Annotated in this window: 93 protein-coding genes, 3 tRNA genes and 1 pseudogene (1 of these 97 cut by a window edge); 47 read left to right on the top strand and 50 right to left on the bottom strand. The window is 56.6% G+C overall.

The features are described 5' to 3' along the window. Nucleotides 1-193 precede the first annotated feature (193 nt). From ACZ500_RS22505 to ACZ500_RS22440, 14 genes are all read right to left on the bottom strand, one after another. Nucleotides 194-403 carry a hypothetical protein gene (locus ACZ500_RS22505; protein WP_464229658.1) on the bottom strand — a complete coding sequence of 70 codons (210 nt, stop codon included), beginning with the start codon at nucleotides 401-403 and terminating at the stop codon, nucleotides 194-196. Nucleotides 404-515: 112 nt separating this feature from the next. Beyond that, complete coding sequence (locus ACZ500_RS22500) at nucleotides 516-1,217, bottom strand: glycosyltransferase family 2 protein (RefSeq protein WP_464229657.1); 702 nt, start codon at nucleotides 1,215-1,217, stop codon at nucleotides 516-518. A gap of 184 nt (nucleotides 1,218-1,401) precedes the next feature. Further along, nucleotides 1,402-1,848 carry a hypothetical protein gene (locus ACZ500_RS22495; RefSeq protein WP_464229656.1) on the bottom strand — a complete coding sequence of 149 codons (447 nt, stop codon included), beginning with the start codon at nucleotides 1,846-1,848 and terminating at the stop codon, nucleotides 1,402-1,404. Nucleotides 1,849-2,055: 207 nt separating this feature from the next. Further along, nucleotides 2,056-3,024, bottom strand: a complete 969-nt coding sequence (locus ACZ500_RS22490; RefSeq protein ID WP_464229655.1) for a GDP-mannose 4,6-dehydratase — start codon at nucleotides 3,022-3,024, stop codon at nucleotides 2,056-2,058. Then, nucleotides 3,021-6,296, bottom strand: coding sequence for a glycosyltransferase (locus ACZ500_RS22485; protein ID WP_464229654.1), 3,276 nt, complete (start codon nucleotides 6,294-6,296; stop codon nucleotides 3,021-3,023). Before ACZ500_RS22485 ends, ACZ500_RS22490 begins: the two co-directional genes overlap by 4 nt. 75 nt (nucleotides 6,297-6,371) lie before the next feature. Further along, nucleotides 6,372-8,936 (bottom strand): glycosyltransferase family 4 protein, encoded by a 2,565-nt coding sequence (locus ACZ500_RS22480; RefSeq protein WP_464229653.1) that lies wholly within the window; start codon nucleotides 8,934-8,936, stop codon nucleotides 6,372-6,374. A 180-nt stretch (nucleotides 8,937-9,116) separates the two neighbouring features. Further along, nucleotides 9,117-10,328 carry a glycosyltransferase family 2 protein gene (locus ACZ500_RS22475; protein WP_464229652.1) on the bottom strand — a complete coding sequence of 404 codons (1,212 nt, stop codon included), beginning with the start codon at nucleotides 10,326-10,328 and terminating at the stop codon, nucleotides 9,117-9,119. After that, nucleotides 10,315-11,250 carry a sulfotransferase family protein gene (locus ACZ500_RS22470; protein WP_464229651.1) on the bottom strand — a complete coding sequence of 312 codons (936 nt, stop codon included), beginning with the start codon at nucleotides 11,248-11,250 and terminating at the stop codon, nucleotides 10,315-10,317. Before ACZ500_RS22470 ends, ACZ500_RS22475 begins: the two co-directional genes overlap by 14 nt. 129 nt (nucleotides 11,251-11,379) lie before the next feature. Beyond that, nucleotides 11,380-12,726 (bottom strand): ABC transporter ATP-binding protein, encoded by a 1,347-nt coding sequence (locus ACZ500_RS22465; RefSeq protein WP_464229650.1) that lies wholly within the window; start codon nucleotides 12,724-12,726, stop codon nucleotides 11,380-11,382. A gap of 28 nt (nucleotides 12,727-12,754) precedes the next feature. Then, nucleotides 12,755-13,558 carry an ABC transporter permease gene (locus ACZ500_RS22460; protein ID WP_464229649.1) on the bottom strand — a complete coding sequence of 268 codons (804 nt, stop codon included), beginning with the start codon at nucleotides 13,556-13,558 and terminating at the stop codon, nucleotides 12,755-12,757. A 266-nt stretch (nucleotides 13,559-13,824) separates the two neighbouring features. After that, nucleotides 13,825-16,272, bottom strand: a complete 2,448-nt coding sequence (locus ACZ500_RS22455) for a glycosyltransferase (RefSeq protein WP_464229648.1) — start codon at nucleotides 16,270-16,272, stop codon at nucleotides 13,825-13,827. 127 nt (nucleotides 16,273-16,399) lie between these two features. Continuing rightward, a complete protein-coding gene (locus tag ACZ500_RS22450) occupies nucleotides 16,400-19,084 on the bottom strand; it encodes a glycosyltransferase (RefSeq protein ID WP_464229647.1) in 2,685 nt (894 codons plus the stop codon). Next, nucleotides 19,084-22,503, bottom strand: a complete 3,420-nt coding sequence (locus tag ACZ500_RS22445; protein ID WP_464229646.1) for a glycosyltransferase — start codon at nucleotides 22,501-22,503, stop codon at nucleotides 19,084-19,086. The genes ACZ500_RS22450 and ACZ500_RS22445 overlap by 1 nt, the downstream gene beginning before the upstream one ends. Nucleotides 22,504-22,827: 324 nt before the next feature. Beyond that, nucleotides 22,828-24,825: a hypothetical protein gene (locus ACZ500_RS22440; RefSeq protein WP_464229645.1), complete on the bottom strand. Its 1,998-nt coding sequence runs from the start codon at nucleotides 24,823-24,825 to the stop codon at nucleotides 22,828-22,830. Between the two features lie 187 nt (nucleotides 24,826-25,012). Between ACZ500_RS22440 and ACZ500_RS22435 the strand changes: the two genes are divergently transcribed. From ACZ500_RS22435 to ACZ500_RS22420, 4 genes are read left to right on the top strand one after another with little or no spacing between them, the layout of a single operon-like run. Beyond that, nucleotides 25,013-26,044, top strand: coding sequence for a dTDP-glucose 4,6-dehydratase (locus tag ACZ500_RS22435; protein ID WP_464229644.1), 1,032 nt, complete (start codon nucleotides 25,013-25,015; stop codon nucleotides 26,042-26,044). A gap of 40 nt (nucleotides 26,045-26,084) precedes the next feature. After that, on the top strand, nucleotides 26,085-27,482 hold the full coding sequence (locus tag ACZ500_RS22430; protein WP_464229643.1) for a B12-binding domain-containing radical SAM protein: 1,398 nt from the start codon (nucleotides 26,085-26,087) through the stop codon (nucleotides 27,480-27,482). Further along, nucleotides 27,479-29,230: a hypothetical protein gene (locus ACZ500_RS22425; RefSeq protein WP_464229642.1), complete on the top strand. Its 1,752-nt coding sequence runs from the start codon at nucleotides 27,479-27,481 to the stop codon at nucleotides 29,228-29,230. The genes ACZ500_RS22430 and ACZ500_RS22425 overlap by 4 nt, the downstream gene beginning before the upstream one ends. After that, a complete protein-coding gene (locus ACZ500_RS22420) occupies nucleotides 29,227-30,357 on the top strand; it encodes a DegT/DnrJ/EryC1/StrS family aminotransferase (RefSeq protein WP_464229641.1) in 1,131 nt (376 codons plus the stop codon). The genes ACZ500_RS22425 and ACZ500_RS22420 overlap by 4 nt, the downstream gene beginning before the upstream one ends. Nucleotides 30,358-30,572: 215 nt before the next feature. Here ACZ500_RS22420 and ACZ500_RS22415 read toward each other — a convergent pair whose 3' ends face one another. Beyond that, nucleotides 30,573-31,508: a glycosyltransferase gene (locus ACZ500_RS22415; protein WP_464229640.1), complete on the bottom strand. Its 936-nt coding sequence runs from the start codon at nucleotides 31,506-31,508 to the stop codon at nucleotides 30,573-30,575. 77 nt (nucleotides 31,509-31,585) lie between these two features. Beyond that, on the bottom strand, nucleotides 31,586-31,708 hold the full coding sequence (locus tag ACZ500_RS22410; RefSeq protein WP_464229639.1) for a hypothetical protein: 123 nt from the start codon (nucleotides 31,706-31,708) through the stop codon (nucleotides 31,586-31,588). A gap of 498 nt (nucleotides 31,709-32,206) precedes the next feature. Here ACZ500_RS22410 and ACZ500_RS22405 point away from each other — a divergent pair, with 498 nt between their 5' ends. From ACZ500_RS22405 to ACZ500_RS22380, 6 genes are all read left to right on the top strand, one after another. Beyond that, on the top strand, nucleotides 32,207-33,070 hold the full coding sequence (locus ACZ500_RS22405) for a class I SAM-dependent methyltransferase (protein WP_464229638.1): 864 nt from the start codon (nucleotides 32,207-32,209) through the stop codon (nucleotides 33,068-33,070). Between the two features lie 146 nt (nucleotides 33,071-33,216). Further along, nucleotides 33,217-34,986 (top strand): asparagine synthetase B family protein, encoded by a 1,770-nt coding sequence (locus ACZ500_RS22400; protein ID WP_464229637.1) that lies wholly within the window; start codon nucleotides 33,217-33,219, stop codon nucleotides 34,984-34,986. Beyond that, nucleotides 34,977-35,705, top strand: coding sequence for a WbqC family protein (locus ACZ500_RS22395; protein ID WP_464229636.1), 729 nt, complete (start codon nucleotides 34,977-34,979; stop codon nucleotides 35,703-35,705). Before ACZ500_RS22400 ends, ACZ500_RS22395 begins: the two co-directional genes overlap by 10 nt. A 390-nt stretch (nucleotides 35,706-36,095) precedes the next feature. Next, on the top strand, nucleotides 36,096-37,958 hold the full coding sequence (locus tag ACZ500_RS22390; RefSeq protein WP_464229635.1) for a hypothetical protein: 1,863 nt from the start codon (nucleotides 36,096-36,098) through the stop codon (nucleotides 37,956-37,958). Between the two features lie 183 nt (nucleotides 37,959-38,141). Continuing rightward, nucleotides 38,142-38,753: a hypothetical protein gene (locus ACZ500_RS22385; protein ID WP_464229634.1), complete on the top strand. Its 612-nt coding sequence runs from the start codon at nucleotides 38,142-38,144 to the stop codon at nucleotides 38,751-38,753. 153 nt (nucleotides 38,754-38,906) lie between these two features. Continuing rightward, on the top strand, nucleotides 38,907-39,980 hold the full coding sequence (locus ACZ500_RS22380; protein WP_464229633.1) for a radical SAM protein: 1,074 nt from the start codon (nucleotides 38,907-38,909) through the stop codon (nucleotides 39,978-39,980). A gap of 21 nt (nucleotides 39,981-40,001) precedes the next feature. On the opposite strand, the gene gspD is transcribed toward ACZ500_RS22380, so the two are convergent. After that, the gene (gspD, locus tag ACZ500_RS22375) at nucleotides 40,002-42,344 is read right to left on the bottom strand and encodes a type II secretion system secretin GspD (protein WP_464229632.1); all 2,343 of its coding nucleotides are present in this window, start codon (nucleotides 42,342-42,344) and stop codon (nucleotides 40,002-40,004) included. Next, on the bottom strand, nucleotides 42,344-43,252 hold the full coding sequence (locus ACZ500_RS22370; RefSeq protein WP_464229631.1) for a hypothetical protein: 909 nt from the start codon (nucleotides 43,250-43,252) through the stop codon (nucleotides 42,344-42,346). The genes gspD and ACZ500_RS22370 overlap by 1 nt, the downstream gene beginning before the upstream one ends. A gap of 55 nt (nucleotides 43,253-43,307) precedes the next feature. Between ACZ500_RS22370 and ACZ500_RS22365 the strand changes: the two genes are divergently transcribed. Next, the gene (locus ACZ500_RS22365) at nucleotides 43,308-43,496 is read left to right on the top strand and encodes a hypothetical protein (RefSeq protein ID WP_464229630.1); all 189 of its coding nucleotides are present in this window, start codon (nucleotides 43,308-43,310) and stop codon (nucleotides 43,494-43,496) included. 86 nt (nucleotides 43,497-43,582) lie between these two features. Here ACZ500_RS22365 and gspM read toward each other — a convergent pair whose 3' ends face one another. The 11 genes from gspM to nusG all read right to left on the bottom strand — a co-directional run bounded on the left by gspM (nucleotide 43,583) and on the right by nusG (nucleotide 54,109). Then, nucleotides 43,583-44,134, bottom strand: a complete 552-nt coding sequence (gspM, locus tag ACZ500_RS22360) for a type II secretion system protein GspM (RefSeq protein ID WP_464229629.1) — start codon at nucleotides 44,132-44,134, stop codon at nucleotides 43,583-43,585. Between the two features lie 13 nt (nucleotides 44,135-44,147). After that, nucleotides 44,148-45,536 carry a PilN domain-containing protein gene (locus ACZ500_RS22355; RefSeq protein ID WP_464229628.1) on the bottom strand — a complete coding sequence of 463 codons (1,389 nt, stop codon included), beginning with the start codon at nucleotides 45,534-45,536 and terminating at the stop codon, nucleotides 44,148-44,150. A 106-nt stretch (nucleotides 45,537-45,642) separates the two neighbouring features. Continuing rightward, nucleotides 45,643-46,677, bottom strand: coding sequence for a type II secretion system minor pseudopilin (locus ACZ500_RS22350; protein WP_464229627.1), 1,035 nt, complete (start codon nucleotides 46,675-46,677; stop codon nucleotides 45,643-45,645). Continuing rightward, nucleotides 46,670-47,320, bottom strand: coding sequence for a PulJ/GspJ family protein (locus ACZ500_RS22345; protein WP_464229626.1), 651 nt, complete (start codon nucleotides 47,318-47,320; stop codon nucleotides 46,670-46,672). Before ACZ500_RS22345 ends, ACZ500_RS22350 begins: the two co-directional genes overlap by 8 nt. A gap of 4 nt (nucleotides 47,321-47,324) precedes the next feature. Next, nucleotides 47,325-47,723 (bottom strand): type IV pilus modification PilV family protein, encoded by a 399-nt coding sequence (locus ACZ500_RS22340; RefSeq protein WP_464229625.1) that lies wholly within the window; start codon nucleotides 47,721-47,723, stop codon nucleotides 47,325-47,327. A 166-nt stretch (nucleotides 47,724-47,889) separates the two neighbouring features. After that, the gene (locus ACZ500_RS22335) at nucleotides 47,890-48,393 is read right to left on the bottom strand and encodes a GspH/FimT family pseudopilin (RefSeq protein WP_464229624.1); all 504 of its coding nucleotides are present in this window, start codon (nucleotides 48,391-48,393) and stop codon (nucleotides 47,890-47,892) included. A 259-nt stretch (nucleotides 48,394-48,652) separates the two neighbouring features. Further along, a complete protein-coding gene (gene gspG, locus ACZ500_RS22330) occupies nucleotides 48,653-49,084 on the bottom strand; it encodes a type II secretion system major pseudopilin GspG (RefSeq protein WP_464229623.1) in 432 nt (143 codons plus the stop codon). Between the two features lie 324 nt (nucleotides 49,085-49,408). Then, complete coding sequence (locus tag ACZ500_RS22325; protein ID WP_464229622.1) at nucleotides 49,409-50,638, bottom strand: type II secretion system F family protein; 1,230 nt, start codon at nucleotides 50,636-50,638, stop codon at nucleotides 49,409-49,411. Between the two features lies 1 nt (nucleotide 50,639). Then, on the bottom strand, nucleotides 50,640-52,154 hold the full coding sequence (gspE, locus tag ACZ500_RS22320; protein ID WP_464229621.1) for a type II secretion system ATPase GspE: 1,515 nt from the start codon (nucleotides 52,152-52,154) through the stop codon (nucleotides 50,640-50,642). A 439-nt stretch (nucleotides 52,155-52,593) separates the two neighbouring features. Continuing rightward, the gene (locus ACZ500_RS22315; protein WP_464229620.1) at nucleotides 52,594-53,553 is read right to left on the bottom strand and encodes a GDP-mannose 4,6-dehydratase; all 960 of its coding nucleotides are present in this window, start codon (nucleotides 53,551-53,553) and stop codon (nucleotides 52,594-52,596) included. Between the two features lie 28 nt (nucleotides 53,554-53,581). Next, entirely contained in the window at nucleotides 53,582-54,109 is a 528-nt protein-coding gene (gene nusG / locus ACZ500_RS22310) for a transcription termination/antitermination protein NusG (RefSeq protein ID WP_464229619.1), read from the bottom strand. Nucleotides 54,110-54,628: 519 nt separating this feature from the next. Between nusG and ACZ500_RS22305 the strand changes: the two genes are divergently transcribed. Continuing rightward, nucleotides 54,629-54,832: a DUF6485 family protein gene (locus tag ACZ500_RS22305; protein ID WP_464229618.1), complete on the top strand. Its 204-nt coding sequence runs from the start codon at nucleotides 54,629-54,631 to the stop codon at nucleotides 54,830-54,832. A gap of 47 nt (nucleotides 54,833-54,879) precedes the next feature. Here the strand turns inward: ACZ500_RS22305 and ACZ500_RS22300 are convergent. From ACZ500_RS22300 to pyrG, 6 genes are all read right to left on the bottom strand, one after another. After that, nucleotides 54,880-54,956: transfer RNA gene (locus tag ACZ500_RS22300), tRNA-Pro, on the bottom strand. Between the two features lie 21 nt (nucleotides 54,957-54,977). Further along, complete coding sequence (locus tag ACZ500_RS22295) at nucleotides 54,978-55,661, bottom strand: NUDIX hydrolase (protein WP_464229617.1); 684 nt, start codon at nucleotides 55,659-55,661, stop codon at nucleotides 54,978-54,980. Beyond that, entirely contained in the window at nucleotides 55,658-56,425 is a 768-nt protein-coding gene (locus ACZ500_RS22290) for an orotate phosphoribosyltransferase (protein WP_464229616.1), read from the bottom strand. The genes ACZ500_RS22295 and ACZ500_RS22290 overlap by 4 nt, the downstream gene beginning before the upstream one ends. Before the next feature lie 375 nt (nucleotides 56,426-56,800). Then, nucleotides 56,801-57,328, bottom strand: coding sequence for a hypothetical protein (locus ACZ500_RS22285; RefSeq protein WP_464229615.1), 528 nt, complete (start codon nucleotides 57,326-57,328; stop codon nucleotides 56,801-56,803). Then, nucleotides 57,303-57,440 carry a hypothetical protein gene (locus tag ACZ500_RS22280; RefSeq protein ID WP_464229614.1) on the bottom strand — a complete coding sequence of 46 codons (138 nt, stop codon included), beginning with the start codon at nucleotides 57,438-57,440 and terminating at the stop codon, nucleotides 57,303-57,305. The genes ACZ500_RS22285 and ACZ500_RS22280 overlap by 26 nt, the downstream gene beginning before the upstream one ends. A 14-nt stretch (nucleotides 57,441-57,454) precedes the next feature. Continuing rightward, nucleotides 57,455-59,047, bottom strand: coding sequence for a glutamine hydrolyzing CTP synthase (gene pyrG, locus ACZ500_RS22275; RefSeq protein ID WP_464229613.1), 1,593 nt, complete (start codon nucleotides 59,045-59,047; stop codon nucleotides 57,455-57,457). Between the two features lie 683 nt (nucleotides 59,048-59,730). On the opposite strand from pyrG, the gene der reads away from it, so the two are divergent. Next, nucleotides 59,731-61,050, top strand: a complete 1,320-nt coding sequence (der, locus tag ACZ500_RS22270; protein ID WP_464229612.1) for a ribosome biogenesis GTPase Der — start codon at nucleotides 59,731-59,733, stop codon at nucleotides 61,048-61,050. 16 nt (nucleotides 61,051-61,066) lie between these two features. Here der and ACZ500_RS22265 read toward each other — a convergent pair whose 3' ends face one another. Both ACZ500_RS22265 and ACZ500_RS22260 read right to left on the bottom strand, forming a co-directional pair. Beyond that, nucleotides 61,067-61,318 (bottom strand): anti-sigma factor family protein, encoded by a 252-nt coding sequence (locus tag ACZ500_RS22265; RefSeq protein ID WP_464229611.1) that lies wholly within the window; start codon nucleotides 61,316-61,318, stop codon nucleotides 61,067-61,069. Then, nucleotides 61,315-61,923, bottom strand: coding sequence for an RNA polymerase sigma factor (locus ACZ500_RS22260; RefSeq protein ID WP_464229610.1), 609 nt, complete (start codon nucleotides 61,921-61,923; stop codon nucleotides 61,315-61,317). Before ACZ500_RS22260 ends, ACZ500_RS22265 begins: the two co-directional genes overlap by 4 nt. A gap of 180 nt (nucleotides 61,924-62,103) precedes the next feature. On the opposite strand from ACZ500_RS22260, the gene ACZ500_RS22255 reads away from it, so the two are divergent. The 4 genes from ACZ500_RS22255 to ACZ500_RS22240 all read left to right on the top strand — a co-directional run bounded on the left by ACZ500_RS22255 (nucleotide 62,104) and on the right by ACZ500_RS22240 (nucleotide 64,482). Continuing rightward, nucleotides 62,104-62,235, top strand: coding sequence for a hypothetical protein (locus ACZ500_RS22255; protein ID WP_464229609.1), 132 nt, complete (start codon nucleotides 62,104-62,106; stop codon nucleotides 62,233-62,235). 153 nt (nucleotides 62,236-62,388) lie between these two features. Next, nucleotides 62,389-63,183: a class I SAM-dependent methyltransferase gene (locus tag ACZ500_RS22250; protein WP_464229608.1), complete on the top strand. Its 795-nt coding sequence runs from the start codon at nucleotides 62,389-62,391 to the stop codon at nucleotides 63,181-63,183. Then, nucleotides 63,161-64,174 carry an AmmeMemoRadiSam system radical SAM enzyme gene (gene amrS, locus ACZ500_RS22245; protein WP_464229607.1) on the top strand — a complete coding sequence of 338 codons (1,014 nt, stop codon included), beginning with the start codon at nucleotides 63,161-63,163 and terminating at the stop codon, nucleotides 64,172-64,174. The genes ACZ500_RS22250 and amrS overlap by 23 nt, the downstream gene beginning before the upstream one ends. Before the next feature lie 146 nt (nucleotides 64,175-64,320). Further along, a complete protein-coding gene (locus ACZ500_RS22240) occupies nucleotides 64,321-64,482 on the top strand; it encodes a hypothetical protein (protein WP_167330929.1) in 162 nt (53 codons plus the stop codon). Here the strand turns inward: ACZ500_RS22240 and truA are convergent. From truA to rplM, 3 genes are all read right to left on the bottom strand, one after another. Continuing rightward, complete coding sequence (truA, locus tag ACZ500_RS22235; protein ID WP_464229606.1) at nucleotides 64,476-65,219, bottom strand: tRNA pseudouridine(38-40) synthase TruA; 744 nt, start codon at nucleotides 65,217-65,219, stop codon at nucleotides 64,476-64,478. The two genes, ACZ500_RS22240 and truA, sit on opposite strands and share 7 nt — an antisense overlap. 110 nt (nucleotides 65,220-65,329) lie before the next feature. Further along, the gene (rpsI, locus tag ACZ500_RS22230) at nucleotides 65,330-65,722 is read right to left on the bottom strand and encodes a 30S ribosomal protein S9 (protein WP_464229605.1); all 393 of its coding nucleotides are present in this window, start codon (nucleotides 65,720-65,722) and stop codon (nucleotides 65,330-65,332) included. Then, entirely contained in the window at nucleotides 65,723-66,151 is a 429-nt protein-coding gene (rplM, locus tag ACZ500_RS22225) for a 50S ribosomal protein L13 (protein WP_464229604.1), read from the bottom strand. 128 nt (nucleotides 66,152-66,279) lie between these two features. On the opposite strand from rplM, the gene ACZ500_RS22220 reads away from it, so the two are divergent. Both ACZ500_RS22220 and ACZ500_RS22215 read left to right on the top strand, forming a co-directional pair. Further along, nucleotides 66,280-66,356 (top strand) — tRNA-Arg (locus ACZ500_RS22220). Nucleotides 66,357-66,371: 15 nt separating this feature from the next. Next, nucleotides 66,372-66,447, top strand: a tRNA-Lys gene (locus ACZ500_RS22215). Between the two features lie 564 nt (nucleotides 66,448-67,011). On the opposite strand, the gene ACZ500_RS22210 is transcribed toward ACZ500_RS22215, so the two are convergent. Beyond that, complete coding sequence (locus ACZ500_RS22210; protein WP_464229603.1) at nucleotides 67,012-67,242, bottom strand: hypothetical protein; 231 nt, start codon at nucleotides 67,240-67,242, stop codon at nucleotides 67,012-67,014. 885 nt (nucleotides 67,243-68,127) lie between these two features. Between ACZ500_RS22210 and ACZ500_RS22205 the strand changes: the two genes are divergently transcribed. The 19 genes and pseudogenes from ACZ500_RS22205 to ACZ500_RS22115 all read left to right on the top strand — a co-directional run bounded on the left by ACZ500_RS22205 (nucleotide 68,128) and on the right by ACZ500_RS22115 (nucleotide 100,506). Then, the gene (locus ACZ500_RS22205) at nucleotides 68,128-70,914 is read left to right on the top strand and encodes a DEAD/DEAH box helicase (protein WP_464229602.1); all 2,787 of its coding nucleotides are present in this window, start codon (nucleotides 68,128-68,130) and stop codon (nucleotides 70,912-70,914) included. A gap of 35 nt (nucleotides 70,915-70,949) precedes the next feature. Continuing rightward, complete coding sequence (locus ACZ500_RS22200; RefSeq protein WP_464227918.1) at nucleotides 70,950-71,336, top strand: hypothetical protein; 387 nt, start codon at nucleotides 70,950-70,952, stop codon at nucleotides 71,334-71,336. Beyond that, on the top strand, nucleotides 71,333-71,731 hold the full coding sequence (gene tnpB, locus ACZ500_RS22195; protein WP_464229190.1) for an IS66 family insertion sequence element accessory protein TnpB: 399 nt from the start codon (nucleotides 71,333-71,335) through the stop codon (nucleotides 71,729-71,731). Before ACZ500_RS22200 ends, tnpB begins: the two co-directional genes overlap by 4 nt. Before the next feature lie 102 nt (nucleotides 71,732-71,833). Then, complete coding sequence (locus ACZ500_RS22190) at nucleotides 71,834-72,616, top strand: Druantia anti-phage system protein DruA (protein WP_464233097.1); 783 nt, start codon at nucleotides 71,834-71,836, stop codon at nucleotides 72,614-72,616. After that, nucleotides 72,613-74,169, top strand: coding sequence for an IS66 family transposase (gene tnpC, locus ACZ500_RS22185; protein WP_464229194.1), 1,557 nt, complete (start codon nucleotides 72,613-72,615; stop codon nucleotides 74,167-74,169). Before ACZ500_RS22190 ends, tnpC begins: the two co-directional genes overlap by 4 nt. Nucleotides 74,170-74,286: 117 nt before the next feature. After that, nucleotides 74,287-75,141, top strand: a pseudogene (locus ACZ500_RS22180) (protein NO VEIN domain-containing protein); the annotation flags it as partial. Nucleotides 75,142-75,324: 183 nt separating this feature from the next. Beyond that, complete coding sequence (locus tag ACZ500_RS22175) at nucleotides 75,325-76,446, top strand: hypothetical protein (RefSeq protein WP_028322711.1); 1,122 nt, start codon at nucleotides 75,325-75,327, stop codon at nucleotides 76,444-76,446. Further along, on the top strand, nucleotides 76,439-77,638 hold the full coding sequence (locus ACZ500_RS22170; RefSeq protein WP_464229601.1) for a hypothetical protein: 1,200 nt from the start codon (nucleotides 76,439-76,441) through the stop codon (nucleotides 77,636-77,638). Before ACZ500_RS22175 ends, ACZ500_RS22170 begins: the two co-directional genes overlap by 8 nt. Before the next feature lies 1 nt (nucleotide 77,639). Then, nucleotides 77,640-79,466: an Hsp70 family protein gene (locus ACZ500_RS22165; RefSeq protein WP_464229600.1), complete on the top strand. Its 1,827-nt coding sequence runs from the start codon at nucleotides 77,640-77,642 to the stop codon at nucleotides 79,464-79,466. Then, nucleotides 79,466-82,354, top strand: a complete 2,889-nt coding sequence (locus ACZ500_RS22160; protein ID WP_464229599.1) for a DUF1156 domain-containing protein — start codon at nucleotides 79,466-79,468, stop codon at nucleotides 82,352-82,354. The genes ACZ500_RS22165 and ACZ500_RS22160 overlap by 1 nt, the downstream gene beginning before the upstream one ends. Before the next feature lie 3 nt (nucleotides 82,355-82,357). Continuing rightward, on the top strand, nucleotides 82,358-85,711 hold the full coding sequence (locus ACZ500_RS22155) for a Swt1 family HEPN domain-containing protein (protein WP_464229598.1): 3,354 nt from the start codon (nucleotides 82,358-82,360) through the stop codon (nucleotides 85,709-85,711). 210 nt (nucleotides 85,712-85,921) lie between these two features. Beyond that, entirely contained in the window at nucleotides 85,922-89,368 is a 3,447-nt protein-coding gene (locus ACZ500_RS22150; protein ID WP_464229597.1) for an AAA domain-containing protein, read from the top strand. Next, nucleotides 89,365-90,933: a hypothetical protein gene (locus ACZ500_RS22145; RefSeq protein WP_464229596.1), complete on the top strand. Its 1,569-nt coding sequence runs from the start codon at nucleotides 89,365-89,367 to the stop codon at nucleotides 90,931-90,933. The genes ACZ500_RS22150 and ACZ500_RS22145 overlap by 4 nt, the downstream gene beginning before the upstream one ends. A gap of 95 nt (nucleotides 90,934-91,028) precedes the next feature. Next, nucleotides 91,029-93,269, top strand: a complete 2,241-nt coding sequence (locus tag ACZ500_RS22140; protein WP_464229595.1) for an McrB family protein — start codon at nucleotides 91,029-91,031, stop codon at nucleotides 93,267-93,269. A gap of 3 nt (nucleotides 93,270-93,272) precedes the next feature. Next, nucleotides 93,273-95,018 (top strand): DUF2357 domain-containing protein, encoded by a 1,746-nt coding sequence (locus ACZ500_RS22135; protein ID WP_464229594.1) that lies wholly within the window; start codon nucleotides 93,273-93,275, stop codon nucleotides 95,016-95,018. Next, a complete protein-coding gene (locus tag ACZ500_RS22130; protein ID WP_464229593.1) occupies nucleotides 95,015-97,618 on the top strand; it encodes a hypothetical protein in 2,604 nt (867 codons plus the stop codon). Before ACZ500_RS22135 ends, ACZ500_RS22130 begins: the two co-directional genes overlap by 4 nt. A 117-nt stretch (nucleotides 97,619-97,735) precedes the next feature. Beyond that, nucleotides 97,736-98,686 carry an HNH endonuclease gene (locus ACZ500_RS22125; RefSeq protein ID WP_464229592.1) on the top strand — a complete coding sequence of 317 codons (951 nt, stop codon included), beginning with the start codon at nucleotides 97,736-97,738 and terminating at the stop codon, nucleotides 98,684-98,686. A 699-nt stretch (nucleotides 98,687-99,385) separates the two neighbouring features. Beyond that, nucleotides 99,386-99,673, top strand: coding sequence for a hypothetical protein (locus ACZ500_RS22120; RefSeq protein WP_464229591.1), 288 nt, complete (start codon nucleotides 99,386-99,388; stop codon nucleotides 99,671-99,673). Nucleotides 99,674-99,927: 254 nt separating this feature from the next. Further along, a complete protein-coding gene (locus tag ACZ500_RS22115; RefSeq protein ID WP_464229590.1) occupies nucleotides 99,928-100,506 on the top strand; it encodes a hypothetical protein in 579 nt (192 codons plus the stop codon). Between the two features lie 448 nt (nucleotides 100,507-100,954). On the opposite strand, the gene ACZ500_RS22110 is transcribed toward ACZ500_RS22115, so the two are convergent. Beyond that, nucleotides 100,955-101,248, bottom strand: coding sequence for a hypothetical protein (locus tag ACZ500_RS22110; protein ID WP_464229589.1), 294 nt, complete (start codon nucleotides 101,246-101,248; stop codon nucleotides 100,955-100,957). Nucleotides 101,249-101,787: 539 nt separating this feature from the next. Between ACZ500_RS22110 and istA the strand changes: the two genes are divergently transcribed. Continuing rightward, complete coding sequence (gene istA, locus ACZ500_RS22105) at nucleotides 101,788-103,302, top strand: IS21 family transposase (protein WP_464233108.1); 1,515 nt, start codon at nucleotides 101,788-101,790, stop codon at nucleotides 103,300-103,302. 14 nt (nucleotides 103,303-103,316) lie between these two features. Then, entirely contained in the window at nucleotides 103,317-104,120 is an 804-nt protein-coding gene (istB, locus tag ACZ500_RS22100) for an IS21-like element helper ATPase IstB (RefSeq protein ID WP_464229588.1), read from the top strand. On the opposite strand, the gene ACZ500_RS22095 is transcribed toward istB, so the two are convergent. From ACZ500_RS22095 to ACZ500_RS22060, 8 genes are all read right to left on the bottom strand, one after another. Beyond that, complete coding sequence (locus ACZ500_RS22095) at nucleotides 104,096-104,491, bottom strand: hypothetical protein (protein ID WP_464229587.1); 396 nt, start codon at nucleotides 104,489-104,491, stop codon at nucleotides 104,096-104,098. The two genes, istB and ACZ500_RS22095, sit on opposite strands and share 25 nt — an antisense overlap. Nucleotides 104,492-104,526: 35 nt before the next feature. After that, complete coding sequence (locus ACZ500_RS22090; RefSeq protein WP_464229586.1) at nucleotides 104,527-104,880, bottom strand: hypothetical protein; 354 nt, start codon at nucleotides 104,878-104,880, stop codon at nucleotides 104,527-104,529. Nucleotides 104,881-104,904: 24 nt separating this feature from the next. Then, nucleotides 104,905-106,227: a replicative DNA helicase gene (locus tag ACZ500_RS22085; protein WP_464229585.1), complete on the bottom strand. Its 1,323-nt coding sequence runs from the start codon at nucleotides 106,225-106,227 to the stop codon at nucleotides 104,905-104,907. Beyond that, the gene (locus ACZ500_RS22080; protein ID WP_464229584.1) at nucleotides 106,224-106,790 is read right to left on the bottom strand and encodes a hypothetical protein; all 567 of its coding nucleotides are present in this window, start codon (nucleotides 106,788-106,790) and stop codon (nucleotides 106,224-106,226) included. Before ACZ500_RS22080 ends, ACZ500_RS22085 begins: the two co-directional genes overlap by 4 nt. Before the next feature lie 242 nt (nucleotides 106,791-107,032). After that, nucleotides 107,033-107,257, bottom strand: a complete 225-nt coding sequence (locus ACZ500_RS22075) for a hypothetical protein (RefSeq protein WP_464229583.1) — start codon at nucleotides 107,255-107,257, stop codon at nucleotides 107,033-107,035. Between the two features lie 236 nt (nucleotides 107,258-107,493). Next, nucleotides 107,494-108,027, bottom strand: a complete 534-nt coding sequence (locus tag ACZ500_RS22070) for a hypothetical protein (protein ID WP_464229582.1) — start codon at nucleotides 108,025-108,027, stop codon at nucleotides 107,494-107,496. Between the two features lie 92 nt (nucleotides 108,028-108,119). Then, nucleotides 108,120-108,380 (bottom strand): hypothetical protein, encoded by a 261-nt coding sequence (locus ACZ500_RS22065; protein ID WP_464229581.1) that lies wholly within the window; start codon nucleotides 108,378-108,380, stop codon nucleotides 108,120-108,122. A gap of 12 nt (nucleotides 108,381-108,392) precedes the next feature. Then, nucleotides 108,393-109,619, bottom strand: coding sequence for a tyrosine-type recombinase/integrase (locus ACZ500_RS22060; RefSeq protein ID WP_464229580.1), 1,227 nt, complete (start codon nucleotides 109,617-109,619; stop codon nucleotides 108,393-108,395). A gap of 656 nt (nucleotides 109,620-110,275) precedes the next feature. Here ACZ500_RS22060 and ACZ500_RS22055 point away from each other — a divergent pair. The 7 genes from ACZ500_RS22055 to ACZ500_RS22025 form a co-directional block, all read left to right on the top strand. Then, complete coding sequence (locus ACZ500_RS22055; protein ID WP_464229579.1) at nucleotides 110,276-110,503, top strand: hypothetical protein; 228 nt, start codon at nucleotides 110,276-110,278, stop codon at nucleotides 110,501-110,503. Further along, nucleotides 110,488-110,613, top strand: coding sequence for a hypothetical protein (locus ACZ500_RS22050; protein WP_464229578.1), 126 nt, complete (start codon nucleotides 110,488-110,490; stop codon nucleotides 110,611-110,613). The genes ACZ500_RS22055 and ACZ500_RS22050 overlap by 16 nt, the downstream gene beginning before the upstream one ends. 290 nt (nucleotides 110,614-110,903) lie before the next feature. Then, nucleotides 110,904-111,512 (top strand): TetR/AcrR family transcriptional regulator, encoded by a 609-nt coding sequence (locus ACZ500_RS22045; protein WP_464229577.1) that lies wholly within the window; start codon nucleotides 110,904-110,906, stop codon nucleotides 111,510-111,512. Then, on the top strand, nucleotides 111,509-112,660 hold the full coding sequence (locus ACZ500_RS22040; protein ID WP_464229576.1) for an efflux RND transporter periplasmic adaptor subunit: 1,152 nt from the start codon (nucleotides 111,509-111,511) through the stop codon (nucleotides 112,658-112,660). The genes ACZ500_RS22045 and ACZ500_RS22040 overlap by 4 nt, the downstream gene beginning before the upstream one ends. Next, nucleotides 112,657-113,862, top strand: a complete 1,206-nt coding sequence (locus ACZ500_RS22035) for an ABC transporter permease (RefSeq protein ID WP_464229575.1) — start codon at nucleotides 112,657-112,659, stop codon at nucleotides 113,860-113,862. The genes ACZ500_RS22040 and ACZ500_RS22035 overlap by 4 nt, the downstream gene beginning before the upstream one ends. Before the next feature lies 1 nt (nucleotide 113,863). Next, complete coding sequence (locus tag ACZ500_RS22030) at nucleotides 113,864-114,574, top strand: ABC transporter ATP-binding protein (RefSeq protein WP_464229574.1); 711 nt, start codon at nucleotides 113,864-113,866, stop codon at nucleotides 114,572-114,574. A gap of 491 nt (nucleotides 114,575-115,065) precedes the next feature. Then, nucleotides 115,066-115,343: the start of an efflux transporter outer membrane subunit gene (locus tag ACZ500_RS22025; RefSeq protein WP_464229573.1), read on the top strand. It continues 1,237 nt past the right edge of the window; only the first 278 of its 1,515 coding nucleotides appear in the window; its start codon is at nucleotides 115,066-115,068; its stop codon lies beyond the right edge, outside the window.

Here is a 115,343-nt window from a genome sequence, read left to right as displayed (position 1 = left end):
TGGACAAAACCTCCTCCTGGGTTCATTCCGTCTAAAGAATTGGTGGCTAGAGGTCCGGAAGTCTATGGCCTGGAGCTGAGCCAAGGCGTGATGGAGCCACACCCACGTCTTGTCGGTCATGAACTCCCCGACCCGTTGAAGCAACAGGGCCAGCACGCAGGTTTTGATATGCGCTTCAAATTGACGCCACAGCCTAATGATACATGGGAGTCATATGGATCTGAGTGCTCTTCATCGCACGGAAACAGCGTTCGATGATCAGGAGGTTTTTGTACCCTGTGGCAACATCCTCTCCCTGGAGGGTGTCATCATTGGTGATCAGAGCCCATTTGCCGTCAAGCTTCCGGGCTGCTTCGATCTTGGCCGTGTCGATGAAGAGCCTAACGGCCTTACTGATCGGCAAAACTTGAGGCTCAGCACGGGCGGCAAAATCAGTTTGCTGACAACAGCCAACTTACCAGCATTCGCCGGAAGCTCATACCACGCAAACAGGCTTGCAATCCAGAGGCTCAAACCTACCGCAGCAAATTGTATTTCAAGATGCAATAGACCGTTCGCACACCGTCACGCCAAGTGATCTTCTTACCCTCTCGATAGGTGCGTCCGGAATAGGATACGCCCACCTCGTAGATGCGGAGCCCCTCCCGTTTCCATTTTTTCGCCAGTTTGGCCGTAATCTCCGGTTCGAAGCCGAAGCGGTCCTCCTCGATGCGTATGCCCTGAATCACCTCCCTGCGGAAGACCTTATAGCAGGTCTCCATGTCCGTCAGGTCCATCCCCGTGAGCATGTTTGAAAGGAGGGTCAGGAGGCGGTTGCCGAGGCAGTGCCAGAAATTGAGTACTCGGTGCGGCCCCTGCGGCGCGAAGCGGGAACCGTAGACCACATCGGCTCGTTGATTAAAAATAGGCTGGAGGAGCTTCGGGTATTCCTGGGGGTCATACTCCAGGTCGGCATCCTGAATGATAATCACATCGCCGGTCGACGCGGCGATGCCGGTGCGGATAGCCGCCCCCTTGCCGCTGTTGCGCGCATGATAGATGACCTTGTCGACCCGCGATTCAGTGCCACGCTGCAGTTTTTCCCGCGTGCCGTCGGTCGAGAAGTCATCCACGACGATCATTTCTTTATCGTCAATGGGTGAATTGTCGACGGCGCTCAGAATCTGCTCGATGGTAGAGGCCTCGTTGTAGCACGGAATGATAATGGACACCTTCATCATAACACCCCTTTTCGTGGCGGTGCCACCGTCATTCGGTTACCTCGATACGGCAAAAGGCGAGCATGGAGCCACATTACAATGGCTTCGCCCCCACCCCTCGATGCGGAAGGTAAAGAACGGGATCTATGGGAAACTCGGCCATCCGGATCGGATGCCCCGGATGGCCGATCCTTGCTGCTGCTTATTCGATCATCATGGGGATGTCCAGGCTCTTAGCGCCTTTGGCTGAGAACCAGGCGACCGCCTCCTGCACCATCGAAACATGGAGTATATACACTCCCTTCGCATCGGGCGCCTTGATCTCGAACGCGAGTTTAACCGATTCTCCGGGCTTCAGATCCTCCGCCAAGAGAGCGTCTGCCGACTGCGGCATCTCCTCTCCTTTCGCTGACAGCCAATAGGCGCCAAGCCTGACGCGGTTTCTGACATCCTCCTCTGAGACCCCCTTTGCAGACCAGACCTCTCCCGAGGGGTTTTTCACACTGACCTCGAGCGGAATAGCCGCTCCCGCCGACGCCCTCTTAGGGGCCTCCCCGACCACGGCAAGTTCCTGCACGAATGATGTCAGGACGGGGGGGGAAACCGCCTCTTCTGGGCCCGAAGGCTCCGCCTTCTCTTCGATTTCCACTTTGGACTCGACTGCCGGGGCAACCTTTTCTGTTTGCGCTGGGGCCCCTTCTTTCCTGTCTTCGCAGGCCGTCAACGAAACACCGATCGACAACAAAAAAACGGCAAGAATGACGCTGAAACGGGACATATCCGCTCCTTTCGAACAATGTGTGCTAAACGGTTAAAGACACTTTTTGACGATTCGAATGAATCATCTCCCTCGAACCTAACCTTCCTCCGAAGCCTCCGTTTCCAGATCGGCCTCAACCATCATGCGAATCAACTGCTCAAAAGACACCTTCCCCTCCCAGGCCAGGTCTTTTCGCGCTTTCGACGGATCGGCGAGGAGGGGCCGCGTTTCGAGAGGCCGATAGATGCTCTGATCCGAGCGCACATGCCTGCGCCAATCCAGTCCGACCGCCTCAAAAGCGACTTCGAGCACGTCGGTGATGCTTTTGAGCGTGCCCGAGCCGATGACATAGTCCGCCGGGCTCTCGGCCTGCAGCATCAGCCACATGGCCCTGACCGTATCTCCTGCGTAACTCCAGTCCCTTCGGGCATGGATATTGCCCAAGACGAGTTCTTTGGACCTTCCGCGTGAAATGGAGGACGCAGCTTGGGTGATCTTGCGGGTCACGAACCGGGGGTCCCTGCGGGGCGATTCGTGATTGTACAAAATGCCTGTGCAGGCGAACAACCCGAAATGTTCGCGATAGTTCCGTACGAGGTGCGCAGCGAACACCTTCGCAGAGGCATAGGGATTGTCCGGGCGGAAGGGCGTTTCTTCGTTCTGAGGCGAACTGAACGGATCGTGGCCGAACATCTCACTGCTTCCGGCCTGGAAAAAGCGGGCCATGGGCAGATTGGTCCGGATCAACTCCAGGATCTGGCCCGGAGCGGCGCCGTTCACTCGGCCGACCAGACCGGGCTGCTCCCACGAAAGCGGGATAAAGCTGATCCCGGCCAGGTTGTAAATCTCCGCCGGCCGCACCTCCTCCAAAACGCGCGCCATGAAAACCTCGTCCGAGATGTCCCCCTGCATCAGCACCACGTCATCGTGCAGCGATTCGAGGGTACCCTGCGTCAGATCCTGAGGCAGCAGCACCCCCCAGACATCGTATCCCTTGTCTCGCAGGAGGCGGGTCAAGTAATACCCGTCCTGCCCACCTATCCCCAGGATGAGCGCTCGTTTCAATGCCGACCCGCCTCTCCCGGCCGACCGCCGGTCGTCTCTTGCAGGCGGGGCATCCCGGCAAGCTCATCGAGCCAGCCATCCAACCGGGGCAGCACAGCCCCCCAGGCGTAGCGTTTCTCCACCCACTCCCTCGCGTTTCGCGCCATGGTGACAGCGCTCTCAGGGCTGCGAATCAGCTTCACGATCGCCGCAGCCAAGTCCTCTTCACTCTCCCTGATCAGCAGATGGGTCCCGTTTTCCACCTCGAGCGCTTCGGCAGCGATGGGAGAGCATACCAGGGGCATCCCCGCGCTCATGGCCTCGAGCACCTTGTATTTGGTGCCGGATCCTGAAAGAAGAGGGACACATCCGACGGCCGCGGCAGTCAAATAAGGGCGTACATCCTCCACCCGGCCCGTCACCAGGATCCGTCTTCCGTCTCCGGCCTCCATCAGATCGGAGCCCGGTGACTGCCCGACGACCCAAAGACGCGCACCCGGAATCTCCTTCCAGACAAGCGGCATGATCCGCCGGATCAATCGCCAGGCCGCCTCTCGATTGGGCGGATAGGTAAAACTGCCGGTATAGACGATCTCGGGGCGTTCCCGTGAAGCAGTTCGTTCATGATACCGGAAATAGGAGGGATCCACCCCATTGTCCACTACAAGGACACGTTCGCCGGGGAATCCATACTCTTCGATGAAAATCCTTTTGTCAAGGTCGCTCACCGCTATGATTCCGTCATACAGGCGCAGATTTTCCTGCTCGAAGCGTTTCGCGCGCTGCGCCTCCCACGCGGCGGCCAGGCGCCTGGCACCCCAATGCGATTCCGCTAGCCGGCGCATTCGGACGCCCTCTACATCATAGGAGGCCATGATCAGCCGGGTCTTCAATGGCTCCACATCGAGGGCCATCGCCACAGGGTTGCTCTGGGGGCTCACGAAGAGGAAATCAGGCTGGTTTTCGGCAAGGGCTGCCTGCAGCACAGGGGCGATCTGCGTATGGATGCGCGGGAACCGTTCATGGACATCGTAGTGGTAACGCATCTTACAGACGGGAATCTGCCTGCTCCGCAGAAAGCTGCCCAGGGAACCCCAAAGGGTGCGTTGATCCCCGACGGAATGATCCCCCACGAACAGCCGCTCCATAAAGGGCTCCAATGCAGGAGGACGGCCGTCATCGTCTGCATCGTAAAGAGCGAAGAACGCGACCGTGCTGAAGCGCAAAAGATGCCTCAAGATATGGAAATCCCTTATCTCACCGCCGGAATGACCCGGGTAACGTGGAAACTGGTATGAGCAAAAAAACGAACGGTATCGGATAGGACCGAGTTCAGGCCGGGAGCAAGCCTCGTCGCTGCGAGCCGGCAGAGAAATCTCCATCGGAACGGAACCTTGCGGGATAGCGTCGCTGCAAACCGAAGTTCCGGAACCATCGGCGGCCGGGGCATCCGATGCATCGACCGCGTGCTGCTTCGGTCTCAGGAAACGCCATTTTTCGGGATTTCCGATGCGCGTGCAAATCGACAGCATCACTCGGAACTTTACCCAGGAATAACCGAACCCTCGCGGCAACCCCCCATACTTGCGCTGCATGAAATGATCGATGTAATCCTGAAGCGTCGCCCGGTATTCGGGCGTTCTTATGGTTGGCCACCAAGGCCGGCTGAAGCGGTAGAGTTCGATCTCGAAATTCCCCCACCCACTGGTCTTCGCCTTCGAATGGATCCTATAGAAGGCCAGGACCTTTTCTATCTTTCGGACCTTCGCAGCCTGCATAAAACGCCAGAAGAGTTCGAAGTCGAAGATGAAATGATAACTCTCGTCCAGGAATCCGCAGTGCTCGAGCAGGTGCCTGCGGAAGAAGACCGTCGGCTGAGGGAGGGCGTGCACGTATTTCCAATAGGCGGGGACCAACTCCCGCGGCTGCATCCGGCCATAGTAAAACCCGGTCTTCTGGTGACCGTGATCGGCAAGAAAGATATGATCGTGTTCGTCTATATAGAGCGCATTCGCGTAGATCATGTCGAGTTCCGGATCCTCTGCGAAGGCCTTTCCGACCTCCCATAAGGCCCCGGCAGCCAAACAATCGTCTGAATTCAACCAGCCGACAATCTCTCCGGTGGCGTGTGCGAACCCCTTGTTGATGGCCTGGGCGGGTCCGCCGTCCGGCTCCGATACCCAGTATGAGAGGCGGTCTTCATAGGACTTGATGATTTCCTGACTCCCATCGGATGAATCGCCGTCGATGACGATCATTTGCAGGTGGGGATACCCTTGCCGACAGAGGCTATCGAGCGCAGGTCTCAGGAATTCCGCCTGATTGTAGGAAGGGGTGACGACACTGATGGCAGGCAGACGATCCTCGGATAATCCGACGGGAGAGGAAAGAATACCGGACCCAGGAAACGGGAGGTAATCGATATCCCCTTTATCGCCCTTTTCAGGGAAGCCGTCCCGGTTACCGTAACAGGCTGCAAAATGATCGCCAATGGCCCCCATCATCTCGAAGCATCCGGGACGAAGACGCTCGAGGCAGGCATCGTTTCTCGCATCGAGCAGGGTCTCCAGGAAATAAAACAGGGCGCCCGGCGTCACATCCTTCCGGCTGTGCACCCGAGCCAGATCGAGGATCTCTATCGCACGCTGGATCTTTCCGCCGGCCGTCTTGGTCTCACCGTATTCCCGGCTGACGGAGAGAAATTCGTTGATGGTGACCGCCTCGTAATCACGGGCGATCCTGACGATGATATCCCAATCCATACAATACTGAAGACTCTCGTCGAGCCTACCGGCTTCCTCCCAGGCCTTGCGCAGAAAAAAGGTCGACGGCTGCAGAATGTAATCGAGGCCTTCTATAAGCGCCTGCCGGTTCAGGGCCACGTGGCGAGGGCAGAAAGGGGTGTAGCGGTCATCTCTCTGGCTGTAGCGCAAGCCGTTGCCGATATACAGACCGTAACCCGGGTGCTTGAGGTACGCGCTCGCCACAGTCCACAACGCATCCTGCCAGTAGTAGTCATCTGAATTCAGCCAGGCGATCAGATCCCCACTGCAGTATCGGGAGCCGATGTTGATGGCCTCTGTTTGGCCGTTATCCGGCTCGCTCCGCCAGAAGGTCAACCGGGAAGCAAATCGCTGAATGACTTCCAGGCTGTCGTCGGAAGACCCACCGTCCATAACCACGACCTCTAAGGCGGGATAGCCCTGGTTGAAAATGCTCTCCAGGGTTTGCCCAAGAAACCGGCCCTGATTGAACGAAGGTACCACAATGCTGATTTTAGGCAGGTTCGACATTTTCGTCCTTATACATCGCCGCAGTTTCCTCCATAAATCCGAGCGGGTTGTTGGGCCGGCCCCGGGTGAATACGGTCACGGCAACACCCTGAGTGCACGCAGGACTCTGACAAGGCGGCAGCCCAATATCTTCTTCTGTGACTCCAGTTTCGAGATCATCAGTTCCCGTTCCCGTTCGGCAAGTCGAATCCTGGCCTCCATCTCGACGATGCAGATTTCGCTCTTCTCGAGGCTCTTCTGCAATCTCTGTTTGTCAGCCTCTTCCTGCAAAGACGTTTTTTCGTTCAGCGCGATCTTTTCCGCCTCCCGACTCAGCGCCTCCCGGCACTGCTGCAAATCCTTCTCCAATACTTTCAACTTCTTACCAAGGGAGGCGATCAGCCGGTCCTTGCCCATGATCCGGGCTGCGCTGTCCCCATCCTTCCGCCCCGGCTCATTCATCAAGCTTTCAATCTGCTCGACACTCCCTCTCCGCTCTTCCTCCAGGCGAGCAATCTCAGACAGGAGAGTCTCTTCCGCCTTCGCCTTTTCCTGAAGCACGGCCTCCAGCTTTTCCAATCTATCGTAAAGCGCACCGATCTGTTTCAGTCGGGTGGCCTCTTTTTCTTCCAGATCCTTCAGCCTTTTCCCGGTTATGGTAATCTGTCTGCCCCGTTCGATCCGATCCGCATCGAGCCGCCTCACCTCGGCCAGAAGCTGCTCCTCCGTTTCATTCTTCTCTTTCAGGGCCTGATTCAACTCGACCGTGTATTCATCCAGACGGTGGATCTGATCGAGCCGCTTCGCGTTCTCTTCCTCGACACCCGCCAGTTTCTCCAGCAATCTCTCGATCTGACCGCCCCGTTCGACCCGATCCGCATCGAGCCGTCTCACCTCGGCCAGAAGCTGCTCTTCCGTTTCATTCTTCTCTTTCAGCGCCTGATTCAGCTTGACCGTGGATTCATCCAGGTGGTGGATCTGATCGAGCCGGTCTGCGCTCTCACTTTCCATTTCTGCGAGCTTTTCCCGCAGTCGCGCGATCTGTTCGCCCCGATCTATCCGATCCTTTTCGAGGCGTGCCATCTCGGAGGACATCTCATTCATCTCGGCCTGCTTTCGGGCCAAGCCTTTCTTGAAGGTACCCACCTCCTCGGTCAGCAAAAAGACCTGACGCAAACGGGCCTCGGACTCGGCCTTCAACGTGTCGTTCTCCGCCTCGAGAAATCGCGTCATACGATCGAAGCTTTCAAGCCTCAAGGGGATGCGCAGCTTTTCGACATGGGTGCCGAATTCCGCACTCCAAACCGAATCCCCGCGCAGAAAACCCTCATCAGCCCCATCCCGCGGCGCCGGTGCATCCTTCAAAGGGCGCTTCTGCCTGTTTCGATCCTTCAGGAGAGATTCGTAGAGCGTCAAATATCTTCCTGCCTGAAGGTGGAGAGAAAAATGCTCGATGATGCAACGCCTCGCATTTCGACCGAGATGGGCTCTCTTCTCCACGTCCGACAGCATCTCCACCAAGGCGATCGCCATCCCGTTGATATCCCCCGGGGGTAAGAGGATGCCGTTTTCCCCGCTCCGGATGACATCCGGCATGCCGCCGACCGCAAAAGCGACCACCGGTGTGCCGCAGCTCATGGCCTCGATCATCGTGTTCGGCAGATTGTCTTCAAGGGAGGACTGCACAAAGACATCGGCTGCCACATACGCATTGCGCACCGCTTCCTGCGAAGACAAGTACCCGAGCGACATCACCTTCAAACCGGCCTGTTCCCACTCGGCGGCAGGATACCCGAAGCAAAGGAGGCAGATCCTTTCTTCCCTGGTCCATGCCTCGAAATCCGGATCCCTTCGGCAGGCCGAGAGGACCCGCATCAGTTCGGCAAATCCCTTCCGTTTCTCGGTGCCATATTCGGCGCCAAAGAGGATCGTGCGCGTATCGGGGTTCAATCCGATGCGCTCTTTCGCCTTCGGCCGATAGGAAGGCTTGAAAACGTTCGTCTCGAGGCCATTGGGGATAACCTCGATCCGCCGCCCGCCGAACAGAAGGCTGCGCCGCGCGCACTCAGCCATCCAGCGACTGGGGGTCACAATCGTCAGATCGGCCCCCTCGAACAGACCCTGTTTGTCCTTCAGCACAGCTGCAGGCAATCCGAGTGGATCGTCCTGAAGCTGCGGACAGTCCCGGCATCCATTCTCGTAACCCTTGCAGCCGGCACTGTAATGGCAACCGCCGCTGAAGGCCTCTTGATCGTGAAGGGTCCAAACAATGGGTTTCCCGGAACGGAATAGTCGACCCAAGGTGACGGACGACAAAAAATCGGCGACCCAGTGAAGGTTGGCGATGTTTGCCCCCTGAATCTCCGGGTCCACGCTGATATCGATTCCTGGGTAAGGGAAAGAAAAGAGCGTGTTGCTGACAGGCGTTCTGGATCTTCGGATATAGTGCTCCTGAACGGCCTCAATAAGGCTGAAATCCTTTTGAAGGCGCGGAGGTCTTTCTCCGGGATCTGCGCAGCGGATGGTCTCTTCCCGGGAATGCTTCCAGCGGACCAGCATCCGGCTTTCCACACGCATGCCCAGCAGGCCCGTGTGCAATCGGTATGCCGCCCTCGCCGCCCCCCCCATCTGATCATACGTATTGATATGAAAAACCTTCACCGTGTCCCCGCGCCTTTATCTGAATCTGAACCCGCCATACCGCCCTGTGCCATCCAAATGATGGACAGCCGAAAAACCTTTTCACGACATAGGGGGGCGATCCAGATCGGAAGGATAATAGAATGTAAAAAGACAGCGCTTTTTAGGGTAGAACTCCTTTGTCTGCAGTCTTGGAAGATCTTACACTCCTGAGAGATAAGGTCTCGTAAATCGGTGCAAATCGGCATTCAAGACACCACGGGCCGAGTGGGCGGCATATGTGTCTCCATACAATTTTCCGAGGACGCCGGCCGCCACCTTTTCCAGCGCATCCCAGGCCTCGGCCTCCGTCGGCAGCGGCTGTGATTCCCGTATGGACCGCCAATGATATTCCACCTCGGCTTCCAGTCCTCTCAAAACCTCCTGTCCTGAAAAACCTGCACCGCTCCTCAGGTTCCGCATACCCAGAAGCAGAAGCCTCCGGCAGGTGTTCCGAAAGGGAAAATGGGAGTAGAGGGAGGGAAACAGGCTTCCCCCTTTCCGGCGCATCCCCACCGTCCGCAAATTTCCGCCCATGAATTCCTTTAGACGGGATTCGATCGCATGGGAAATACCGATCAGATCGTTCACCGACAGCATGGAGAAATCGTTGCGCAACTTCCCCAGAATCCTCCCGCAGAAAACGCCGTCCACCACATGCCGTCTGAATATATAACCCGCAGGCCGGTCATGGGAATGCCTTACTACCACCTCAGGATCATAAGCGATCCTTTCCCCCGCGAAAAGGACTTGCCTTGCCCACGCCATATCCTCGGCGTACGGGACATCAGGGAACGGATAGCGCAGGAGGAGATCTTTCCGGTAGACCGCACAGACGTTATCAAGCCTCGTCAGGCGATAGGCCTCGTCAAAACCCATTTTTCCATACGCATCGGGGAAGGCCAAGCGCTGAATCCGCCGCTCGGAACCCAGGAAACGGTTGAGCCCCTCGGTGGTCCAGCGGGCATAAGGGCCGGCTGAGGCATGAGCGACCTGCCGCCCGTAAACAGCCGCGGCCCCAGTCTCCTGCAAAGCCCCGCGCAAGCAACCGAGCCAGGAACTCCCCACCGGGACAGCGTCCTGGACCATGAAGACCACCTCTTCACAGGCCGTGTACTGCAGGGCCAGGTTGCGCGTCCTCGCGTGGTGGAAAACCCGTTTCGGTATACGGATGACCCGCGCTCCAACCCGCTCCGCGGCCGCAAGCGTGCCATCCGTCGAACCCGAGTCGATCACCACGAGGTCCACAGGCCCCTCGAAGTCCTGGGATTTTATAGCCAGCAGACTGTCTTCGAAGATCCGCCCCCCGTTCAGGGTGGGTATGACGATGCTGATGCCTTGCATATCCAGTTTCTTCGGATCAAGCCTCTTCATGGGAAAGCATCGGATCCGCCTGCTTCGCATCCCTACACAACGTCCACTCGACCCCATGCCGGATATGCGCGCGGATCTCGGGGGTGATAAAGGCATCCCTCACAGCCGTGAAATCCGCCCGCAGATCATCGAACCGTCCGAGATCGGATGGCATCGTGCTTCCGCCCTCGACCGCATGTTGGAACAATTTGTAGCACTCGATCAACCGGTTGGCAGGATAGTCTTCCCCGGCATCGCTCACACCCGCGAACTGATGTTTCATCCCAGGATCGATGAACGCCTCGATCTGATCTTTCACGGCCGCGTAAGCATGAGGCGGATCGATGCACAGGATCCTTGTCAAATCCTCAATGGCCGCGAACGTATCGCTGAGCAGCCTGTCGAACGACAGGAAGTGACGCGGTTCATGGCGGCTGTAGAACTCCGCGTACAGCATATGCTGCAGACAGAGAAGCTGCGCCTGGCGTTCGCCGATGCCTTCCCGCCTGCACAAGGATCTGACGGCTTCAAAAGGGTTCCTCAAGGCAAGGATGAAAACCAGTCGATCAGACCTCCGTTCGAGCGACGGGCGCCAGAATGGGTAGAGTACGCACATCCGGGGATCCTTGATACCGAAAGGGCCCTCACCGGTAAATTCCTCATCGAGGATACGGTCCGCCTCGAGCCTGAACCCGGTCAGCGCCGAATCTTTCCACCACCCATCCTCCAACAGGAACGCGTCGGCCCACGTTGCACCAAGGCAATGGAAAATCTTCTCGTTGAGGGCATAGATGCGATAGTTCTCGAAATAGCCTTTGGGATTGCCCTCTGTCGGGGCCATCATGACCTTTCCCAAGTCGACGCCAAGATGATGAAGGATCCCCATCAGCGCCGATGTTCCACTTCGATGCATACCCAACACCACAATACACGTCCTCACCATTCCGCCAGTTCCCTTTCCCGATTCGACCGATCCAGAAGCACTCCATCCAGGGTTCCCCGCCCCCCGGTAATGGAAAAATCGCGTACGCATGTCATGGGCTTCGAAAATCCGACCGGATCCGGTCGGCGATCACCTTGCATCGAACCGCAGATCCGGCTCGATGCAAAAATCAACGATCCCTGTGGTCAAGATCCCGTCCTCGTGCTGGACCCTGATCATCACCACGTCGACGATCCGATGAAGAAAAATCTCGTCTCCTCCCATTACGGCTGTGACCCCCGCGTTCATAAAATAAACGCCCGGATGGAGGAGACATCGAAAGCGCATCTTCACGTGCACCACCGTGCCGGCCTCCACGCAGGGGCACGCATCGTAAAGCGTCGACGACGCAGCTCCACCCAGTTCGATGCCGCTCACGGTCTTGATCATCGATCCGAACCGAACATTGAAAGCGTCCCCGCGGAACTTCACCCGGTAAGCATAGACGTATTCCTGCCTGGGCACCAGGACATTGACGCGCTCCCCGCCAGGTGTGGTAATCCGCACATCTTCAATGTCCGCCCCTCGAGACTCATAGTACACCGTGCTTTTCGGGACGAGATTCGGATCATAAAAGGCCGTCGCCCCATCCAACGCCCCGGATCCTCCGGTGCGGTTTCCTTTTGGAGCGTGTGCCTCCGAAAAAGCCCCGCCGGCCCCCGCCCTGATCTCGTTTTTCACCGCCTCGACCCTGTCGGCCGGCGCAAAGATGAGCTTGTGGTACTTCGAAACGACCTGCTTAGGCGAACCCTCCAGGATCAGTTCCCCCTGCTCCAGCAGCAGCGCGCGGCTACATATCTCGACTACGGTCTGGGCCGAGTGGGATACGAAGACAATAGTCTTCCCGGCCTCCCTGAACTCCTGCAGGCGCGCGTGGCACTTCCTCTGAAAGATTTCATCACCCACCGACAAAGCCTCGTCGACGATCAAGATCTGTGGATCCACGTTGATCGCGACGGAGAAGGCCAAACGAATGAACATGCCGCTCGAATAGGTTCGGACCGGCTGATCGAGGAAGTCACCGATATCGGCGAACGCGGCGATGTCACCCAACCGCTGGCTCATCTCATCGCTGCTCAACCCCAGGATAGCGCCGTTCAGATAGACGTTCTGGCGTCCCGTGAAATCCGGGTTGAAACCGGCGCCGAGTTCGAGCAGCGCCGACACCCGTCCCGACACCGATACCGCCCCGCTCGACGGCTCGAGGATCCCGCAGATGAGCTGGAGCAGCGTCGATTTACCGCTGCCGTTGCGGCCCACGATCCCGACGGTTTCACCGGCGTAGACGGTGAAAGAGACATTGCGCAGGGCATCGAAGGGCCGATGATACCGCTTGCGCCGAGGGTGGAAAACCTCCTTCACGCGGTCGAGCGGACTGCCGTAAAGCCTGTAGGTCTTGGTCAACCCCCTGACGTCGATCACCGGTTGCTTATCCATGTTCATCGGTTGCGGCCCCGCATCTCTTCTAAAGGACATCGGCGAAATGAGGTTTCAGCCGCTTGAACACCAGCGCTCCGAAGACAAAGAGCGATCCGGCGACGGCCCAAAAATAGAGGGCTTCGGAGGGCCGCTCCCAGAAAGGAACAAAGTAGAGAAAGGAATCACGATAGCCCTGAACGATATAAAACATAGGATTCAGCTTAAGATACCCATGGATTTCGGGGGGCATCATTTCCAGATTCCAGAAGATCGGCGTCGCCCAGAAACCGACCTGGATGAAGACATTGATCACATGTGATACGTCTCTGATAAAAACATTCAACGACGCGCCGATCCAACCGATGCCAAGCGCCAGCGTCGTCATCGCGAAGAGATAATACAGAAATTGCAGATAACACCATTTGACGGGCATCCTGTGGAACAGGATCAAAAGGAGCAACACACCCAGGAAAATGGCGTGTGTGATCAAAGACGCCACCACTTTCACGATCGGTAGAATCTGTGAATGGAGGAGGGTCTTCTTGATCAGGTTGGCATTGGATACAACCACACCGACCGATCCAATCACCATGTCGGCAAACACAAACCACGCGGCCATACCACATGTCAGCCACACAACGAACGGGACATTTTCAGCCGGCTGAACCCTGAAACCCAGGCTGAAAATCACCCAGAAAACCACGACCAGGATGATGGGATTGACGAAGGTCCAGACAAAACCCAACAGAGATCCCATATACTGCCGGGCGATCTCACGCTTCGCCATCGACCAGATCATATCCCGCTGAAGAACCAGAAGGCGGATAAAGTAATAGAAGCTTTTCAGCATGTGCCCCTGAAACCGAAGGTTTTCCCCGAAAGAAGGCTGCATTGCCCGGCACCGGACCAGCGCACCTCTATATACCAATCCCGTCAACAAGACAAGATATCATGCCAGATCCACTTAAAAAACGGAATGCTCCCCAGCCTTGCCCGGCAAATCCTTTCGGCTGGAAACCGGTCCGAATCCCGGTTCGAAATGCCCGAGGCGTCTTTTCGTCATCCCCAACTCCAGCGTGTTCCCGGATGGATATCAATCGTCCGATGCGGAGATCTCTAATCGGCTTTCGATGATTTTTCAGCGTTGCCAACCAACTTTTTTTCAAGAGATGCGACCTGCTCCAAACGCGCCTCACTCTCCCCCACAACCGTCTCCAGACGCCCCCGCAAAACCTCGATCTGCTCCCCGCGCGCGACCCGGTCCGCCTCCAAACGCGCCAACTCTTGGAGCAGATTCTCCTCCGTCTTATACTTGCCGCTCAAAACCCCTTCCACTTCCCTCAGACGGGCGGTCAACCGGTCGATCTGCTCCAAACGCGCCTCACTCTCCCCTGCAACCGACTCCAGATGCCCCCGCAAAATCTCGATCTGCTCCCCGCGCGCGACCCGGTCCGCCTCCAAACGCGCCAGCTCTTGGAGCAGATTCTCCTCCGTCTTATACTTGCCGCTCAAAACCTCTTCCACTTCCCTCAGACGGGCAGTCAACCGGTCGATCTGCTCCAAACGCGCCTCACTCTCCCCTGCAACCGACTCCAGACGCCCCCGCAAAATCTCGATCTGCTCCCCGCGCGCGACCCGGTCCGCCTCCAAACGCGCCAGCTCCCCCGCCATGAAATCGAGTTCCGTTTGCTTCATTCGGATGGTTTCTTCGAATTCCTTTATCTGCGCGTTTAAAAACCCAGCCTGATTCGATCCCAAAGCTGTCCAGGATATAAACTGCTCTGTCGACGGCTTCTTCCTTCCCCGAACATCCCCGCCTGCCTCGAAACGGCGATCCGAAGCATGAGGCAGGTTCGACGTACGCTCCCTTTCATCGTGCAGCGCCTGAAGGGCCTCTCGAACCTGCGCAAGTTCCAGCCCCAATCTCTCTAACTCGGAACCCCTGAACCTGATTTCCTTTTCTAAACCACGCACCTGACCAAGAAGGACCGATCGCTCCTGATCGACCGCAGAAAGTCGTTCGGAAAGTTCCTCTATAAGCTCCAAACGTATTGACCGATCATCTAACAGATGCGAAATTCTTTCTCTGAGCTCCACGACCTCTCGATGCAGATCCGCCTTCACTCCGTCATCAGCCTTTGCCTCATCCAAGAGCCTCGAGCATGCTTTCCTCAGGCACGAGGAAAGCAGGGCATCATAGATTCGAGCCGTAAACGGGCCCATCTCCCCAGCCGCTGCTTCGGCTTCCGACCGAGACCCATCCCACGAAGTCTCCGGAGCCCCGCTATCCTCGCACCCCTCACCCGGGCGGCTCAACCCAGCTGCCCGCTTCCCCATCAAACCGCTATAAAGGGCCTGATACTGTTCAACCATCCTCTCGGAGCTGCATTTGGCCTCAACCGCCTCGCGAACCGCACTCCCCGCTTCGAGGATCTTGACGGGGTCCGCCGCCAGGCCAGAAAGCGCCGCGGCCATTCCCGTAAAATCCCGCGGCTGGACAAGCCATCCCTCCTTGCCGGACTCCAGTAAATCTCTCGTATCCAGCCGATCCAGGGTCAGGACAGGGACGGCGCAACTCATCGCCTCCAGGAAGCCGCCAGGCAGACCCGACGCAAGGACCGGAGCGAAGTAAAGATCGACGGATTCGAATACCTTATTCCACGCCTCCGTTGATTGGGGAGATTTTACACCGATGACCGGCAGCCCCGCTTCGCCTCCGAAGCGGCCCACACCTTCCGCCGCAATGAATCTGAGGGCTCGCCTCTGCACCAGATCATCGATCTCCGGAGCGTCCAGGATACCGCGGAGCACATCCCAGAGCTCCGCTTCACAGCATCGCTCGCCCCCGATACACGGGGCAGCCACAAATACGGTCAATGCGCCGGAGGCGCTTCCTCCCGCGCTTCTCCCACACTGACGGCTCAGCGGTCTCATGGAGGATGTATGAATCCCCTTTCGAATCATCCGGATCTGCCTCCCGGAGAAAACCCTGCTCTTCTCCGCGCATTCCAGAAGCAAGGGATCGGCTGCAACGGGGTTGAAAGAGCATCCTCGGTACAAGGCCGATTTGTCTTGGAGCACAGCCGACGGCAAACCATACGGATCCGTGATGAGCTGCGGACATCCTGTGCAATCATCGACATATTTTTCACAACGGCCTGAATGATGACATCCCCCGGTCATCGGCTCCTGTCCGTACAACGTCCATACAACCGGCCTGCCCAGGGCGAACAGCCGCTGAAGCCCAACAGGAGAGAGGAATCCGCTGACATCATGAATGTGGATCAGGTCCGCGCCCCGAACCCATGCAGAGGAGGAGACATCCCATCCTGGATAAGGGAAACCGAAGGGAGTGCAGCCAATGGACGTCCGGTTTCGATCGATATAGGCATTCTGAATAATCGAACCGTATTTCGCCCCTATGTCATCGGCCATCCCTTCCAAGGTATTCACCGCAGCAACCATTTCATCGTCGCCGGTCTTGTGGAGAACGATGCATCGCGACGTATGCCCGGAACGAAGCAAAGACCGGTGAAGCTCCAAAAGCTGCCTGTCTTCATCCAAAATCGGATCATTTGTGGATATATGCGTTATAAACATGGCACTCATTTGTCTTTTTACGAAAATACTCGCCCATCACCTGCACGCTTGCTATCCAGGAACAAGGAATTTTCTTTACAGATTCCGCCTGTCATGACAAAGAGCGTATGTCCGAAAAAGGAACGGCTTCGCATGCGATCATCAGCAACCAGAGATCTGGTTCCTCGATGGTCCCATCCCCCAAGGTCAGCTTCAACGCCAAGTGATTCACCCCCTCATGCAGCGATGCATTCAGCAGCACCACACAGTCACGCTCATGCCCGGTATAGGGAACCTCGAATGGTGCGACCTCAGAATTCTCATGAACAAGGACCCCGTGCACTTTCTGATGGAAGCTGCGGCATCTGAAGCAGAGCAGATACTCTTCCGCCTCCGGACAATCAATGCTCAAGCTCGCCTCCGGCTGGATGATCCAGCGGACCCCAGAGGGCAAAGCCAGATGCGGATAGCCCAACTCTCTACCCCTGAACCCGCACAGGAGCTTTATCCCGGTCGAAAACGTCGCACAGTTTGGCGTAACGACTACAGAGGGTCCCAATTCTTTGTTCGTGCACGCCTCCTTGCGCAAGTCCCATTTCCGGGTCGACTGATTGAAGCGAAGAACTTTGCCGGCATAGCCGAAGACCTCCATGCCGTCGGGCGAACAGGCTGCATTCCGATAGCGCTCCCATTCGGCGTCGCGTATCTCCCTGTCGATGATTCTTTCCACCTCATCATAATATTCATCCAGGAATTCCGAAAGCTGCCCTCGTCGCCTTCGGTGGAACGCCAGGGGAAAATCAGCCACAACGTACTCCGTATGCTCCGCGAACCGACGCCACAGATCGAAATCCCCGGCCAACCGCAGATCCGCGCTCAAACCCCCGACAGTAACCCACAGGGGCGTGCGCCAGAATGTCCCCTCTTGCATGACGAAGCCAAAACGCCGGCCGTCACAGATACCGGCTCTCAGGGACCTTCTCGGGTAGGGAGTGAGCTCGAAAATACCCATCGGCGCGCCGTTCTGGTCGATCAGCGCCGCTCTGCCGCCGATCCAGTCGACGCCCTTGAACTCTTCCAGCAACTGCCCCGCCGTTGCGAACGCGCCCTGGAGCAGGCGGTCATCCGCATTGAGCCAGCCCATAAAATCCCTGTCTTGCGGGCCTATGCACTTGAAGCCTTGATTGATCGCATCGTAAAGCCCTTCGTCTGCGCCTGTTGCAAAGCTGAATTCAATGCCTTTACAAAGGACCGGCAGGCATTCGTCGTTGATGCGCCGCTCCCACTGCTCGATCTTCTCGAGGGTCCCGTCGTCCGACCCGCCGTCCTGGATGTGGTATCTGATCCGGAAAGGACCTGCCTGTGTCAGGATGCTGGCAACGGTTTCATCGATAAACTCTTCCGCGTTCAAACAGGGCGTCACGATGCAAAACCGCGGAAAACCGTCCTCTCGAATTTCGGCGATCAGACCGTTATCGCGTGTGCAAAAAACAGACGGATTCTCGGCTGCATCAGTTCCCGCCGTTTCTTCGACCCGAGCGGGAAAGGAAACCTGGCGAAGGATATACCCGTTCCATGCCTGCCCCTGTCTTTTAAGACTGAAGCAATCCTCCACCAGTCTGCGGCCTGCATCACCATATTCCCGGCATCTGCCGGGGGACGAAATAAAAAAACGCAACGCCTCGACCAGGGATCCCGCACTGACATCCTTCGTCACACGCGCGTTCAGCCCGTCTCGTGCGATTTCCGGCACCCCGCCGACGGCAAATGCCGCAACGGGCAGGCCGCAGGCCGCGGCCTCCATGATCGTCTGTCCGAAAGCCTCCTCCATAGAGGTCGCCATAAAAACATCCGCAGCGCCGTAGAGAAGCGGCATTTTGCAGTGCTCCTCCACAAACCCGACGCTGTGGGCATGCTCGAATCGCGGGGAGTTGTCGCCAAACAACAGGAAATAGGCATCCTTTTGAAGGGCCGCCAACACTTCATCGAAAAACCGGCCCCCTTTGCGATGATCCTGCACGTTTACCGCACCGCCCAGAATGATGAAAGCGTCCGGAGGGACGCCGAGCAGGCGCCGACACACATCGCGGGGCATGGGTTTGAATACATCGGTGTCAAGGCCGAGATAGACCACCTCGGCATCGATGGAATCCCCCAGGGCCCTCCGGGCAAAACCGAGGGTCCAAAGGCTGTTGGCTGCAAGCGGTATCCCCGAAGGCCCGCAAAAGATCGTCCGGCGAAGCCTCCAAGCCTCGGCTATCTCTCCGGCAGCCAGCGGGGGGTAAAGGTCACACGTCAGGCAGCTTTCATCACAGCCGGTCAAATACAAGCGGCAGTCGCCGGGATAGGCGCACCGTCCGGTGAAAAGATAACAGTCGTGGGCGTAGGCCACCGTCAAGACGTCGAGGCCCCTCAACCCCAGGAAGACCTCCAGAGGCCATCGGGCCGCATGCAGGTTACCGACGATCACTACGTCCGGCGTTTCGGCAGCGACTTCAGCGATCAGCGCCTCGACAATCGCCTTTACGCTCCGGCCGCATTCCAGATGCAGCGACCTTCTGGAATGCAGCCCCTTCCATCTCTCAGAGGCGCCCGCCGGGAATACCTCCATGTGCCTCTGTTCGCCGGCATCCCAGCACAATGCCTTGACCTCGTGCCCCATGATCAGAAAGGACTTGATCTGGCGAAGCTCCGCCAAGCCGGCCCCATAGCGGAACCCTATGTCATTCAGAAAAAGAACCTTCAGCGCCGCCCCGTTCTCGAGCTTCGCCCGAATACGCTCCCTGTAGCCCGCCATCAGCGCCGTTCCTCGAGATATTTTCGGCTCACCTGCCGCAGTTCCGTTAGAAAGGGCAAATCTCCATGGGTCTTTTGCTCCCCATGCACCCTGAAAAGCGCCAGGACATCGGGTATGTGGGCGATTCTGGCCCCTGCGAGGGCCATCCTCACCCAGAGGTCATAATCCATGCTGTAATAGAGGGATTCATCGACCTCGCCGCCGCTCTCGCTCCAGATTTCCCTGGACCAGAAAACCTCGGGCTGGAAGAAAAAATCCCCCTTTTGCCAGGAGTCGTCAATATCCAGCAGGCGGTCCACCGGCAAAGATGCGACCTCCCCGAGCGGCATCACATTATGATGTCTATGGAAGGGCTTCTTTTCGAAACCACGCACCAATGCACACCCGCCGGCCACCATATCCGCTCCATACTGGTCGAAGGCCATCGCCACACGGATCAGGGTCCAGGGCATATATCGATCGTCGCTGTTCAGCCAGGCAAGGATCTCCCCTGTCGCCCGCCTGAACCCCTTGTTCAGGGCATCGGACTGCCCCCTATCCCTCTCACTGACGCAATAAGCGAACCCGTGCCGGTAGTGTTCCAGAATGGACGCCGTATGGTCAACCGAGCCTCCATCCACCAGGATATATTCAAGATTCGGATAGCCCTGCATCAGAACGGAACGGATGGTCTCCTCCAGAAAAACACCCTGGTTGAGCGTCACCGTGACAACGGAAATTTTTGGCCAGGGATTCCCTGAAGGCATCTTTTGAGGCAGCTCGAACACCGGGCTCCGCAACGGCCAGTTCTTCACCGAATAAAGCTGCCTGTCGCCTGCCCCTGGATCTGACCACGCGGCGGGGGGGCCTTCAAAAATCCTCAGACCATGGAATGCGCGAACTCCGGCGACCTCCCCGAAAACGAGGTCCTGACCCCTGGGCGCCCCCCCCGTGTGAACGATGAGACTACCGCGCCGCAGTCGCCCTCTCAGGAGATTCACTTCCCGCTCGGCCATCTCATTGTCCCAAACTAAGCCGTCATATCGCGCCAAAGCATTGGCCTCCTCCAGGCTGAGCCACTCAGCCAGGGGCCTCTCCTGCGCCTCGATCTGAAAATCTTTTTCCCTCTCCTTGACCCACTTCGGCGCACCGAGAACCGTCACCTCCGCCCCGGCCCCGGCGATAATCCGGGCCGCCTGCAGATTGCGCCTGGTGGCGTTGACGACCAATACCCGCCTCAGATGGGTGGCACGTTCAAAAAGAAACACCATCGCACGGTCCTCGAGATCTCCCCCCAGAGTCCTGGCAAAACTGATCACCTCGATGACAGGCGCATCCATAGAAGATGGCGCACGGCCGCTCTCCCCGGGTTTGACAGACTCGAACGTCTTCAGCAGACGCAGGCTGACGAGATAAAGCTCATTAAACAGTCGAAAATAATGATTGAGCGCAATCCTATCCACGCCCAGCTCGAGCCGGAAACTTTCATCTCGCAGCAGTTGGTGCAGTTCGGCAAACGGCTTGTGCGCTATGAGAGCCCGCCTCGATGGCAAACTCAGACCGGATTCCAATTGTGATATCTCACTCAGTAGATGGCCCATTTCTTGGAGGATCGATTCATCGGACTTCATCCGAGCGAGCCAAACATCTTTATTTTCTTCTATTTCCTTATTGTAAATTGCGATAGTTTTTTTTAATGCCTCATTCTCTTCCTGCAGGCACTCCAACCTTGTACAGGTTATATCGAGCGCATCCCGCAAATTCGCCGCAGTCTTGCTATAAGCAGCAAACGCCCTGGCATGAGCGTCGCCCTGCGCCGAAGCGGTCTGTAAAGACTCTCTCAGCTTTTCGATGTCATCATCGATAGCATCGATCAGATCGATTTTTTCATCCCAATCTTTTTCGAACTTACGCCTCTGCCGTTCCAAATCTTCGATTTGTGCCCCGGCAGACCTGTTCGCCTCGATAAGGGGTTCACGATCAGCCTCCAGGCCCTCAGCGCACCTCTCTCCGCGAAGTACGATATCCTTTAACGATTCCATCAGAATACCGCTATAAATCGCAGTAAAACGGGGGCCTGTCTCGCGCAGGAGGACCGGCTTTTCGGGGCCTCGAGACAAGACCGCCCCCTCCTGCATGCCCCGCCCGTGGTGACCGGTTTTGTCCGAAAGCTCCCGAAAAAGAGAAAGGTAGGCGGCGGCCTGATGTTTCACAGAAAACCTTTCGCGCACGACCCTGCGGCAATTCTCCCCCATAGCCAACCGTTTTACCGCATCTCCGGCAAGATCCAGGATCGCCTCCGTCAAAGCCGTCAGATCCCGCGGGGCTACGAGTCTCCCCGTAATGCCGTCTTCGATCATTTCGGGGACGCCGCCCACCTCGAACGCCGCCACCGGGGTGCCGCAGGCCATGGACTCCATGACCGTATTGGGAAGATTGTCTTCGAGGCTCGTAAGGACAAACACGTCCGCCGCGCAATAGACTTCCCGGATGGATTCCACGCTGGACAGATGGCCGAGACCGGTGACCGGCATATGGATCCGCTCTTGAACTTCGTCTGAACCGCTCCCGAATGCCAGGACCCGGATCTTTCCCTGGCGGGCAAGATCACCAAAGGCACGGTTCTCAAGACATCGATCGAGGCAGGTACAGAGCGAAGCGATATTTTTCCGCATTTCCAAAAGATTGTCGGCGGAAAAAAGGATGACGAAGGCCTCCGGCTCGATGCCGAATCGTTTTCTCACCTCCCCGCTGTCCGCAGGTCTGAACTCTTCTGTGTCGATCCCGTTTGGAATGACCTCCACGCGGTACCCCTTGAAAAGGGCACTCGCAGATGCGCACCCGGCCAACCAGCGGCTGGGAGCCACCATGACGGGTTCGGCTCCCCGCCAAAGCTCTGCCTTGTCCTTCAATATCACAGCCGGCAGATCCAAAGAATCCCGTTCGATCTGGGGGCAGCCCGAACAGTCCGAGCGATATCCCTCACACCCCGCGGAATAATGGCACCCACCGGTAAATGGATTCTGATCGTGGAGGGTCCAGACCACCGGCTTCCCCAGCGAAAACAACCGTTTCAGGCTAACGGGCGAGAGGAATCTTGCGACCCAGTGCAGGTTGATGACCTCTGCATCTTTCACTTCCAGCAGGCCCGAAATATCCCACCCCGGGTAAGCCAGCGAAAAGTAGGTGTTGCTGATGCCGGTGCGCCTCTTGCCGATGTACCTTTCCTGAATGCGATCCATCCGAAGAGGCTCACCTGAGGGTGTCAAAGATCCTGCCTCTTCAAAAGGGTTGATGACGGATGCGTCGTCGTCGAAATCGCTGTGGCGCACGATCATGAGGCTGTCCGCCCCTGCGGCGGCCAGACCCTTGTGCAGCCTTCGTGCGGCGATAGCAGCGCCGCCTCGTCTGTCATGGGTGTTGATCAGGACGGTTCGCAACGTCTGTAAACCTCCCCCGCTTCCAGAAAAAAACCGGCCTTTTTCCTCGACCGCTGCGCCGGTGAACATACCGGCGCCCACCCTCAAGGGGCCTGGCCGATCAGACGTAAAAACTTGATTTCATGAATATTATAAAACAGGGGCCCGCCGCGAAGCAGCTGGACTCAGCACGCGAAGCGTGTGAAGAATCCTTATTTCCGGATTGGAAACTGGGTTGTACCGGGAAATCATTTCCGGATGGACACCAGGGTTGCGACCGAGCACTTGACATAATCCTCACAAGAACCGCACGCCATCCTCGAACGTACCCTTATGTGAACCCTACTATGAACCCCCGGCAAAAGGCAACGGTGCCCTTTTCATGAGCGTCCAGCCGAAGGATCCCCCCTTCCCCTGACTCACCGTAATAAAATGGTTTTCGATATATTCCATCAACAAGGGATGCGTTTCCCTGAAGGAGAGTCCATCGGCACGCATAACCACCTCATCTCCCAAGAGCACCCACCCCACCTTCTTCTCCTCGAGCGCGGCAATCTTTTCCCTCTGCCTCTCTTCCGAATCGCGAAAAAGGAAATAAAGCTCCCAGAGCGGGGACGTCTTTTCGAGGATCGGATAGAATCCCGGCCAGTGCGGCGCCACAAGGATTCGATCCTCCCGACCGAGATGGCGGGCAACCGCGTCCTGGACCCCCTCGATCAAGGCCGCCTCCGTCCCGTATACCACCAAAACATCCCCCCCGATCTCCGTTTTCGCGAGCGCTCCGGGCGGAGTGGAAAGCCGTTTGTAAACAGGGTTCGCCACGCCGGCAGAAAAGCAGGAGGCGGAAACCAACACCAGACAGACCATACAGGCCGCGGCCCGATGCCTCCACTCCCCCCGATGAGCCAGCCGCCGGGCAACAGCCGCCGCCAGAAGCAGAAAGGCCGGAATTCCCTGCGCCAGGTGGGAAAGATCCGCGCGCCCGAAAACGTGATGCAGATAGGGAAGACCGACCAGAGCACAGACAAACGCAAAATCGAGGGGCGGGCGGGACCGCCTCCGAATCGCACGGACCGCGGCGCATGCCAGGACCGCTACGTATGAAAGAGGCAGCAGAACGAAGAGGAGGCCCGTGGAGAACTGCTCCAAAAACCGAACAGCGTTCATGCCAGGGCCCCCGGCTCTCCACGGCCAGGGCACGTCCAGATAAAGATTCGCCACGCCGGAGGCAATGAACTCGAAACGCCTGAGGCAGCCTGCCAGAAACCCCTCCACGCCGAGGATCATGCCTGCCAGCGGGAGCAGCCCGATGATGACCCCAACCGCAAAGGGGCCGAGCCGTTGAAGCCCCAGGCGGAAATTTTCCGTGCTCCCTGCCAGAAACATCACCGCCAGGTAGCTCACCCCGATGTAGGCGCCGTGGTTCTGGCCAAAGAAGGCGGCCATTCCGACGAAGCAACCGCCGAAGAAAAACCGTGCACGGGACGGGCGCTCCCACAGCAGGCACGCACCGTAAACGGCCATGAGCAGGATGCCTTGTTCGAAGCTTTTGTACCATGGGATCATCCAAATCATGATGAGGCAGGCCACGCCCGTCTGAGCCAGCCGGCTCGAAAGCACCCGCTTCACGGCCAGCATCCCGCATGACAGGCCCATCCACTGAAAAAAGCCTGCGGCCCAATGAAGCCCTACCGGACCGCTGCCGAAAAGCCTGGTGAACGCGGCGCAGAAATAATATCGGCCCGGATCGTAAGAGAGGAAATCCCTTATGGGGACCTCCCCCGCCGCTGTCCGCCAGACGCCGTACCATAACGAGCCCTCGTCGAGCAGATTGAAAAACAGGTCGTCCTGCGCCCAGACGAAACACGCCACGATGACGGCGGACATCCCGCACAAGACCAGACCTTCGCGGATCGTCCGCTCGCTATTCTTCATAGTAGAATACCCCGCATCACTCCCCATCGGCTGCACGCGCCCTCCCGTCTGATGCCCAGGCAAACGCATCGATCCATGAGCCGCGATCCCGGCCTCCGTTTCGGTCTTTCCGGCCTTTCGGAGCCCCCGACCCACCATCCATTTTAAACCTTGCCCCGCAGTCGCCGGTGTTGTTATAGTTTTTCGCGAGTCTGGTTTCCATCCGGAAATGATTTCCCGGTACAACCCGGTTTCCAATCCGGAAATGAGGATTTTTTCTTTACACCCTTCGGGTGCTCGGCACCACCGCTTCGCGGCGGGTCCCGATTTGTCTATATTGAAGAAATCAAGCGTTTGCGCGGAGGCGACCTGGTGATCGCCGCACAGGCAAACTTGCAGGTTGACGCTGAGATTGGCAAAAAAGACCATTCCCGGATGGAAACGAGTTTAAGCCATCCCTTATTTGTCTTCATCCGGGGACCTTTTTTCGGGCACCCGCAGGCTCGGAACAAATCGTTAACCGTCGCGCGGGCCGAGGGACGAATCGAGGCCGATCGCGGCCCCCAGAAACCCTTTCCGGACGGGAACACAATCCCGGCAGCCACTGGATCGAACATTGAAACTCAGGATACTCGTGACCGGCGGGGCTGGTTTCATCGGCACCAATTTTGTTTACCACCTGATGAAAAGGTATCCTCGATACCAAATCCTCGTTCTCGACGCCCTCACCTACGCGGGCAACCTGGAGAATTTTTCGAGCGAAATCAAGGAAAATCCGAACTTCAGATTCATCAGGGGCGATGTCTGTGACGCGGCGCTTGTCCTCGATCTGGTCAGGGAAGTCGACTGCGTCGTTCATTTCGCGGCCGAAACGCACGTTGCACGCTCCATCTTCGACGATCGAAAATTCTTCAAAACCGACGTCCTGGGCACCCAATCGGTCGCCAATGCGGTCCTGCGCAACAAGGATCAAATCAGGCGCTTCATCCATGTCTCTACATCCGAGGTCTACGGCACCGCCCTCTATCAACCCATGGATGAGGATCATCCACTAAACCCGATGACGCCTTATGCAGCCGCGAAGGCCGGCGCCGATCGCCTGGTTTACAGCTACTGGCGGACCTACGATCTCCCGACCGTCATCGTCAGGCCTTTCAATCAGTACGGCCCCTATCAGCACCTCGAGAAGGTCATTCCCCGGTTTGTCAGCAGCGCCCTGCTCGGCGAACCCCTCACGATCCACGGCGACGGCACGGCCAAAAGGGACTGGCTCTTTGTCGAAGAAACCTGCAAACGGCTGGATCTCGTGCTTCATGCCGATGACGCGGATGTCAGGGGACAGATCTTCAACCTCGGCTCCGGATTCGACCTGGACATCCTGGGCGTCGCTCGAACGATCCTGAAGATCCTTGGACTTTCGGAGAACCTGATCACCTTTACACCGGACAGACCAGGGCAGGTCCAGCACCACATCTCCAGCACCGCCAAGGCCGAAGCCGTTCTGAAGGTTCACCCGTGCACCCATTTTCAGGAGGGACTCGAAAAAACCATCGCGTGGTACGCCACCCACCGAACGTGGTGGGAGCGAATGCTGAGCATGCGACGGGTCGAAATCGTCGGCAAGGACGGGACCTTTCAATATTATTGATTGACATGAATCGCGTTTCCGTGATGAATGTCCCTCCGCTATGAAGATACTTTTTGTCATACCCATTTCAGACGAGCGTTTCAACAGCACGCCCGACATCGGCCAGGGATACCTGGCCGCCCTGGCCCGCCAATCGGGGCACAGCGTCGCCTATCTGGACTGTCTGCTGGAGCGGTGTTCCTATTTGGATTTCAGGCACCGCATCGAAGGACTCCACCCCGACCTCGTCGGCATCAAGGTCTTCAGCTGTGATGCGCAAAGCGCCGCAGCAATGTTGCGCATCGTCAACGAGGCCCTTCCCGCTGCATTGACCGTAATCGGCGGCCCGCACCCCTCGTGTGAGGCCCCGGAGAGGCTTTTCGAACAGTTTCCCGGCCTCGATTACGCCTTCGCCGGAGAGGCCGAGCCAGGCTTCCCGTCCTTCCTAAGTCAGCTGGAAGAAGCAGGCCGGGCCGGGCCGGGCATCCCGGGGCTCATCTATCGCGCAGATGATCGGATTGCGGCCAACCCCAGGGCCTTTGCGGACGATCTCGATGCGCTGCCCATGCCCGCCTGGGAGATCCTGAGGCCCGACCGCTACCGATGCGGCTACTCCTTCATGACCACGAAGCTCCCGGCGGCCCCGATGGCCATCACACGCGGGTGCCCTTTCCACTGCACCTTTTGCGGCTCACATCTGATCACCGGGCGGCGTGTGCGCCGAAGGAGCGTCGATCATGTCATCGATGAGATCCGCTATCTTCAGACGCGCTTCCATGTCCGCACCATCGACATCGTCGACGAGAATTTCGCGCTCGATGCCTCTTTTGTCGCCCGATTCTGCGAATCCTTGCTCAGCCGGGGCATCCGGATCGGATGGGACTGCCCCTACGGCATCCGGATGGAAAGGCTCAGCCCCGATCTCGTCCGTCTCATGGAGCGCTCCGGCTGCTTCGGCTTTTCCATCGGCATCGAAAGCGGCTCACAGCGGATCCTCGACTCTGTCAAGAAGCAGCTGAGCCTCGATACCATTCGCGAAAAGGTCCACATGATCAAAGCGGTGAGCGACATCACGCTGCAGGGCTATTTCATGCTCGGCTTTCCCTCCGAGACCCGGGCTGATATCGAGGCGACCATCCGCATGGCCTGCAGCCTTCCCCTCGATTTCGTCGTTTTCTCCCCGCTGAGGGTAACAGAGGGAACGGAGATTTATGAAGAGATCACCCGGAAATTCAAAGCATCTCCCGAGCTTCACTATCAGGGATTCGGACGTCGTCATTGCCTGAAAGGCTACGCCGAAATGTCCGAAAGGGAGATGGCCGGGCTTTATCGGAAGGCCTACCTGAGGTTTTACAGCCGCCCGCGCACCGCCCTGAACGTTCTAAGACGCATCAGAACAAGGGCCCAATTAAGAACCCTCGTCAATGGAATGTTACGATCCATCGCCTTGAGGACATGACCATTCACCCGACACCGGAAGCAAGGGGCCGGCAACAGACCGCTCCCCTTGTAAAGCAGGGAAGCGCCCGGGCAGCCGACCTCGGATTCCTTGCCATCCTGGCCCTCCTCTGCCTGGCCCTCAGTTGGGCGCCTTACTTATATGGCTATGCCACGGCCCCGCGCGATGCCTATTTCACGGGGCTTGTCGGCAGGGACGTGCAGGGCGCCTGCATGTATTTCATGTGGGAACGGCAATCTCTGGACGGGGCGCACCTCTTCGAAAACCGTCTCACGCCGGAACAGCACGAACCCTTTTACTTCAATCCCGAGTGGTGGCTCCTCGGCAAGGCGCTCCGGCTGTCGTCGCTCTCCCTGACAGCAGGCTTTCACGTGGAAAGGAGCTTGACGGTCATCCTTCTCGTCTTCGGCCTGTACTACCTCGCGGCGCGTTTTTTCAAGGATGCCTGCGAGCGCCGCTGGGCGCTCATCGTCATGCTTTTCGCAACGGGGCTCGGTTGGGTCCCCTATTCGCTCGACGGGTCCGGCCTTTCCCTCCCGGACTTGAAGCTCTGGGACATCCAGGGGATCAACCTTTTCGGGTACATGATCAACAAACCCCATTTCGTACGCGCGATCCTGGGGACCTGCATCGCCATGGCCCTCCTCCTTCAGGGGGAACAAACCGGGCGGCGCCGATTTTTCCTGTTCTCAGGGCTCACGGCCTCGCTCACCGCGGCCGTCCGCCCGTATGACCTTCCGCTGCTCCTCATGGTCTACGCCGTCTTTCCCATCCTCCTCTCCTTTCAAGACAGGGCTGTTTCCCCGCGCCGGGTGGGGCATTATCTGACCGCCCTGGCCGGTACGCTTCCGGCCGTCGCCTATTACGCCTATCTCCGGTACGGGACGATCATGGACAGCGTCTGGAAGGGGATCGAACTCGAACCGCTCTCGCCCCTGGAACTGACCCTGTGGCTGGGGATCCCCTTTCTGACAGGCTGCTTCTGTTTCGAGGGGTTCAAGAACCTTCATCGGAATGCGAAAGAGGTCATCCTCCTCTCCATTTGGGCGGCCGCCCTGCTCATTCTGATTTATGCCTACCCTCTCATCCCGTGGGGGATGGAAAGCGCGGGGAGTTTCTATGTTCTTTCCGCCCTCGCCTGCTGCATCTGGGTGTTCCGGCACGGAGGGCCGGCGCTCCGGGGGCGTCCTACCCGCTCGAGGAAAAGCGGGTTCATCCCGCGCGGGCTCATGATCGGGGTCCTGCTCCTGTCCATCCCCAGCAATATCATTCTGTATGCCGGCCTGTTCGAGGACTTGTCGCGGCATTCGCGTCCCTATTACCTCCCGCGTGCGCTGATGGACGGCTTCGATTGGCTGAACCGGCATTCCAAAGCGTCGGATATCGTCCTGTCGGCGGCTGAGAACGGCTGCTGCCTGCCGGCTTACGGAGGGGTCAAGGCATTTACAGGCCACTACAACTTCACGATCGATTTTTCCGGGAAGAATGCCCTCGTGAGGCGGTTTTTCGATGACCGGGAGGACAACCAATTCCGACGGGATCTTCTTGAACGCTATGCCATTCGTTATGTCCTCTACAGCGACACCGAAAAACATCTGGGCCGTTTCGAGCCTGCCAAAGCCGATTATCTTCAGGCCGTCTACCGCAATGCGCTGCTCACTATATACGAAGTCTCCGCAAACATCCGCGTACGGGGCGATGAACCGGACGTGAAGCCCGGCAACCGGCCCCTGGGGGATCTCTCATGAAGGTGGAATTTTTCAGGCACTCCCTTGGAAAAGACGAAGAACAATCGCTGATCGACACCCTGCGGGGCGTTTTTCTCACTTCGGGGCCCGTCACCCGCGAGTTCGAAAAGGCCTTCGGGGAATATCTCGATTGCAGGCACGTCATCGGCACCTACAGCTGCACGACGGCGCTGTTCCTGTGCCTCAAGGCGCTCGGCATCGGCGCTGGGGATGAGGTCATTACAACGCCCATGACCTTCATCGCCACGGCCAACGCCATCCTGGAAGCCGGTGCACACCCGGTTTTCGTGGACGTCGAGCGCTCGACCGGGAACCTGGACGTTCAGCAGCTCTCCGGGGCCGTCACCGAGCGGACAAAGGCCATCATCCCGGTGCATCTCTATGGGCACATGTGCGACATGCGCCGGCTTTCGGACGTAGCGCGCGCCCGGGGGCTTTATCTCATCGAAGACGCGGCCCACTGCGTCGAAGGGGCGCGGGACGGCGTCCGGCCCGGGCAGTTGAGCGACGCGGCCTGCTTCAGCTTCTATGCGACCAAGAACCTGACGGCGGGGGAGGGAGGGGCCGTGGCAACCAATCACCCCGAACTGGCCGAAAGGCTTTTCATCCTGCGGTCTCACGGCATGGACAAGGCTGCGGCCGATCGTTACACAAGCGCCTACCGGCACTGGGACATGCCCCTTTTGGGATACAAAGCCAACATGTTCGACCTCCAGGCCGCTCTGCTCCTGCCGCAGATCGGCAAGATCGCGGACAAACTGAAGGAAAGAACCCGCATCCGGCGGCGCTACGATGAAGCCTTTTCGGACAACCCCCTGCTCGGTCTGCCGCAAACCCTCGATGGTACCGCCCACGCCGGGCACCTTTACACGGTTTGGGCGCCGGCCGGAAAAAGGGATGCCTTCCTGGCAGGGCTCAACCGGGAAGGCATCGGTGTGGCGGTGAACTACCGCCCCGTCCATCTCATGCACTACTACCGCAAGCAGTTCGGCTTCGGGCCCGGAATGTACCCGGTCGCGGAGGAGATCGGGGAGCGCACGGTCTCTCTTCCGTTCTATCCCGGCTTGAAAGATGAAGAGGTCGAAGCGGTGATCGCGGCGGTCCAAAGAACCCTTTCGGTCCTTTAAGGGCGCACCCCCTGCCACCTCGACCATCCGCACGCCGAACCGAGTCTGTCCTGCGTCGGGCCTCCCACAGAAAAAGATCCCTCCTGCGGTCCGCAAAGTCCGCCGCCGGATCCGGCGGGAGGTGGCGAGTCCTTTTGTTCTTCAGCACCCGCCGGGCCCTCATGTCCCCGGCCGCCGCTGCCACCTGGAACAGCCCCGTTTGCGCTCCCGTAGAGTCAGTCGAAGATGCGCTCCACCCGGTAAATCGGCTTTGATTCGACCTTCTGGTAAACGCGTACGACAAAATCCCCGAGCACGCCCAGCACCAGAAACTCCACCCCGACGATCAGGAGCATGAAGACAGGCAGGCCCAACCCGAGGGCGCTGATCCTCTCATATCCCAAGGCCAGAGAGGCGGCCAGGTAGACAAACCCCAGCATGAGGCTCAGAGAAGCCAGGAGGCAGCCCCCGATAGCCACCCGCTGAAAGACGCGCCTCGAAAAATTCGTCAGGAAATCGAAGAAGAGGTCGATCAGATCCAGCATGCCGTAACGTGAGGTTCCCTTTACACGGGGATAATGGGCAACCGGGATCTCGGCGATCCGCGAAGCGAGTCGGGTCGCAAGCGGCTTCAGATAGCGCTGCATATCACCATACTCACGCATTTGAACGGCGATTTCCGACCGCAGGGCATTCAAGGGACAACCGTAATCCTTCAGTTTCTTTTTGGTAACGATGTTGAGCAGGCGGGTAAACAGATAGGACGGCAGTTGACGAAGCCAAACGGAATCCGTTCTAGCACCCCGGATCCCGCTGACAAAATCACACCCTTCTTCAATCTTCTCGACAAGCTTCAGGATGTCTGCAGGCTCATTCTGAAGATCCGCATCGAAGGTCACCAGAATCCGTCCGGACGCAGCCGCAAAACCGGCGATCGTCGCCGGGTGCTGGCCAAAATTGCGGGCCAGCTTGACGATCTTTATGGGAACGCCGCCGGTGGACGATGCCTTGAAGGCCTTCAAAATCTCCAGGCTCCGGTCCCGGCTCCCGTCATCCACAAAAACCAGTTCGCACTGGTACCGCGCCCCGCTGAGGACCCCCATCATCCGGTCCAGAAGGTAGGGAAGGCCTTCCTCTTCGTTCAAAACGGGGATCACCACTGAAATATCCATAAGGCTGCTCTCCGATGCCGCCGTGCCTGCGCTCTCGGCCGCGGCATTTCGTCTATTACCACGCTCGGGCACTCTCCCTAGTCTCTATCGGGAAATGATTTCCCGGTACAACCCAGTTTCCAATCCGGAAATGAGGATTTTTTGCCAATATCAAGAAAATCAAGCGTTTGCGCTGAAGCGACCTGTAGGTCGCCGCACAATCAAACGTGCAGATTGACGCTGAGATTGGCAAAAAAGACCATTTCCGGATGGAAACTCCCTCGGCGTTACATCATCGGGATGATCGCTTCCTATGCCTTCACAGCCCTGAGCCGCCGGGCAGAACCAGTCAAACCTCGCCCCGAATCCCCGCCCGAGCGCCACGCCTGCTTTTAACAGAATGTTCCTGCTCCTGCCAGGGAAAAATCCCGATTTACAGCGGGCCGGGGATAACGGCGCATGCGCAATCCAGGATGGTGCACTCCGTCATTCTGGACACCTTCACTTTGATGATCGAATCCCCGTCCAATGCAATTGTCTTCGTGGATGTTCAATGCTATGGTTCAGTTCTTGCCGGGCGCGTGCGCCGCCTCCGCGGAAGGCCCCCCGGTGCTGTGCAAGCCCATCCGGAAAGGAGGAATGCCCCTCTCGTCATCCTCCATCCCGACACAAGGGCTTTTGTCAAGGATCCAAGAAACCCCGGATCAGGATGAAGGACCATGGATAAGACCGATCATCGGCCCAAACCACTGCAGAAGCTGTTCCCCGTTCCAAAGGCAAACCCCGCCCCGAGGCCGGGCAAAGGCTCTTCCTTCCTCTCCCTGCCGGACTGGGACCGCGTGGCTGCTTCGATCGGCGAGAGCCTCGGCAAACCCGATTTCGACTACTTCCGGAACGACAAGCTCGATAGTTACGGGACCTTCTATTTCGCCGATATCGCCCCTGCCCCCATGGTCCTCGATGTCGGATGCGGCCCCGGGCACTTCATGCTCTTCGCCGCCCGGAAGGGGGCCAAAGTAACCGGCCTGGACGCCTCTGCAGGCATGCTCCAGCTCACCCGTCAGCGCCTCGAATCTGCGGACCTGGAAGGGCTCCTGCTTCAAACGGACCTCGATGCCGGCCTGCCCTTCAAGGAAGGAGCCTTCGATATGGTGGTCTGTGAATCGGTGTTGAACCACATCGGACGGCCGGGCGCCGTCCTCGAAGAGATCTTCCGCGTTCTGAAAAAGGGAGGCACTTTCGTTTTGGACGTCTCCAACGCCTGGGGTCTTCCATGGCGCATGGCCATCCGAGTCGCCCAACTGACAGGCAGCTACCCGAAAGGCCGCATCCATTGGCTGCCCCCCCGGCGCACCGAACGCCTGGTCGAGGCCGCCGGATTCCGGATCCGCGGGACCCGCGGGCTGCACCTCATTCCACCGCCTCGCTTCACCTCGATCGGCTTCCGCTCGAGGTCGCTTCTGCCGCCCGCCGCAGGTCAGCGGTTGGAACGTCTTTTCTACCACCTCAATCAAACGCTCGAGCAGTCGGCCCCATTCAAACGCTTCTGCTTCAAATACTTGATCAAATCCCAAAAACCCTGAGCATCTCACCTTGTTTTCCACTGGACAACAGCCGCAGGATCCTCCACCGGCGGACAGACCCTGCACCACGGGAAACACCTTGCGGTTTTCGGCTCCGGGCATTAGACTTTTTGGATCGGTTAAGAAGGGGAGGAACAGCAGGATCTGTGAATCGACTTTGCGGTTTCATCGAACGAACCGGGCCTGGGCCGAACGGCCTGGTCCTCGAAGCACTGAAACATTCCATTGCGGGGAACCGTCCTTCACAGGATTTTCCCGGCGATCGCTGGGGGATATCCCTTGTCGAGCGCCGGCCCGAAACAGCGCAGCCCGGTGCCCTGCAGGAATGCTTTTTGCGGCAGGGTCCCTTGGCCTGTGTTTTCGTCGGCGACCTTCACAATGCTTCAAACCTTCGCAACGCCTTGGGCGCTGCACACACGGCCCACGCTCCGGTCGAAATGGTCCTGGAGGCCTATCGTCGATTCGGACCCAGCGCCTACACTCTGCTGGAGGGGGCCTTTGTCCTTTTTCTCGAAGACCGCACCAAAGGCCTTTACATCCTGGCACGCGACAAGCTGGGCGCGGCTCCGCTCTACTTTCACGCCAACGACGACCGGCTCCTGTTTGCGTCCGACCTCGGACCGCTCCTCGATTCAGGTCTGATCCAGCTCGAACCGGACACCAAGACCCTGGCTGATTATCTCACCTTCCAGTTCCCGCTGGGGCACCGGACCTTCTTCTCCGGCATCCGGGCCTTGCCCCCTGGAACCCTCTGCCTGATTCAAGATGGAACACTGCACATCGAGAAGGCGTGGCGCTTCGCATGGCAGCCCCTGGAAGAGGCCGAGACCCTTTATCGGGACCGCCTGCGCCGCACCCTCGACGCGGCGGTGCGTGACACCGACACCCTGCCTCACCCCGTCAGCCACCTGAGCGGCGGGCTCGACAGCAGCATTCTCGCCCTTCTTCTTTCGAAACGCCACCCCGCGCTCGAGACCTTCGCAGGCGTCTACCCCTACGGCCCCGCCTACGACGAAAGCCTCTTCGCTTCAAAAGTCGCTGCGCACTGTAGCCTCCACCACACGGACATCTACCCCGGGCCTGAGGACGTGATCCGCCTCCTGCCGGATATGGTCGCAAAGCTCCATGAACCGGTGAGCGACGTCGCCTTTTCCCGCTATACCGTGGCGCAGGCCGCTCGGAACTGTGCACCCGCCGCCCAGGCGGTCTTCTGCGGACAGGGCGCCGACGAATTTTTCGGCGGGTACGCCTTCTATCAGGATTTCCTCAACGACCGATACGCGGGCGGCCTCCCGCAGCAGGCCCATCAGCGGCGGCGCCTATTTTCCCCCGAGCAGCTGCGCGCCATCATGCAACCCGGAAATTACACGCGCCTTTTCGGGACCTACGATCCCTTGGCCGTTTACCGGCTGTCCTTCGGCAACAGCGGCCCGATCCTCGACCGGGCAGCCGCGGCCGACATCAGCGGCTTTCTCCCTTACTGGCTCCAGATCGAAAATCGCATCAACGACGCCGTCGATCTCCAGCCCCGCTTTCCCTTCCTGCACCATGAGGTGCGGGATCTCGCGGCGCAGATCCCCGCTCACCTGAAGATCCGGGACGGCGCCGGCAAATGGATCCTCCGGCAAGCCTTCCGCGAAGACCTGCCGGAAGACGTTCTGGACCACGTCAAGATCGGTTTTCGAACCCCCTCGGGGATCTGGTTCAAAGACGCGCTTTTCGACTTCGCCTGCGATGCCCTTTTCGGGCCGAACCCGGGGCGCATCCCTGGCCTCGACCTCTTCGAGCCCGCCGCCGTCAAAGACATGCTCGAGACCAACCGCGAGGGGCGGGCGAACCTCGGCTGGCAGATCTGGACCATCCTTCTCTTCAAGCTCTGGTTCGACCATTATTTCGGGGGAAAACCGTGCGCGTAGCCATCCTCCAACCCGGATATCTTCCCTGGATCGGTTATTTCGACCAGATGAACCAGGTCGATCTCTTTGTTCACGCCACCGATCTCCAATACACCCGCCAGGACTGGCGCAGCCGGAACCGCATCAAGACCCGCACCGGGTGGCAGTGGCTTACGGTCCCCGTGCATTCCAAAGGAAATTTCTTCGCCCCCATTCATACCATCCGCGTCAACAACACCACTCCTTGGGCCCGCAAGCACTTGAATCTCATTCGCGAACATTACCGAACCGCCCCCTTTTTCGACCAGTATTTTCCCCTCTTCCAGGAAGCCCTTAGCCACACATGGGAGTATCTACTCGATCTCGACCTTTATTTTATCGATCTATTCAAGAATCTGCTTCAAATCACCACGCACTGCATCGACATCCGCGACCTGCCCCTTCCTCAACCACTTGACCGCGTAGAGCGAATCATCCAAACCTGCCTGCATCTTCAGGCAACCTTTTACCTCTCAGGAGACGCGGCCAGAAATTATCTCGACGAAGCCTTTTTCTCCCCACACAAAATCACTTTGCAATTTCACGACATGCCACACCCCGTTTATCCTCAACTCCATGGGCCCTTCATCTCCCACCTCTCCGCGATCGATCTTCTCTTCAACTGCGGCCCGGAAAGCCCCTCCTATCTTCCATCCGCCGCAGCCCGTCCACCGCTTGGAACCAACACTCCCAACCAATAATGTCCCTTTCCCCGTCCTTCTCATACCCCTGTAACGTAGCCCTCCCCCGCCCACACCGCAATCCTCGATATTTTTCTCTCGAGCCATCTACGCCAACCCGATCAGCCCCTCTCAAGGCCGGTAAAAACATCTTGACAAACAACGTCCTCCTGAATTATGCTCCGATGAGTCTTTTTAGGTCTTTTAAATAGCTGGTTTTTGGCGCGCGGCGCGCAAAAATGCTTGACATCTGCGCGTTCCGTGCGATAATTCCCCAAAATGCCCATCAGACGCAGCAATTTCAAACCTAGACGCAGAAGGGAGGTGATGAAGTCAACGGTTCTGGAAGGAAGACCCGCTTGTGTGCTTATTGTTTTTCGTCCGTTTGAAATCTTTTAAGGAGGTAAAGAGATGAAAAAGATTTTTTATTGTTTCCTCGTTTTACTGCTGGCCGTCGGTTTCGCAGCGGGGAACGCCATGGCGACCTCGTACGATCCGATCGGGAAGGCCGGTGGATACATGATCCCGCCTCCCACCCCCATGCTCTGGAACCATGGAAACATGGGTGACGCCCTGTTCGGCGAGCTCTATCGCGGCGTCAACATCGACGAGGTCGGGGCTCTCAACTTCGTCACCTTCTTCACCATCGAGAATACGTCCAACTACTGGGTCGCCGCCCACGTGCGGCTGCGCGCAGGACGGTACAGCATCGAAGTCAAAGACTTCCCGATCCTGCTCAGCCCCAAGGACGTCTTCTGGATGCAGTATCAGCCCGTGTTCGAGAACGGCGAGCTGGTTGACATCGTTCTGTGGAGTGCGGACACCAAGACGCTCAAGTACAGCGGTCTGGTCCCCTGGGCTGCAGCGGACAACGCCACCTGGACCAAGTCCCTCGACACCGGCCTTCTGAACCAGTTCACCATTATGAAGGAAACCTATGGCTGGACGGACGAAGCCGACCTCTGGCTCGAGACGACCCAGGGCCACGTGGAAGTCTTCGGCCTCTTCGCCTTCAGCGCATCCCCTGCGGCCGTTCAGGGAAACACCGTGCAGTCCCTCATGGGTAAGCTGTATGGGAAGATGGCGGCGTTGAATGCACAAAACTGCACCGAAGCCTACGACAACGCGTGGGTCGAAGTCGACTACAACGGATACACGGTGATCCCCTTCTCTGACGTGCAGAACTACCTCATGGGCCAGGTTTACCTGGGCGATTTCTCGAACGGCGTTTACATGGGCTACCCCATGCGCGCCATCCAGAACTTCCGCGCCGGGTGCACCGATATGACCTTCGATGAGGACGGCTTCCCGGAATTGGATGACAACCAAGGCCCTGTCCATCGCGACGATATCATCCGCGGCTGGATTTCGCCTCCCGGAATCATCGTTTACAGCGGCTATGAGGATGATCCTGCTTACACCGACCCCGACTGGGCCACGAGCTTCGGTCCGACCTGGAATGACGGCGACGACTGGGTCCACGACGGTCACCGGTCCGATGCCATCGAGGACCTCTATGTTCAGTCTTACAGCCTCGATGAAGTCGACGATGCGATCATCAAGAGCGACATCTGGGGCACGTACTTCAACAACACCAATAGCAAAACCTACACCATGGCTGCTGTCACCTTCCCCACCAAGTACCTGCATCAGTTCTATGATATCCTGAGCGGGTTGCAGGGCGGCGTTGGTCAGTCCGCCATCTACAGCTACCTCAAGGGCTCCGTCGGCGCCTGGCCCGTTGGACTTGCCTCCAATGCCCAGAACGTCCGTCAACGCCTTGACGTGGCCGAGTACTCCCTGATGATGGCCATCCGCTTCGGTCTCTGGGACTGGAATGAGCTTCCCTGCAGGCCCGACGGATCGCCCTTCCCGAACATTCAATTCCCGTGGGAAGTGACCCTGGTCCCGATCGGTGCCGCTTCGCAGGATATGCTCGAGAAGTTCTGCTTCCTGACCCTGAACACCTCCGATGATTGCATCGACGCACCTGCAGCCATGTTCCCGGGCGGCTTGTTCCACATGTTCAACATTGTTGCCTCCGGCGGTGACCCGCGTAACTTCGACTATGGCTATGGCTATTCCGAGGATTACCTCCAGATGAGGGAAGCCATCGATACGAAGGGGCCCACCATGCTTTGGCTGAACAGCCCCGAAGCGATCCCCGCCTCGGTTCTGATCATGGATTTCAACTTTGAAAATTATGATCACTCCAGGGCCGTGGATCCCTCTTGGGACAACCCCGGATGTAGCGGTGCCACGGCGGGCCAATAGGCCGGATTCCCTTTGAGTTAACCTTCGTGCGTGTGCCCTGGCTCATCTCGATTTGACAGGGTGCACGCTCCACCAAGCTTCAAGTTGAATCGTTATGTAGCGTTGAAGCAAACGAGCCTCTCAGTGGCAAAACCGAGAGGCTCGTTTCTTTTATCCTCGTTTGTTCATCTCATGGAGGTCATCTTGGCGGATCGTTTTTCGTTGTCTTCTATAAGAGAGAGGCAGCCTTCACTTCAATCGGCCCAATGCAGGCGGCACATCCATCTTTTTGTCATTTGTTTGTTGATGCCCCTGCTTTTTGCTTGCTGCAAAGAACCCCGCGTCGACACCTCCAGCCCGGAGGCCCTCTCGGCCCGTGCCTCTGAATACTGGCAGCATCGGATCAGCGCCGATTTTGAAAAGACCTATGCTATGGAGGATCCCGAGTCCTTAAAAGGGGCCTCTCTTTCCCAGTACATTCGCTCCTTCGGGTCAGCTGCGAAATGGAAGGAGGCAGTGGTCCACTCTGTAAAGCTTGCGGAGGATCCGGTCAAAGCGCTCGTGACGATGAAAATCCGGTACTCGTGGGTATTTTCCAATACACGTGAGGCTGAACCTCCCACGATCGAAAGTCAGTTGGTCGATAACTGGATCCTGCGAGACGACGTCTGGTACCATGTCTTCAAGTGGCCATTCGGGAATATCCCCGAAGCCCAGAACCCCTCCAGCAACGGCTCCGGCGGATCGGGTAGCATACCTGCCGACCCTGCCCCTCCCAGTCAGCCGGCACCTGCAGGTGACAGCCCCAAACCATGATCCCATTTTCCTGCAGTTTTCGACAAGGGCTGCTTTTTTCGTAAACCCTGCGATGGCCCTTTGCTGGCTGCAGCGGACCTCGGCATGTCCCGAAGCGTTTTTTCCAATCACCCGTTGACTTTTCGGTGTGATCGATGCTTCATCCGGTGATCGATGGATTACTCAGCCCTTTACCAGCGCCTTTCAAGAGCCTACGGAGCGTTGTGCCGTATGCTCCCTGGACGCTATGCACCGCCGCCGCTGCAGGTTTACGTCGAGCTGACCTATCGCTGCAACCTCTCCTGCCTGTTTTGCCAATTCAGGGAGGGCTCTGCCGAGTCTTCCCCCAGCCTCGAATGGTCCTCTCGGCAATTCGAAGAGCCTCTCAAAGCGGTGCCGCCTGGCGCCCTTATCTCCTTTTCCGGGGGGGAGCCGACGCTCAAGCCCGGTTTTCTAGATCTCCTTACCGTCACATCCAAGCGACACCGGACCCATATTTTTACCAACGGCACGCGCCTCGATCGCTCGACCGCTAAGCGCCTGGTCGATCTCGGTGCCCCCGGGATTCTCCATAACGGTCTTGTCCTCGTTGGAATCTCGTTCGAGGGTTTGAAGAAGACTCACAACCAGATGGTGGATCGTTCCTGGGCCTTCGACCGCACGCTTTCCGGGATTCGGAATCTCCTGGAGGAACGGAAGCGGCGCGGAAAGCGTTTCCCCCTGATCGAGATCAAGGCCGTGCTCACCCATGAGAACCTGGGTGAAATCGAGGCGCTGTTTCGGCTTGCCAAAGACCTCGGGGCCGACCTTTTCAACCCGATGGCCATGAACATGATGCCCCACCTCGGGCGCATCGAGGGCGTCAGCCCCTCTGCGTGGGTGACCCCGCCGCCGGTCGAGCCCCTGCCGCGCACGGAGTTGGAGGCTACCCTCGAATCCATTTTTCTGCAGGCAGGGCCGATCCAGATCCGGACCACCCCCCAGGGACTCGGTCCGAAGGACTTCGCCGACTACTACAACGGGGCCTTTCCCCTGCAGGACTACACCTGCTCCTTCCCCTGGCACGGCATGACCCTGACGGCGTACGGTGACATCTACATCTGTCCTTATCTCAAGGTGGGAAATCTGCGGGAGGACAACTGGAGGGATGCACGCAACAACCGGAGGGCCAGGGCCTTTAGAAAGGCCCTCAGCAGCCGGGGGGTCTTCCCCGGCTGCCTCGGGTGCTGCTCACTGGTGCGGCGCTGAGTGCGCCGGCCCGCGTTGGGCTTAATGGCCGAAGCGCTCGGTCACGTGGCGGACCTTTTCCCTGAATTCGGTGGTCACGATGTCCACATCTTCGTCATTGATGATGACCCGCGGGGTGATGAGGATGATGAGTTCGGTCTTCTCGAGGCTCTCCGTACCCGTTCCCGTCAGGTAGCGGAGCACCGGCGCGTTGATCAGGCAAGGGACCCCGGAGAAAGACTTCCCTTCCCTGTCTTTGATCAAGCCCCCGATGACGAGCGTCTGCCCGTCCCTGACCGTCAGGGTCGTGTTGACCGTCCGCTTGAAGAAGGACGGGTAGCTCTGGCCCGCCACCTTCACGTCCTCGCTCTGGTCGCTCACCTCCTGGTTGATTTCCATCGTCACCAGACCGCGCTCGTTAATGTGGGGCGTCACGGTCAGGATGACACCGGTGTCCCGGTACTGGATGCTGGTCTCGGTCACCGGATCCGTACTGGAGCTGTACCGGTATGAGGAACTCGCGACAGGAATCTCACGAGAGACGTCCATGCGCGCCTCCTTGTTGTCGGAGGCGAGCACATGGGGACTCGAGAGGACGTTCACCTTGTTCTTGGATGCCAGGGCATTCAGCTCGGCGTACCACTTCTCCGTTACCCCGAGCGAGTATTTCAGGCCCGAAGCACCGAGCGTGGCGGCGAAAGAGGTCGGTTTCCCGATGACCGCACTCCCGAAGGACCACTCGACCCCGAGCTGATCGTTCTTGTCCAGCGTGATCTCGGCGATCGTCGCCTCGATCAGCACCTGGCGCGGCAGGATGTCGAGCTTTTTCAGGATCTCGTCGATGACCCGGTAATCCGACGGGACCGCGTCGATGATCAAGGCGTTGCGGATCTCATCGGCCGTGATGGTCACATCGTCCTTCAAAGTCCCTCCGTTGCTTTTCTCCCCTTTGCTCAACGTGGCGCTCGTGGTCCCCTTGGAAGTCGTCGAGCTCGTGCTGCCCCCCGTCTCCCTCGTGCTGCCGGTCTCCCTTGTGCTCCCTGTCTCCCGCGTGCTGCCGAACGAGCTGCTGCTGCCGAACGAGCTGGTCCGGTCCTCCCCGTCTCGATCGCGGAAGGAATTTTCGCCGAAAGGGTTCCGCGAGTAAGAGCTGCCGGTCGACTTTCTGCTCGTCCCCGTGGACTGCCCGCCGACGCTTCCGCCCTCGCCGCTGAAGACGTTCTCGAGGATCTCCGCCAGGTTGGAAGCCTCGCCGTTCTTCACATAATACACATAAATCTTGTGGACAACCTCCTCGGAGGCGACATCCAGCTCCGCGATGAAGCTCTCGATCCTAGGGAAGACATCCGGGGTGGAGCTCACCACCATCAGCAGGTTGAGGCTCGAAATGGCGATGAACTTCATCGGCAGATTTTCGCGCGCCCCGTAGGCGGTAAAGATATCCTCCAGGATGCCGCCCATATCCTCCGGGACCATGTGCTTCAGGGGATAGATACGATAGTGGACATTGTCGAAGATGTTGATGTCGAAGACATCCACCAGGCGGAGGATTTTATTGATATTGAGGCTCTTGTCCACGACGACCAGCGTGTTGCTCCCGGGGTGGGAGAGGATCACGCCGTTGGCCGATACGAAGGGCGTCAACAGCTTCGTCATCTCGTCGGGAGAAATGAACTGCAGAGGGATGAGCTGGATGATGATGCGCTCCCCCGCTGCCCCGATCTCCGCGGCCCGTCCGAAGCGGGATACCACCGGCAGGCGCGAGGCGTCCTTCAGCGGAAGGATCTTGTAGATATCCCCCTCTTTCACCGCCGCCAGGCCGTTGATGTCCAGGATCTGATTGAAAATAGGGAAGAGGTCCGCCTTGCTGAGGCCTTTGGCGGTGTGGATGGTCACCTTTCCGCGCACCTCCGGCCCAACGATATAGCTGATGTCGAGAAGGTCTCCGACCGTCTTGATCACCTCATAGATATCGGCGTCATCGAAATTGAAGACCACCTCGCTGCCCCCGTCTCTCTTCACAGGCGCAGCCGGGTCAAAGATGGTCCCTTCTTCCAGCCGTCTAGTCTTCGCAGCGGCAGGCGAGCCCCCGCCCCCCCTGACGGTCCGTGGTGGGACCCCGGAGCCCTTCGGCTCAACCGCGCCGTCGATCTCCGTTACAGATGTGGCATAGCTCTTGCGGGATCGGGCTTCTGCCGCTGCGGCGCCGGGGCCTTCAAGCGACGTGGCGGGAGCCGTCTTTTCGGCGACAGACCCTTCGCCGCCCGCCATTCCGCCTTGTTCCACAGTCTTTCCCAACGGGGGCGTGACACAGCCGCCCGTAAGAAGAAGGAGGGACACAGCCAACCCACCGATCATGGTTGCAGACAGCAGCCTTTTTTTCATCAATTGACCCTCAGAAGTTTCTCTCTTATGTTGGCAGGAAGTTCTCGGACCGGTGCCTCGGGCGGGGTTTCCAGGCCCCTGGCCGGGGCGGACGACTCCGTTGAATTCGGAGCCGGTGGACTCGCCGCTGGGGCGGTCGGCCCCGGCGTGCCTGGAACCGGCGCGCCTACAGGCGGAGCCTGCGGGGCGGAGCGGGGCTGCGCCTCCTGAGACCCGGCCGGGACCGGCTGCGCCGGCTCGCCGGGCTTCACCTCCACGATGATCGGCGCTGCCTTCTTCTCCTTCACCTCCTCGCGCTCCTTCGGCTTACCCGTATCATAGAGGAATACCTCATAACGGCCGGCCGACGCGTCGGTCAGGACAATACGGTCCGGCAGGATCTCGGATACCGTAAACATGTCCACACTCTCCCCTACTTTCACCCAGTTCCGCTCCAACTGCTGCGCCCCCCGCCGTTGCCGCTTGTATTGCGCCATACGGAGCTGCCGCGGATCGAGGCCCATCTCTTCGAGCGCAGCCGGGCACTGGAGCAGGGCCGCTTTGTAATCGTCCACAATCACCACCCCGTATAGGCTTATCTCTTTCAGGATCTCCTCTGCGCTCCGCTGCATGCGCGGGTCAACCTTCTCCTCGGGCCCCTTATTCTCCTCCGGCGCCTCTTCCTCCGGTTCCGCCCGGTCGGCCGCAAACAGGTTCTTCACAGCCACAAGCTCGTACTCCGCTTCGGAAGCGACCTCTTTCTGAAACGCCTTCGGAAGGGGGGCCTCCGGTCCACCAGAAGAGGGGTCTCCTTCACGCTCCCGGACAACCTCCTGACGTCCATTCACCCAGACGGCGTACGTTTTCAGCCCCAGGAACAACAAGGCAAGCATCAGGAACAGATTGACCATCCATATTTTTTTCAGCATAACTCGAGGCCACCCTCAGAGGGTCCCAACCAGTGTACCCAGTTTCCATCCGGAAATGGTCTTTTTTGCCAATCTCGGCGTCAATCTGCGCATTTGCTTGTGCGGCGACCTACAGGTCGCCTCCGCGCAAACGCTTGATTTCCTTGATATTAGCAAACAATCCTCATTTCCGGATTGGAAACTTTGCCGCGCTGGATGCTCTTTTCCGGATGTACACTACCTAAAAATCGCAGCGGCCGGCTGACTCGGGAAGCCGCGCCGAATCTACGGGAGCTGAAACCAACGATTCCAACCGATGTAAAAGAAATCATCCTACCAAGGAAAAAACAGCTAACTTCTCCTCATTAGACCAACAACGGTCACATCTCCCTGAATTTGATCCACTCTACCACGCCGAACAACGTTAATCCGCACTTTCTGCACTGTCAAGTATTTTGGCGAACTTTCGATCTGATACAGGATCTCCTTCAACTGCCGGATGCCGCAGTTCACCGTGAACTCGACAGGAACACTCATGTAAGGCAGGCCTTCGACGGGCTCGGCCTTGAGGACCCTGACCGTTTTGGTCTGCACCTTGCTCCGATCCGCGATGCCATTCAGGATATTCTGGATATCGGCGGCCGCAAGAGACGGCGTCGTTCCCTTCAAAAGCCCCGCCTCCATCCGACCAAGCATCTTTCGCAGGTTCTCGATGCGGACGTTCAGATCTTCCCCTGATTCGACCACCTTCCGGTACTTCCGCAAGGTCAGTTCCCGAGCGCCGATCTCCTCGCTCCGGTCGAACACGCCGCTCAGGGAGGGATAGAAGCGGAAAAGAACCCCCCCGAGAAGCGCCAGGGCACCGCACATCACCATGATTCTGGTTCTTTTGCTCCATTCCAATCGCATGTCCGCCCTACCCGATCTTCAAGCCGATCCGGAACGTTTCTTTTCCCTCACGCGACTTCGTGATACCCGAGAGAAACGACACATCCTTAAATATCGGAGAATCCTCCAGAAGCGTGATAAGCTCGGAGGCCGTATCCGCATAGCCCTCGATCTCGACGCTCTTCTCCGAATAGCTGAACCGCCTCAGCCAGGCCGTTTCGGGAATGAGCCGCGTCAACTCCCTCAGGATATCGAGGACCTGCGTGTCCCCCTGTTCCAGGGTATTCAGGTATTCGATTCGCGCCTCGATCCCCTCGTATTCGGCCGTAATCTCCCGGATGCGGTTTACGTCGATCTCCAACTGGCTCTGGGCCTCCTCCAGTTGCGCAAGGTATGCCTTTTCCTGGTGGTACGACCCCGCTCCCCACGCGAGAACCAGGAGAACAATCACCACCGCCAGCGCCGAAAACACGTACAAACCGGTCCGACTCGCCTTCTTGCGGTAGCGGGGCGGCAGGAGATTGATCCGGACAGGCGCCTCCCCGAGACCTCGCAATGCCAAACCGTAAGCCGGGATGAAATGGCGCGACGGCAAGCCGAGCCCATCCGGGTCAACCGGCCTCAGCTCGAAGCCGCTCATCCCCTCATCCCCTGAAAGCGCCCGAAACGCAGCTTCGTTCACGCTGATCCAGAGTGGAAGGGACCCACCGTCGGACAGACCTTCGACCCCTTTCTTCAGCCTTCGAAGACCCTCCGCCCATCCCTGAACCGCATGCGCATGGTCGGCACCGGCAGGAAACGTCCTTGAAAACGTGAGTCTGCGTCCTTCGACCAGATTCAGCTCGGCGTCGCCATCACCGGAAAAGAGAAAGGCAGCAGGCCCCCGCCCGGCCGATCCGATCTCCAGGAGACAGAAATTGGCCAGTGCGGAAGCGCTCGGTTCTATCCCGGAGAGCGGCAGGGAAGAAGACCCATCGTCCCCAAACAGCGACTCGACACTCTGAAGCCTCGCCACCGCCAGCAGGACCTTCATCTGCCCCGCCTCCCGGTCTTCCGCCACTACCTCGAAGTCGAAACAGACCTCCTCCGCAGGGAACGGAACGTATTTCTCGATCTCATATCCAATCGTCTCACGGAGATTCTCCTTGACCGCAAGCGGAAGATCGATGAACCGCACCAAGGCCCGGTCACGTCCGACTCCAACATAAATATCCGGTGCGACGATCCGGTTCTCCCGCACAAAATCCCGCAGCAGTTGATACAGATCAACCGCCCCGGCTCCCCCTGGCGTTGTTTGCTCCCCTACCGGATATACCGCATGGGCGGCGACATGCACCTTCTTGCCGGTGGAGGTCAGGTAGACCATCCTGATCTTCTCACGGCCGATATCGACGCCGACGCTGGTTCTCAATGCCAAAATTCCCCTCCTTCACGCCCCATCCGGTCCACCCGGCCCCGTGATCCTTGCCGCGCAGCCCTCTTACCGTCGCGCGCCACCGCTCCGCACCAACCAGAACACACGGTTAGCGCACCCCGTCGATCCACCGCACGACCCGATACTGCTTCGGATATCGGCTGTCGATCTCGACCAGCATCTCCACCGACTGCCTGACGCGGCTGTCCGGCAGCAGGCCAGTCGCCGTCAGCGAGTAGTATGGATTCAGGCTCAGGGTCACGAAGGGCTGGATCGCCTGATAGACATCAGGGCCCACTACGCCGACGATATCGCTTTCGGCCAGAAAATCCTGAGACTCCCTGTATTCGAGAACGGCCAAGACCAGCTCCTCTGTCATCTCCGGCAGTGCCAGCAGCATCTGCGGTGAGGCCGCGTTGATATTGATCCGATTGGCGTCCCCCGCCATCCCCCGCCGGCGGCTCCTGGATCCGGGGCTATCCGGCGACGGATAGACCGTGACCAGATCCTTCAGTCCCCCGTAAAAGAGTTCGGGTGTGACCCCCTTTACCAGTAGCAGCTCTTCGATCGAATCGAAGGGTCCGTTCTTCGCCTCGTACGCAGGGCGCTGGCTCTTATAATAGTCCGTCTCAGCCCCGTTCACGCGGTGAAAATCATCCTCATCGCGCCAGTCCTGGATGGAATCCACGATGACCTCCCGGTCCTCGTCATCCATCTCGAACCCATTGAGCATCATCATCAGGAGCTCCGCCTGGGCCTGATTCAGATTGACCTTCCCGCTTTCGTTGCCAATCATCAGCTCATACTTCGCACGCCCGAATGGCGCAGCGGGGAGGCTGACATTGATCCGCACCCGCTCGGGCTCCTCCCCCTCCTCACCGAGCAGTTCTTCCTCCACAGTGCGCACGACCTCCTGGGGCCGGAGCTCGTTTTCGATGACCATCTTCAGCCCCTGGCACAGGCCCGCTCTCGCCGCGTAATAGGCCTGCGTCTCCTCCTTGAAATTCCGGGCGATATTGAGTTCCGTGCGCATCGCGTAACAGAACTCCCCCACGATCACGGAAAGAAACATCAGAACCCACAGCACCAGGAAAAGGGCGAACCCTTCCGCTCCCGGCTTCCCTGGGAGGGACCGCTCACTCAAAGACAACCTCCGGCAGGATGGGCGCGATGACCTCGATCACCGCTTCATCCTCCCCTCTCTGCAGGGAGATCCCAATCGCCTTGGGGTAGCCCCCATATTCTCCCGCATCCCACGCATCGACCCACTCGCCGGCCGAAGCATCGCTCTCGGGGGTGAGGTAAGCGAAGCGGATGCCCTTCGCACCCCAGAGGATCCAGACCGTGTCCTTGTCTTTAATCCGGCGAAGATCCTCATAGGGCCCCATGAAGACCGTATTTTCCTCAAAAAGCCGGATGCCTGCGCTGCCTTCGTCGTCTCGCATGACATCGTACCTCACATAAACCATCCCGAACTTGTGTCCGGGCGCCAGCGCCTTGTGGGAGATGAAGGACATCGAACGCTCGTCCCCGCTGAACAGCAGCACCTGTTCGTCTTCGCGCAGGCTGGGGGGTGGAACCCGGACCCACATCGACGCGATCTGGCGCTTCATGAGGTCCAGAACGATCCGCTGCCGATCGAGGGCGTCTATATCCTTCTCGCCCTTTTCCCAGGCCCGGACCCCCAACTGGAAGGCCCCGAGGATCAGCACGATCACCACAGCCATGATGGTCATCGAGAGCATCAGCTCGAGAAGCGTAAACCCCTTCCCGCCCCTCTGCATCATGCTGCTAGCCCTCCTCCGGCAATGAAACGAGTTCGATCGGCTTGGCTGTCTCGAGTTCGAACTGCCTCTCATTCGCGCCCTCGCCCCAGAAAACCACCACACGGACGTACATGATATCGAACGGCAACTCCATAAAGGGCATCATCTCATCCGGGTTCGACTCCTCCTCCGGAATCACCAGGACCGTCTCGGCCCACCACCGGAATCCGTCGCTAAACTCCCCCTCCTCCACCCCTTCACCCAATTGGTCGACAGCCAGGATCTCCTCCATTTTTTCGCGTGCGTGAAAAACCGCCCGGTTATAGTCGGTTGCGATCCTGCTCGACCGGAGCCCCCCCGCAAAAAGCTGCATGATGGTGACGAGACAGATCGCCAACACAGCGACCGCCACCAGAATCTCCATCAGGGTGAAGCCCGCCTCCCCCCGGACGCCCCCCGTCCCCGGCTCAAAACGGCTGCGGCCATCCTGCGGCGGGCGGCGCCCCCACGGATGCGCGGCATTATGCAGCGCGCGCCGGCAACGCCGGGAACATTGGGTTTGAAAGCTTCCTGTTCGAGGAGGGGGCATCTCAATCCACTTCCTGGCTCAACTGCACCCCGCCGGTGATGAAATCCACGGCTACGCGGTAGCGCGCCTCGCGCTCGTTGACGAGGACCAGTTCGCCGCCACTGCCACCCCCACTGGGGGAAAACACGATCTCGAAAAGCCCGCTCACCTGCTCATCGTCATCCCAGACCGCCTTTTCCAAGCGTACACCCTTCGGCAGTGGATAGGTCTTCAAAATGACCCGCCCGCGCTCATCCCGCCGGACTTCGGGGCCGGCCGTATCCTCCTCCCCCTCATCCTTTGTTTCGGGCCGGGCGGCCAGGAGCGCCAAGGCGTTGTCTTCGAAAGAAAACAGCACCACATAAGGGACCCCTTCCCAACTCGCCTGGCTGCGGGCGTAACGAAGCGTCGCCGCAGTCCTTTTGGCGGCGTCCCGGAGCGCCACCCCGCTCAACCCTCCACCGGCGCGCACCCCTACAACTGCCGCCACAAGGCTGATCAGCACCAGCACCACCAACAGCTCCATAAGCGTAAAACCGGAACGGCCAATCTTTCGAAGCAGGCGGCCCCCGCCCCTCGACCCGTCTACCGGCCTCCCTTTTCGGGGCAAGCATGACGGTTCCTTTGCTTCGGCGGCAGAAATCATTCCAGTAACCACGGGCCTATCCGGACGACGGCCGCGAGAGGCTGCTCTCCACCCAGCGGCGTCCGATCCGCCCGCTCTCCGGCTGCAAAAACCCGCATTCGGCAAGGCCAAAGCCCCTGTGTGCAGTCTGCCGCAGGCACTAACCGATGTCCTTCCAGTTCACGATGTCCGTATCCGAACCCTCCCCCCCCGGACTTCCATCCGCCCCGTAGGACATGAGGTCGAAGTCGCCATGTTCGCCGGGCGACTGATAGACGTATTCGTTCCCCCAAGGGTCTTTCGGAACCTCCTTGTTCAGATAGGGCCCGTCCCAGCGCTCAACCCCGGCCGGCTTCGTCCGCAGGGCCTCGAGCCCTTCATCCGTGGCCGGATACTTTCCCGTATCGAGACGGTACGTGTCCAGGGCGGTCTCGAAAAGCGAGATCTGCGCCTTGGCCGACCGCTGCTTGGACTCGTCCACCTTACCGAACATGCGCGGCCCCACCAGGGCCGCCAAGAGGCCGATGATCACCATGACGATCAGAAGTTCGATCAGTGTAAAACCCTGTTGTTGTCTGCATCGATCTCTCATTGCATCTCCTCCGCATTCTCGCAGCATTCTCCAGCATTCCATGCCGAAGCCCGATGAACGGTTAGCCGCAATCATCAAATGACCGTAGTCGTAATCTTTCCTGTACACGGTGACGATCGACAAAACCATCGTCTATCCAAAAACAACCCACCCAAGACACACTGAAACGTGCAAGGCCTTCAGAATCGGCTCCTCCCAAAAACCCTTCCTTTGTCCCAGGAGACGCTCATTCCTTCTCCAAGACGGCCCCAAATCATGGCGGCCCGCCAACCCTGTACAGTCCAGCTTCGACCGCTCTTCAAGCTGTAGAACCCCCCGGCGCCTTTAGAACGGCATATCGTTCATGCTGAAGATCGCCATCAGCATCGAGATCACGATGAATCCCACGACGACGCCCATCAGGAGGATCATGGCCGGCTCGAGGAAGCTGACCAGCCGTTTGATCAGGTTCTTGACCACCTTCTCGTAGTTCTCCGCCACCCGCAGCAGCATATCGTCCATGCGTCCGGTCTCTTCACCGACCGTGACCATCTGGATTGCCAGGGGCGGAAAGACCTTGATGTCCCCGAGCGGCCGCGAGAGACGCTCCCCCTCCTTGACCCGCTCGTAGACCTCCAAGAGGGCCTCGCGGACAATGACATTTCCCATGATGTCGGTCGCCAACTGAAGGGCCTGCAGGATCGGGACGCCGCTCCGGGTGAGAGTTCCGAGGGTTCGGGTAAAACGGGCCACCTCGACCTTGCTCACCAGATCCCCTGTAAAGGGAAGCGTCAGTTTGAGCTGGTCCAGCCTCCGCCGGCCTTTGGGGGAGCGGGCCACCCGCCTCAAAGCGAAGGCCAACCCCACCAGCAACGCCAGCAGGATCGGCCAATAGCTGCGAAGCAGAGCGCTTACGGACAGCAGCAGTTGGGTCGGCCATGGGATCGCGCCGCCCATCTCGGAGAAGATCAGGGAAAACTTCGGGATGACGTAGGTCATCAGGATGATCAGAGACGCTCCGCCGACCAGAACGAGAAAGATCGGGTAGACCATGGCCGACTTGATGAAATCCCGCAGATCCTGAGAGCTTTCGAGGAAGATGGCCAGACGCTCCAGGACGGCCTCCAGGACGCCGCCGGCCTCCCCGGCCCGCACCATGTTGATGTAAAACCTGGAAAAGACGCGCGGGTACTTCGCAAGGGCGTCGGAGAGATAGCTTCCGCCCTGAACCGTCTTGAGGATATCCGTCACGATCTCCCGGAACCGCTCCTTTTCGACCGCCTCGATCAAAATCGACAGGGCCCGGTCTACGGGCAACCCGCCAGAGAGCAGCGCCGACAGATCCTGGGTGAACACCATGACGTCCTTGTTCGTGACCCGCTTGAAAACCGCCGACACCGAGCCGGACAGGTCCTGTCCGAACCGCCGGCCCTTGCCCCCGGTCTGGGAGACCCGGATGGGAATATACCCCATTTCCTGCAGTCGGCCGACCGCCGCCTTCTGGTCGTCCGCCTCGAGGCTCCCCTGAACGATCTTCCCCGACGGGTCGCTGGCTTTGTAGGAGTAGGCCGTCATATCACTTTTCCAGCGTCACCCTCAATACCTCGGCAATGGTCGTAATCCCCTCCTTCACCTTCATCCACCCGTCCTGGCGCAGCGTCCGCATCCCCCGTTCCATCGCGACGTCCTTGATCCGTTCCGTGCTCGCACGGGCGTTGATCTCCCGCCGGATGACATCGTTGACGGACAGGTACTCGAAAATGGCGGTCCTCCCCTTAAAACCCGTTCCGCGGCAGTGTTCGCAGCCCTTCCCGGCCATGAAGGCGATCCCTTCGATCTCGTCCGGCCCGACCCCCATCGTCCGGAGAAGCTTTTCATCCGGCGCGGCCTCTGTCTTGCAGACCGGGCAGATGATCCGGACCAGCCGCTGGGCCAGGACACCAAGGAGCGTGGAGCTCAGGAGAAAGCTCTCGACCCCCATGTCGAGCAGCCGGGTGACCGCCCCTGCGGCATCGTTGGTGTGGAGGGTGCTGAAGAGAAGATGCCCCGTCAGAGCCGACTGGATGGCGATATCCGCGGTCTCTTTGTCGCGGATCTCGCCGACGAGGATGATGTCCGGGTCCTGACGCACGATGGAGCGCAGCCCCCTCGCAAACGTCATCCCGATCTTGGAGTTCACCTGGATCTGATTCACACCCGCAAGCTGATACTCCACCGGCTCCTCGAGCGTGATGATCTTGTTTTCGGGCGCGTTGATCTTCGCAAGGGTCGTGTAGAGGGTGGAGGTCTTGCCGCTCCCCGTCGGTCCCGTCACCAGGATCATCCCGTAGGGCTGTACGATGAGCGTTTCCCACTGCTCCAGGATGTCGTTCGGAAAGCCGATCTTCCGGAGATCCAGGATCAGCGTATCACGGTCGAGGATCCGCATGACCAGGCTTTCGCCGAAAAGGGTGGGGATCGTCGATACGCGGAAATCGATCTCCTTGTCCGCGATCTTGAGCTTGATCCGGCCGTCCTGAGGCAGGCGCCTTTCGGCGATATCGAGTTTCGCCATGAGCTTGACGCGCGAGATGACGGCGGCCTGAAGCCGGCGGGGCGGCGATTCTACGTCGTGCAGCACCCCGTCGATCCGGTACCGGACCTTGAACTCCTTTTCGAACGGCTCGAAATGGATGTCGCTCGCCTTCAACTCCACGGCATTCAGGATGAGGCGGTTTACCAGACGGATGATCGGCGCCTCGGCGGCGAGATCGCGGAGATGGTCCGCGTCTTCTTCCATGCCGACCGACAGCTCGTAGATATCCTTGCCCGCCTCCTCGATGATGGTTTCGATCGATTGGCTTCCAGCCCCGTAAAGCCGCTCGATGACATCGTTGATATCCTCGTCGCGGCCCTGCAGCACCTCGATCTCCAAACCGGAGGCCAAACGCAGGGCATCGACGGTGTAGAAATCATCCGGGTCCGACATCGCCACCTGGAGCGTACCCCCGTTCAGGGCCACCGGAACGAACCGGCTTTGCCGCATAAACTTTACAGAAAGATGATCGAGAACGATCGGCTCTTTTGGATAGTCCTGATACGATATCTGCATGTCAACGCTTTCCCTGGATCCCCGCCACCATCGCAACAGCCGTCTATTTATCGGATGCGCTGCGCCGAAAAGCGGGTCTGAAGCGGTGCCGCGCCAATCCTCCGACGAATTATTCTACTTGAAAGATTCTCGGACATGCAAGTCTTACCATGAGGAAAAAACATTACTTTTTTGAAAGGTTTACACTTAATGAACAGCCCCCCCTGCGCCCTCTCGCATAGCGACCTTGAGGCGAACCAGGGCCCTCCGCCGCCACGCTGCCCATCACCTTCAGTAACGGCTCGAAATAAATCATCATAAAACGGAGCAACAAAGGATTGGGATACAGGTGTACCCGTGCCCCATCGAACAAGGAACGACGTCCGGCGAGCCCTCGGAAGCAGCAAGGCGAAGCCGCCCGAAGCCGGCGGGGGGAAGGTCCGGTTCCAGGCCCGGCCCGTCAAGCCTTGAAGTAATCGATCACCCCCTGAATGATGGCATCCAGGTCCCGCGTCGGCTCGAAGCCGATCAGGTCACGGACCTTCCCGATGTTCGGACAGCGCCTCTCCATGTCCTCGAACCCGGGACCGTAGGCCTTTTCATACGGGATGTGCTCGATCTCCGAGGGACTCCCGGTCATCTCCTTCACCCGCGCGGCGAGTTCGTTGATGCTGACCTCGTGGTCGTTCCCCACGTTGAAGACATCCCCCTCCGCCCTGGGTTCGGCCATGAGCCGCGTGATGGCTCCCACGACATCTTTGACATCCGTAAAGCTGCGGGTCTGTTCCCCGGTGCCGTAGACGGTGATCGGCTTTCCGAGAAGGGCGCTCTGCACGAAATTCGGGAGCACCATCCCGTACTGTCCGGTCTGGCGCGGCCCCACCGTATTGAACAGCCTCCCGATGACCACCGGCAGTTTTTTCTCGTCGAAATAGGCAAGCGCCAGGAATTCGTCCAGGGTCTTGGAGCAGGCATAGGCCCAGCGCCTTTTTTTCACCGACCCCATCACCCGGTTGTTGTCCTCGGCAAGGTCATGCTCCACATGCTTTCCGTAGATCTCCGAGGTCGAGGCGATGAAGACCTTTTTCTTGAAGCGGTTGGCCAGGCGCAGAACCGTCTCGGTCCCTTTGACGTTGGTGTCGAGGGTCTCGACAGGATGGTCCATGATGTTCCGGACCCCCACCGCCGCCGCTAAATGGTAGATGTGGTCCACCTTGAAGACAAGCTCGTTCATGACCGATTCATTCAGGATGGTTTCCACCACGAGGTGGCACCGCTTGTCCCCCTGAACCCCGGAGAGGTTCGAAAGACGCCCCGTCCAGAGATTGTCGATGATGAACACCTCATCCCCCTGGGCCAGCAGGTGCTCAGCCAGGTGGGACCCGATAAAACCGGCGCCGCCGGTGATCAATACTTTCATGTTCACATTCCCTTTCTTGGTGCATCCATTACCCGATCAAACCATGCTCGGAAACCTTTTCGAGGGCCCAGTCATCGATCTCGACGGCAAGGGACCGCTGCAGGAGTTCGATCGAGACGACCACCTTGCCTTTGCCCCGAGGCCTTATGTAAAAGCCCACCAAACCCTTGAACGGACCTTCCATGATCATGACCCGATCGCCCTTGCGCATGTAGGCCCGGTTCTGAACGGTTCGATCGGTTCCATCCAGGATCATCAACGAGGCGATCTCCTCTTCCCTGGCAGGTACCGCCCTGCCCTTGAAACCGATTATGCGAACCACGCCTACGGTCCTCAGGATGTGATGGTATTCGGCAGGGTCCAGGTCGGTGCGGACAAAAACATACCCGGGGATAAGCGGGACCAGGAGCTTCTTGCGCCGGTCCCTGCGCCGGCTCATAACCTGCATCTGTGGAAGAAACGCCTCGTGCCCCTTCCCGGTCAGGCCATCGAAGACCTTCTTTTCGAAGTGGCTGCGGGTGTGCAGCGCATACCATTGCTTTACGGCTTCTTCCATTCCGAGAATCTTGATGACCCATGTTTTAAGGTTTTACGTTTTAAGTTCGTCTCCATCCGGAAATGATTTCGCGGTACAACCCGGTTTCCAATCCGGAAATGGTCTTTTTGGCCAATCTCGGCGTCAATCTGCACGTTTGCTTGTGCGGCGACCTGTAGGTCGCCTCCGCACAAACGCTGGATTTCCTTGATATTGGCCAAAAAGACCATTTCCGGATTGGAAACTTTGCCGCGCCGGATGCTCTTTTCCGGATGGAAACCGGGTCGCTGCACAGACTGCCGCGCAGCTTGACGTCGGGATTTGCCCAAGAAAATCCTTTCCGGATGGAAACCAGACAAGATGATCTTGAACGAAACACACTGTATTTTAACAAGGATAGGCACATAATAATCATTCTTAAACCTTGAAACATAAAACGTTAAACTTACCTTTAAAATCTATTTCTTGACAATAATAATAATATCTGCGATCAATAAAATCTTATTTAGATAGTTCAAGGAAAAGGGAGGCCGTTGAACGATGGAATGCCAACAGGAGAAAAACCTGGAGCGCTGCAACTGCACCTACGAACCCTGTTCACGCAAGGGCATCTGCTGCCAGTGCATCGCCTATCACCTGAAGATGCGGCAGCTTCCGGGCTGCTGCTTCCCAAAGGGTGCCGAAGCCACCTACGACCGCTCTTTCGAGCACTTCGCGCGCCTGGTTCAGAAGGGCGCCCTCTGAAAAAAAGCCGTCCCCTTTCGAAGACGGCTTCCGTACGTTTTGATGGCTGGTCGGGACGACTGGATTTGAACCAGCGACCCCCGCGTCCCGAACGCGGTGCTCTACCAGACTGAGCCACGTCCCGACTCATCTTTTTATATATACGCTATCCTTTTTCGAGAGGCAAGCCTAATTTAAACGCCACGATCCGCATGAAGTTATCCATGATCCTGGCGGTAGCCCCCCAGATGACATCGCCCCCGTAGGCATAGCCCCGCGTGCGGTAGACGGCCCCTTCAGACTCGACCGAGTCGCAGCGGTAGCCGGTCTGGGCCGGGTGGAAAACCTCGAGGGGCACTTTGACCAGCGCCTCCACCTCCTGAGGGTTGAGGCGAAAGGGGTAGGAAGGAGGCACCAACCCAACGAACGGGTGCACCACAAATCTCGAAACCAGCGTAAGCGTATCGTCCATCCGGCCGAGAAGTTCGACGTCCTCCGGGTGAAGGCCGATCTCTTCATACGCCTCTCGAAGGGCCGTTCGGCAGGCACTGCCGTCCTGAGCCTCGAATTTTCCCCCCGGAAAAGAGATCTGCCCCTTGTGGTATGCGACAAGCTGGGTCCTGCGGGTCAGGATCACCGCAAGACCGCCTTCCTCTTCCACGAGCGGGATCAACACCCCGGCTCTCCGGTGCGTTTCGCGCGCATCGCGAAGCCTGAGGGGCTCCCGCCCCTGCAGAAGCGACCGGATCGTCCCGGACAAACCGCTCGTGGAGGGCGCACCCGCCACAATTTCTACTCGGGGAACGGCTCCCGGATTACATTGCCTCTCTGCCGCGCCTGATTTGCTCATAATCCCCGCGTCACCCCGTACACCTCAAAATAGGCGTCGAACCCCGCCTTCGTGGCTGCATCCATGGGCTGCCGCTCCCCGTCTATCCTGAGCGGGATGCCGCTCTCGTAAAGATAGGCGACAATCTCACGGATACCGGCGACGGCATGAACCGCCACACCGGTCCCTGCCTCGAATTCGGCGATGGCATCCCCTCCCCGGCGCCCCTCGACCACACGGCCCGCGGCGTCGTAAACCGCCGTGGTCTGCTCGCGGTCGACGGCGATGCCCACCCCGCTCACATGGCAGGTGATCCCGCGCGCCTTTGCCTCGTTTGCGATCTTTTCAAGGAGTTCGATCTTCGTCCCCATGGAGGTTGCGACATCGTCCACCACAAAGATTCGGCAACCGTCGAAGAGCGTCTGGTTGACCAGCAGGCTTTTCACCTTAGAGGCCTCCCCATGGGTCTTGGCCTCCTTGCGGTCGTATTCGAAAGGCAGATCGCGACCGTAATCCTGCCACAGGGCGATGCTGGTAGCCAAAGCAATGGCACTCCCCTTGTAGGACGGCCCCAGGATGATATCCACCTGGCTGCTCAGGCCTTTGTCCATCATCATCTGCGCGAAAAACCGCCCCATACCGAGCACAAGCCGTCCGGTATTGAAACGCGCCATGTTCACGAAATAAGGCGTGGGGCGCCCATCCTTCAGGACCAGACCCCGCTCAAAAAAAATAGCCCCGGTCTCTGCGAGCAACCGGGTCAATTCTTCCTTGTAGACTTCCATACATCTATCATAAGCAATCTTGGGGTCTTCTTCAACCGCAATCTTTGGATTCCGCCGCCCTGTCAGCCCATCCACCGCAACAGACCTTTACTATGTCCGAATCCGCCTCCCGGGCAGCCCAAGGCCGCTCATGCACAAAAGAACCGGCTCGCCGACCGACGTCGCAACGCCCGAGAACCCTTCTTCGTCGACCTCTGTCTTTCTTATAGGGGTTGAAAGGGGCATAATGCATCCACCACACCCCCGGGACATCGCGACGAAGGCGAACGAATTTCCGGCAAAGATTCGTTCATATCCTGATAGAATCGTCCGCTTCAGTAGAATTTCTCGAACAGGCACAAGGCGGCGGTTTTCTATAAACAGCACCGAACAGGGTCAGAGGCTCTGGATGGCCTTGAGGGCCTTGGGGATCAGTTTGCGGACGAAGGCTTCGCGGTCGAAGGTGCTCAGGCGCCTGTACTCGTCGTAGCCGGGATGGCCGGCGCTCAGGCGCGGGATCTCGGCCTGCAGGCCGGGAGCTACCCGGTCGAACTGCAGGACCATTTCCACCAGAGGGTAATCCTCGCCCGGGTAGGCCTCGATCCAGCCGAGGCGTTTCATGCATTCGAACCGGATCCGATCGAGGATGAAGAGATACTGGTCGATGACATCCATCTTGTTCTTGGGCGACAGATCGGCGAACTCGAAGCCCGACCCCATCCCCTGCAGGGTCATGATCAGCTCATAGATGTAAAATGTCCCCTTTTCCTTTCCTTGGGCAAGAAAGGTCAGGGTCTGCAGGGAAAGGCCGGACAGGCAGGTCGCCACACCGAAGTCCTCTCCGAACCGGGCCCCCCAGTTGCGGTAAGCCCGTTTGACGATTAGCGCCTGGCGCTTTTCAGACAGATCGATGACTACGGACATGGTCTTCTTCGTCTTCCATCCCACCGGACGGACGCGCCTGGACATCGGCCTTCCAGCGGGCACCGTTTGAAAAGACGCTCGGCCCATCGCCGTCCACCGCATCCAGAGTCATGACCGGTGCCCTCTTCAACGGTTCATGCAAGCTTTGACAAACCCATAAAAAAGCGGCGCCGGCCGCTCCATGCGTGAGGTCAGCTCGGGGTGCGCCTGGGTCGCCGCAAAGAACCGGAGTTGGGGCAGCTCGATAAATTCCACGAGCCGCCCGTCCCGCGACATGCCCGAAAAGACCATCCCGTTCTCGGCGATCCGCTGATGGTAGTCGGGGTTGACCTCATAGCGGTGGCGGTGGCGCTCCGAGACCTCGACGGCGTCATAGAGCCCTCTCACCAGGGTACCCTCCTGCAGGACCGCCGGATAGGCTCCGAGTCTCATCGTCCCGCCTTTGTCCTTCACCGTGCGCTGCTCGGGCAGGATATCGATCACCGGATGGGGGGTATCCGGGTCCATCTCGGTCGAATTGGCACCCTTGAGGCCGCAGACATTCCGCGCAAATTCGATCACGGCAAGCTGCAGCCCCAGGCAGAGTCCCAGGAAGGGGATATCCCGCTCCCGCGCCATACGGATAATCTCGATCTTCCCCTCGGTCCCCCTCACCCCGAACCCGCCCGGCACGACAATCCCGTCCACCCCTTCCAGTACGTCCGATTCATCGAGGTTCTCGAGGCCGGTCGTCTCCACCCACCTCAGATTGACCTTGCATCGAAGGTGTGCCGAACAGTGGTTGAAGGCCTCGATGATGGACGCATAGGAATCCTCGAGCTTCGTATATTTCCCGCACATGGCGACCGTTACGGCGTATTCGGGGTTGCGGATGTTATCGATATACTGCCGCCACTTGCGGAGGTCCGGGGGGCTGTAGATATGGAGCTTCTTGTGGATAATCTCCGGGAGGCCTTCCTGCTCGAAGATCAGGGGGATCTCGTAGATGTCCTCCACGTCGAGGCCGGTGATGACCGCGTTCGCGTGGACATCGCAGAAGCTCGCGATCTTGGACTTGATCTCCCGGGTAAGGAACTCCGAGCATCGCCCGATAATGATGTCCGGAAAGATGCCGCGCTGCTTGAGCAGATTTACGCTCTGCTGCGTCGGCTTGGATTTCTGCTCGTTGACCCCGTAGGGAATGGGCACATAGGTCAGGTGGAGATACAGGATGTTTTCGCGGCCCACATCCTCCTTCATCTGCCGCATCGATTCCAGGAAAAGCTCGTTTTCTATGTCTCCTACGGTTCCCCCGATCTCGACGATGACCAGGTCCGGATGCTCTTCCCCTGCGATTTCGAAGATGTGCTGCTTGATGATGTCCGTCACATGCGGGATATACTGGACGGTCTTCCCCAGGTAGTCCCCCCGCCGCTCCTTCTGGCGCACCATGTCGAAAACCTTGCCCATGGTGAGGTTCCACTTGGACTTACAGTTGACGCCCAGAAACCGTTCGTAATGCCCAAAATCCATGTCCACCTCACCCCCGTCCTCCAGCACGAAGACCTCGCCGTGCTCGAACGGGTTCATGGTGCCCGGGTCCACGTTCAGGTACCCGTCACACTTGATGGGGATGATCTTGAGCCTCGAAGAGAGCAGATGACCGATGGACGCTGCAGCGATCCCCTTGCCTAGGCCGGAAAGGACACCGCCCGTGACGATGATGTATTTCGTGGGCATAATGAAGAAAACCTTATCGGCGGGGTAACCGTGTTTCCGGCAGGGCGCCGAAGGGCTTGCCGCCTCATCCCTTCGGGACCCGGGGGGTCGAACCGCCTTCCAAAGCGATGGACCACGCACCGCGGAATCCGCCGCCTCGCAGCTCGAATGTTCAGGCGATCAACGCCTCACCGGAATTCAAAATGCGACGCAAAACGCACGCGTTCGGGCCAGCGGAGCGACGCCGCACAGGCAGACCGGTTCCCATCCGGAAGGCGGCTTATTCTCCGCCGGCTTCGCCCGCTCAGTCTCATACCTGCGGAACAGATCCCGGTTTGTCCGATCCCGGCGTCAATCTGCACGGCCGCCTGCCTGTGCATCGGCCTGCAGGCCGCCTCTGCGCAAACGCTCGATTTCCAGGATATTGGCCAAAAATGATCGTTTTCGGGTTGGAAGGTTGTCCATACCCGACACTCGGCATTTCGGGACTGGACACAACCTCACAGCCGGGGCCGACCAGTCTCGCGGGAAGCCCGAACGCCTCTCAGAAGGGAAACTAACCGCCCCCAACCCATTAGTCAAGCCCAATTCCGGGCGAGCCATCGGCGGCGGAATCATCCGTTCGTCGGGATTGCGCTTGACCACCCGGGCAAAAGGGTTAGAATAGAAGACTTTCCATCTTACAGGGATAGCAGGTAAACCCCATGCTCGAACCGATCATCGCCATCGTGGGACGCCCGAACGTCGGCAAATCCACCCTCTTCAACCGCATCTCGCGTTCACGCGATGCCCTGGTCGACAACCGTCCGGGCGTAACCCGCGATCGCATTCATACGTCGGTCGTTTACGACGGCGTCCGTTTCACGCTGGTCGACACCGGCGGTTATGACGATCTCGGGCAGGATCCCCTTCTCGATCAGGTCCGGCGCCAGGTGGACCGGGCGATGGAGGAGGCCGACCGTGTCATCCTCGTGGTGGACGGCCGCCAAGGCATGCTGCCCGGCGACAGCGAGATGGCGCAGACGCTTCGCCGGAGCCGGAAACCGTTTTTTGTCGCGGTCAACAAGATCGACGGTCCGGAGCACGAGCACCTCTCGAACGAGTTTTTCGGCCTCGGGGTGGAGCAGGTTTACCCGGTTTCGGCCGCCCACGGCTACGGCGTGCGAACACTGATGGATGCCATCACGAGCGGTCTGCCCTCAGAAGAAGCGCCTCCCCCAGACCAACAGGAAGGCGGCCCCATCCGCGTGGCCGTCCTGGGGAAACCCAACGTCGGCAAATCCTCTCTCATCAACCGCATTTTGGGATCCGAGCGTATGGTGGTGAGCGATCTTCCCGGCACCACCCGCGACGCGGTCGACACCCCGTTTTCGCTCCAAGGCAGGAATTATGTCCTGATCGATACAGCAGGCATCCGCAGAAAGGCCCGCGTCAAGGAAAAGATCGAAAAATTCTCGATGATCAAGTCGTTGAAGCGCCTCGAACAATGCCACATCGCGGTGCTCATGCTGGATGCCTTCGAGGGCGCCGCCGAACAGGACGCGCGCATCTGCGGATACGCCCTCGAAAAGGGGAGAGGCCTTGTCCTGGTCATCAACAAATGGGACCTGGTCAAAGGAGACCGGTCGAAGCAGACGGATCTCAAGCGGACCCTCGACCGCGAGCTGTCCTTCGTGTCTTTCGCGCCCCGGATCCACCTCTCGGCCCTGACCGGGGAGCACGTGATGAAGGTCTTCCGTGAAGTAGACCTCGTCTACAGCCAGTTCGCGGCTTCTTTCGGCACCGGCGCGGTCAACGCAGCCCTTCAGGATGTGGCCGGGCAGCATCCCCCGCCGCGCATCGGACACGGGCGTGTGCGATTCTTCTACGCTACGCAGGTCGGGAGGCGCCCCCCTGCCTTTGTGGTCTTCGTAAACCGCCCGGACAAGATCACCGCCGCCTATGAGCGCTTTCTCCTGAACGGCCTCCGTGAACGGCTCGGCCTCCAAAAGACCCCCATCCGGCTCTTTTTCAGGCGGAAGTGACAGCCGGCGGTCCGGTTCACCCGGCATCCCGCGTCCCGGCGATGCAGTCGAGGAGCGTCTTCCTGAGCCGCTCCCTGACATCGCCCGGCATGGCCTCGCAGGGAACCTTCCGGCAGATGGCGATGGTTTTTTTGAGCGATTCGACGCAGGCCCTGCAAGGCGGGCATTCCTCGAGATGGGCCTCGATCGCCCGGCAGGTCTCCGGGGTCAACTCGCCGTCCAGATATTCCGAGACCCGCTCGAAGTATTTCCGGCATTCCTCGCTCATTGGGCACCCTCCTCCCAGCCGTCCTCGGCAATCGCCTGACGCAGGAACAGCCGTGCGCGATGCAGCCGCGTCTTCACCAGCTGCGTCGAAATCCCCATGATATCCGCCGCCTCCTCCGTGCTGAACCCCTCGATATCGCGTAGATTGAACACCATCCTGTATTTCGGCGGCAGGGCTGCGATGGCCTTTTCGATGCGCTCCTTCAGTTCGGCGCGGATCAGACGATCGGACGGGTCGTCGGACCAGTCGGGGATGTCGTAGGCCGCCGGACCGTCCTCGCTCGGCATCAGGGCATCGAGAGAAAGCTCCCGGTCGGGCTCGCATTTCCTTTTCCGCCGCTTTTTCATGCAGGCCCTGGCGGCAATCTTGAAAAGCCAGTTCCGGAGCTTGGTCTCTCCACGAAAACCGTCCAGGTACCGAAAGGCGCTGAGGAAGGTCTCCTGGGTGATATCCTCCGCATCCTCGGGCTGCCGGCACATCTTCAGGCCGAAATTGAACAGACGGTCTGCGTACCGCCTAACGATCTCGTCCATGGCCTCGGGCGCCCCTTCTTTGAACCGCCCTACCAGATCGCTGTCCGAAGCATCCCGAAGCTGAATTTCCATACGCCGCACCAAATTAGTCTTGCATCATCGCGGGGATTTTCTTAACCTGAAAGAGATTCTTAACAAAAAGACCAGGGCATTTCAAACGAAATGAAGCGGGGACGCCCTTGGTCGAAGGGCGCACGTCCGGGACAGACGCACCGGAACTCCCCGTATCCGCCCGGTAGTTTCCATCCGGAAATGGTCTTTTTTGCCAATCTCGGCGTCAATCTGCACGTTTGCTTGCGCGGAGGCGACCTGCTGGTCGCCGCACAAACGCTTGATTTTCTTGATATTGGCAAACCGGGACCCGCCGCCAAGCGGTGGGACTGAGCACCCGAAGGGTGTGAAGAAAAAATCCTCATTTCCGGACTGGAAACCGGGTCGTGCCGGATGCTCTTTTCCGGAGGGATGCTAAATACCCCCAGCCGGCTTGGGATTTTTGCAACAGGACAGATCCCGGAGCCAAACGGGAAGGTAGAATAGATGGGACTCATCTTCGACCAAGAGACCTCCGAGCTTTACGAAACCTGGTACCAATCCCCATACGGCCGTGCGGTCGACCAATCCATCGAAAGCCTCCTCCACTCCCAGATCCGGCCGAAATCCGGCGACCGGGTGCTGGATGTAGGCTGCGGAACGGGTCACCACATCCTGAACCTCTCACGGCTTGGACTCGACGCTTCCGGCGTGGACGCCTCCCCGTACATCATCCGGCGTGCCCGTGAAAGGCTCGGCCCGCGCGTCGAACTTCAGGTTGGATACGCCGAAGACCTTCCCTTCGATGACAATGCCTTCGATGTCGTTGTACTGATCAACACCCTCGAATTCCTGGACAACCCCCTGGCGGCTCTTCGCGAAGCGGGACGGGTCGCCCATCGCAAGGTCTTTGTCGGCGTCCTGAACAGCCTTTCCTGGGTCGGCCTCATCAAGCGGATCCAGGGGTATTTGGGCGACCCGGTTTTCCGCCGCGCGAAATTTTTCCACCTCTGGCAGGTCAAGTCCCTGATGCAGGCAGCCTTCGGGGCCGTCCCCCTTTCATGGGGCTGCATCAACATCGGCCCGTCCTTCTTGGGCCGCGGCGAGTCCCCGGGAGACCAGAGCCCTTTCGGCTCGTTTCTGGGCGTCAGCGCCACCATGACCTACCGCTTGCGCACCGGAAACGTCCCGCTCACGGTGCGGATCAAGAACGGCCGGCGCAGCCTGGTCTCGGTCCGGGCTGCCGGTGAGATCAACCGCAAGACAGGAGAATGGATCGATGAAAGAAGCCTATCTTTATGACCGCCTCGAGGATGAGCGGGTTCGTTGCGCCCTCTGCAACCACCGCTGCCTGATCAAACCAGGAAAACGCGGCATCTGCGGCGTCAGGGAAAACCGCGGGGGCACCCTTTACAGCCTCGTGTACGGGAAGGTCATCGCCGCGCACACGGACCCCATCGAAAAAAAACCCCTCTTCCATTTCCTTCCGGGGAGCCTTTCCTATTCGATCGCCACGGTCGGCTGCAACTTCCGGTGCCGCTTCTGTCAGAACGCCGACATCTCGCAGATGCCCGCCGACACCGGCCGCATTCAGGGGAAAGACACCTCCCCCGAAGCCGTCGTCGAAGCCGCCCTCGCAAGCGGGGCCGAATCGATTGCCTACACCTACACCGAACCAACGATCTTTTTCGAAATGGCGCGCGACACCGCCTTGCTGGCGGACAACAAAGGACTCAAGAACATCTTCGTCTCGAACGGGTACATGACCCCGGAATGCCTCGAATCCATCCACCCCCATCTCCATGCCGCGAACGTGGACCTCAAGGCCTTCACCGACCGTTTCTACAAAGAGCAGTGCGGCGCGAAGCTCGCCCCGGTCTTGACAACCCTCGAAACCATGAAGCGGCTGAACGTCTGGCTCGAGGTCACGACCCTCCTGATCCCCGGGCACAACGACGACCCGGGCGAACTGCGGGAGCTGGCCCATTACCTGGCGAACCTAGATCCCTACATCCCCTGGCATATCAGCCGGTTCTATCCGACCTACAAGCTCCTGGACGCCCCGCCCACCCCGCCCGAAAGCGTTCGGCGGGCCCGCGACATCGGCTATGAGGCCGGCCTGAAATACGTCTATACCGGCAATCTGCCGGGCGATACCGGGGAGAAGACCTACTGCCCTGACTGCGGTGAACTCCTGATCGACCGCGTCGGATTTCAGGTCGGGCGGATGGAGATCAAGGACGGGAAGTGCGCCCAATGCGGCAAAAGTGTCCCCGGTGTGTGGCAGCGTTGATATCGGGCGGGTTTTGTGGTAGTTTATAAGGTATGGGGAGGGCTTTCAAAGGGTTCTTCTCAAACCGCCCCCGCTGAATCCGTTTTTCGGCCTTCTTCCATTCAGCGGGGGATTTCCATTATCAGGGCCCCAAAGGAGTCCGGTCCATGCAGCCAAAAGACGAGCTGTCGCTCAAAATCACCAAGGAGATCGTCGTCAAATTCATCGAGGTAGGCCGACTGTCCGTCAGCTCTTTCGAGATGGTCTGGAATCAGGTCTACAACACCGTGAGGAAATCGGTGGAAAAGAACACGCCTTCCAATCAGTAGCTCACATCCACCAGGAAAAGGCCGCGGGCCGGCGCCGTAGCCCCCGCCGCCCGCCGATCCCCGGCATTCAGGACCGCCTCGAATCCCTCCACCGTCAGCTTGCCCCTCCCTGCGGATACCAAGGTGCCCACGATGTTGCGGACCATGTGGCGCAGGAACCCGTCGGCCTCCAGTTCGATCGTAAGAAGCCCCGTTTCCTCCACCCGCAGGTCTGTGCTCAGGATCATCCTCACCGGGTTCCGGTTGGAACTCCCCGCAGCGCGGAAGGACGAAAAATCGCGGGTTCCCTCGATCGAGACGAGACAGCGCCGCATCGATTCGCTATCGAGCGGCTGCGGGATGTGCCAGGCCGTTCGCCGCAGGAAGACATTCGGCACCTCACGGTTGAAAATGTGATAACGGTATCGCTTCTTGCGGGCGCTGTAGCGGGCGTTGAATGACAGCGGCACCTCTTCGGCATCCAGGATACGGATATCTTCCGGCAGGAGCGCGTTCAGGCCCTTTTGAACAATCGAGGTATCCAGGCTGGTTGTGGTCTTGAAATTGCCAACCTGATTCAAGGCATGTACGCCGGCATCCGTCCGCCCCGAGGCAATGACCGCCACGGCCTCCCCCAGCATCCGGGCGAGCTTTTCCTCCACCACCTCCTGGATCGTCACACCGTTTTTCTGGCGCTGCCACCCATGGTAGTTCGAGCCGTCGTAAGCCAGGATCAGTTTGATGTTTCGCTCAGGCACCTGAAATAGAAAGGGGAGCGATCGGCTCCCCCTCGAAAGGCATCTCTTGCCGCACAGTCGCTGCGAATCCCACGGCGCCGTGCGGTTTCGGAAAAATCTCGATGGACTGTTTACCGCTTGGAATACTGGTAACGGGCACGCGCACCGGGCTGGCCGTATTTTTTCCGCTCTTTCATGCGCGAATCGCGCGTCAGGAAGCCCCGCTTCTTGAGAACCTCCCTCAGTTCCGGGTCACCCGAGACCAACGCACGGCTGATGCCATGCCGGATGGCGCCCGCCTGGCCGGCGACGCCGCCGCCCCTGACATTCACATACAGATCGAAGCGCTCCAGGAGATCCGCGGCCTTCAGCGGCTCCGTGACCGTGGTGCGGTCGGATTCCTGCACCAGGTATTCCTGCACCGGCTTCTTGTTGATGACGATCTGGCCGGTTCCAGGGCGCATCCACACGCGCGCGACGGCCGTTTTCCGTTTACCTGTGGCGTACCATGTTCCTTCTGCCATTTAGATCTCCCACTGCTCGGGTTGTTGGGCCTGGTGCGGGTGCTCGGGGCCGGCATACACTTTCAGCTTCTTGAGCTGACGTCGCCCCAGCGGTCCCTTGGGAAGCATCCCCTTGACCGCAAAACGCACGAGATCCTCCGGCCTCTTCTCACGGAGTTTCCCGGCGGAGATGGCCTTCAGCCCACCGATATATCCGCTGTAACGATAATAGAACTTCTGGTCCCACTTGCGACCGGTCATCTGCACCTTGTCAGCGTTGACCACAATCACGAAATCGCCGGTGTCCGCGTGGGGGGTGAAAATCGGCTTGTCCTTGCCCCTGAGCCGAGTGGCGATCTGGGTTGCAAGCCGCCCCAGCACATGATCGGCGGCATCGACGACAACCCACTTCTTGTTGACTTCGTGTTCCTTCGCGACAAACGTCTTCATAATGACATTCCTATTCTTCAGAGTTGAAAAGAGCTTTTTAACCAAAAAACTCTCCACTGTCAAGCCATTTCTTTGAAAAATAGGGTTGACAAAGAAAATCGATCCTGGTATCTAACTCTCTCACATGGGCGCCCGTAGCTCAGTTGGATAGAGCGCCGGGCTTCGAACCCGTAGGTCGCAGGTTCGAGTCCTGCCGGGCGCGCCAGAGAAGCATCATCATGGGCCAGTAGCTCAGCTGGTAGAGCAGTTGACTCTTAATCAATTGGTCGAGGGTTCGACTCCTTCCTGGCCCACCAGGAAATTCAAGGGGTTGCGGTGACAAGCCGCAACCTTTTTTTATCCATAAGCCATTCTATCCATAATCTATCCATAAAAAATAAGGCAAAGGAGCATTCCCCTCGGTGCTAGGCTGGCGGGTTTACGCGCAACTTTGATCATAAAAAAACAGCACCGGGCAAAAAGTGGAAGAATGTTCCCGAAATCCCCACACCCTACACCCCGCAAAAAAACCCGGCTCTACATGGGAACCGGGCCTCAAATCGCCACACTCACCGCCTTTTTTCAGAATATGTTTTGCCTAGGGTTGGTCTTTTTGGGATCGTGGATACTGGCCCATCCTCCAAGGCCTGTTATTCATAATCTCGGCGGGAAGATCGCCGCATACCTGCGACGGTCCACGACGCACAGCGCCAGCCGGGCGCAGGCAAGCCAATCTCCCAGGCAGGGTACGAAAGCTTCCCGCTGCTACTGGCTGCACCCCTGGCAGGGCAGATCCGGCGCGTTCTCGTGGGCTGCCTGGGTCAGACACTGCCCATAATGCCAGCAGTCCACCCGGCGCTGGGAGGCCTCCCGCCTAGATGTCATTTCACCCGTCGCAGTCCATGGCTGTTCTCCTCAGCCTGCTGCTCGAGTTTATGCAGCCGACCCTCGATCTCGGCAGTCTCCAGCCCCTTCAGAAGAACGGAGCACATATAGCTCAGGGTCCGGCCCGTTTCGGGCTCAAGGTCTCCATTATAGACTGCGCGGATGATCTTACCCATAAAAGCGTTTACCTGCCAGTGCTTGTTCAGCGGAAGTTTTATGCCTGCCATAATCCCCCCCATGTTTCATGTTATTGGAATATTTAATATTATCAAGAAAATATCGCCTGATGTCAACCTGCGGCTATAACTGCCGGTGATAACCAGTCTAGGCGGTCTTGAGTTCGGGGCAATAAACGCACGATGACATAGATGATTGAATGGAAAGCACGGGCTTAAAATCAGATACTGCTGCAGCCACGTGAGGATCGCCTAGGCGGTTTTATTTATCTTCTCTTCTATTCAACTTCGAAATTCCCACTCAGATCGCCGATCCGTTTTAACCCTATGCCAAGCATGGATCAAGCTGAGAACGGCGATTCTAGCCAATCCTAGCTGTTCTGAAGCTGCTCACGGTGATAAAATATCCTGGTCATCTATGCCGAGGATAGTGGGCCATTGCGCCACCCGTTCATCTTCCCAAGATCCGCATGGACTCGTAGAACACAACTCTGGAACAATAACTCCGGGATCAGTTTTCTGGGCCGCCAGAAAATCTGTTGGTCTTTGACCGGATGTGACAAAACCCCGTGCTAGGATCAATTTCAAAAGGACGGTGGGTGCTGGAAGGGGCCGCGCCACAGCAGGGATGCCTCAGCACGGGATTATCAATCCTGCTGGCAATTTGAGCATGCTTGAGCCATCTAACACTGGAAAATGCGTTGGTCATGAGAGGATAGCGAGGGTCTTTCATCACGCCTTTCCCGGTCCTTTGGTCTTGACTATGACTCGGGATAGGTATAGTTCATGAGTCAAACCTCCACAAAAGCAGCACAATGTGATAGCAGCTACGCCCTGCCTCCGCTTATAGCCAAATTCATAAAGCAATTGAGACCCTTATAGTAGTGTTTTAGGGGTATTCAAAGGCCATCTGGGATTGCCGGAGGAGATGACAGCATGAGCAAACTCGAAGATCTCCAGCCAAACGCTGCCGTACGGGGGATTCTCCCCGATGGCCTGGTCACTGTCGTCAGTGTCACCTGGCATGGCTCGGAAGCCATCGAACTGTTTTATAAAACCCCTACCGGCAAGGTGGCGAACGAACTCCTTTACCGCTTTGACGAGGACCGCCTCGAAGTGGTCGAAAAAGGCCGCCCGTGGAGCTTCGACGGCGACGGCGCTCTCTTCCGGCTTGTCTCCGAGGCCCAGCGGATCCGCCTGGCCCATCTCTTCGACCCCTTGCTGGCTGTCCATACCTCGGTCATCGACCCTCTCCCGCACCAGATAACAGCCGTCTATGAAGCCATGCTCCCCCGGCAGCCCCTTCGCTTCCTCCTGGCCGACGATCCGGGCGCAGGCAAGACCATCATGGCCGGCCTCCTAATGAAGGAGATGATCGCAAGGGGCGACCTTCAACGCTGCCTCGTTGTCTGCCCGGGTAGTTTAGCCGAGCAATGGCAGGACGAGCTTTACCACCGCTTTCACCTCCCTTTCGAGATCCTCACCAACGACAAGCTCGAAGCCGCCCGCACGGGGAACTGGTTCCTCGAGACGAACCTCGTCATTGCACGGCTGGATAAACTTTCCCGGAACGAGGATGTTCAGCAGAAACTGCGAGCACCTGATTGCCGCTGGGACCTAGTGGTTTGCGACGAAGCGCACAAGATGTCGGCGACCTTCTTCGGCGGCGAGGTCAAGTACACCAAACGCTACAAGCTCGGGCAGCTCTTGTCTACGCTGACCCGGCACTTCCTCCTTATGACCGCCACCCCGCACAACGGGAAAGAAGAGGACTTCCAACTCTTCATGGCGCTTCTTGACGGGGACCGATTCGAAGGCCGATTCCGGGACGGGGTCCACACGGCAGATGTATCCGACCTCATGCGCCGCATGGTCAAAGAAGGGCTTTTGAAGTTCGACGGCACCCCGCTTTTTCCCGAGCGGATCGCCTACACGGTCCCCTACAGACTCTCCGACCCCGAGGCGATCCTTTATAAAGAGGTCACCGAATACGTCCGAGAAGAATTCAACCGCGCCGAGGCTCTTGAAAACGACAAACGGGCCGGGACCGTCGGGTTTGCGCTCACCATCCTGCAGCGGCGCCTGGCTTCCTCCCCGGAGGCTATCTACCAGTCCCTCCGTCGGCGTCGAGAGCGGCTCGAAAGCCGCCTAAGGGAGCTCGAAGTCATCCAACGGGGTGCCGTGGTCGCTTCCATGCTCACATCGACCGCGCCCACCCTGGACGAGGATGACGTCCAAGACCTGGATGAGGCCCCTGACAGCGAGGTGGCAGCTGTCGAAGAAGAGGTCCTGGACCAGGCCACCGCAGCCCGGTCGATCGTGGAACTCAAGGCCGAGATCGAGACCCTGAAGCACCTGGAGGACCTTGCGCAATCCGTCCGGAGGAGCGGTGAGGACCGGAAATGGCGTGAACTGGCAAGCCTCCTTGGCGAGGTCTTCACCCCGGCCGCCATCGCAAACCGTGCTGCCGATAAGGCCGAAGCTTACGGGCGCGCTGCCCGAATAAAACCTCTTTCCTCTCCCCATCAGAAACTTGTTATTTTTACGGAGTTCCGGGACACCCTCAGTTACCTCGGAAACCGAATCGCCACCCTCCTTGGCCGGAGCGAGGCCATTGTGATGATTCACGGCGGGATGGGCCGGGAAGACCGTCTCAAGACGCAGGAAGCCTTCCGGCATGACCCCAAGGTGCAGGTGCTCCTGGCCACCGATGCAGCGGGGGAAGGGATCAATCTTCAACGCGCCCACCTGATGGTCAACTACGACCTTCCCTGGAACCCGAACCGGATCGAGCAGCGCTTCGGCCGGATTCACCGCATCGGCCAGACGGAGGTCTGCCACCTCTGGAACCTTGTGGCGGAAGAAACCCGGGAAGGCGACGTCTACCGGAGGCTCCTCGAAAAGCTCGACCAGGCCCGTCAGGCCCTGGGGGGCCAAGTCTTCGACGTGCTCGGAAAGCTTCAGTTCGAGGGACGCCCGCTCCGCGACCTCCTGATCGAGGCGATCCGCTATGGGGAGCAGCCCGAGGTCAAGGCCCGGCTGACCCAGGTCGTCGAAAAGGCCTTCGACCGGGGCTACCTTCAAAACCTCCTCGAAGAAAAGGCCCTTGCCCACGACACCATGGACGTAAGCCGCGTCCACCGCGTCAGGGAAGAGATGGAGCGGGCCGAGGCGCGGCGCCTCCAACCCCATTACATCGAATCCTTTTTTCTCGAGGCCTTCCGGTGCCTCGGAGGCAGTGCCAAACAGCGCGAACCCCGCCGCTACGAAATCACCCACGTGCCGGCGCCTGTCAGAAACCGCGACCGTTTGATAGGCATCGGAGAGCCGGTGCTTCCCCGCTATGAGCGGATCGCCTTCGAGAAATCCCTGGTTGCCCCGCAAGGCCAACCCCTGGCGGCCTTCATTTGCCCCGGGCATCCGCTCCTCGACTCGGTCATCGATCTGACCCTCGAGCGCCAGCGCGACCTCCTTAAACGCGGAGCGGTGCTGGTTGATGAGCGCGATCCCGGCACCGACCCCAGGGTTTTGTTCTACCTCGAGCATGCCATCCAGGACGCAGGGCAAACCCGCACCGGTGATAGGAGGGTGGTTTCAAAGCGCGTGCTTTATGTCGAGATCGATTCCGGCGGAAACCCGCGACACCTCCACTATGCCCCCTACCTGGACTGTGTCCTTCCGGCAGGCGTGCTTAACACGCGGGGCCGGGATGTTATAAGGTAGCGCCATCCCATTTGGATTATATAAGGAGGATGGCGATGGAAACCACTTCGAGGAACCCTGTCCCATACAGCAGCCACTCCCAGCCCGACCTCGTCGAGGTCGAACGCCGGTTTGCCGAGTGGCGCCGGCAGCGCGGCAAGAAGCGCGCCCTGATCCCGCAGGAGTTGTGGGAGGCTGCGGTACAGCAATGCAGAGGGCATTCTGTTTCCGAGGTATGCCGCAGACTGAGGCTTTCCTTCACAGAGCTCAAGAAGCGTCTCTCCTCTGATCATGCCACTCCGGAGCTGATCCAGCTGGACACCACCTGCCTCTTCGGCCAATGGGTCGTCGAGTGCGAACGCGCGGATGGCAGCAGGCTGAGGCTCTCGGGCACCGGTCAACCGCCCGATCCTGAAAGCATTCTCGGGCAGTTTCTCTCATGATCCAGATCACTGCCCACATGCGGATCTTGCTGGCAGTGGACCCGGTGGATTTCCGCAAAGGCATCGACGGTTTGGTGGCAGTATGCCGGCAGAAGCTGGCCGTGGATCCATTCAGCGGCACCCTTTTCATCTTTACCAACAAGTCCCGTCAGGCCCTGCGCATCCTGGTTTATGATGGCCAGGGATTTTGGTTGTGCCATAAACGCTTGTCTCGGGGTCGTTTCTTGTGGAAGTTCGGCCCGGGCACCATCCGCGATCTGGCGGCTGCTCAACTCCAACAGCTTTTGTGGAACGCCGATCCGTTCAAAAAAATCCCGGAGGATTTTCGGCGGATAGAAAAAAATCGACCCATCCCTCAAAAAAGTACTGGCCACAAAAAACGTTCTTTGCTATAAGCAGGGCAACCTTTACCAAGAGGAGGATTACAGAGGTTGCTCATTTGTGGTCGAGACTTCACGCCAACCGATCTGGATTGGATCCGCCGTCAAGTTACCAGCGTGCCGGGATTGAACCGTGCACAGCTCTCACGCATGTTCTGCGAATGGGCCGAGTGGCGAAAGCCCGACGGCGGATTGAAGGACATGAGCTGCCGGGTTGCCCTGCTGCGCCTGTACCGGGCCGGTGTCATCCCGCTTCCAGCGCCAAGGAAAAGGCGCGTCGTGCCCAAGCGGATCCAACACACCCTGACAGGAGAACCCCAATCCCCGATCGAGATCGGCCCCGGTCGCATAAGCCTTTCGATCGAGCCGGTCGACCGGAGATCATCCCCTCTTTGGAATGAGCTGATCGACCGATACCATTACCTGGGCTATGCCCGCATGGGCGGGGCGCAGATGCGCTTTATGGTCTGGGCCGGACAGCATCTGGTTGCGCTTCTGGGTTTCTCGGCCGCCGCCTGGCGTGTCGCCCCGCGCGACGAGTTCATCGGCTGGAGCGACGATCAGCGTATAGAGAATCTACACCGGGTGATCGACAACAGCCGCTTCCTCATTTTGCCCTGGGTAAAATCTTTCAATCTTGCCTCACAGATCCTTGCGCGCACGGCGCGGTTGCTCCCCGATCGGTGGGAAGAGCGCTACCGTTACCGGCCTTCCCTGCTCGAGACCTTCGTCGAAAAGCAGCGTTTCACCGGCGCCTCGTACAAGGCCGCCAACTGGGTCTGCGTGGGGCAGACGCAGGGGCGAGGCAAGTGGGACCGGAAAAAGGCCTGTGACAAACCGGTCAAGACGATCTGGCTCTATCCGCTTGAGCGCCGGTTCAGGGAGGTCTTGTGCCGATGAAAAAATCACCCAAAAAGCTGGTGATATCCGCCGGCGAGTTCGAAGCGCTCCAGGACCGCATCAAAGAACGGAACCTGACCGACTCGGACTACGACGTGCTCCTGGGGCTTGCCGAGATGGTGGCGCGTCTGCGGGAGGTGCTTGCCGAGAAAGAAACCTCCATCGGCCGGCTGTGCAAGTACCTGCTGGGGGCCCCGACCGAGACAGCCCGAAACATCCTCAAGGATAAAACCGAACCGGTCCGGAAAAAAGGCGCCAAACCAAAACCCCGGGGGCACGGGAAAAACGGCGCAGGCCAGTACACCGGCGCTGCCAGGGTGCGCATCGAACACCCCGCTCTGAACTCGGGGGACCCCTGCCCAAGCTGTGAGAAGGGTAAACTATACGAGCTGGCCATGCCGTCGGTCTTTGTTCATATCGTTGGAACAGCCCCTCTCAAAGCCACCGTTTATGAGCGAATCCGCTTACGCTGCAATCTGTGCGGAGATATCTTCACCCCCGAACTGCCCGAAGGGATATCCGAGCAAAAATACGACGATTCCGCTACGCCCATGCTGGCGATACTGAAGTATGGCTGCGGCATGCCCTTCAACCGGATCGAGACCCTTCAAAGGAATCTGGGCCAACCTCTGCCCGCCTCCACCCAGTGGGATATCCTCGATACCGCAGCCGTAGCTCTGGCCCCGGTCATGGATGCCATGGTCTCATTCGCCGCGCAGGGCACGCTGCTCCACAATGATGACACCTCCGCGAAGGTGCTCGCTTTCCTCAAAGAGCAGGATCCGGACAGCAAACGCAAAGGGATCTTCACCACAGGGATGGTCACCGAATCCGAGGGCCATCAGGTCGCCATGTTCATGACCGGCAGGCAGCATGCCGGGGAAAACCTGCACGACCTGTTGAAACGCCGGGCAACGGGGCTCCCACCACCGATTCAGATGTGCGATGCCCTGAGCCGGAACGTATCCAAGGACTTTCAGACGATCCTGGCCAACTGCCTCGCCCATGCCCGCAGGAAGTTCGTGGAACTGGTCGAGCGATTCCCGGACGACTGCGCTCATGTGATCAACGAGCTGGCAACGGTCTATATGCATGAGGCGATCGCCAAAAGCGAAAAGATGTCTCCACAGGATCGACTGGCTTACCATCGGCTCAACACTGAGCCCGTCATGACAGCTCTCGAGGCGTGGTGCCATCAGCAATTTGCGGAGAAGACCGTGGAGCCCAACTCCGGCTTGGGGAAGGCGATCACCTACCTCCTCAAACACTGGAAGGAACTGACCTGTTTTCTCAGGGTGCCTGGAGCCCCGCTGGACAACAATATCTGTGAAAGGGCCCTGAAGTTCGCCATCCTACACCGGAAAAACTCCCTCTTCTACAAGACGCAACGCGGCGCCTATGTCGGGGATCTCTTCATGAGCCTCATCCACACATGTCAACTTTCAGGCGTCAACCCGCTCGACTACCTCACATGGCTCCTGAAGAATACCAAAGCCCTGCAGTCCTCCCCGCACACCTTCATGCCGTGGCATTACCAGGATCAAAACCGCTAACCCCATCCCGGCCGGGGGCCTCTTGGGGCCTCCCGCCCTCCGCTTCATCCTCGCACGCTAAAAATTTTCCACAAGCCGAAAATTTATTGACCTCTGCACGGCTGCCGAAAGGACACCCTGGACTACCGGCCGCTCAAGGATAATGAGCCTGGGGTCGATGCGTTTTTGGCCCTCCCGGAATGCGCCTGGATCGACCGAGACCTCGAAAAAGCCGCGGTCAGCCACGCCGTCTCACAGGTTGTTCCAGAGCATCTCCAAGAGGTCCGAGATCACAGAATCGCCTTGGTCGACAAGACCCAGGCTGCCGTCAAAGACCGCTTGACCAAGGAGATCACCTACTGGGATCACCGTGCGGAACAGTTAAAGCTCCAGGAGCAGGCGGGAAAGCCCAACGCCCGCCTGAACTCGGCCGAGGCCCGCAAGCGGGCGGACGTCCTCCAGTCGCGGCTTCAAAAACGCCTTGAAGATCTGGGCCTCGAAAGGCAGATCTCGCCCCTGCCGCCCGTGGTCCTCGGAGGGCTTCTCGTGGTGCCTTCAGGGCTGCTTGAAAAAATGGCCGGAACAACTGCAACCTCACCTCCAGTCTCTCCGGATACTCAGGCTGCTGCGGCCCGGGCCCGTGAAATCGTCATGGAGGTGGAAAGGAAGCTTGGATTCGATCCGGTGGATCGTGAGTTCGACAAGCTGGGATACGATATCGAAAGCCGCATTCCAGGGACCGGTCGCCTCCGTTTTATCGAGGTGAAGGGCCGCATATCCGGGGCTCAGACCGTTACCGTCACCAAGAACGAGATCCTCTACTCGCTCAATAAGCCTGAGGACTATATCCTGGCCATCGTGGAGTTTCTGGATCGGGATAGCCACCAGGTCCACTATGTCCGTAGCCCTTTCCAGCGGGAGCCGGATTTTGGCGTGACCAGCGTGAACTATGTTCTCTCTGAGCTTATTGGGAGAGGCTCGCGACCGTCTTGATGTTCGCTACTTGTGGATAGATAAGGGAAGAAAAAGATTCCTTAGAATTATAAACATCCTAGCAAATCTGAGACTGGCGTGCTATCCAGACTGGAGTCCTGTTTCTCAGTACGAGGCAATGGAAAACCCAGCGTAGCGTGGGCTCTTAAGGTGTCTCTCGAGATAATTTAGGAGAATAAACACATGGGATTTTGGCACACAGGCTATATGGAGTTTCACGAGCCAGAAGATTTTGATTTCACGGTCGACCCCTCGCCTCCATCTTATCCTTGTGAGCATTGCGGAAAAACCTATTTATCAAAAGAGGCCCTGTGGAAGCATAGATTTGAGGCGCACCCCTTACGCAGGCCGGTAATGTTTTTGCGTGGGCGTGAATTAGGGACGCACCCTGTACGAATAACGCGTCGGCTAGCTCAGGAAGACGTGCGGGTAGAGGGATGTGATTGTGCCACGATTAACGGGAGGGATATCTCGGTATCAAGTCTTCCAAGTTTCATTGCAGATGTTTCCTTCGATGTCTGCAAGGTAGTCTTGAGCAAATCTGATGTACGCGTCAATTTTGAGCTGGATATCCGCATAGCCTCAGAGAGCGACTTAGAGGGTATCGAAAAACAATTCAGAAAAATGGCTATTGGAGGTCGTCTGGACACGCGTGCGATAGAAGAGTTTATCCTCACAGTCGATGTATTTAAATCCGCCATAGGATATTGCGATGGGCTCTGCGCTTATTTATATGGGATATTAGCAAAAGAGAAGGCTTCTGACTCTTCTTTAAAATATGAAGCCTACATCAGCAGGTTCAATAAGGCCGCTGAAAATTTGTCTGTTTATGAGCGGCCACTCGCACGCACTATAACAAGCATGGTTGATTTTCATTTTAACCATTTTCGAGAAGCTGCCAATAAATCAGGGGCTTCGCGCATAGGCCGTGTGGCAAATCGCTACGCGTTCTGGATAGAGTCCCCCAATCATAAATCGGCGATGCAGAATGCTGGAAATGAGTTTTTCAGCCCACTTGAGACTTTGGTCACTGACTGGGAGACAGAACAAATTCTACGTTGGGGCAATCGTCCACTGAAGGATCTCAAAGAAGAAACAGATGAAATCGAATCATTCTTGATCCGGGATTTAGCTGAGTTCGACAAAGTAAAGCTACATATCCTGCTGGGAGAATTATATGTATTATCGGGGGATTTAGAGCGGGCATTGAGCCACGCACGGGCAGTGAGAAACTTGCCCTCTCTCGAGAGATGGGCAGAAGCTCTGATTAGTAAAATATCGGAGGATATTGAGGACAATGCTTAAGAGGGACAGCTTGACACCTCCGGAAGGTCGGAAACCTGACGAAGTCAGAGAGACCGGGAAGGATTCTCTGGTCAATACGCAGGAGCCACAACACGGACAAAAGGAAAAAGAGAAAGAATCGCCTGACGCTGACAAAGAGGTACGTCTGAGAGCTAGCAAGGACGGCAGCAAAGGCTCAAAGCAGGGGAAACCTCAGAGCCTTGCCGACTTGATCCGCGCCATCTATACCAGGAAAAGGTTAAGCCTTAATTTAAGCCAGTCCGATAAACGATTAATACGGTCTAGGCCTAAACTGGAACCTGAGGAGTGCGATAGACTGCTTCAGCTTGCGATATCTGATAAAACTTTAGAAAGGACACGTGAGCTGATGCTGCTTATCATGGAATTCTCTGATACACCGTCTGTAGCTAAGCAACTTCATGAATTTTCACGTAACGTGCTCCGGAGGCATCCCGCATTCTCGTCTCGCTCGCTCGCAGAGATTTTAGGAAATCACCCCGATGGAGGAAATGAGGACTATGCAGTTCGAGCATTAACTTCGCAAAATTTTACATCCCTACCTTGGCCAGAAGAGACAGCGGCGCTGAAGAAGAAAAAATCTCAACAGTGTCAGGTAAACGCACTGTACTGTTTTCTACTCTGGTTAAAAGAAAATAAAGGAGTCTCTCTTGAATGGATTTTATCCCAATTACAGAGCCGCGTCTGGGGGCCCTTAACACGACATCATCGGACGGATTCGGCTATACTGAAAGCGCTTATGAACACCCTTGACACTACTGGTGTTGCGGTAATGTTTTCTGTACTGGAAAGAAAGGTTGCAGATTGCAATCAGCAAATGGAAGATGCACGTATAGCTCAAGAACAGGCTGCTAATCGCGCAAAAGATTTGGAGGCTCATCTTAACCGCCTAATGAAGCAGCTTGATACTGCGAAGGACCAATTAGAGGTCCTGTCTGAAAATATTGTCAATACAAAGCGATCTCACGAGAACGAAATGGCTCACATGAGAAATGATCATGAGACATTAAAAGGTCGTGTCTTGCGCTGTCTTAGAGAGGAACTGTTACTTTTGGATGATGGGCTTCAGGCATTAAGGCGTGACCCGCCAAAGGTTCATGTTATGTTAGATCATGCTGAACGAGTAATAGACGGATTGAAAAGAGAGGTGAATCGCATAAAGGGGGACAATTGAAATGACCGTCGTTGGCTTCGATTTTGGTACGACGAACAGCCTGATATCTGTCGTCCGAGGGAAGGGGACAATCAATTATCTTGACGATGAGCAGCGGCCTATTCCATCTGTAGTCTGTTACGAAGGCAAGCAAACAATAGTCGGGCGTGAAGCAAAGGAACGCCTCTCACATTCCGGATTAGGCGTCCAAGGGAACATAGTACGTTCTCCAAAGCTGTTCTTGGGGCGAGACGGTGTTTTCATCGAGGGGGTGGAACGCAGCCCTGTAGACATTGTGGCCGATGTTGTACGGCACGTTTTACATGAGGCAAGAGCTAGTAGACGAGGGCAAGATCTTGGCCAAATTTCCGGGGCAGTGGTAACGATCCCTGTGGACATGGAGGGCTACAAGCGACGTGCTCTGCGGGATGCTTTTCGACTTGCAGGCCTGAATATTAAACAGTTTGTGCACGAACCACTCTCAGCGCTATACGGGTATTTTAGAACCGCTGACTTGCAGGCGATGCTTCGTCGATATGATAGAAAACTTATTCTAGTGTTCGACTGGGGTGGGGGGACCCTCGATCTGACACTTTGTCGTACTTTAGGCAGAAGAATTGTGCAGATCATGAACGACGGAACGGAGGAGGTTGGTGGAGATGTTTTTGATGAGAGCATCATGAACAGCCTCATAAAGAAGGTCTGTACTTTGCGCGAAATCGAGAGCACCGTAGAAATGTATTCAAGAGCTAAAGCTCGCCTATTAAACCGTTGCGAGCGTGCCAAAATGGACCTTTCTGCAAGGGCTCGTTCACAAGTCTACGTCGGGAGTTTTTTCAAAGGTATCGACGATGAGGACTTCGACTACTCGTTAAACCAAGAAGAACTTGAAAAAATCGTTGCGCCGCTTATCGATAAAGGGTTCAAGCGGATCGAGAGTGTTCTTAAAAACGCTGGATTCGATCCAGAGCAGGTAGCGCTGTGCTTGGCTACCGGGGGTATGTCCAATATGCCGGCGATAAGACGACGTTTACACGAATGGTTCGGCCCAGAGCGTGTCCAAGTCCCTGAAAGTACAGCTACGATCATTGCTGAAGGCGCAGCATGGATTGCTTCAGATGAGGCTGGCCTGCAGATGGCTAAAAATATTGAACTTACTTTGGCGCGAAATTCCTATCTTCCACTTGTTAAGGTAGGGACTGAAATGCCAAGGGAAGGGGAGGTACAGTCGGCTACGTTCCACCTTTATTGCACAGATCCTCGCGACGGTGTGGCCAAATTCCAGATTTGTGAACCACGGAGCACTAGCGAGAAAGTGCTACCCAATGAACCACGGATCCACCTCTCCAACCTTACTGTGAAGGTAGATCGAATGGCACGCCCATTCCATGAGCGACTCGAATTAGACATTAGAATAGACGACGACTTGATCTTAGAAGCTCATGCACGTTCATTGAACGCAAGGGATCAAGATCGGCAAGAGATCCACAACCTTGAGTTTGGACTCGCATTCCCATGTAAAACGGATGTTGATGAACATCAAAAAGATTCTTTTGGTATCGATACATTGGTCAAAGAGCAGTCTAGCACCGGTACACTGAGCATACGAGCGAATTTGGCAGATCGAGAAAATCTTCGGTTGATTCCGGGTGAATGCCTATACGAATATGATCCAAGATACTTTGATACAAGACACCGCCCACCAGATTATCAGGTTCACGAAATGCTATATTACCAACCCTGTGCAAAGTGTGGAAGGGCATCTAATGATCCTCTTTGTATTTGTGTGAGTCAGATTCCTGGAGCGCGCCCGGTGGTTGGTACTCCCCCCGAACTGGAGGAAATGTAATGAGTTCCAGTGCGAGGAAGAAACTCATAGAAGTAGCCCTCCCCCTGGATGCTATTAACAAAGCCAGTGCTCGTGAAAAATCCATTCGCCACGGACACCCCAGCACCCTACACCTCTGGTGGGCCCGCCGACCGCTTGCAGCCGCCCGGGCCGTGATCTTTGCCCAGATGGTGGACGACCCTTCCGGCCTGCCAGACCTCTTCCCCACCGAGAAAGCCCAGGAAAAAGAGCGACTGAGGCTATTCAAGATCATCGAGGACCTTGTGCAGTGGGAGAACACCAACAATGAGGAGGTCCTACAGCGGGCCCGTGAGGAAATCTGGCAGAGTTGGCGCCGCGCCTGCGCAGAAAACGCCGACCACCCGCGCGCAAAGGACCTCTTCGACCGGCAAAAACTCCCCGCCTTCCACGATCCCTTTGCGGGAGGTGGCTCATTGCCTCTCGAGGCGCAGCGGTTGGGCCTCGAGGCCTATGCGAGTGACCTGAATCCCGTAGCCGTTTTGATCAACAAGGCGATGATCGAGATCCCCCCGAAGTTTGCCGGGCGGCCGCCTGTTAACCCTGAAGCGCAGAGAGATCATTCCCTTTTCAAGAGGGAGTGGCGCGGTGCTCAGGGGCTTGCTGAGGATGTCCGCCACTACGGAAAGTGGATGCGGGATGAGGCTGAAAAACGAATCGGGCATCTGTACCCCAAAGTAGAGATCACAGCGGAAATGGCCCGCGAACGGCCGGACCTGAAGCCTTTGGTCGGAAAAAAGCTCACGGTGATCGCCTGGCTCTGGGCCCGTACCGTCAAGAGCCCAAACCCTGCTTTCTCTCATGTGGATGTCCCGCTTGCCTCCACCTTTATGCTTTCCACCAAAAAGGGCAAAGAGGCTTATGTGGAGCCGGTGATTAAGGGGGATAGGTATATATTCACGGTCAAGGTGGGGAAGCCGAAGGATCCGGAAAGTGCTAAAAACGGTACTAAAATCGCAAGAGGTAGCTTCCGATGCCTATTTTCGGGCGTTCCAATTCGGTATGAGTATATCGATGATGAAGCCAATGCTAGAAGGATGGGCGTACGTTTGATGGCTATGGTCGCAGCGGGCGATCGGGGCCGGATTTATCTTGACCCTACATCGGAAATGGAAGCAGTAGCCGACAAAGCAGAGCCAAAGTGGAAACCCGATGCGCCGAGTCGAGGCACTTGGGCCAGCAACGCACAGGGTAGAAGATATGGTTTTCGAACATTCGGAGACTATTTCACTCCCCGTCAGCTTGTCGCTCTGACGACCTTCTCTGACCTGGTGCAGGAGGCTCGGGAGAAGGTCAAGGCTGATGCCATCGCAGCTGGAATGAAGGATGATGAGAAAGGAATTGATGCTGGCGGCACGGGTGCTGAGGCTTATGCGGATGCGGTGGCGGTATATCTGGCGTTAGCAGTTGACAAATTAGCAGACAGGTCCTCGACAATTTGTGCTTGGGAGGCTGTGTATACTAAGATTCAGCATACTTTTGGCCGCCAAGCAATTCCAATGATTTGGGATTTTGCCGAGGGAAATCCATTTTGCAGCTCAACTGGAAACTTCGGCTCCCTCCTGGAATGGGTTTCTAAGTTCCTTTTGAAAACTCCTTCACCTCATTTGGGCCAGAGCTTGCAGCAAGATGCATCTGTCCAAAGTCTAAGCCAAGATAAAATTGTGTCTACTGATCCTCCTTATTACGATAATATTGGTTATGCAGACCTCTCAGATTTTTTTTATGTTTGGCTCCGCAGATCGCTCAAGTCTATATTTCCAGATCTATTTGCCACACTAGCTGTGCCCAAGGCCGAGGAATTAGTGGCTACACCCTACCGACACGGTAATAAAGTCACGGCTGATAAATTCTTTCTCGATGGTATGACACAAGCGATGCAGCAGTTGGCAAAGCAGGCTCACCCAATTTTTCCGGTAACAATTTACTATGCGCTGAAACAGTCCAAGACCGAGAAAGATGGCACTGCATCAACCGGTTGGGAAACCTTTCTGGGAGCTGTCATTAGGGCTGGATTTAGAGTCAGTGGCACTTGGCCCATAAGGACAGAACTTAGCAATAGAATGGTTGGCATGAGAACCAATGCGCTTGCCTCAAGCATCATTCTCGTCTGTCGTCCGCAAGAGCCTGGTAGCAATGTTGCTACCCGCCGCGAATTCCTGACTGCCCTAAAAACCGAATTGCCCGTGGCCTTGAAACTCCTCCAGCGCGGCAACATCGCCCCGGTGGACCTGGCGCAGGCGGCCATCGGACCCGGGATGGCTGTCTATACCCGTTATAAAAAAGTCCTCGATGCAGAGGGCAAGCCTCTTTCTGTCCGAGAAGCCCTGGCCCTCATCAACCAAACACTGGATGAAGTGCTGGCCGAGCAGGAAGGAGACTTCGATTCAGACAGCCGCTGGGCCTTGGCCTGGTTCGAACAGTACCGGTTTGGGGAGGGCGAATACGGTGTAGCCGAAACCCTCTCGAAGGCGAAGAATACGAGCGTTGCGGGAATGGTGGACGCAGGGATCCTCGCCTCGAAAGGGGGTAAGGTGCATCTGTTCAAACCGGCCGATTTGTCGGCCGACTGGGATCCGACCCAGGACAAGCGCCTGACGGTCTGGGAAATGGTCCACCATCTGATTGGAGCCCTGGAAACTGGCGGCGAACCTGCTGCGGCCGAGCTTGTTGCCCTGCTTGGCAGTAAAGCCGAAGGGGCACGGGAACTCGCCTACCGTCTTTACACCATCTGCGAACGGAAGAAATGGGCGCAGGAGGCGCTGTCCTATAACGGCCTTGTCCAGAGCTGGCCGGAAATCACGCGACTTGCAAAGGGGCGCGGTCTGCGCCCTCAAGAAAATGAAGAACTTTTCGGGGAGGATTCATAACCCATGGCTATGACCAACCACGAACGTGTCGGAAAGGCTTTGGAGATGCTCAAAGCGGGGCTTGCCCCTTTCATCGAGCGGGAGATGAAGAGCATCTACCGTGAAAGCGCACAAGCCCAGACCATTAGCTTCATGGGGGATGACCGGCTGCTTGCCGGCAAATCCGTTAGCCAGTGGGACGTTGCGGCGCTCCTGAAGCTCATGTGGGCAGCCTGGAACAGCGTTTTCGGGAGGACCCTCGGGCCGGTCGAGCGCAGCCTGGTAAGCGAGCTCAGGGACTACCGGAACAAATGGGCCCACCAGGAGGCCTTCTCGAGCGACGATACCTACCGCGTCATGGACTCGGCCGGCCGCCTGCTGATGGCGGTCTCCGCCCCGCAAAGCGTTGATATCGAAAAGATGAAGATGGAACTCCTCCGCCTGCGCTTCGATGAGCAGGTAAGGGGGGAAAAACGGAAGAGCGCCGGGACGGCCATCGAAACCCAGGCCACGGGGGCCCTCAAACCCTGGCGGGAAGTGGTAAACCCGCACCCGGATGTGGCAAGCGGACGATACCAGCAGGCGGAATTCGCCGCTGACCTTTGGCAGGTGCACCTGGGCGAGGGGACAGCCGAGTACAAGGACCCGGCCGAGTTTTTCAGACGCACGTATCTTACGGTCAGCCTGAAAGAACTCCTGGTCGGTGCAGTGAGAAGGCTGAGCGGCACTGGAGGTGACCCGGTCGTACAGCTCCAGACAAACTTCGGGGGCGGGAAAACGCACTCCATGCTGGCGCTCTACCACCTCTTCTCAGGCATAACGCCAGGGAACCTCCTCGGGATCGACGCCGTGATGAAGGAAGCAGGGATTACAACCCTGCCCGCCGTAAATCGGGTGGTCCTCGTAGGGAATAAAATCTCCCCCGGAAACCCGGTGACAAAAACCGATGGGACGGTGGTCCGGACGCTTTGGGGGGAACTTGCCTGGCAGCTCGGAGGAAAACAAGCCTATCAGCGCATCGCCGCCGACGATGAGAAAGCCACGAGCCCCGGGGATGTTCTCCGGGAACTTCTCAAGGAGTATGGCCCTTCGATGGTTCTTATCGATGAATGGGTCGCCTATGCACGGCAGCTCCATGACCACGATGATCTTCCAGCGGGCACGTTCGAGACGCAGTTCTCTTTTGCGCAAGTCCTGACCGAATCGGCGAAACTTGCCGGGAATTGCCTGCTCGTGATCAGCATCCCGGCATCGGATACCACCGGATCGCCCCATGCCAAGGCTGACGATGCTGAGGTGGGAGGTGTCCGCGGGCGGGAGGCCCTTGACCGCCTCCGCAATGTCGTCGGGCGCCTCGAGTCTTCCTGGCGGCCGGCAAGCGCTGAAGAGGGCTTCGAGATCGTGAGGCGGCGTCTTTTCGAACCACTCGTAACCCCTGAGCAGTTCAAACACCGCGATTTAGTCGCGCGCGGTTTTTTTGACCTCTACCGGACACAGCACCAGGAATTTCCGCTCGAATGCCGGGATCCGGAATACGAGCAGCGCCTCAAGGCCGCCTACCCGATCCATCCCGAAGTCTTCGACCGGCTCTATACCGACTGGTCGACCCTGATCAAATTTCAGCGCACCCGGGGGGTGCTGCGCCTGATGGCCTCGGTCATCCATTCCCTCTGGGAAAAAGGGGACCGGAACCCCCTGATCATGCCTTCTCTTATCCCGATCGATGATCAGCGGGTGCAGTTCGAACTGACGCGCTACCTGTCAGACAACTGGGTGCCGGTGATTGAAAAGGACGTGGATGGCCCGAATGCTCTCCCACTCCGAATTGACGGTGAGTTGCCGAACCTCGGCAAATTTGCCGCCTGCCGCCGGGTGGCCCGTACGATCTACATGGGATCGGCGCCCACCTCGTCAGTGGCCAACCGCGGCATTGAAGATAGAAGGGTGAAACTCGGCTGTGTAATCCCGGGGGAATCCCCCGCCGTCTTCGGAGACGCCCTGCGCCGCCTGGCATCAACAGCTACCTACCTCTACCAGGACGGGCCCCGGGTCTGGTACTCGACCCAGCCTACGGTGACAAAGCTTGCCGAAGACCGCGCCGATCAGCTGAAACGAGACCCTGACAAGGTGGCAGTGGAGATGGAAAAGCGCCTGCGGGAAAGCCTCGCTAAGCGGGGAGACTTCCCTCGCATTCACCCCATGCCCCGCACGGGAGCGGATATCCCGGACGATCTCGATACCCGTCTTGTGGTGCTTGGCCCCGACTATCCATGCAGCAAGGACCCTGGGAACGAGGCCATCAAGGCCGCCAAAGCCCTGTATGAGTCTCGGGGAACAACCCCCCGACTTTTCCGAAACACGCTTGTTTTCCTCGCCCCCGACACCGCTCGGCTGCAGGACTTGGACGATGCTGTGCGGAGATATCTTGCCTGGGAATCGATCCTCCTCGAGAAGGATGCCCTTGATCTTTCCCCCCACCAGGTAAAACAGGCCGAGACCCAAAAGCAGTCGGCTGATAGTACCGTGGTTGCGCGGCTCCCAGAAACCTACCAGTGGCTGATCGTTCCGGTGCAGAATTCTCCGCAGGGTCCAGTAGAGTGGCAGGCGATTCGCCTCACCGGTCAAGACCCGCTTGCTGTTCGCGCAAGCAAAAAGCTCAAGAACGAGGAGCTTCTGGTCATCTCCCTTGCCGGCACCCGACTCCGCCTCGAGCTGGACCGCGTACCCCTCTGGAGGGGGAATCATGTGGCCATCCGGCAGCTTGTCGAAGACTTTGCCAAATACCCCTATTTGCCGCGGTTATCCGAGCCTTCGGTGCTTTTGAACGCGATTACCGACGGGCTAGGTCTGATTACCTGGGAATACGATTCCTTTGCCTATGCGGATAGTTTTGACGAGGCTGGGGAACGCTACCGTGGGTTGCAGACCTCTCAGCGGAGAACTTTGGTGGATCCGGACGCCCCAGGAGTGCTCGTCAAACCAGATGTGGCCAGAAGCCAGATTGATGCTGAAAAAGAGAAGGAGAGTAAAGACACAGGTTCTGGCTCAACGTCCGGAGGCGGAAGCTCTGGAGGAAACACGCATACCAACGGTACAGGCGGGGGATCACCCGAGATAACCACCACTCCGCCGATTTCTACCGGACCGAAAAGATTCCATGGGAGCGTAGAACTCGACTCGACCCGCGTTGGACGTGATGCAAGCCGCATCGCCGAGGAGGTTATAGCTCATCTCGTAGGCCTTACGGGTGCTGATGTAAAAGTCACACTTGAGATCGAGGCGAGAATTCCGGATGGGGCCCCAGAGTATGTTGTGCGAACGGTGACGGAGAACAGCATAACTTTGAAGTTTTCCACCCATGGGTTTGAGAGGGACTAAATAGGCTTTACCAAAAATATAAAGACAGATGGATGCTCCAGAAGAATTGCCACGGCGGCGTTTCAGCAGCACGACATAGAAACGGAGGATACTCCACATCTGCTCGATCAGAAGGATGGACTCGTTTGAAGATTACAGATGTATAAACCGCTTTCCAGCCACTAAAAATAACCGTTCGATGTTATTAAGAAAAATTCAGAAGCTGAAACAATGCAGCTAGACCCACAAACTAAAAGCAACCATGATATTCTAGAAGTCCTTAAACAATCTCCGCGTCCTCTGGGGTTTCGCCAAATCAAATCCAGGCTGCGCCGATCGGGACCAATTCCTGAATATTTGGTTTTAAGAGAGCTGCGTGAACTGCTTCACCAAGGTGATGTGGAGTTTCACAATGGAGCCTGGACCGTGGCAGGAGCACCTGTCGAGGTGGCCTATCCACATTCATTTTCCTTGCCCGCTCTCTCCCGGGAAACCCACAAAGAGCTTTGGGCGGATATCCCCTGGAGCGCTCCCGGTGTAGGAGAAGGCCCTTCTCCGCACACGGCTGGCGGGCGCTGGGGGCTGTTTCGCCGGCTTATGAGCTACTACATCCAGTGTGTTCGCAACGAGGAAGGAGCAGATGCCTCTGCCTTTTTGAATCAGTTGGGCCAGACTTTCATATACCTGCGCCGATTAGGCTTCTGGCAGCCTCGTCCTGGCGTGAGGTGGCAAATGACTCAACCGATAGGGCCTCACATGTCGGAGTTCTTGAAGGCTCTGCCCGCATCAACTGATGATAGCCACGTTGTTATAGGTTACCCACTGGCTGGACATTGCAAACAGGGTGAGGACGGTCTTTTCACAAGCATCGTCCGGCCAGTCTTTTACTACCCCGTACATGCGGAGATAGTCGGACAGGGATTGCGGCTGACCATTGAAACCCCTGTTCCAGAGGTGAATCTCAGCTGGCTGGAGTATTCATTTTCGAAAAATGCTGAACGGCAGCGAAACTTCCTTTCCGCATGCGGGTTTATGCGGGTCCAGGCGGACGATGAAGCCCCGCCCGCGCGCGAGGTGGGCGAAGTCGCCCCGAGTCTGGAGACGCTCACCACCGCCCTCTCTTCATTTTTGCCTGAGAAAACCCGGGAAGTACTGCATTTGTCCGATGTGCCGGGCGATGCATTGAGAGAACCTTTTGAAAGCGGTATATACAACCGAGCTGTGGTCATGCTTGCCAAGCGCACCCGATATAGCAAAGGGCTGCTGCAGGAATTGGGGGCTATTGCCAGGGCACCGGACGCAGACTTGGACAGAACGGCTCTGGCCCACATCTTTACTGAAAAGGAGACGTCCGGAGAAGATGACCGTGAAAGCACCCTTGGAGAAGGTATGGCGGCGGAAGTGTTTCCGTTCAACGCGGCCCAGCGTCGGGCTGTGGAAGCAATGCTTTCCCGCACCCTCTCGGTGGTTACTGGCCCCCCTGGTACGGGCAAAAGCCAGGTGGTGGCCGGGACAGCGGCCAACGAACGGCTCCAGGGAAATTCTGTGCTCATCTCCAGCCGCAACCATAAAGCCATTGATGCCGTGGTTAACAAGCTTGTCGGTCCCGACGGCGAAAGTTTGGTGGTCAGAGCAAACTCCAAGGAACTCCCCGACCTGCAAATGACGTTTTCCAAGGCCATCAAGTTGATGATCGTGGCCCAAGCCGATCCGGAATCACGCTACAAAGGATCCTTGGCTATGGAAGACCTGAATAACCGGCTGGCAGAGAGGAGGCTCGAGGCCGCGGCGGCGAAACAGGTTGCTGATTTGGCAGAAGCGCTCGGCACCATTGAAGATAGACTAGCCTACTTATATAGGGAGTTGCCGAGTGAAGCGGCTCAATTTCTCGATGCCTGCCCGCAAAATCTTCCCACCCAGGCGCTGCAGCGTACCCTTCAGAGCTTGGACAATGGTGACGGCATCCATCCTTGGCGAACTCTGGCCATCTTGTTTCACTATGTGCGACTTCGAAAAAGGCTTCGCCGCATTTCCGGCACGCCGGCACTGCCACTATTGTATGGCCGGAAAGCGCGGCGAATGCTGTCGGAAAACATGAAGCTGTTAAAGCAGACAGGCGAATATGCCTCTTTACGCATGACCGCTAAGGAAAAAGAGCGGCAAGCCTCAGGATTCCGGCCCCCGGATGAGATTACCAATACCGTTTCACGCATCAGTGAGCGCATTCGGCAGTTGCTGCCAGAACTGCTTTCACTGGACTTGAAAAGCCGCCAGGGACTGCGCGACGGCGCAGACAGGTCGGAACTGGCAGGTCTGCGCTCTGTACTCAACAGCTTGAGGTCAGGGCTTGCTGATGGCAAGCTGGACGACACGGCCATGACCGCGCTGCGCTCGAGTGGGCAGGAGATTTTACACGCCTTCCCCGTTTGGGCAGTGACCAGCCTTTCCATAAACTCCCGAATTCCCTTCTGCCCTGCGCTTTTTGACCTGGCCCTGATCGACGAAGCCAGTCAATCGGACACCCCTTCGGCCATCCCTGTTATGTTTCGCGCCCGGCGGGTGGGAGTTATCGGCGATCCATCGCAGCTGACACATACATCCAAGTTGAGCCCGGCAAAGGACACCTTTCTGCGTCGCGATTTGGGGCTGGAACGCCTGGAAGACCAGCGATTCGCCTATACACAGAGTTCCCTCTACGACCTCTGCGCTGGGGCAAGAAAGGTTGAGCCCATATTTCTGGATACAACCTACCGCAGTGCACAGTGCATTGCCGATTATTCCAGCGGGCTTTTCTATGGCGGCAGGTTACGTGTAGGGACATGTAGCGAAGGGCTTTTGACCCCAAGAGACATGAAAGTCGGCATCCACTGGACAGAGATCCAGGGGGAGGTCAAAAGTGCAGGGGGCAGCGGCTGCTATTGCGAGGAGGAAATTAAAGAAGTAGTGCGCTTGGTCCGGGACTTGCTCGAAGATCGGCAGTTTCCTGGCACCTTAGGGGTCGTCACGCCGTTCAGGCAGCAAGCCAATCGCATCCTGGATGTGATCACTCAAGGTGGCGTCAGGTATGACGCGTTCGTCAAGGCAAGGCTGCATGTGGACACGGCCCATGGGTTTCAGGGTGACGAACGCGACGTCATTCTGTTTAGCTTGTGCGGTGGGCCAGGCATGCCTGGTGGCTCACGGCATTTTTTGCAGGAAACGGGCAACCTCTTCAACGTGGCAGCAAGTAGAGCGCGTGCGGTACTGCATGTGGTAGGCAACAGGCAATGGGCGATGAAATGTGGCATTCGCCACGTGGAAATCCTGGCCCGGCCCCAGCATCTCATGCAAACGGATCACCCGGGGGGTCCGTGGCATCCGCACGAGTCCCCTTACGAGAAGATGCTTTTTGATGCTCTGAAAGAAGCGGGACTAGATCCCATGCCGCAATTCCCCGTGCGGTATCGACGGCTTGACATGGCCTTGATCAGGCAAGGCTCGCCTGCGTTCAAGCTGGACATAGAGGTGGACGGGGATTGCCACCGCAATCCAGACGGATCTCGGAAGCAGGACGACCTTTGGCGAGACATCGAACTCAAGGGCATGGGCTGGAAAGTAGTCCGGTTCTGGACCTATCAGCTACGCGAAAATCTCCCCAGCTGCGTGGCGAAAATCAAGACCATATGGGAGCGGGCATGAACGATTCCTTCAAGTACGACATTGACGATCAACAGGCCGAACCGCCTGCGCCCGAGAGGCGGCAGGATGCCCCTACTGCCCTGGACAAGGCCTTCCCGCCCCTCTGGTTCATGGGGGCGGTGATTTTTGTGGTCATCCTGGCGATACTGGCCATGGGCTGGAGAATTTCCGGCTTGGAAGATGAGCGGGTGTCCCTGGAGCATTCCCGGCAGGAATTACAGCATCAGCGGGAAACGCTTAAAAAGGAAAAGGCCCTCTATCAGAAAATTAATGAGGAACTTCCTGTATTGATACAACAGAGGGAAACATTGGGCGCTGAAATTGCCACGCTGGAGGGCGAGCTGAAGGTGGAGCAGATCAATTTTGAGACCGTAACAAGAGATTTGACAAGGGCTCAGGAGGCATTGGACGATACCCAACGCAAAACCACAAAAGCGGCCAAGGATAGAGAACAGGCTCTTGCTGAGTACCAAAAACTAAACTCCAAGACGCATGAATCGCAGCGCCTTGTGGAGCAGTTGACCAAGGAAGCGGTTGCCCTGCGGGGTAGCGTGGAAGGGCTCACAAAGGATCGAGAGACTCTGGAAAAAGCCGTGGCACAATTGCGCAAGAACAGAGGTGAGCTAGAGGCAGAGGTCGCCAGTCTGGAAAGCCGTGTCAAACAAAAAATGGCCGATCTAGAGCGCTATGCCGAAGACGAGAAGGCTTTCGCCCGTTTATCAGATGGATTTCAGATTGTTTTAAAAAAAATGCAGGATTCCAGCATACAGGCGGACAGATCCGTTTCTGCGCTGGAGCAAGAGGCTGAAGGTTTAAAAACGGCAGCCGAAACGATCAAGGAGACTTCGCTTTCGCTCAAGGACACCACGACATTCTTGGAAACACAGAATAGTGCTTTGAATGAAAGCGTGAAGGACATCACCGCAGCAGTCCAAAAGGCCGAGGAAGGCGTTAGTGAAATGCAGACGGCTGGCAAGGGCTTCACCGAGGCCAACGAGCGTATGGGGGGTATGGCAAAGGAAGCCGAGACGACACTTAAAGAATTGGGGTCCGTCCAGCGCAATTTGCTATCAGTAACACATGAGCTGGAGACGGCGGTGGGAGAACTGGATAGTGGTGTTAAAGCCGCGGAAACCCAAGTGGCCAGTCTGGAGGAAAGCGCAAAAAACACAGCTCCAGCTGTTGAGTCATTGCAGCAGACAAGCCAAGGCATGAAGGAAGAATACACTGGTATCAAGCAGTCGAGCCAGACACTTGCCGCTTTGGTTACAGGCCAGCAGGACGCCGCTGGGCAGCTTCTTGAAGCGACCAAGAGTTTGCAGGCACAGGTCTCTGCCCTGGTAACGGCGAAAGGTGGCATCGACCGGGTAGAGGAGTCCCTGGTCGGCCAATCCCGTAAATTGGAAACCATGCTTCAGGGGCTTTCCGCATTGAAGAGCAGACTTGAGGTACTTATCGCTTCGCTGGAACGAGCGCCTGCAGTGCCCCAACCTTCAAACGATCAACAAACAGGTACCGAACAGAATGGTAGCCAACTGTCCCCGAATGCTGGGCAACTCCAATAATTAAAGAAACGGTGCAAGACATGACTTCTTTATCCATCATACCCTCCGGCCTCTGGATCCTATCCGCAGGACTGACCATCGTCGTCCTTGTCATAATGTTTGGTTTCTACGCCCACTGGTGGCGTCGCCAACGCGCCTTTTTAAAGGATGCCGGCGATGTAGCCCAACTATCCGCCCGCAAACAGCAACTGGAGGCCGACGTCCGCGCCATCCGGGAATGGATCGTTCAGCAAAAGGCTGAGCTGCAACGACTGAACTCCGAGCGAGATGAACAGGAAAGGGTTCGGGGTTTGCTTACCGACCTCGAGCAGCGGTGCCTAAAGCAGGATCAGGAAAACGAGACACTACGCAAGGAAGTGGGCGAACTGGAAAATCAAAGGTATCTTCTTTCTCAAACGAATGGGATGTTGGACCAAAAGATCACGGGGCTTGAAAAGGATGTAAAGGAGCTAGAAGTCAAAAAAGCGGAAGCCGAAGGCATTGAGCATCGTCTGGTTGAGCTCCGGCGTGAGCGCGACGAGCTCGCACAGGCGCTCCACGACAAAGCCGAAACGGAGGCTCACCTTTCGACATTGACTTTGAAAAAAACGCAACTGGAATCATGCATGGAAGAACTTCAGCGGAATATAGCCCCTTTGGAAGAAAAGGTCGCAAATCTTAAAGAAGCTGCGGAAAATACCAGTGGCGAAATATTTTCGAAAAGAAATGAGCTTGATGCGGTATTGCGAGATCTACGGGACCAGCGTGAAGCATTACAAGGAGCGACCACAGAATTGTCTGAAACCCGCGCCCGGATGGAAACCCTAAACAACGAGAGAGCATCCTTGGAAAACCGATTGCATACGCTCACGGATGATATTGATTCGCTCAGTGCGGAAAAACACAGGTCGGCACAACAGGTTGAGCAGGTTCGTGAGCAAGTCATCTCTGCGGAGACGCTTCTTAACAATACTAATGATGAAGTGCAGGAAAAGAAGCACCTGCTGGAGCATATTCGTGAGCGCCTGGAATCCGACGAAATTAAGCTGTCAGGCCTGCAAGCTCACAAGTCATCTCTAGAAAGAGAAATCGAGAAGCTACAAGGGCAAGTAACCGGCAGGGGAGACAATGAACTACATGCTGCCTACGAAGATCTGCTGAATCGAAAGGCAGCTTGTTTCAAGACGAGCGAGTTCGCCTCTACCAAGCGCAATGACGACGAGTATCAAGCCCTGCAACACTTCAAGAACGAGTTGCGTGAGAGTGGGATCTACTTTCCCTCCCGGGTTATCGAAGCTTTCCACACCTCCCTTAAATGCCAGAGCATAAATCCTCTAACCGTACTAGCCGGGGTGTCCGGAACGGGCAAGACTCTGCTGCCAGTAAAGTACGCCGAGCACATGGGCCTGCATTCTTTGGTGATTCCCGTGCAGCCTCGCTGGGATTCGCCACAGGATCTCTTTGGGTTTTACAACTATCTGGAAAAAGAATACAAAGCCACGGAGCTGTCTCGCGCCCTTGTACGCATGGATCCCTACAACTACGATCCCAAGGAGTTTCCCGATTTTGACTTTGACTGGCCCAGAGACCGTGTACTTATGGTGCTGCTGGACGAGATGAATTTAGCTCGTACCGAATATTACTTCAGCGAATTTCTTTCCAAGCTAGAATTGCGCCGCCTGGTTGAGAACCCGGCAAACACGGCACACCGCGAGAAGGCCGAAATCGAGCTGGATACTGGTCCAGGCAGCGGCCGCGGCTTTCGCATCTGGGTGCCGGAGAACGTGCTGTTCGTAGGCACCATGAACGAGGATGAAACCACGCAGACCCTTTCCGATAAGGTGCTGGACCGCTCCAACGTGCTGCGATTCGGAAAGCCAGACGAGCGGCGCAAGGATCCTAAAAGCCGAAATCAGAAAAAAAAGGCTCGCCCCTTTCTCACCCATGATCGGTGGAACGACTGGTGCAAAACGGCTAATGGCAATGAGGTATGGCAGTCTAAAATGGAAGATTGGATCCGCCGCTTGAATAACGGACTCGAGAAGGTAGGGCGTCCCTTCGGCTACCGCGTCGAAGACGCCATTGCCTTGTATCTATCCAACTACCCAGATGCTGGCCAGGACGATCGATATAAGCTGGCTTTTGCCGACCAAGTGGAGCAGAAGATTATTCCCAAGTTGCGAGGGTTGGATGTGGCCGAGCATAATACCATGAACTGCCTGCAGGAGGTCGCCACCGTCATCGATTCGCTTAGCGATGGCGAATTCTCCTCAGCTTTCAGATCTGCCATAGAAGAAAGCAAAAATTTAGGTATGTTCACCTGGCGAGGCGTTACGAGATCCTTAAAGGATGAATAAGCCATGAAGGGCGCCGTTGACGTCCAACTGCATCTATGGCCCTGGTCCGTGGGCAACGGGGACGAATCCTTTAACCTTATCCGCGGCTCTGCCAACGTCCCGTTCTACGGTAGTCCAGTACTATCGGTTTCCGAAAACGCTACTGTTTTGCTGGCCAGGCGCTACGAACGGTTTTTGCCCTTTGGGCCGAAGTTCAAGGCTGTCGATGGAGCCTATCAACTCTACCAGACGCCCCATGGCGTCGTTGCCCAGAAGGCAGCGTTGCAGAAATATAAAGCGGCGGACAACATGGACGACAGCCATAGAAAGACAATTTTGTCCATCCACAGTGAAGAGGGTGTCCGTGAGGTACTTCTATCTACCTTGTATGCAGAGGCTAGTGCGCAAAAGGAAGATGTCGGCTGGGCCGAAAGCCGACTTTTCCGAACCATCCTGGCTTGGTCCAATTTCTTCGACGAATGTATTCTGGAGTCCAAAGGCACCCAACGCCAGGGCAAACTGCCATGGTCCAATATCGCGGATTATATAAAAAAGCTCGCCCAGAGTGAAGATGAGCCGCGCATGGCGCTCATAGTGCACGTTGCAGACGCCATGCGGCAGCATTTACCCAACATTGTACATGCCGCACGGCGTATCCTTGTTCGGGAGCGTAAGATGATGCCCGCCCCGCGGGTGGCCGAAACTGACACCGCTTGTCTGCAATGGTACATGCGACAGCCCGGCACCACCTCCACAGAAAAAGCAGCCACTAACAGGCACCGGCTTATGGGTGTTTCACGTTACGAATCGCTGGACACTCTGGAGAACAAAGTACTCAAGGACTTTCTGGTTCGTTGCCGCTTGGAGTGCCGGCGTTATCTGAATTTTGACTGCAACCTGAATCAGCGCACGCATTCCGACCGCGGCAGCAAAGTCAAATCCTTCGGCAACATCTGCGCCGAACTCAGGCAACTGCCGCAGCTTGCGAATATTTCTAGACCTCCAGCCATTCCAAAACCCAATTACGTGCTGCAGAATGACGTCCGCTACAAACGCATATGGAAGTACTACCTCAGACTGCTGCGGCAGGAGGACGAGGAGGATCGATTGTGGGACTGGCAGGCGCGTACCTGGACTGACATCAGCCGCCTATTGGTGAATGCCGCCCTTATGGCCTTGCGTGGCGAAACCGCTGGAAAGGTGGGGTATCGGTTCGAGGAAATCCTGGCTTCAGTATTCGAAATTCTGTCCGAACAGCGGCTGGGCATGCGCATAGAGCGGGGCTCTGAACCCGGTCCTTTTCTCGTTCGCCCTCCTAGGGGGAGGACAGGCAGGGACCTGGCCTTGGAAGTTGTTCATCCCGACCTTGCCGAAGAGCACGGGCTGGTGAGGCACTTTGGGCGTACGGGCGGCCACCTCTACCTGGTGTTCAGCCCGCTGGACGGCTCAAGGCAATCGGTCGTGGTGGTATGGGCAGCGCATACCGCTGCCTGTACGCCTTCTGCTCGACCCTCTTGGCAGACAATCGCAGATTCTGCCGCAAGAGCACTCAAGCGGCACAGTGATTTTCTGAGTGATCGTGCACAGGGCTTCCCTCATCTTTACGCCTTCGTGGTTGCCAGTGATGTGGACGCGCTGAAACCTGATTTGATTACTTCAGAAAATGGGAATGTACATCTTGTCGAGATACCCACCAGTCAGCAGTTTTGGGCTGAGGCGGTGGATTGGATTGCCTTGGTAATCGAAGAAGTATTGGGAAGACTGGTATGACCAGAGTGTATGGCATTTCCGCTTTCGGTTTGAACGACTCTGTTGCCAGTCCGGGCGATGGGCTGAAGAAAAGCGGTTTCTACGTGGCGGACGCAGTGTTGCCTAAACGCGCCCTTGGCCAGATCCGAACCGGCAATGAGGCAGAGCAGGAGCGTGTGCATTCAGGTATCTATTGGCCTCCCGAGGCGAGGGTCAAGCCCGGTCAACCGCTTCGGCGATTGCCGATCCCGGTGGCCTGGTCGCTGCTGGTGGATTCAGGGGACACAACAGCGCCGGTTCGCTGGAACGTGGGTCATGGTGTATCGATTCCACTCGCAGACATTCTATCGGCCCACGTGAGGGGCCTGATGCATGAGAACGCGTTTGACGCCGATAATGACAGCCGGGCTGTGGTGGCCATCCCCAACCACCTGGACGAGTTCCACCAAGAGGCCATGCTGCAGGCATTCGGCACCGTCAGAGAAAGGATCTCACTGGTTTGGCGTGCTGTGGCTGCAGCTATGCGGTGGCTGGACGAGGCCATGCCTGAGAACCTCGAGCCTGGTGATTGGATGCTCGTGGCATACATGGGCGCGGATGGCATAGAGTTCACATCGTTCGAACTGCGCGAAGAGGTTTGCGAGGGTCGTCGCTTCCTGCTGCCCGTGCGCAATCGTCCCCGCCAATCACCCGGCCCTGCCGGCTGGCAGTGGGCTTGCGCCCTCGCCGTCAAGGCGGACCCCATATGCTCTAAAGATCATGGGGCATTCTGGCAAGCCTTCACCAATTTTCCTGAACTATGGGCTGCCATCGCCGGTCTGCAGTGGAAAACGCAGGAGCTTCCAAGGGCCTGGTCCACTGGTAAAGGATGGAGGTACTGGCATCCATCCCTGGACCTGTTTGATGAGGCCACCCGTTGCAGTATCGAAGGCGGGGGGCTTTTGCACGAGCTGATCAAAACATCGTGTTCCATTCCTCTTCGCCACCGCGAAAGCAAGGGAAAAACCTGGGGGCTGCACTTGATCGGGTCATTTAACGAGGCCCTACAGCAGCGCCAAGGCCGCCTGCGCGGGGCGGTTGTCTGCGGCCCGCTCTATGCTTCCACGGCTCAAACATGGCTCCAGGACGTCCACATAAATCTGCCTTGCTTACAGGAGGCTCGTCCAGATACGCTGTGGCTGCCAAATGCAGCAGTGGACCCTGTCGCCACAGGAGCAAGGCTCTTTGGCCAGCGCATAGCTGCGGGGCTTCCCACATATTTGGACACCCTGCCGGGGCTGGCTGTATATGCCGAAAAACCCGGGGGTGGATTAGAGTGGGTAGATGTAGTGGAAGCCAAAGAATGCGCGGGCGGGCAGGCTTATACTCGTAATATACCGGACCGTTTCTTCCTGAAAAAGCAAACCGATGCTTTGCATGTCTATTTGCAAAAGGAGGCTCAAGAAAACGATACTGAGACGCCGTACCGCTACGATATAGTTAAATTCCCTTCAATCCCAGATAGAGACGTTAAATTGACAATCGAAGTGGAAATGCGCCCTGCCAGCGGCCTTGCCCGCGTGGTTATTGTTCCTGAAGAAGAGGAGACTTTCCAAGGCAGGGCTAAGATCTTCGATTACTCCAGAATGAAAAAAGTGGATGCAAGGGACCTGCCGGAACCGGCGCTAAGATGGCCAGAGACGTTGCACCGCGAGGCTACAATCAGCGAAGATGCCTTTAAAGATTCCAGGTTTATAAGATTCATTGACCTTTCTGATAGTGTTTTACAAAGTGAATTCTTACAAAAATTGGACAATGTGAAAATTGCGCTGTATTCTTCTTTTTGGAATGCAGAAACAAACTCATATGAAATAAAAATTGATGAGAATGGACTTACTGGATCTCAATACGGAAACGAAGTCATGAAAGCGCTCGCCGCCAAAATTGAATCCAGGGCAGACACTTTTCTTCGCAGCCTAATTCCAAATCCCGAAACAGAAAAGTACATTGTACGTTCCACTTGGCTCTGGGCGAGAACGCCTAATGCAATAATAGATTATCTGACGCATTTTTTTATGATAAATAGTCAAAACAAATATGGCGCAACCTGGAATTATTTTGCTGAATCAGCAAGCAGATGTATGACAAAAAAGAAAAATATATCAACACTGTTCAATGCTATATTCAAGAGATCTAAAAGCGGAATCAAAAGTCTATCCCTGTTCCCAATACAATCCTCACGCTCTCTGGCTAGGGTATTGTCGTATCGAGAGGATGCATATGACGCACTGGAAGACGATATGGCCGTGCATTTCGCCATGCGGGCGGCTGAGGTAATCCGAAAGCAGGTTAGAAATAGGAATATTGCGAATAGCTTTTTCGAAGGAGCATTTCTTTTTCTTACACTACTCAGGTTCAGGATCAAGGAGCCTGACTTTATGGATCCGGAAAATCCGAGGGACGCCAATCTGTTCAAAGAAGTTGAGAATTGCATGAAGGAAGCTCGCGCAATTGTCCAAAATCAGCCCAATAGATTAGCGAAGATCGATTGGCTCATTCAGGGAATTGTGGATTTCATGTACTCCAAAGGTCAAAGTGGACTTATTAGTGCCATTGCAAGTGAGGCTGGGGGTGACAAGTAAAATGATTAGGACAGAAAGTTAGACCGGAAGTTACCCCATATATAAAGATTAGCGGAAGAGTAGCGATCTCGATAGCAACCACAATCCAAACGGTGGCATTTAGGATATCCAAGCGGAATGGACTTCGGAGCCACGAAGGGGAATCCGACGGTGGTGCTTTCTGATCTTAGGATACGCCAGGAAGCATTTCAATGGCTTGAGGCCCAACGAGCTATACACGGTGATGCCTTGCCGCGCGTAATTCTACAAGGGGGCTTTTTTCTGGAGGGCAAGAGGATTCGGCTTGTTGGACCGCAGGGAATTTTCAAGCCTAAGTGCATGGAACTGCCGCTTTCGATCACGACGGTCCCCTCAGGGCCCTATTCCGACAGCTTTACCAGTGGGGGGCTGTTACTTTACCGCTACCGTGGAACCGATCCAGAGCACCGCGACAATGTCGGATTGCGAAAAGCCATGAAACAAGGTGAGCCCCTGGTTTATTTCCATCGGATCATGGCGGGACAATATGTACCAGCTTGGCCAGTGTTCATAGTAGCTGACGATCGGGTCGGGCTGACTTTCACGGTGGCCGTTGACGAAGTCCGGCATGAATTTGCTTCAAATTTCATCGGAGTAAGCGAACCAAGCCAGGAGCGGATAGAGGAGCATTTTCGCCGCGCCTACGCTACCCGCAACTTCCGCCAGCGGCTTCACCAGAGTTCGTTCCGGGAACGCGTTTTAAAGGCCTACCATGAGCAGTGCGCCTTCTGCCGACTGCGCCACAGGGAACTGCTAGACGCGGCCCACATTCTACCGGATATCGATCCAGAAGGAGAGCCGGTTGTTTCAAACGGTCTTTCGCTGTGTAAACTGCATCACGCCGCTTTCGACCGCCACTTCGTGGGTATTCGCGATGATTACCGCATTGAGGTACGGTCTGACATTCTGAAAGACACCGACGGTCCGATGTTGGTTCACGGACTTCAGGCGCTTCACGGCCGTCGTATAATTCTGCCGCGCCAATCCGATCTGAGGCCGAACGGTGATTTTTTGCAGCGACGTTACGAACTTTTCCGAAAACCTGGATAAACCCTTTTCGTTTGCATAGCCATGATAAGAGAAAAGATCTATGCCTCATTAAATGTCATTGACTTAAGTATTTAAGTTACGGGTATGTGAACCATAGCAGCAATTTTCAGTTTCGCCCCCCTCTTTCCAGGATTTTTACGGCGCGGTCGGATAATGGATAAAGACGTACCGAGTAACGAAAGGAGGCGTAAAAGGATTTCATTGACCGGTCGCCGGGCAAAGACGCCACGCCGTTGTTTTTCCTTGACGAAAGAAAGCGCATAGGTGAAGTTGACCTGGTACTAGGGTCGATTGAGAGCGTGGCGGTAAAAGAATTCCGAGAAACAAAAATATTTGTAACGAGATCTGTTAAACTAGGGGAACATTATAGAAGGCAGTTTCTGCACCAAATGCAGGATTTTTGCTAAAATTTCCAGTCAAAATATAGCGGTTTATAACAATTTCCATTCGCTTTGTTTTATACCTTCCGCATGATAGTATAATTTTATATTTTTAAGTAGAAGCATGCTCCACGCTCTTATATTTCAATGATATCTAAATTTAACTATCTACCTACTAAATGAAAGATAGTGTTAATAGATATATTTTCTAAGCAAACAATTTATCGGCAATATCATGCCTTTATGATATTGATCATTTTCTTATATGTTATTATAAATCTGCATTTTAATTCTTTAATAGCAAGAGAAAGGAGAATCAATGAAAAACATCATATTCGGATTATCAATCATGCTTTTGCTTTTTGGTTGTGCTACTGCCTCGAAAACATATACATCTGATGGAGAGGAAGGATATGTCATAAACTGTTCAGGTAGTGCGCTTAATTGGGGCATGTGCTATGAAAAAGCTGGAGATATTTGTGGAACAAGAGGTTATGAAGTTTTAGAAAAAAGCGGAGACACAGGTGCTATGGTAACCACCGGCCAGTATGGCGTTTTTGGAGGCTCCACTAATAACAGGAGCATGGTCGTTAAATGTAAGGATTAACTTTCAGTCTGTCAATCGAGGGTTGTTGAAAAACTCTATGATGAATTCATGAAACACGTCGGCTCCGTTGAAGATTTTTGCGGACATTTACTTAGCTAAAGGTGGCCAGCTTCTAAATGAAAATGGCTCGAAGCCCCAAATACTTGATTCACCAAAGGTCATCGAATGGCTTTTCTAGGTTCGCAAAGTATAATATGCTACGCTACCAAACAATCGCCACTCGCTGTAAACATATACCGAATTGGAGGAAAATAATGAGAAATAAGTATGTTTTGATATTTCTTTTCATGCTTTTTGTTTTTGGGATCTCTAATATGCAGAACGCGCAGGCAGTGATCGAAGTATATGATGCTAACGATCAACATCTGGGTGAATTGGTGCCTAATAACAAGCACCATCTTAATACTGTAGTGAATGATCCATCGGATGCCGCTATAGTATTCTGCAATCCAAATTCTGGTTTATTTATTGGCATAAATCTTATTACAGGCGATTTATGTTTCACTGAATTGTATTTTCAAAGTGATAATTGTGAAGGCCAGCCTTATATCCCATTTAATAAAATGTATGTTGTTTATAGAAATGGTGCCCGATGCTGGACAGGAGTTCATGCAATACCATCTTATTTAACAACGAGGTATTATTTGGATATTGATGGTACATGTGCTTATACTGGACCAACATGGACCAATACAATGTACTTCGTGCCCGCTATCGAAATTCCAGAGGAGAGTTTGGGTATCAGTTTACCTGTCGCATTGCCCTTGCGATTTGAATATGTAGATTGTTGTCAAAATTCTGATCATCGGCATAAAAAGAATAAAAAGCGATAAACTAAGAACCCTGTTCAATGGAGCGATAGGGCGGACCCGAAGGTCCGCCTATGTGCTTGGATATTTGATTTTTACTAATATTGCATCATAATAGGCAATAATAATTTCTCCTCCAATGAAAGATCCTTACTGAGAAATTCTTCCGCGTCTGTCCCTCCCCTTTTCCCTGTCTTTTTCTGTTTGGCGGTTAAAACCAACCTTTAAACAAAAAAGGAGCGAATCATGAATATTCCTTGAAGAGAGCAATGAAATTCCATGATCGTGATGCTGAGAGCAGGATGAGAAAAGCTGTTACCGATGCTATCAGTGCAGCAGGAAAAACGACATTCAAAATTTTTCGCATTTTATCCTCCCCCTCTTGATCTTCAAATCGGCACGAGGAGCGCCGCCCTCGGCCTGACCCTTCCCTAGGTGCAGGCCAAAGCAATATCGTCGATTGTAGCTGTTCCTAGCTGTTTTTCCGGGGTGCCAGTCTTGTTCGAAGCGCTGTCTTGAGGCGTACTTCGTGCTCGGCGGGATCCACATGTGATCGCATCCAATCCTTCCAGCTTGAGTGCCGGCGCCATCGCCAGAATCCGTGCCGAACCGCCTCATGTTCAGGTGGCAAGATCTCATTCGGATCTGTCCTGCCGACCAGGGCGAAATATCTGTTGACATCCTCGATGAACTCCTTTGGAACATCGCAGGCCGGCGTGAAGGCTTGCTCCAGCCTGCGGATCCGAACCTCATACTTGCTTGGCATCGAAGTCTTCCTTCCTTTCGTATATGTAAAGACATGCCCTCTGTGATTTTGCAGTTCGACAACCCAGGCGTGAATGCCGCAGATGGTTTTTGTAAAAATGCGGCCTGAATTTCCGCGATAGTATTTTATAGAGACGGGGCGGGTAAATCCTGGGGGTACCCCCCCTCTAGCTTTTTCAGGCAAAATCTTCGGCCTTCGGGAACCTTTGACGCCGCTGTTCTATCGCCGCCGCCGCTTGCTCTTCTGCGGGGCGAAGCATGGCCTCTGTTAGTGATCGCCTATATAAGTCCATTATGTGATCGCCGTAATCGAGCCACTGCGTGATCGGCTTAATGAGGCCACTTGGTGATCGGCGTAATGGAGCCAGTCCATGATCGCCTTAATGAGTCCAGTCGATGATCGCGGTAATGGAGCCAATGTGGAGGAATCGTTTTCTGCCTGAAGGAAGGAAAGGGTCTCGGACCAAGAGTTCATCATAGGGTAGACTTCCTGGAAAAAATTTTCCGGGAGGGACTGCCATGGCAAACAGGAGGTTCGAGATGCATCATTACCGCCAGGTTATTTTTCGGATGCGCATGGGGCAAAGCGACCGTGCCATTGCCAAGAGCGGGCTGATGGGCCGGATCAAGTGTGCCGAGGTAGGGGCCGTTGCGGAGAGGAACGGCCTTCTGTCGGCCGTTCCTCTCCCTGAGGATCAGGTCTTGGGCAAATTGTTTGAGAGTAGCACGGAGCGAGCGGCTCAGCCGTCTTTGATTGAACCGTTTGAAAGTCAAGTCAAGCAATGGTGGCAGGAGGGTATTTGCGGAACGACGATTCACCGGGCGCTTAACAGCCACGGGTTTGCCGGCAGCTACTCCTCTGTGCGGCGTTTCCTGCAGAAACTTGATAAGCGCAACATACAGGCAAGCTGCGTGCTCGATTTTGAGCCCGGCGAGGCTGCACAGGTGGACTTCGGAACGGGTCCGACCATTACGGATGTGTTTACCGGCGAAGTGCTCAAGACCTGGATTTTTGTCATGACACTCTGCTACAGCCGCCACCAGTATGCCGAACTGGTTCTGGACCAGACGGTCAAAACGTGGCTTTGCTCTCACCGCCATGCTTTTGAGTTTTTCAATGGGATTCCCTGTAAAGTGATTATCGACAACCCGAAGTGCGCGATTACCCGTGCATGTTATTATGACCCTGATGTACAGCGCTCTTACGGGGACCTTGCGGAGGCCTACGGCTTCCTGATCAGCCCCTGCCCGCCTCGGGATCCGAAGAAAAAGGGCCGGGTGGAGAGCGGGGTCAAGTACATCAAAAGGAGTTTTTTGCCCTTGCGAGAGTTCCGCAGCCTCCGCGATGCCAACGAGCAACTCCAGCGGTGGGTGCTCGAGGAGGCAGGCAACCGGATTCATGGCACGACCAGACAGAAGCCTTTGAGCGTTTTCGCCGAAACCGAGAAAGTGTTCCTGAAGCTTTTGCCCGACGTCGCACCGGAGATGGCCGTATGGACGCACGCCAAGGTCCATGCCAACTGCCATGTGCAGTTCGAGAAGGCCTATTACTCGGCGCCCTTCAGCCTCGTGCACCGCAAGCTCTGGCTCAAGGCAACGGAGAAGACCGTGAAGCTTTACAAGGACTTTGAGCTTGTGGCGGTTCATCCTCGCCTCTACACCCCTGGAAGACACGCTACAGTGGACGAACATCTTCCACCCGAGGCCCTGGCCTATAAACTGCAGGATCCGCAATGGTGCCTCAAGCAGGCTGAGTTGGTCGGCGAGCACTGCCACCGCCTGATCCGCAGACTTTTTAGCAACCGTGTCCTCGATAATCTGCGGGCCGCGCAGGGCGTCATCCGCCTCGGCAAGAAGTATGGCGCCGGGAGGCTCGAAGAGGCCTGTGAGAGGGCCCTGCACTTCGATAACCCCCGCTACCGGGCCGTCAAGACCATCCTCGAGAAAGGACTCGATCAGGTCCCCTTCAAAGAGGAACCACAGCCTGCGCTCGCTTCGGTCTACCAGGCATCGGGCCGGTTCATCAGAAAACGCTCTGAGCTTCAGGTTCACTGACAAAGGAGGCGCCCATGAATCCCATGCCGGATCTGATCCCCATGCTCAAGCAACTGCGCCTCTCAGGCATTCTTGATTCTATCGAGAGCCGCAACCGCCAGGCTATCGACGAGAAACTCTCCTACATGGATTTCCTCGCCACCATCATCCAGGACGAGGTGGCCCGCAGAACCCAGAAGAAGTTGGCCTCGGCACTGCGCCGGGCCAACTTCCGCAATCACAAAACCCTGGAGGAGTTCGACTTCACCTTCAACCCCCACATCAACCGCAGCCTGATCATGGATCTTGCCTCCTGCCGTTTCATGCAGGAGAAGGTCTGCATCTTCATCGTGAGGCCCTGCGGGACCGGCAAGAGCCATATCGCGCAGGCCCTGGGCCATTGCGCCATCCGCGCCGGGCATGATGTCCTCTTTACGACCCAGAGCAAAATGCTCGCGCAGCTGCATGCAGCCAGGGCCATCAACGCCTTTGACCGCCAGTTCGCCAAACTGGCCGGCGTCGATCTGCTCATCATCGACGACTTCGGCCTCAAGCCCCTCAAGGGCAGCCAGGACGAAGACTTCCATGACGTCATTGCCGAACGCTATGAACGTAAAAGCACCATCGTGACTTCGAACCTCGATATTCCAGAGTGGACCGACGCCTTCCCCAACCGTATCCTCGGGGCAGCCACCATCGACAGGCTTCGGCACGGTGCCTACAAAGTCATGCTCGAGGGCAAAAGCTACAGATCCCCACGGGGGACTCAGAAAGACCAAAAAATCACCTGCTCCAAAACGCAAAAAACACCAGGTCAGAAAGGGGGTGAAATCGGTTGATTTGACAGGCGCCCCGAGACCCTTTTCCGCCACTTTTTAATGGCTCCATTAAGGCGATCATGGGTGGCTCTATTAGGGTGATCATTGACAGCCTCGAAGAATAACGTGCCGCTTTTCTCCACAATCCGGGCTTTGCTGGCCCAGGCTGTAAACCGACGATGATGTTTCCAGAAGGTGGTGTCTGCTTCCTCGAAGGCTTTTCTCTTCGCTTCAGGCACCTTCCCGCCCTGGCGCTCCAGTTCCATGATTTCGTCAAGTAGGCTGAAGCGCTGATCCGCTGCATAATCATATTCGGGCGGAGTAGGCGGAATAGCCGCAGCATCTTGACCTTCCAGCTTTCGGATTCTTGCTTCAAAGTTTCTGACAGACATAGCCTGTTCCTCCTTCCTGCTAGCTAGCTAGCGAGCTAGCATCCATAAGGGTTCATCCTGATTCGCTGCATAGCCTTTTGAACAAATTCCCCGATCAGTTCTCTTGTGACCCATTGTTTCGCTGATAGCTGGACAACCCATTGGAGTATTTTTTCAGGTGTGTTGCAACGCACATATTCGATGTTGTATTGATAGCCGGGGCATCCGGTGTCAATATCGAAGCAAGCGCTTTCATCATTCAGGGAAATGCGCCTTGCTATCCTGAAATCATCCTGACCTAATCGCTGAAGGTCACGATAAGGATTCGACTTGCCCCTTGTTTCTGACCTCTGAAAGCGCCCTCTGGCTTCCAAATCTCCACGGAGATCAACGATATTGCTTTGGTCCATAGTAGCCTGGCATGCTGGACATCTTTAGCTCCATTCTGGCGGAATTTCCGCGTCGGTGAATCGTTGGTGCCGTCCATCAAACATGACCTGCACGATGCCAAGCCGCGAGTTCCGGCCTTTGGCGATTACAAGGTTGGCGTCGGTCTCGGGAAAATTTTTCGAGTACATACTACGCCGAAAGATAAAAACGACCACATCGGCGTCCTGCTCGATAGCCCCGCTTTCCCGAAGATCGCTCAGCATCGGCCAGGGCAATTTGTCCTCGCCCTTGCCCCCGCGCCGTTCGGACTCCCGGTTTAATTGGGACAGGCACACCACAGGAACACGAAGATCAAGCGCCAAGACCTTCAGCCTCCGGCTGATCTCCGCCACCTCGCGCTCTCGGCTTTCGCCCCGCTTCCGGGTCCGCATCAATTGCAGATAATCCACAACGATCAGCCCAACGCCTTCCCTGAGGACATGGCGTTCCGCCACATCACAGACATCCTCCACGGTGAGGCTCGCTCGTTGTTCGAAAAAAATCCGACGCCCGGAAAGGCGGTTCGCGGCTGCTATGATCCTCTCCCAATCCCCATCAAGGAGATTCCCCTCGCGGATTTTCCCATAATCAACACGGCCCGCGCTCGCCAGCATGCGCTTGCCAATCTCCGAGCTGGTCATCTCCAGCGAGAAAACGAGCACCGGCTTCGAGCACCGCTCCGCAATGTTTGCAGCAAGAACGGATTTGCCCATGCCAGGTCGGGCCGCTATGATAATCAATTCCCCAGGCCGCAGGCCTCCGCCTAGCTTTCGGTCTAGCTCGATCAGGCCCGTTTCGATAGCGCCGCCGTCGTCGCCTTTGGTGCTGGCCTCGATTTCCTTCACGGCCTGGGCGACTGCATCCCTGACCGGGACGACCCCGCTCCGGCGGGCGGACACGATCTTGACTCCGGCATCCCGAATCATAGTGTTGACACTCTCGGGGTCCTCGCCCTCGTCAACCGCCCGGCGAATCCGGTCAGAAAGCTCCAAGAAGGCTCGGCGCTGCTTCGCGGTCTTGACTTCGCCTATGTGGTGATCTAGCCCCGCCGTCGTGCTCACCGCTTCGATCAGGTCAGCGAGATAGGCTTTCCCGCCCGCCGTTTCCAGGTTCCCTGACCTTTCCAGTTCGCGCACAATGGTCGGGAGATCGAGCGGAGCGCCCGCTTCGTGGATAGCCCGGTAGGTTTCGAAAAGCGCTCGGTGCCGCCGATCCGCGAAGTCATCCGGGCGGAGTTGGGCTAGGATTTCGGGAAGGGCGTCCTCGCGCATCAACGGGGCTGCAATCACAATTCTTTCGCTGTTCGTTGCGGATGGAAGGGTTTTCATGATTTACCTCTCAAGTATGGCCGGAAGAACGTGCAATCGTCCTCTGGCTCGTCTTGGATTTCATCCTCCCAGCGGCCAGCGTTTAGCCAGGTTGAGGGGTACGGGATGTATTGGCCGCCGTCCTTCTGCCATTGCGGCGAACGCTTCTGACATTCTAGGGCCGCACAAAGATCATCCAAGGAAGGCCGGATACTTGCTGTTCGCTTCCAAGCCTTCAGCGCTGCCTGTTTTCCGATCTTCCGGGGATATTTCGACCAAAACAGATCAAAACCGTCACCCCCTTGGGGGGATGTAGGTTTTTTCTTTATTTCTTCTAAGTATTTCTTCCGGTGCACATTTGGCGAATTAGGCGTTGCAGAAAATTCAGGCTTACTCTCTAAACCATTGTTTTGTAATGAATTTTCGTCCTGTTTGGTGTTGCACATTTCGCGAGTTAGGCGTTGCATCGGTGTTGCATCATCAAAGGTTTCCTCTTTGTAAGTATTCGCATTTATTACAGAAATTATGGAAAATTGGCGTTGCACCTTGATTGCAATAAACCCCATCTCCTCCAAGCGCTTCATACGCCGCCAGATGGTGACAGGGTCGCCACCTAGCTCTCTAGCCGCCGCGCTTTTCTGAAAAACGAATTGCCCAGGAAGAAGTTTTACGCTGACATGCCCGCGCCCAACACGGACGGATTCAGTTTGGTCCCTCCATGCGGCTTTGCAAAGGCACCAAATGTACAGCCGGAGCAGCTCGGCGTCGCGAAACACTGGCGACGTGGCGACGTGCCTGGGAAGTTTTACGAAACCGCCCACAGCCATTAGCCTTCCGCTCCGCCCCGCGATTGAAGCCACTCGATAAAAGCGTCTCTTTCGTAATAGACCCGACGTCCCACCTTGAAGCGCCCTGCCGGCCCTGCGCCGAGGCAGTCGGCATTTGCCAAGGCCCCCTTCGAAATTCCAGGGATCAATTTCGGCACCTCTGAGCGGGCGAATGCCGCCGGCAGCTCTGCCCTAATTTTCTTCATGATTTCAGCTTTTTCCATTGCGTATCCTCCTTCGTATATGGTGATTTCCAAAAGCTTTTCGTGAGGATAGACAACAAGAGCCGCTTTGTCGGGGGACACAAACGTACCTTTTCCGGGCCAATCAGCGTTTTTTTTCAGGCAGGGTTATTTTTTTTCGAGTTCCCGGTTGAGCAACCGGCGCAGGGCGGTTTCTTCGTTATCTTCGGAAGGGTCTCCGGCCCGCCAGGGATAATCCAGCAGGTCAAGCAGATCGGTCAGGAAGGAAAAAAAGCATGGGGTTTTTCATAGCTCAAAGGTGGGCGTTTCCCGGTAGCGTCCGTCCATAGCTCTATCAGGTCTTCCAAGAGCCTTTTCAGGTGATGATGCTTTTCGGGCGGGCCCTGTTTGCCTTTCTCGGAAAGCAGCCTTTCCAGTTCGGCCTTAGCCCGCTCCTGTATCAACGCTGTGGCCTCTGTGGAAGGCTTTTTTCTGGCAAGATATGGCTGATGTTGGGTCAGCTTCAAAGCTCGCGCTGTGGCGTAATCTAGGCGCTTCAGCCGGTCATTGAAGGTCTTTTTCCGAAGCAACTGCTTCAGGGCGGACACCCTTTCCCGGTAGGTGGGTTTCCCTTGGAATTGAGGATAGCTTATCAGGAAGGTCTCTAATGTGCGCCTGTAACGGTCCTCTTGGGCGGAGGATAATTGCAGCCCGAAGAATCGCGGAAGGACAAGGGCCTTTTCTAGCGCCTGTTCGTCGCCTACATGGCCCAGGTAGCCCCATCTATCAGGCGGATTGATTTTCTTTGGCATGGTGCGCCCCTGGTGGGATTCCCCGGCCAGCCGCCCCAGGAATGGCGGTTTTCGCTGCGTCCAGCTAGGCCGGGGAAACTGTTAAAACTTCGTCAACTTAAATCCAAGTTTGGTTTCATGTCCAATACCCATCCAAGGACGGTGAAGTTCTCGGCCATCTGCTCATATTCTTCAAGCTCATCTTGGCGCACAAAGACCATGTGGTGGTCAATATCGCAAAGGTACCATGCTTCCCATTCGGCCTTTTCGCCCCTGGAAAGCGGCACAACTTCAACCTCATCGCCCGGTAGAAAGCGCGGGGCTGACGCCCAATCATGGACAATATGGACGTAGATTTCCTTTTCTTCAGACATCCATTTCCCCTTTCAATGCCCGTTCGCTTTCCTTAGCTGGACAATCTTTTCACCCTGGACTTGTTTCGGCCTTCCCAGGCGGTTTACCGCAGCTTGAAGCGCCCCGTTCGTCAGATGCGAATAACGCTCAGTCATAGCAATGCTTTGATGTCCTAGCAGTTCCTTGACCACAGGCAAGCCTGTTCCGTCCATGACAAGCCAGCTTGCAAAGGTATGCCGCAGGGAATGAAAGACCAGCTTTCCGTTTTGGTCCGTCACATTGTCATTGAAGCCTAGCTCATCCACCGTCCGCATGAATGAAGCGGAGACCTGTCCCATTTGTCCGCCCCGTTCGCTCGGAAAGACAAGGGCGTCTTTTTCCCCCTGGTCCATCTTCGAAAACATGGACCGCATTTGGTCATTCAGGAAAGCCGCCCTCGTCCGGCTATTTTTCGTGTTCCTGAGCGTCAGCACACCGTTTTCCAGGTCTACATCACCCCATCGAAGCGCTGCAATCTCCCCGAACCGAAGGCCAGCATTTAAGCTCAAGGCCGCGATCCGCGCCAGCTGGCAACTCTTCTCTTCCAGGGCCTCGATGAGCATTTGAGCCTCCAGGGGGCTCAAGAAACGCAGCCGCCGGTTGTCGCGCCGGGGGACCTTGACATGACGCGTGGGGCTGTCGGTGCCAACGTAGCCATCCCGCCGGGCCTGGTTCCAAACCTGCCGGATGATAGCTCGGACATACTCAATACTCCTGGGGGACCGGCCAGCTTCCAGCATCGCCTTCTTGATCCGCTCAATTTGGATCGGGGCTATGTCGCGCAGCCTCATATCGCCTAGGGCAGGGTGCAACCAGGTGCGATGAATACTCCTCTCAGCTTTGATGGACCCGCCCTTTTTTACCATCTCCGCCGCTGGCAGATAATGTTTTAGAAAGAACTCACCGAAGGTCAGATTGTTTCTCTCTGCCTGATCCTTGGCTGCCGCTTCCTCCTGCCGGGCCTGCTCGTCCAGCTCCCGCTTCTCCCGAAGGGTCTTCGGCCCCTTGCCTAGCCGCTGGTTCTCCTGAAGCTCGGACAGAACCGCCGCCGCCTTCTTCTCGGTCCAACCCTCAGAACTCCAGCCCAACCCTTCCTCGTAGTTCTTCCTGTTGTAGCGAAAGTAGATGGACCAGTAACGGTCAAAGCCGACGCTATGCTTTCGGGTCTTATGGACCTTGTATCGCACGCCAGGACGCGCTACCACTCGTTTTTCCGCCATCGTCGCACCCCCGGAATTTTATCCATAATCTATCCATAAAAAATACAGGAAATAGGGTGCCTCTTGGTGACATCCCATGAAACATCTTAGTGGATAAGATATTGGAATGTCAATATGTAAGTGTCAACTGGTGACAATGCGTGAATTTATTAAAATTTGACTCTTAATCAATTGGTCGATGGTTCGACTCCTTCCTGGCCCACCAGGAAATTCAAAGGCTTACCGTAACCGAGCGGTAAGCCTTTTCTGTTTTTTGGTCCCCTATGGAACGATAGTGGAAGGTTTTTTTGGCGATGGAAGGCTTTCGAATCGACCCCATGACCGTTGCTCCTTCCCGACACTCATCCACCCGGCGGGGCACCAATATCCGGCACGGTTTGCGTAATGAACCCTGGCCGGAGCATGGCCCAATCGCCTGAATTCCATCCAAGATTTAAAAATTTGCGAAGCTGTTGCCTTAATTAAAACGGCTTTTCCTTCTTGACTATTTGTAAAAATCATCATACTTCCGTGGCCATCTTCAACCAGGGCTGCATCATCGACTCCACGCCCTGGATCGCCCTGCCGCCAAAGTCCACAAAAACTCTCGTACCGGGTAACCAGGCTCTGATCTTGCGATCATTCATGCTGGACCATGGATATCGGGGACGTAAGAATTGAGCAGACTTGAAGATCTCCAAACCCACGCAGCTTTGAGAGGAATCCTTCCCGATGCGCCGGTGACGGTCGCAAATACCTTATGGCATGGCTCCGACGTCGTTGAACTGACCTACAAGACCCCCGCCGGCAAGGTGGAAAATGAGCTGCTTTACCGCCAGGACGAAGAACGAGTCGAGGTGGTGGAAAAAGGCAGCCCCTGCGGCTCCTCATGGCCGGCCTGCTGATGAAGGAGCTGATCGCCCGGGGGGATCTGCAGCGCTGCCTGGTGGTCTGCCCCGGCAGCATGACCGAGCAGTGGCGGGACAAGCTCTACCGCGCTTCCACCTGCCTTTAGAGATACTGACCAAGGACAAGTTCGGGACCGCCCGCTCTGGGAACTGGTTTCTGGAGACCAACCTCGTGCCCACCCACCTCGACAAGCTCTCCCCCAACGAGGACATACGATAGATTGAAACAGCGCGCTATCCGTGGTTTTCGGGCATCGGCTCAGATCCCCAATTCGGTCCCGAATTGGCTTTTGCTTTCTAAAGCCAAGAAGCATTTTTCGAAAAAAAACTATTGACAAAGGACCTCTGGTGAATGAAGATAGTAATTAATTACTTACTTCATTCACCGGAGGTTCATATGCGTGTATCAAGCAAACATCTCCCCGCCGAAGAACGACGAACGGTAACTGTTGAGACGGTGGTCGAGCTGGCTGGAGAACAAAACCCAAGTGAAATTACCACGGCGGCCATCGCCAAGCGCATGGGATTAACTCAGGGGGCACTTTTCCGCCATTTTACCAATAAAGATGCCATTTTACAGGCCGTTATGGAATGGGTCGCCGAACGTTTGTTGTCTCGCATTGAAAAGGCAGTACACGCAAAATCATCCCCTCTTGCCGCACTTGAAGACATGTTTATGGCGCATGTGGACTTTATAACAGAGCATCCCGGTATTCCCCGCATGTTGTTCGGTGAATTGCAACGCTCAGAAGAAACCGCGCCCAAGCGGATGGCACAGACGCTCCTCCGCCGTTATGGGGAGCGCCTCAATCGTTTGTTTGAACAAGGAAAAACCTGCGGTGAGCTTGACAGAAAATTTAATAACGAGGCTGCGGCCACGCTCTTCATCGGCACCATTCAAGGATTGGTCATGCAGTCGTTGATAGCTGGAGATGTGAGCCATATGCGCCGCAACGCACCGAAAGTTTTTGCCATCTATCAACGGGGCATCAGGAGTGCATTATGAAAAGATTGCTTTTCCAAAAACGTACACTGGCGCTGATAGCTGTAATTGTTCCTCTGCTTGTGCTTTTTATCTATGTGGCCTTGCGTTCGGGCCCTCTTGCTCCGGTATCAGTTGTATTGGTCACAGTCGAGAAAAAGAGTATCTCACCGGCACTATTCGGCATCGGAACTATTGAGGCTCGTTACACCTACAAGATTGGTCCAACATTTACCGGGCGGGTCAAACGTTTGGATGTAAACGTAGGTGAGCGTGTCAAGGCGGGGCAAGTGCTTGGCGAAATGGACCCGGTGGATCTTGATGCAACTATTAAAGCTCAGGATGCCTCCCTAAAACAAGCAAACGCCCAATTAAGCGAAGCACAGGCACGTAAAAATTATGCGCAGACACAGGCTTTACGTTACGAGCAGTTACTTAAAGCGCGCTCCACCAGTGAGGAAGTGGTAGCCAATAAACAACAAGAACTGTTGGTTGCGGAAGCAGGGCTGACTGCGGCACGGGAGGAGCTATCCCGCTTACGTGCCGAGCGAGAAGCGTTAGAGGCGCAGCGCAATAATTTGTTTCTGATTGCGCCAGTTAACGGCTTGGTCGTTTCGCGTGATGCCGACCCTGGAACCACCGTGGTTCCAGGTCAGACTGTCGTGGAGCTGATCGACCCGAGCACACTGTGGGTCAATGTCCGCTTCGATCAAATCCATACGCGAGGTCTCGCCGCCGATTTATCAGCCCAGATCACATTACGTTCTCAGGCAGGTGAGCTGAAGGCTGGACGTGTACTGAGAGTCGAACCATTGGCAGACGCAGTAACTGAAGAAACACTGGCCAAGGTTGTCTTCGATCGAATTCCTGATCCGATGCCACCCATCGGCGAACTGGCCGAAATCACGATTACCTTACCGACGCTTGCGGCGGCACCGGTTATCCCTAATGCTGCTATCCATCACATTGATGGCAGATTGGGCGTGTGGCAGGTCATCAAAGGCGATCTTCGCTTTGCACCAGTTTCACTGGGGATTGCTGATTTGGAGGGCTTTGTCCAGGTACGGGAAGGGCTCAAGATTGGCGACCAAGTAGTAGCCTACTGCGAAAACGCCTTGAATAAGCACAGCCGGATCCACGTCGTTGAACATCTTCAGGGGGTGACCCAATGATCAGTTTAGCAGGGCGCGACATCATGCACTCTTGGGGAAAATTCGTCTTTACCGGCATGGGTCTTGGGCTGCTGATCGGCATCACACTGTCTATGGCGGGGATTTATCGTGGCATGGTGGATGACGCCAAAGTGTTGCTCGACAATAGCGGTGCTGATCTCTGGGTGGTACAGAAGGACACCCTTGGTCCCTACGCTGAGTCATCAAGCCTCTATGATGATATCTGGCGTGGGATTCGCGGCATGCCGGGCGTGGATCAGGTGGCCAATATCACCTATCTCACCATGCAGGTGCGCCAGCAAGAAGGTGACGTGCGTGCCATGGTTACTGGCGTCACTCCTGGAGAGCCTGGGACACCCGGCTGGCCGCCCTACCTGGTCGCTGGACGTCAGATTACCCGGAGCCACTACGAGGCCGTCGCCGATGTCGCTTCCGGATTTAAACTTGGTGAACGTATCAAGGTCCGCCGTAACCAATACACCGTAGTCGGGCTGACGAGGAGGATGGTCTCCTCCAATGGAGATCCTATGGTGTTCATTCCTCTTAAAGACGCCCAGGAGGCCCAGTTCCTAAAGGATAATGACGCCATCCGAGAGCAGCGTCGACGCACGGCCGAGAACCCTGCCTTCAACCGGCCCGGAGTGCCAGGTCTGCTTGATGCGGTTATTGCCTCCCAAAGCACCAACCCCTACGTCAATTCAGTTTTAGTCCGGGTTGAAGCAGGCCATGACCCGGAAGAAGTAGCTGAGTCGATCCGCCGCTGGAAGCGCTTAACCGTGTACACCCGCAGCCAAATGGAAGAGATCCTGGTTGGCAAGCTGATCGCTACCTCCGCCAGACAGATCTTCATGTTCCTGGTGATCCTTTCGATTGTCAGCTCCGCCATTGTCGCCTTCATCATCTACACCCTGACGCTCGGGAAAATTCGTGAAATTGCCGTTCTAAAGCTAATCGGCACCAGGAATCGCACCATTGTCGGCATGATCATGCAACAGTCCATCGCATTAGGTTTGATCGGCTTTGTGGTGGGCAAGATCTCGGCAACTTTATTGATGGCGCCAATCTTCCCCAAATATGTGCTGCTGCAACCACTCGACTCCGTTATGGGCTTTATCGCCGTAGTTATGATCTGTGTATTATCGAGCATTATCGCTATTCGCGCAGCGCTGATGGTCGATCCGGCCGAGGCCATAGGGGGCTGACATGACAGCTAAAGGTATTCGTATCCAGGGGTTAAAAAAACGTTACGGAAGCGGCGATACCTCCGTTGATGCCCTGAAGACGGTCGACATGCACGTTGCGCCTGGTGAGGTTGTTGGACTGATAGGTCCTTCTGGATCTGGCAAGAGTACGCTCCTTAAATGTTTGGGAGCGGTGATCGAGCCAACCGCCGGAAAAATGATACTCGGGGATGACGTCATTTATGACGATGGCTGGAAGGTCAAAGACCTTCGTGCCTTGCGGCGGGACCGGATCGGCTTTGTATTCCAAGCACCTTATTTGATTCCTTTCCTCGACGTCACCGACAACGTCGCCCTTCTGCCCATGCTGGCTGGAATGCCAAACGCCGAGGCGCGTACTCGTGCAATGGAATTATTTGAAGCGCTTGATGTGAAACATCGCGCCAAGGCCATGCCATCGCAACTTTCTGGTGGAGAACAGCAACGAGTGGCTATTGCACGTGGCCTGGTCAATCGTCCCCCGGTAATACTGGCCGATGAACCGACCGCCCCGCTTGACAGCGAGCGCGCCCTGGCTGTAATTCGGATATTGAACGATATGGCTCAAAAATTCGAGACCGCCATTATTGTCGTCACCCACGACGAAAAAATCATTCCAACCTTTAAGCGCATTTATCACATCCGTGACGGGGTGACCTATGAAGAAGAAGGTGAAGGACGTGGCTTTGAATGAAATCTACTCAAGTGAGGCCGATGAGATGAAAAATTATGAAAGACAAGAATTTTCGTAATATGAAAATTCCTCTGTTTGTGATCGCCGCAATTTCCACTTTTGCCAGTTCAGTTGCCTTGGCCAATGCCATCTGATAACAGGGACAAATCACTCGTTCTGCACGCGATCATGGAGGCATTGAATAATAATACGCTGATAGTAACTGATACCATTTACTGGGTGGACTGGGCACAGATGGCGAAATGCTTCTACGCAGATTGCCAACCATCCACAGCCGCCGATAGCTAAGAAGATGCGCATTTTGAGTTTTGTAGGTTACAGTGTGAGTAAATTTAGAAGTTTTGATAATTAGACACATCAAACCGCAAAAAAATTAAAAGGAATCGCCATGAAACAAAATAAAAAAGGCGCGATAGAAAAATTCGCAACACTCCAGAATAGTTGCCTCAGCTCTCACCATAATGTTAGAAAAACCTTCAAGGAGCATTTTTATGAATAGAAATAAAATGGCCAGTTATACATTGATTGGTGTTTATGCCATTTTACTAACAGGATGTGCAGCAGGACCGGATTTCCAACCTCCTGTTCCTCCGAATGTGGCGGACTACACTTTCATGCCACTGACCACAAATTTAGTTACCTCCCCCACCATGCTGGGTAATCCACAAAACATTATTAAAGGAGAACGTCTAACGAAATATTGGTGGCGGGTGATGAATGCCGAAAAACTGGATATGCTCATCCGCGAAGCCCTGGAACGTAATCCAAC

It is taken from the genome of Desulfatiglans parachlorophenolica, from assembly GCF_055394735.1.
Note: the sequence above shows the minus strand (reverse complement) of the source record. Positions and strands in the feature narration are given on the sequence as shown.

Coding starts and splice junctions, on each gene's coding strand:
- ACZ500_RS22255 (WP_464229609.1), top strand. CDS start 62,104: ATGGTCTTTTTTGCCAATCTCGGCGTCAATCTGCACGTTTGCTTGCGC.
- ACZ500_RS22065 (WP_464229581.1), bottom strand. CDS start 108,380: ATGTCTGAAGAAAAGGAAATCTACGTCCATATTGTCCATGATTGGGCG.
- ACZ500_RS22260 (WP_464229610.1), bottom strand. CDS start 61,923: ATGGAAATTCAGCTTCGGGATGCTTCGGACAGCGATCTGGTAGGGCGG.
- ACZ500_RS22280 (WP_464229614.1), bottom strand. CDS start 57,440: ATGACTCTGGATGCGGTGGACGGCGATGGGCCGAGCGTCTTTTCAAAC.
- tnpB (WP_464229190.1), top strand. CDS start 71,333: ATGATCCAGATCACTGCCCACATGCGGATCTTGCTGGCAGTGGACCCG.
- ACZ500_RS22115 (WP_464229590.1), top strand. CDS start 99,928: ATGAGAAATAAGTATGTTTTGATATTTCTTTTCATGCTTTTTGTTTTT.
- ACZ500_RS22060 (WP_464229580.1), bottom strand. CDS start 109,619: ATGGCGGAAAAACGAGTGGTAGCGCGTCCTGGCGTGCGATACAAGGTC.
- ACZ500_RS22140 (WP_464229595.1), top strand. CDS start 91,029: ATGTTTGGTTTCTACGCCCACTGGTGGCGTCGCCAACGCGCCTTTTTA.
- ACZ500_RS22170 (WP_464229601.1), top strand. CDS start 76,439: ATGCTTAAGAGGGACAGCTTGACACCTCCGGAAGGTCGGAAACCTGAC.
- gspD (WP_464229632.1), bottom strand. CDS start 42,344: ATGAAAAAAAGGCTGCTGTCTGCAACCATGATCGGTGGGTTGGCTGTG.
- rpsI (WP_464229605.1), bottom strand. CDS start 65,722: ATGGCAGAAGGAACATGGTACGCCACAGGTAAACGGAAAACGGCCGTC.
- ACZ500_RS22210 (WP_464229603.1), bottom strand. CDS start 67,242: ATGGCAGGCATAAAACTTCCGCTGAACAAGCACTGGCAGGTAAACGCT.
- ACZ500_RS22175 (WP_028322711.1), top strand. CDS start 75,325: ATGGGATTTTGGCACACAGGCTATATGGAGTTTCACGAGCCAGAAGAT.
- ACZ500_RS22120 (WP_464229591.1), top strand. CDS start 99,386: ATGAAAAACATCATATTCGGATTATCAATCATGCTTTTGCTTTTTGGT.
- ACZ500_RS22440 (WP_464229645.1), bottom strand. CDS start 24,825: ATGGTCTTTTTTGCCAATCTCAGCGTCAACCTGCAAGTTTGCCTGTGC.
- ACZ500_RS22345 (WP_464229626.1), bottom strand. CDS start 47,320: ATGATGCAGAGGGGCGGGAAGGGGTTTACGCTTCTCGAGCTGATGCTC.
- ACZ500_RS22415 (WP_464229640.1), bottom strand. CDS start 31,508: ATGGATATTTCAGTGGTGATCCCCGTTTTGAACGAAGAGGAAGGCCTT.
- ACZ500_RS22265 (WP_464229611.1), bottom strand. CDS start 61,318: ATGAGCGAGGAATGCCGGAAATACTTCGAGCGGGTCTCGGAATATCTG.
- nusG (WP_464229619.1), bottom strand. CDS start 54,109: ATGGAAGAAGCCGTAAAGCAATGGTATGCGCTGCACACCCGCAGCCAC.
- ACZ500_RS22285 (WP_464229615.1), bottom strand. CDS start 57,328: ATGTCCGTAGTCATCGATCTGTCTGAAAAGCGCCAGGCGCTAATCGTC.
- ACZ500_RS22110 (WP_464229589.1), bottom strand. CDS start 101,248: ATGCCAAGCAAGTATGAGGTTCGGATCCGCAGGCTGGAGCAAGCCTTC.
- ACZ500_RS22390 (WP_464229635.1), top strand. CDS start 36,096: ATGAAAAAGATTTTTTATTGTTTCCTCGTTTTACTGCTGGCCGTCGGT.
- ACZ500_RS22450 (WP_464229647.1), bottom strand. CDS start 19,084: ATGGCGGGCTACAGGGAGCGTATTCGGGCGAAGCTCGAGAACGGGGCG.
- ACZ500_RS22085 (WP_464229585.1), bottom strand. CDS start 106,227: ATGAAAACCCTTCCATCCGCAACGAACAGCGAAAGAATTGTGATTGCA.
- ACZ500_RS22335 (WP_464229624.1), bottom strand. CDS start 48,393: ATGGAGCTGTTGGTGGTGCTGGTGCTGATCAGCCTTGTGGCGGCAGTT.
- istA (WP_464233108.1), top strand. CDS start 101,788: ATGCATCATTACCGCCAGGTTATTTTTCGGATGCGCATGGGGCAAAGC.
- ACZ500_RS22035 (WP_464229575.1), top strand. CDS start 112,657: ATGATCAGTTTAGCAGGGCGCGACATCATGCACTCTTGGGGAAAATTC.
- ACZ500_RS22125 (WP_464229592.1), top strand. CDS start 97,736: ATGGACTTCGGAGCCACGAAGGGGAATCCGACGGTGGTGCTTTCTGAT.
- rplM (WP_464229604.1), bottom strand. CDS start 66,151: ATGAAGACGTTTGTCGCGAAGGAACACGAAGTCAACAAGAAGTGGGTT.
- ACZ500_RS22290 (WP_464229616.1), bottom strand. CDS start 56,425: ATGGAAGTCTACAAGGAAGAATTGACCCGGTTGCTCGCAGAGACCGGG.
- der (WP_464229612.1), top strand. CDS start 59,731: ATGCTCGAACCGATCATCGCCATCGTGGGACGCCCGAACGTCGGCAAA.
- ACZ500_RS22325 (WP_464229622.1), bottom strand. CDS start 50,638: ATGACGGCCTACTCCTACAAAGCCAGCGACCCGTCGGGGAAGATCGTT.
- ACZ500_RS22160 (WP_464229599.1), top strand. CDS start 79,466: ATGAGTTCCAGTGCGAGGAAGAAACTCATAGAAGTAGCCCTCCCCCTG.
- ACZ500_RS22500 (WP_464229657.1), bottom strand. CDS start 1,217: ATGAAGGTGTCCATTATCATTCCGTGCTACAACGAGGCCTCTACCATC.
- ACZ500_RS22470 (WP_464229651.1), bottom strand. CDS start 11,250: ATGGTGAGGACGTGTATTGTGGTGTTGGGTATGCATCGAAGTGGAACA.
- amrS (WP_464229607.1), top strand. CDS start 63,161: ATGAAAGAAGCCTATCTTTATGACCGCCTCGAGGATGAGCGGGTTCGT.
- ACZ500_RS22485 (WP_464229654.1), bottom strand. CDS start 6,296: ATGTCGAACCTGCCTAAAATCAGCATTGTGGTACCTTCGTTCAATCAG.
- ACZ500_RS22205 (WP_464229602.1), top strand. CDS start 68,128: ATGAGCAAACTCGAAGATCTCCAGCCAAACGCTGCCGTACGGGGGATT.
- ACZ500_RS22240 (WP_167330929.1), top strand. CDS start 64,321: ATGCAGCCAAAAGACGAGCTGTCGCTCAAAATCACCAAGGAGATCGTC.
- pyrG (WP_464229613.1), bottom strand. CDS start 59,047: ATGCCCACGAAATACATCATCGTCACGGGCGGTGTCCTTTCCGGCCTA.
- ACZ500_RS22305 (WP_464229618.1), top strand. CDS start 54,629: ATGGAATGCCAACAGGAGAAAAACCTGGAGCGCTGCAACTGCACCTAC.
- gspG (WP_464229623.1), bottom strand. CDS start 49,084: ATGAGAGATCGATGCAGACAACAACAGGGTTTTACACTGATCGAACTT.
- ACZ500_RS22030 (WP_464229574.1), top strand. CDS start 113,864: ATGACAGCTAAAGGTATTCGTATCCAGGGGTTAAAAAAACGTTACGGA.
- ACZ500_RS22340 (WP_464229625.1), bottom strand. CDS start 47,723: ATGGAGATTCTGGTGGCGGTCGCTGTGTTGGCGATCTGTCTCGTCACC.
- ACZ500_RS22465 (WP_464229650.1), bottom strand. CDS start 12,726: ATGGATAAGCAACCGGTGATCGACGTCAGGGGGTTGACCAAGACCTAC.
- ACZ500_RS22250 (WP_464229608.1), top strand. CDS start 62,389: ATGGGACTCATCTTCGACCAAGAGACCTCCGAGCTTTACGAAACCTGG.
- ACZ500_RS22405 (WP_464229638.1), top strand. CDS start 32,207: ATGGATAAGACCGATCATCGGCCCAAACCACTGCAGAAGCTGTTCCCC.
- ACZ500_RS22050 (WP_464229578.1), top strand. CDS start 110,488: ATGGCCGGCCTGCTGATGAAGGAGCTGATCGCCCGGGGGGATCTGCAG.
- ACZ500_RS22075 (WP_464229583.1), bottom strand. CDS start 107,257: ATGGAAAAAGCTGAAATCATGAAGAAAATTAGGGCAGAGCTGCCGGCG.
- ACZ500_RS22145 (WP_464229596.1), top strand. CDS start 89,365: ATGAACGATTCCTTCAAGTACGACATTGACGATCAACAGGCCGAACCG.
- ACZ500_RS22365 (WP_464229630.1), top strand. CDS start 43,308: ATGGTCTTTTTTGCCAATCTCGGCGTCAATCTGCGCATTTGCTTGTGC.
- ACZ500_RS22315 (WP_464229620.1), bottom strand. CDS start 53,553: ATGAAAGTATTGATCACCGGCGGCGCCGGTTTTATCGGGTCCCACCTG.
- ACZ500_RS22380 (WP_464229633.1), top strand. CDS start 38,907: ATGGATTACTCAGCCCTTTACCAGCGCCTTTCAAGAGCCTACGGAGCG.
- ACZ500_RS22150 (WP_464229597.1), top strand. CDS start 85,922: ATGCAGCTAGACCCACAAACTAAAAGCAACCATGATATTCTAGAAGTC.
- ACZ500_RS22165 (WP_464229600.1), top strand. CDS start 77,640: ATGACCGTCGTTGGCTTCGATTTTGGTACGACGAACAGCCTGATATCT.
- ACZ500_RS22430 (WP_464229643.1), top strand. CDS start 26,085: ATGAAGATACTTTTTGTCATACCCATTTCAGACGAGCGTTTCAACAGC.
- ACZ500_RS22370 (WP_464229631.1), bottom strand. CDS start 43,252: ATGCTGAAAAAAATATGGATGGTCAATCTGTTCCTGATGCTTGCCTTG.
- ACZ500_RS22135 (WP_464229594.1), top strand. CDS start 93,273: ATGAAGGGCGCCGTTGACGTCCAACTGCATCTATGGCCCTGGTCCGTG.
- ACZ500_RS22475 (WP_464229652.1), bottom strand. CDS start 10,328: ATGAAGAGGCTTGATCCGAAGAAACTGGATATGCAAGGCATCAGCATC.
- tnpC (WP_464229194.1), top strand. CDS start 72,613: ATGAAAAAATCACCCAAAAAGCTGGTGATATCCGCCGGCGAGTTCGAA.
- ACZ500_RS22155 (WP_464229598.1), top strand. CDS start 82,358: ATGGCTATGACCAACCACGAACGTGTCGGAAAGGCTTTGGAGATGCTC.
- gspE (WP_464229621.1), bottom strand. CDS start 52,154: ATGCAGATATCGTATCAGGACTATCCAAAAGAGCCGATCGTTCTCGAT.
- ACZ500_RS22420 (WP_464229641.1), top strand. CDS start 29,227: ATGAAGGTGGAATTTTTCAGGCACTCCCTTGGAAAAGACGAAGAACAA.
- ACZ500_RS22090 (WP_464229586.1), bottom strand. CDS start 104,880: ATGGACCAAAGCAATATCGTTGATCTCCGTGGAGATTTGGAAGCCAGA.
- ACZ500_RS22460 (WP_464229649.1), bottom strand. CDS start 13,558: ATGCTGAAAAGCTTCTATTACTTTATCCGCCTTCTGGTTCTTCAGCGG.
- ACZ500_RS22295 (WP_464229617.1), bottom strand. CDS start 55,661: ATGAGCAAATCAGGCGCGGCAGAGAGGCAATGTAATCCGGGAGCCGTT.
- ACZ500_RS22130 (WP_464229593.1), top strand. CDS start 95,015: ATGACCAGAGTGTATGGCATTTCCGCTTTCGGTTTGAACGACTCTGTT.
- ACZ500_RS22080 (WP_464229584.1), bottom strand. CDS start 106,790: ATGAAGCGCTTGGAGGAGATGGGGTTTATTGCAATCAAGGTGCAACGC.
- ACZ500_RS22095 (WP_464229587.1), bottom strand. CDS start 104,491: ATGTCTGTCAGAAACTTTGAAGCAAGAATCCGAAAGCTGGAAGGTCAA.
- istB (WP_464229588.1), top strand. CDS start 103,317: ATGAATCCCATGCCGGATCTGATCCCCATGCTCAAGCAACTGCGCCTC.
- ACZ500_RS22040 (WP_464229576.1), top strand. CDS start 111,509: ATGAAAAGATTGCTTTTCCAAAAACGTACACTGGCGCTGATAGCTGTA.
- ACZ500_RS22045 (WP_464229577.1), top strand. CDS start 110,904: ATGCGTGTATCAAGCAAACATCTCCCCGCCGAAGAACGACGAACGGTA.
- ACZ500_RS22425 (WP_464229642.1), top strand. CDS start 27,479: ATGACCATTCACCCGACACCGGAAGCAAGGGGCCGGCAACAGACCGCT.
- ACZ500_RS22070 (WP_464229582.1), bottom strand. CDS start 108,027: ATGCCAAAGAAAATCAATCCGCCTGATAGATGGGGCTACCTGGGCCAT.
- ACZ500_RS22200 (WP_464227918.1), top strand. CDS start 70,950: ATGGAAACCACTTCGAGGAACCCTGTCCCATACAGCAGCCACTCCCAG.